Source organism: Streptomyces rishiriensis (assembly GCF_003112535.1).
Lineage (GTDB): Bacteria > Actinomycetota > Actinomycetes > Streptomycetales > Streptomycetaceae > Streptomyces > Streptomyces rishiriensis.
Map to the genome: position 1 here is coordinate 112170 of NZ_BEWA01000010.1, position 99993 is coordinate 212162.

Below are 99993 nucleotides of genomic sequence, written 5' to 3' on the forward strand. Positions count from 1 at the left end.
ACATTCAGGTAGTGCGCGTGACGCAGCAGCTCCAGGGTCTCGCCGACGGTCGCCCACAGGTAGCCGTCGGGTACGTCCTCGGGGAAGTCGTCGGCGGCCTCGACGACGAGGTAGCGGTTCTGCGCATGGTGGAAGCGGCCGCCCTCCTCGGAGTGCACGGCGTCGAACCGGACGCGGTCGGACGGCGCCCGCAGCACCTCGTCGAGGAACGGGGGGCGGCCCGGCGGGTCCGAGGGGTAGTTGCGCGGGGCGCACTGCACGGTCGGTCCGAACTCCACCGTGTCGAAGGTGCCGGCCTCGGTGCGCGCGCGCAGCAGCAGCCGCAGGACGCCGTCGGTCCGCCGCGTCAGCAGGGCGATCACGCCACGGCTCGCCGGGGCCAGCAGCGGCTGGGACCAGCGGGGCACCTCACGGTCGGCGGCCTCCACGTCGACGCCGATGACGCAGAAGTACCGGCCCTCCTCGTGTGCGATCCGGTCCGTGGTGCGGTGCCAGCCGGCCACCTGGTTCAGCGGGATGCGGCGGCGCACCAGCGAGCGCCGCGACTTGAGCGCGGTGAACCGGCTCAGCAGCGCGGTGGCGTCCCCGGGGGCGGCCGCCGAGCGGGCCAGCGCCCCCGCGAAGGAGTCCTCCGCCACCGTGGCGTCGTCCGCCGCGGGCGAGGGCAGCGCGGCCAGGACGCACCGGGCGTCCATGTTGACCAGGTTGTCGAGGCGCAGCAGCTCGCCCAGCTGCCGCACGGTCAGCCAGCAGAAGCCGTCGCGGAGGGGCACGTCCTCGGTGGTCTCGACGATGACGTTGCGGTTGCGCTTGCCCAGGAACCACGAACCCTGCTCCGACTGCAGGGAGTCGGCCAGCGGGCGGCCCCGCCGCGGGTCGGTGAAGTACTCCAGATAGGGCACCGCGCTGCCCCGGTGCACCCGGGTGTAGTTGCTGTGGGTCGCCTGGACGGTCGGCGACAGTTGCAGGGAGTTGACGTTCCCGGGCTCCATCTTCGCCTGCATCAGACAGTGCGGCACCCCGTCGAACGTGCGGACCAGGATGCCCAGGATGCCGATCTCCGGCTGCACGATGACGGGCTGCGCCCAGCTCCGCTCACCGCCGCCGTCCCGAACGGTCGCGCGGAGCCCCTCGATCGAGTAGAAACGCCCGGTGCGGTGGACCAGGTTCCCGGTGTCCGGGTCGCTGTGCCAGCCCGCCAGGCTGTGCAGCGGCACCTCCTTGACCCGGTAGTCGGTGGCCCCGGCGCGGGCGGCGAACCAGCTGTGGAACTGCTCCAGCGACGTCACGACATTGTCGTAGGGCACGGCTGTCCTTCCTGGGCCAGTGCCCTCAGCGCGGGCACGACCTCGTGGGGTGTGGGCATCGCGTTCATCTCGGTGCGGATCGCGGCGAGGGCCTTGGGGAAGCGGTCGTCGCCCAGCAGCTCCCCGAGCGCGGCCCGCACCCGAGCGGGCCCGCTGTCGGCGTCGAGGACGACACCGGCTCCGGCGCGCCGCACCCGGTGCGCGATCTCCGCGTAGGGCGGGGACTGCGGCAGGATCAACTGGGGCACCCCGGCGGCGACGGCGGTCATGGCCGTGCCCGCGCCGCCGTGATGGATCACCGCGTCGCAGGTCGGCAGCAGCAGATGGAAGGGGACCGCCTCGGCGACCCGGACCCGGACCCCGGGCGCCGACGCGGCGACCGCCTCGCCCTGGCCGGCGCCCGCGGCGATCACCAGCTCGACACCGAGGCCGGCCACCGACTCGGCGAACTCGGCGGTCACCCGGGCCGCGGTCGTGGCGTCGTACCGGTCGAGCGCGATGCCGCTGGTCACGCACACCCGGGGGCGTCGGCGCGGCTCGGCGAGCCAGGCGGGCGCGGCGGCCGCCCCGTTGAAGGGCAGGTACCGCATGGAGGTGCGCCGCACCGCGAACGACTCCGGGATCCGCAGGCTCGGCGGGCTGGTGTCGAGCAGATGGTCCGAGCAGGCGCGGGGCTCGGCCCCGTACCGCTCGAACAACTCGGCGTACCCCGGCAGCCAGTCGCCGCGCCGCCCCGCGCGCTCGGTGCGCAGGAGCGAGCCCACCTCCCAGCTCTGGGCGAGCAGGGGCACGCCGACCGCGGCGGCGGCGACCGGGCCCGCGAAGCACAGCGTGTCGCAGACCACCAGGTCGGGCCGCCACCAGCGGGCGAAGGACACCAGGTCGTCGGTCATCGTCGCGGCGGCGGCCACCTGCTTGCCCGCCGTGTAGTCGAGCACGGTGGTCTGCCACTCGTCGAGCAGCTCGGGCCGCGCGGTCCAGCCGTCCGGCCAGGGGCGCTCACTGCCCCAGGACCTCATGTTGGCGACCGGGCCCTTGCGCCGCGGCGGGGCGTCGGGCCCGATCGGGACGACGGACATCCCCGCGCCCAGGACGGTGCTCCGGCAGGACGGCGGCACGGCGAACCGCACCTCGTCGCCCGCCGCCTTGAGGGCCCAGGCGAGCGGGACCATCGGAAAGAAGTGGCCGGGAGCGGCCCAGGTGGCGAACAGCACGCGCATGATCTCTCCCCCTCGGCCGGTCAGCAGAGCCAGGGCGCGGTGGCGAGGATCTCGACCACGGCACCGCTGACGGACAGTCCGGACGCCAGGCCGATCATGAGCATCAGGTCGCCGGGCACCAGTTCGCCCGCGCCCAGCAGATGGTCCAGAGCGGCCAGGTGGTCGGAGGCGGCGAGATGGCCGACGCCTTTGGCGTACTCCCAGCAGGACTTCTCCATCGGCAGCCCGAGCGGCATCATCAGCCGCTGCTCGGTGAAGTCCCGGGACGCGCTCATGTACGACACCCGGGCGATGTCCTGGAGCTTGACCCCGGCCTCCTCGGTCAGCCGGTCGGTGAGGGCGTGCAGCCCGTCGAGGCTGAACCGGTTGAACTCCTCGTAGGTCCGCGACCGGAAGAAGTCCGCGGAGCGGGCGCCCAGGTCCAGGGGCGCCCGGGTGGTGGCGGGCGGCGGGAAGATCGGCTCGGCGCCCCGGTGCAGGGACTCCAGCTCCTGGACGAGGTGGGTGCCCACCGACCGCAGCCGGGCGAAGCCGCCGGCCTTGGACAGGATCGCCGAGGCGCCGGCGTCGCCGATGAGCTGGAACGGCGCGGACCGCCAGCGGTCGAGCAGGGGCGACTCCATGTTGTCGCCGATGGTGACGAGCGCGGTGTCCCGCCGCTCGTCCGCCCGCAGATAGCAGACGGCCAGCTCGAGCGCGTCGAACATGCCGTTGCAGCCCTGGCGCACCTCGAAGGCCGGGACGCTGTGCCCGACCGCCTCGCCGACCGTCCGCAGCTGCACGTAGTTCTGCGCGCACCAGGCGTCCGGCCCCTCGTGGAAGCAGGAGACGTGGAACACCGCGTCCACGTCGGCGCGGGTCCGGGTGGCGCGCGCGAAGGCCTGTTCGGCGGCGAGCACCGCCATGTCCGGGCCGGCGAGACCGGGCGAGACCGCGACTCCGGTCAGCCCCGTCTCCTCGTACGCGGCCGCGTCGTAACGGCCGTCCGCCACCGCCCGGGCGGAGCTGACGGTCTCCGGCACGTAGGTGCCCACGGAGTCGATGTAGATGTCCTGTACTTTCAACGCCCTCTCCCGGTGAGTCGAGTCCAACGGTCCCGGGGTCCCCGGGGCACGGCGCTCAGCGGCCGCCGTCCACATGCAGTACCTGGCCGCTGATGTTGGTGTTCGCGGCCGAGGCCAGGAAGACGGCCGCGTGCGCGACGGCGGCCGGCTCGGACAGCCGCGCGGTGGGGGTGCGCCCGCGCTCCTCCTCGCGCAGCGCGGCCGGCAGCGCCTCCCGTACTCCTTCGGTGAGCGTGAGCCCCGGCGCCACGGCATTGACGAGGACACCGTCCGCGCCGGCCTCCCAGGCGAGGTTGCGGGCCAGCCCGTGCAGGGCCGCCTTCGCGGCGCCGTAGACCTCCTGGCCGCCCCGGCCGTGCGTGGCGATGTGCGAGGAGACCAGCACGATGCGGCCCCAGCCCCGCGCCCGCATGCCGCCGAGGACGGCCTGAGCGGTACGGACCGTGCCCGCGAGGTTGTCCGTCAGCGTGGCCCCCCACTCCTGGGCGGGCACCTCCTCGAACCGGACCCCGGGCGCGCGGCGCGGACCACGCTGATAGGCGTTGGCCACCAGGACGTCCACGCCGCCCCAGCGCCGGGTCACCTCGTCGACCGCCTGCCCGGGCGAGCCGGGCTCGTCCAGCGCGTAGCGGACGGCCAAGGCCCTTTCGTCCCCGCCCAGTTCGGCGACCAGACGGTCGGCGACGTCCTTGGCGCTGCGGTAGGTCAGCGCCACCCGGCAGCCCTCGGCGGCGAAGGCGCGCGCCACGGCCAGGCCGATGCCCCGGGTGGCCCCGGTGACCAGGACGACCCGGCCGGAGAGACCAAGTTCCACGATGCTCCTCCAGACGGTGGGGTCGAGCGGCGCTCGGCCGCCGCTCGACCGCCGATCCTGCGCACCCGGCTTCGAGAGCCGGTCCAGCCGGATTCGATTCGACGACGCCTTGAGAGCGGTGGCTGAGGATGCGGACCGACCGGCGCCGGGAGTGTTGCCAAGGGGAGGCCACCATGGAGAGGCAGAAACCGTTCGCGTCCAGCGTGCCGCGCACGGAGTGGGGCGATCAGCCCCGGGACGAGCTGGTGCACGCGCGCGTCGCGGCACACGCCCGACGCACGCCCGACGCGCCCGCCCTGCGCTGGAACGGTGTGGACACCTCCTACGGCGGACTGGTCGAGGGAGCCCGGCGCGGCGCGGCCGTCCTGGCCGGTCTCGGCGTGGGCCGCGGGGACGTCGTCGTCGTCCGGGCGGACTGCGTACCCGACACGGTGCGGCTGCTGCTGGGCGTCATGCAGTGCGGCGCCGCGTACACGATCGTTCCGCCGGACTGGCCGCGCGGCCGCTACGAGCGCATCGCGGGCCTCGACGGGGTCCGCCTCTGCGTGAGCGCCGCTGCCGAGGACCCGGTGCCGGGGGTCCGCACGATCGACCTCGCCTCGGTCGTGGCGGGACCGGTGAGCGGTGCCGCGAGCGGGGCCGAGGGCGCGGCCGCGTCCGCGGCCGCCGGAGCGACGGGGGCCGCCTCCGGCGGCGACGACGCGCTGTGCGTCTTCTTCACCTCGGGGAGTTCCGGTGCGCCCAAGGGCGTGACCGCCTCGCACCGCGGACTGCTCCGGCTGGCGGAGGACGAGTCCTGTGTGGTGCCGGGCCGTATGACGACGTACCAGATGGCCTCACCCGCGTGGGACGCCCTCGCCTGGGAACTGTGGGTGCCGCTGGTGCGCGGAGGCACCTGTGTGCTGTCCGGCGGCGAGCGCCCCACCGGGGCCCGGGTGCGGGCGGCGATCGCCCAGGGCGTCGACGCGATCTTCCTCAACACCGTCCTGTTCAACGCGCTCGTCGACGACGACATCGACTGCCTGAGCGGCCTCGACCTGCTCCTCACCGGCGGTGAGCGGCACTCGGTCCGCCATCTGGCGGCCTGCCGCCGCCGCCATCGCGGAGTCCGGCTGCTGCATGCGTACGGACCCTCCGAGAACACCACCTTCACCACGACGCACCCGCTCGACGCGGTGGACGCCGACGCGGAGGTCCCCATCGGCAGGCCGGTGCGCGGGACCGACCTCTGGCTGCTGGACGAGGACCGAAAGCCCGTGCCGGACGGAGCCGTCGGGGAGATCGTGATCGGTGGCGAGGGACTGGCCATCGGCTACCTCGGCGACCCGGGGGAGACCGAACGGCGCTTTCCCGTCCTCGACCTGGACGGCGCGCCGCGTCGCGTGTACGTCACCGGTGACCTGGGACGGTGGGACGAGGACGGCCGGCTGGTCTTCGCCGGACGCCGCGACCGGCAGATCAAGCTCCGGGGAGTACGGATCGAGCCCGCGGAGATCGAGACGGTCATCGAAGGGGTGCCCGGAGTCAGGCGTGCGGCGGTCGTGGCGCTGACGGACGCGTCGGGCCGTACGACAGGGCTCGCGGCGGTGGCGAGCAGCGAGGGCGGACCGCTGCCGGCGCGGGAACTGGTCACCGGGGCCGTGACGCGGGAACTGCCCGCGGCGTGTGTGCCGGAACGGATCGCGATCGTGGAACGGCTCCCGAAGCTGTCCAACGGCAAGGTCGACCACGGGGCCCTGAGCGCCCTGGTCCCAACCCGCGCGCGGGCCGCCGCCGGACGGCCGGCGCAACCGTCCGGCGAGGAGGGCGAGAGCCCGGAGCCGGCAGGCGGGCCGGACGGCGGCCCGGACGGCGAGCTGGGCCCGGCCCTTGCCGTGGCGGGGGAACTGCTCGGCTACGAAGTCGGGCCGCACGACGACCTGTTCGACCACGGCGCGACCTCGATGACCGCGATCCGCCTGGCGACCAGGCTCGGGCGGCTTCTCGGCCACCCCGTCTCGGAGCTGGACATCCTGCAGACGCGGACCGTGAGCGCGCTGCTCGAACGCCTAGGCGAGCGGGAGCCGCACGCACACGGGCCGGCTCCCGCGCAGCGCGAGCGGGCCGCCCGGGCGGCGCAGCCGGGCACAGGCCCCGACGGTGGCGCGCTCTTCTCGCTGGAGAAGTTCTGGCGGATGGCGGAGTACGAGCCCGATCTCCACGAGAGCATCATGCCGACGCTGTTCGTGCTCCGCGGCGCACTGGACACGGCGGCGCTGCGAGCCGCGGTCGACGCCGTCGTCACCCGGCACGACGTCCTGCGCGCCCGGTTCCGCGCGGGCGCCGGCGGTCTGGAGGCCGAGATCCTGGCGCCGGCCGAGGCCACCGGCGTCCTCCAGGTGGACCGCGGCGCCCCGGCGCCGCGCGCGGTCGCCGAGCGGCGGGCGCGCGACTGGCTCACCGCGCCCTTCCCGCTGCGCGGCGCCGGCCCCCTGCGGGCCCGGCTGCTCAGGGCCGCGGAGGGGGAGTGGCTGCTGGCCGTGGTCGGGCACCACATCGCCTTCGACGCCTGGTCGACCCAGCTGTTCTGGCGGGAGCTGTTCGACGCCTACCGGGCGATCGGCGCCGGGCGCCCGGCCTTCGAGGGACCCGCCGCGTCCTTCTTCACCACCTACCGCACGCAGTTGAACGACCAGGCACAGCGGCGCCCGGCCGCGCTCGCCAGCTGGCGGTCGCGGGCCGAAGGGGTGGACTGGATCAGGTTCCCCGACGCATCCGACGTGCCCCGCTACGGACCGGCGGCCGAGGTGGACCTCAAACTCACCAAGGAGCTGATGGCCGACGCCGGGCGGGCCGCGGCGGCCGTGGACGGCACCGCGAGCGCCGTGTTCCTGGCCGCCTTCGCCCGGGTGCTCGGCGCGCACACGGGCGCCGCCGACCTGGCGGTCTGCACCCCGGTCTCCGGCCGCTTCGCACCCGACTCCGCCCAGTCCATCGGCTGTTACGCCAGCATGCTCGCGCTGCGCCTGGCCGCGGCCGCCGAACCCCGGGAACTGGTGCGGCAGGCCGCCGGGCAGCTGCGCGAGGCGATGAGCGCGCCGCTGCTCTCGATCGACCTCCAGTTGCCCGAGGTGCCCGCGGGATTCCCCCGCCACCCCCTGCTCCAGGCGTACTTCGTCCTGGAGGAGGTGCCGCCGTCCAGGGTGGACATCACGGCGGACCTGTACGGCGAGCAGATCCGGGTCGCTCCCGTGACCTGGGTGCCCGAGCTGCACCTGGAGCTGCGCCCGCACCCGGACCTCGGCGGGCTGCTGCGGTACCGCACGGACGTGGTGCCGCGGGCCGACGCGGAGTCGCTCGCCGCCGAACTGGTGACCCAGGTGGCCGAGCTGTCCGCCGTCCTGGGCTGAACCCCCGCACGACGACGGCCCGCACCACGACGGCCCGCACCACGACGGCCCCCGCACCGGACGCCTTCACGGAGTCCGGTGCGGGGGCCGCCGACGGTCGGTCCGTCGACCGTCAGTCCAACGAGTGCAGCACCGCGACGAAGGTGCGCGCCTGCATGTTCAGGTAGTAACTGTGTTCCAGCAGACGGCTGATCTGGCGGGCGGTCAGCCAGACGAAGTCGTCCGGCACGTCGGCGAGTCCCTCGCCCACGTCGATGATCCGGTAGCGGACCTCCGCGTGGTGGAAACGGGCCCCCTCCTCCGACTGCAGGGCGTCGTACAGGACCGCCTCCCGCGGAGCGGACAGGACATGGTCGAGGAAACGCGGGCGGCGCTCCGGCGGCAGGTCACGGTAGTTGTCCGGGGTGCACTGGACGGTCGGCCCGAACTCCGCGACGTCCAGCGAGCCGGCCTCGACCCGGGCGTGCAGCAGCACATGCCGCACCCCGTCGAACCGCCGGGTCAGCAGCGCCGCGTGGCCGCCGGGGACCGGCGCGAGCAGCGGCTGCGACCAGTGCAGGATCTCCCGGCTGTCGGCGTGCACCTCGGCGGCGATCACCTTGAAGTACCTGCCGTCCGGCCGGGAGATCTCGTCGTCGAGCCGCAGCCAGGGCGCCGCCTCGCTCAGCGGCAGGCGGTGCTGGGCCACCTCGTGGCGGGCCTTGACCTCGGACAGCATGCCGATCACCTCGGGCAGCGTGTGCCGGGCCCGCCCGCCGTCGTCCGGCGCACCGCCCGGCAGACACGCCAGAACCGAACAGGCCTCCATGCTCAGCACGTTGTCCCGGCGCATCAGCGCGCGCAGCTGGCCGAGGGTCAGCCAGCAGAAATCCTCGTGCTCGGGGACGGGCCCCCCGGTCTCCAGGACCATGTGCCGGTTGCGCTTGCGCAGGAACCAGGTGCCGCGCTCGGACTGCAGGGTGTCGACGAGTATCCGGCGCGGCCCGCTCCGTACGAAATAGTCGATGTACGGGATGGCGCGGCCCTTGTGCACCCCGCTGTAGTTGCTGCGGGTGGCCTGCACGGTCGGGGACAGCCGCACCGCGCCCGTGTTGCCCGGCTCCATCTTGGCCTGCATCAGAAAGTGCAGCACGCCGTCGAACTCACGGACCAGGATGCCGAGGACGCCGATCTCGCGCTGCACCAGAATGGGCTGTTCCCAGCAGCCGATCTCCTCGCCGCCCTCCACCCGCAGCCCCTCGACGGAGAAGAACCGGCCGCTGTCGTGCACCAGCGAACCCGTACGCGGATCGAACCCCCAGCCCGTCAGCCGGGCGAACGGGATACGGGTCACCTGGAAGCCGCTGCGCCGGCGACGGGCGGCGAACCAGGCGTCGAAACGGGCGTTCGGCATCACCGGGCTGTCCACCGCCCGCGCGGAGACAGCGATCCGGTGCGCAGGACCGACGGGGGACGGGGCGGAGCCGGACGCCGTGATATCGGACTCCGCGGAAGACTTGAGCATCCAGCTGACCTTCTCCTCGGGGCGATGTCCGGCCCGAAGCTAACGAGCGGTCGCCGAGGGCGATTCGAGTACGGTCGGAGGCGTCCGGGCAGCCTGCGGCGCATCCGGTAGTGTCACCACCCGGGTCAGTGCGGGAGGACGACGGGCATGGAAGCGACGGGCATCCGCGTGGCGGTCCTCGGCCCGCTGGTGGTCCGTGACCTGCAGGGCGATCCGGTGGCGCTGCCCGGCGCCCGGCTGAGCTCGCTGGTGATCCGGCTGGCCCTCGCCGGGGGCCGCCCGGTCGCCACGGAACGCCTCATCGAGGACCTGTGGGGCTCCGCGCCGCCCGCCAATCCGCTCAACGCGGTCCAGGCCCTGGTGTCGCGGCTGCGCCGGCTGGCGCCCCACCTGCCCGTCAGCTCGTCACTGGCCGGATACGCCCTGGACGTCGCGCCGGAGGCCGTCGACCTGTGGCGGTTCGAGAAGCTGACGGCGCGCGGTCGCGGGCAGCTGCCCGACCGGCCCGATCTGGCGGCGGCCACCCTCCGCCAGGCGCTGGAGCTGTGGCGGGGCGAGGAGTTCACGGAAGCGGCGGGAGCCCTGTTCACCCAGGCGCCCGCCGTGCACGCCCGGGAGCTGCGCAGGTCCGCCCTGGCCGGCCGGATCGACGCCGATCTCGCCCTCGGCCGGGCCGCCGAGGCGCTGCCCGAGCTGGAGCGCCTCGTCCACGCCGACCCGGCCGACGAATGGTGGGCCGCCCGGCTGATGCTGGCCCTGCGGTCGGTGGGGCGCCAGGCAGATGCGCTGGAGGCGTACGGGCAGACCCGCGGCGCGCTCGCCGAGCTCGGCATCGATCCCTCCCCGGAGCTGGCGGGCGTCCACCTCGCGGTCCTGCGCGGGACGCCGGCGCCCGGTGCCGCCCGGTCCGCCGCGCCCCCGGGCGCGAGCCCGGCTCCGCAGCCCCCACCGCGCACCGGGGTGCCCCCGCGGCTCACCGGGTTCCTCGGCCGGGAGGGCGAACTGGCCCGGCTGGCCGAGCTGTTCACCTCGCAGCGGCTGGTCACCGTGGCGGGGCCCGGCGGCATCGGCAAGACCCGGCTCGCGACCGAGGCGGCCCAGCTGCTGGCGGACCGGTTCGAGGACGGGGTCTGGTGGGTGGACCTGGCCGCGCTCCGCGACCCGGCGCGGGTCGCGGAGGCCGTCCTCGCCACCCTTGAACCGGGCGGCCCCGCGGTGCTCGGCGGCCAGGTCCCGCTCGGCCGCGGGACGCACGAGCGGCTCGCCGACCTGGTCGGCGGCCGCCGCATGCTCGTGGTGTTCGACAACTGCGAGCACCTGGTGGAGGCCGTGGCGCGGCACATCGACGTCCTGCTCGCGAGCTGCCCGCAGGTGCGCGTGCTGGCCACGAGCAGGGAACCGCTCGCCGTGGCGGGCGAGCGGGTGCTGCCGCTGGGGCCGCTCGCGCCGCCGCCGGTGGGCGCCGCGCTGCCCGAGGTGACGGCGAGCCCGGCCGTGCGGCTGCTGGCCGAGCGGACCCGGGAGGTGCGCCCCTCCTTCGTGGTGGACGAGGCGAACGCGGGCGACGTGGCCCGTATCTGCCGTCGGCTCGACGGTCTGCCGCTCGCCCTCGAACTGGCGTCGGCGCGGTTGCGGGCCCTGTCGCCCGCGCAGATCGCCGACCGCCTCGAGGAGCACTTCCGGCTGCTCACCGGCAACCGGCGCGGCGGCCCCGACCGGCACCGCACCCTCGACGCCGTCGTCGGCTGGAGCTGGAACCTGCTCAGCCCCGAGGAACGGGTCCTGGCCAGACGGCTCGCCGTCTTCTCGGGCGGGGCTACGCTCGACGCCGCGGAGCGGGTCTGCGCCTGCGCGACGGCGGCTCTGCCGGCCGACGCGACGGCGACGGGGGGATCGGCGGCCGACGTCTCTGCGGCGGGGGGCCTGTCGGCCGGTGCTTCTGCGGGGAGGCGCCTGCCGGCCGACGCGTCCGCGGTGGCGGGCCTGCCGCCCGCTGCCCCTGCCGCGGAGGGTCTGCCGCCCGAGAACGTGGTCGACCTGGTCACCGCGCTGGTGGACAAGTCGCTGCTTCTCGTCGACGAGAGCGACGGGCGGGTGCGGTACCGCATGCTCGGCACCATTCGTGAGTACCTCGTGGAACAGCTCGGCGCGGCTGAGGGCGAGATGACGCGGCGCGCGCACGCCGCGTACTTCCTGGAGCTGGCCGAGGCCGCCGAGCCGCAGCTGCTCGGCGCCGACCAGGTGACCTGGCTGGCCCGGCTCGCCGCCGAGCAGGACAACGTACAGGCGGCGCTGCAGTGGGCGGTCGAGACGGGGGAGGGGGGCCTCGCCGTACGGCTGGTGGCGGCCCTCGGCTGGTACTGGTTCCTGCGCGGTCAGCAGGTCGAGGCGGCGGACTGGGCGGCCCGCGCCCTGGCCGCGCCGGGTGACGCCCCGCCCGACGCACGCGCCCTGGTGCTCATCATGTCGGCCCTGGTCCCCGCCACCTCCGCGCAGGGGGTGGCCGAGGCGATGACACGGATCAGGCAGTGGATGGACCTGACCGAACGGACCCGCCCCGAGGGCGCCCGCAAGCGGCCCGAACTCGCCGCGTTCCAGGCCATGCTGAGCATGCTGGACCAGGACCTGGCCGGTGCGCTGGCGGCGATGGAGCGGCTGACCCACGAGGCGGATCCGTGGACCCGGGCCTGCGGACATCTCAACTGCGGTCACATCCACGGGGGCGCGGGCGACGTGCCGCGGGCGCGGCAGCACTACCGCTCCGCGCTGCACGAGGCCAGGAGCATCGGCGAGCGGTGGGGGCAGATCCAGGCGCTCAGCGCCCTCGCGGAGATCGCCGCCACCCTCGAAGGCGCAGAGGAAGCCGCGCAGCTGCTGGAGGACGCCCTGCAACTGGCCGTGGAACTCGGTGCGGTGGAGGACCAGATCACCATCCGGGCCAGGCTCGCCGGTGAACGCGCCCGGGCCGGCGACCTGGCCGGCGGCCGGGGCGAGCTGGAGCTCGGGCTGCGTACGGCGCGACGGGCGGGGATCACCCGCTGTCTGCCGCAGGTGTGCTGCGGCCTCGCCGACGTCGCCCGCTGGGAGGGCGACCTGCCCGGCGCCTCGGCGGTCCTCGGCCGGAGCATGGCGTCGTTGAGCGCCGTCTCCCGTCCCGACGTGGGGCAGCTCGCCCTGACGCTCTGCGGGCAGGGCCATGTCGATGTGGCCGGCCGGCGCCTGGCCAGCGCGAGGGAGCGGTACCAGGAGGCGGCGACGTACGCCCTGCTCCTCGGCGACCCGAAGGTGATCGCCGCGGTGGCGCGGCTCGGGGCGGACATCGCTCAGGAACGCGGCGACGCCGAGCGGGCGATGACCCTGCTCGGCGTCGGTGACGCACTGACCGGCGAGGCGGGCCGGACCCATCCGGACGCCCGCCGGGTCCGGACCCGCTGTGAGGCGCTGGCGGGCGGGCCGGCCCTCGACAGCGCCTACCGCGGCGGCGCCGCCGCGGTGGCCACCGGCGACCGCGACGCGCTGACCGCGGTGCTGGCCCCGGCCGGCCGCGACGAGGGACCGCCGCCCGGGCCCTGACACCCCTGCGACGGTCAGGGCCCGGGCACCACCGCCTCGACCAGATGCACCACGCTTGCGGTCGGGGTGATCGAGCAGAACTCCAGCCCCGCGCGCGTGAGCACCGAGCGCAGCTCCCCCTGCGTGCGTTCGCGGCCGCCCTGGCTGACGAGCATCAGCAGGTTCATGACGGTGGCGATCTCGGGGGTGTCGGTGGCGTCGAGCACCTGCTCGATCAGGACGACCCGGGACCCGGGCGGGGCGTTGCGGGCCAGAGTGCGCAGAGCCGCGACGGCGGTGGCGTCGTTCCACATGTGCACGACGCCCTTGAGCAGATACGTGTCGGCCTTGACCGGGACGTCGACATGGCAGTCCCCGGCGACCAGCCGGCAGCGGTCGGCGAGTTCACCGCCCCTGCGCAGGGCCGGGTCGGCGTCGGCGACCACCTGCGGCAGGTCGAACAGCACCCCGTTCAGGGCGGAATGACGGTCCAGCAGCGTCCGCAGCAGCGTGCCGCGCCCCCCGCCGATGTCGGCGACCGTGCCGGCGCCGGACAGGTCGAGCGCCTCCGCCACGGCCGCCGCCGTGGTCTCGCCGGACTTGGCCATGGCCCGGTCGAAGAGCGCGCCCAGCTCCGGTTCGTCCTGGTGGAGATAGGCGAACAGGGGCTTGCCGTACAGGTCCTGGAACACGCTCCGGCCGCTGCGTACCGCCTCGTCGAGACGGGACCAGATCTGCCAGGCGAACGGGGCCCCGGCCAGCAGGGCCATCGCCCTGCGGCCCGCCGGTGCGTCCGTGCGCAGCAGCCGGGACATCTCGGTGTGGGTGTAGCCGCCGTCCTCGGTCTCGCGGAACACCTCGTGACAGGCGAGCGCCCGCAGCAGCTGGCCGAGTGCCTCCTCGTCGGCGCCCACCGCCGTGGCGAGCGCGCCGACGGACAGCGGCTCCTCGCCGAGCGCGTCGGCCAGCCCCAGCCGGGCCGCCGCGGTGACGGCCGCGGTGACGCCGAGGCTGTAGGCGAGGGTGTGCAGGCGCAGCGCGGCGGGGATGGCGGGCGCCGCACCCGGGGCCGGGTCAGCCATGGGATGGTTCCTCCTCGGTGCTCGGCCGGTACGCCCCCAGCGTGTGCCGGGCGTACACGGCGGCGTTGCTGTCGAATTGCAGGGCGGCGTGCGCGGCCGCCGCGTGGACGTCCCGCCAGGCGCGCTCCACGGGGCTGCCCTCGGCCTGGCCGCGGGCCCCGCTCTCCCGCTGCAACCGGTCCACCGCGTCCGTCAGGGACTCGGCGACGACGGCGTAGTCGCGGTGGCTGCGCGGCACCGCGTCGGCCGGGACCTCGGCGTCGGCGTCCGCCGTCGCGGTGATGCGTCCGATCAGCAGCGAGGCCGCCTCGACCGCGGCCGACGAACGAGCCAGCGCCGACTGCACGGAGGCCTTCTCCGCGGACGGCACGGCGCGGCCCATGAGGACCTCGGTCCTCGACGCGATCCACCGGCTCCACTCGTGCAGGGCTCCGTCGGCCGCCCCCAGGGCGGGGGTGATCATGGTGAGTCCGTTGACGAGCCGGAAGGGCACCGCGTGGCAGCGGGCGGGTTCGGCCTCGGGCGCCGTACCGGCCAGCAGCACGGCCTGGGCGAACGTGCGGTGCTCGGGGACGAAGACCTCGCCGAGCACCACGGCCTTGCTGCCCGTGCCGCGCAGCCCGACGGTGAACCAGGTGTCCCGCACCTCGCAGACTCCGCGCGGCACGGCGAAGAACCGCAGCCGGCGCTCCGCCGGTTCGGGCTCCCAGGCCGCGAGCAGCACCCAGTCGGCGAAGTCCACTCCGCTGATGAAGTTCCAGGTGCCGTTCAGCACCCAGCCGCCGGGCGCCCGGGCGGCGGTGCCCGCGGGGACGAACCCGGCGGACACCCGGGCGTCGGGCCCCTCCCGCCAGACCTCCGCCTGGCCGCGGGCGGGCAGATAGGCGGCCAGCCGGGCGTGCGAGGCGTACAGCGAGGCGCACCACCCGGCGGCGGCGCAGCCCGCGGCGACCTCGGTGACGCCCGCGACGAACTCGGTGAAGGTGCCGGCGTCGCCGCCGAACCGCCGGGGCACGAAGTGGCGGGGGAACCCCGCCAGCGTGATCGCCCGGACGGCTTCCGGGCTCAGCACCCGTTCACGGTCGGCGAGCCGGGCGAGCCCGGACACCGTGGACCGGGCCGCGCGGGCGGCGCCGCGCAGTGCTTCGGGCCCCCGGGCGGGCCGCCGCGGGGCGGTCGCCGGGGCGGGGCCGGTGTGCGGCATGAGCGCTGTCCTTTCCGCGTCAGGGCCGGTCGGCGAGGAACAGCCGGTGCATGGCCTTCTCGGCGGAGTGGTCGGTGGGATTGCTGAAACCGGCGTCCGTCAGCATCCGCTTGTAGGTCTCGACCGAGTGGGTCTCCCCGTCGTGCGTCTGCACGAGCATGATCACGGAGAACATGTACGGCAGCGGGTTGGTGTGCGGGGTGTCGTCCTCGTCGGTGGTGTGGCCGACCACCGCGATCCGGCCGCCCGGCTTGACCGCCGTGGCCGCGTGCTTGAGCAGCTCGGTGGCCTCCTCCTGTGAGAAGTGGTGCAGCACGTTGGTGAGCATCACGATGTCGTACGGGCCCCCGAGCGGCGTCTTGAACATGTCGCCGGAGAGGGTTCTGAAGCGGTCCGCGAGACCGAGCCGCTCCGCGTGGCGCCGGGTGATCTCCAGGACGTTCGGCCAGTCGAGGCCCGTGATGGTGGCCCGGGGCTCGCGCTGGGCGAAGGCGAACCCGTATGAGCCGTGGCTGCACGCGATGTCCAGCACGTCCACCGACTCGCGGTCCCTGGCCCAGGGCACCAGCTGGTCGGCCATCAGCTCGGCCGCGCCGTTGTTGAACCAGGAGGTGTTCGTGGCGAACTCCTCCCAGTAGTCGAACTGCGGGGTCAGGGCGTGGGTCTCGGCGACGGTCCCGCCGTGCCGTACCGCGTCGATCAGATGCTTCTGCGCGTCCCACTCCCAGTCGCTCGCACCGAGCCGCACGGCTCCGCCGAAGAATTGCGAACCGCTGCTGACGAGCAGCGAGTGGCCGCCGTCCGGCAGCGCGTAGGTGTCGTCCACGTTGTGCAGCAGGCCGATCGCGGCCAGCGCGTCGAGCAGGATGCGCATGCCGCGGGGGTGGACGTCCTTGTCCGCGGCCAGCTCGGCGGCGGTCCGCGGACCGTCCGCGAGCGGGTCGAACAGGCGCAGCTCGAAGGCGGTGCGCAGCAGCGCGGTCTTCACGTAACCGCGGGCGATGTCGTGCAGCTGCCTGGTGTCGATGCTGGGCGGTGTGGAGTGCGTCATGACTACCTTCCGTCGGCTGAGCGGCGAGCACATGCTTGCGGCGCCGCTTCGAAGCACGTTCGAAGCACGACCGTCACGCTGCTGGCCCAGGCCACTCACGTGACGGGAAGCAGCATGGACAGCGAAGTCGAAGTGGTGATCGCGGGCGGTGGGCTGGTGGGCCTGTCGCTCGCGGTCTTCCTCGCCGACCAGGGAGTGGACACCCTTCTGGTCGAACAGCGCCGGGAGCCGTCGAGGCTGCCGCGCGGCCGCGGACTGAACCTGCGTTCCATGGAGGTGCTGCGCGCCACCGGGGTCGAACAGGCGCTGCGCCGCGCACCGCGGTCGGTGCTGTACGGGTTCCCGGAGATCGCGCGGGCCGAGACCCTCGCCGGGCAGGAGCGCTTCCGGGCCGCCCGGCCGGCGACCGAGGCGTTCACCGCGATCAGCCCGGCCGAACCCCTGATGATCGACCAGAACGAGGTCGAGCCGGTGTTGCGGGCGGACGCCGAACGGCGCGGCGCCGACCTGCGGTTCGCCACCCGCCTCGACTCCTTCGAGCAGGACGGCGCCTCGGTCACCGTCCGGCTGCGCGATCTGACGACGGACGCCCCGTCCACGGTGCGGGCCCGCTATCTGGTCGCCGCGGACGGCCACCGCTCGCCGGTGCGCGGCGCGCTCGCCATCGCGACGAGCGGGGTGGGCAGCATCGCCCACTACGCCAACATCCCCTTCCGGGCCGACCTCTCGGTCCCGCTGCGCGGCCGCCGTCTCGCCCTCTGCTATCTCGACCAGCCCGTCGCGCACACCATGCTGACCCGGCTCGACCACCCGGAGAACTGGGTCCTGATGGTCCCCTACCGGCCCGAACAGGGCGAGCGGGCCGAGGACTTCACGCCCGGCCGCTGTGCGGAGCTGGTGCGGGCGGCGACCGGCGTGCCCGGTCTGGAACCGGACCTGCTGCACGACCGCGACGGGCCGGGCGCCGTGGTGCAGACCTGGGAGCTGGCCTCGTGGACCGCGGACGCCTACCGGCGGGGCCGGGTGCTGCTCGCAGGCGACGCGGCGCATGTGATGGCCCCCGCCGGCGGCCTGGGCGGGAACACCGGCATCCAGGACGCGCACAACCTGGCCTGGAAGCTGGCGGCCGTGCTGCGCGGCACCGCGGGGCCCGCGCTGCTCGACACCTACGAGCAGGAGCGCCGCCCGGTCGCGCTGGCAGCCGGGGAACAGTCGGTGCGCCAGCAGCTGAGCCGGCGCTCAGGAGGACGCTCGCAGGACCCCGCCCCCCATCCCCTCGCCGCCGTCCTGGGACACCGCTACCGCTCGGCCGCCGTGGTGACGGAAGAGGAGGGGGCCGAACTCCCGGCGATGTCCATGGAGTTCGACGGGACTCCGGGCAGCCGGGCCCCGCACCATCCGGTGCTCCTCGCCGGGGAACGGCTCTCCACGCTCGACCTCTACCGGGGCAGGTTCGTGCTGCTGTGCGGGCAGCGGGGCGGCCGGTGGGCCGAAGCGGCGCGCGGGCTCGACGCCGCGCTGGACGTACAGGTGCACCGCATGGGCGCCGCCCTGTGCGACGCGACGGGCGGCTGGGCCGCGGCGCACGGGGTGTCGGACAGCGGCGCCGTGCTGGTGCGGCCGGACGGGTTCGTCTGCTGGCGGGCACCGCACGACACGGACCCACACCCCGGCCGCACCCTCGCCGGCGTGCTCGCCCAGGTGCTCGCCGCGCCCGCCGAGGCCCGGCCGGCGGATCCGGGGGACCGTCTCAGGGCCGTGTCAGCGCCGTGTCAGTGACCGGATCGACCATCCGGACCGCAAGGCCCGAGCGGCACCAGCGGCGAGGACCGAAGACGACGAAGGGAACATCATGACGGAGGCACTGCTCGCCGAGGGGCTGGCCAAGCGCTTCGGCGACGTGACGGCCCTCGCGGGCATCGACCTGCAGGTGCGCGAGGGGCAGGTGCTCGGACTGCTCGGTCCCAACGGCGCCGGGAAGACCACGGCCGTACGCATCCTGGCGACCCTGCTCAAGCCGGACGCGGGACGGGCCCTCATCGGCGGCTTCGACGTGGTCCGCGAAGCCTCCCGGGTGCGCCAGCTCATCGCGCTCACCGGACAGTACGCGGCGGTCGACGAGAACCTCACGGGCGCCGAGAACCTCGTGCTGATCGCCCGGCTGCTGGAGATGAGCCGGCCGGACTCCCGGCGGCGGGCCGCCGAGCTGCTGGAGGCGTTCAGCCTCAGCGACGCCGCCCGGCGCACGGTGCGCACCTACTCCGGCGGCATGCGCCGCCGCCTCGACCTCGCGGCGAGCCTGGTGGGACGGCCGCGGGTGCTCTTCCTGGACGAGCCCACCACCGGACTCGACCCCAAGAGCCGCATCGAACTCTGGCGCGCGGTACGCCAGTTGGCCAAGGAGGGCACCGCGGTCCTCCTCACCACCCAGTACATGGAGGAGGCGGACCGCCTGGCCGACGACCTCATCGTGATCGACAAGGGCCAGGTCGCGGCCCGGGGCACCGCCGGCGCGCTCAAGGCGCGCGTCGGCGACCGCACCCTGGTGATCCGGCCGGACGATCCGGAGGAGCTGGCGGCGATGGTCGGCGCCGTGCGCGCCGTCGTGCCCGAGGCCATGGAGGAGGACGGCGCCGTCGTCGTCCCGTCGGCCGACGGAGCACTGATGTCCACCGTCCTGCGGCGGCTGGAGGAGGCGGGACTGCGGCTGGACGAGGTCGGTCTGCGCAAGCCCAGCCTGGACGAGGCGTTCCTCGCCATCGTCGGCAAGCCCGCGGACTCGGCGGACACCGGCGAGGAGCAGACCGGCGCCCCGGAGGCGGGCGACCCGCAGGCGCAGGACACCGCGCAGGGCACCGGCCCGGCCGCGCACCACGAGGAGAGCGCCGCATGAGCGACACCCTGACCCACCCGTCCGTGATCGGCCCCGCCGGCCCCGCCGGCCCCGTGGCGGTCCGCCGCATGACCCCGGTCCGGATGTACCGGCACACGGCCGCGCTCACCTGGCGCATCCTCACCCAGATCCGCCACAACCCGGAGCCGCTGTTCCTGCTGGGCATCCAGCCCATTCTGTTCCTGCTGCTCTCCACGTACATCTACGGCGGACAGATGGCCGGCTCCTCCCACTCCTACCTCCAGTACGAGGTGCCCGGAGTGCTCGGCTACAACGCGGTGTTCGCGACCATGAGCAGTGCGCCCGCGCTCTTCGGCGACGTGGCGCGCGGCGTCTTCGACCGGTTCCGTTCCATGCCGGTCTCCCGGCTCGCCCCGCTGATCGCCCGCTACTGCGGCGACCTGGTGCTCCAGATGTGGGCCCTCGTCCTGGTGCTGATCGTGGGCTTCTCGCTCGGCTTCCGGATCCACACGCACTGGTGGCACCTGGGCTACGCAGCGCTGCTGCTGGCGGCCTTCTCCTTCGGCATGGCCTGGCTGGCGATGGCCATCGGCCTGTCGGTGAAGTCCGCGGAGACCGTGCAGATGCTCTCCTTCCTCTGCACGATCCCGCTGACCTTCATCAGCGGCGCGTTCGCCCGTACCGACACGATGCCCGGCTGGCTCCAGGCGTTCGTCAAGGTGAACCCGGTCACCTGGCTGGCGGCCGCGGAGCGCGGGCTGCTGCTGGGCGGCCCCGTCGCCCGGCCGGTCACCTACACCCTGCTCTCCTCACTGGTGGTGGCGCTGGTGTTCGCGCCCCTGGCCATCCGTGGCATCGCCCGGCGCCGCTGACCACGATCCCCTTCTCGACGCCGGAGGCGACGATGCGGTTGCTGTTCACCACCTCGAACTGGGCAGGCCATTACTTCTGCATGATCCCGCTCGGCTGGGCCGCGCAGGCGGCCGGACACGAGGTCCGGGTCGTCTGCGCCCCGCAGCAGGCGGAGACGATCGGACGGGCCGGGCTGGTGCCGGTGCCCGTCATGGAGAGCCCCGACATGATGTACATGGCGCGGCTCCATCTGTACGCCAACGTCGTGGAGGGGAAGGTCACCCTCCCCGGGCTGCCGCTCCACCCGGTCACCGCGGAGCGGGTGGGACGGCTGGACGAGTTCGACGTGACGGCGGCCCAGAAGGAGTTCGGTGTCGAGTACGGCGCCGCCGTGGGCGAGAGCCATCGGCGCACGGCGCAGTTCGCCCGCGCCTGGCGCCCCGACCTGGTCTGCCATGACGTGCTGGCCGAGGAGGGCGCCCTGGTCGCCGATGAGCTGGGCGTGCCGAGCGTGTACTGCGCGCCCGGCCTGTTCGGCACCCTCGACGAGGAACTGGGCCTCGACCTCGCCCTGCGCGACCTGGTCAACAACATGTCCAGGCCGGGGGTGCCGTACTGGGACCGGGAGTCCATCACCCGGGTGATCGACCCTTCGCCGGACTCGGCCGTGCCCCCGCTGGGAAAGGCCGCCCGGATGCCCGTGCGGTTCGTGCCGTACAACGGGCCCGGCGCGCTGCCCGGCTGGACGCTCGCACCGCGCCGGCGGCCCCGGGTGTGCGTGGTGTGGGGCCGTTCGGCCAGCGGGCTCTACGGGATGGACGTGCCCGCGCTGCGCGAGGCGGTCACCGCGGCGGCCGGGCTCGGCGCGGACGTCGTCCTCACCGCCGCGGCCGAGCAGGTACGGGCGCTCGGCACGCTCCCCGACGGGGTGCGGGTCCTCGAGAACTTCCCGCTGCACCTGCTGCTGGCCGCCTCGGACGTCGTCGTCCATCACGGCAGCGACAACTGCCTGATGAACGCGGCGGTGGCGGGAGTGCCGCAGCTGGCGCTCGCGCTGGCGAGCGACCAGATCGTGTTCAGCAGGCGGCTCGCGGCGACCGGCGCGGTCGTCCCGCTGGAGGGGCTGACCGCAGGGCCCGCGCAGATCCGCGGCGCCCTCGCCGCCCTCCTCGACGACCCCGCCCTGCGCACGGCCGCGGAGCGACTGCGCGCGGAGACGGCCGCGGCGCCGGCGCCGAGCGAGGTCATGGCAGAGCTGACCGGGGCGGCGCCCCTGGGCCCGTCGGCGGACACGGCGGACGGCTGAGCGGCGGACGGCACGACAGCGGGGCCGGCCTCGCAGGAGGCCGGCCCCGCCGTCGTGTCCGCCCCGGCGGCGCGCCCTCAGCGCCCGGTGTAGACGCGGTCCGCGACCGCACGCTTGGCGGTGCGCAGCCGGCGCACCGTCTGCGGTGGGTAGCCGCCGTCCGCCGGCCGCTCCGGCAGGTCGAAGTCGCCGATCAGCCGCCAGTGTGACCCGCCGTCGGTCAGTGAGCGGTGCTTGGTGCCGTAGTAGTCGGGCCGGATGTCCAGCGCCACACCGGACGCGCCGCCCGCGGCCGCCACCAGATGCGGGTGGAACCGGGTCGTCAGCCACGCCTGCCCCGGCCGCACCGGCAGGCCGTCCGCGAGTACGTCGGCCATCGCGTAGCTGCGGGCCCCGGGCAGCACGCGCCGGGCCGCGTCGAGGACCTCCCGGTCCTGGTCGGGCGCGCACTCCAGCAGACCGACCCGGTCCGCGCCCCACGCGTCCACCACCTTGGCGACGAACGACAGCAGCTCGGCCGGATCACCGGCGGCGAGCAGCGACTGCACGCTCACCATCACATCCGGTACGTCGTCGGCGCCCGCGTACAGCTGGGGCCCGAGCCCGAGGAACACGTCGTCGCAGCTCAGCGACGACGGTCCGGCGGCGAGGAGTTCAGCCGAAGCCGCGTCCCGTACGTCCACGACGGCGAAGGCGTCCGCGAGCGACCTGATCAGCCGGCTCGCCCCCTCGGCCGGCGGCCACAGCCCCTGGCCGGTCATGGCGGCCCGCCCGCCGGACAGCCCGACGGCGGTCGTGATGCCCGCCAGCAGTCCGGCGAACGGCGCCCAGATGGCGTTGATGAACCCGCCGCCGAGCAGATGCACCACTTCGGCCCGGCGCAACAGGGCCACTCCGGGGGCCTGTTCGGGGTAGGGGCCGGGATCGCGCACGGCCGCCGCGACGGCCTCGGCGGTCCGGGCCGGGTCCGGCGACCAGTTGCGTACGCACAGCTGCCACAGCGAGTTGAGGAACCGCACGCGCGGATGCGTACCGCGCATGCGCGCCTCGGCCGCCTCCGGCCCGATGCAGTCCACGACCACATCGGCGTCCGGGGCCACCTCGGCGAGATGGCGCAGCCAGGTCAGAGCGATCAGTTCGTCGCCGTAGTTGGGAATTCCCGCGGGGGAGACCAGGTAGTACAGAGGCCGCACTCGATCAACCATGCGTCCCATCCCGCCACACGCCGTTCGAGACGGGATCGAAGGGCGGCGGACACCCCCGCGCCTCCTTGAACGTGCGTTGAACAGGAGCCCGGATACTCCCCGGGGAATCCACCGCGCGGAGGGAACCGCCCTCCATCCCCACGAGGAGGCCCCATGCGGGTGCTGATCATGGCCACACCGGTGGCCAGCCATTTCATGCCGATGGTCCCCCTGGCGTGGGCCCTGCGTACGGCCGGCCACGAGGTGCTGGTCGCCGGACAGCCCGACATCGTGGCGCCCGCGCTCGCCGCCGGACTGCCGGCCGTCGAGATCGGGGATCTGTACGACGCCGTGGAAGCGCTCACGGCCAGGCTCCCCGCCGGGAAGCGGCCCAACCAGGCGGGCCGGGCGCAGGTGTCGGACCAGACCCCGTTCACCCTCGTCATGCCGTGGCTGATGCACACCCGGTATCTGATGAAGCAGTACCTGGAGTTCGCCGCCGAGTGGCGGCCGGAACTGGTCGTCAGCGACCCCATGGAGTTCAGCGCGCTGCTGGTCGGCGGTGTGCTCGGCGTTCCCGTCGTCCACCACCGCTGGGACATCGAGCCGCTCGCCGACGAGCCGACGGCCATGGCGAGGACTCTCCTGGGCGCACGGTTCGCACGCCTCGGTCTGGCCTGCGAACTCCCCGGCCCCAGCCTCGTCCTGGACTCCTGCCCGCCCTCGGTGCGCGGCACCGGCGCGACGGACGCCGGGCCCCCCACCCGGGCCGTGCGCTACGTCCCGTACAACGGAGCGGGCACGCTGCCCCCGTGGGTCACCGAACCCGCCGGGCCCGGCCGGGTGGTGGTGAGCCTGGGCGGACTGACCGCCTCGCTCAACGGCATCCCGCTGTTCCGCAGCGTGGTCGACGGACTTGAGGCGATCGAGGGCGTCGAGACGATCGTGACCCTCCCGGCGCGCTACCACGCCGAGTTGGGACCGGTGGGCCCCGCCACCCGCGTCGTCGAACCCGTTCCGCTCAACCTCTTCCTCGCGTCCTGTGCCGCCGTCGTCCACCACGGCGGTACGGGCACGGCCCTGACGGCGTGCGCATTCGGCCTGCCCCAGCTGGTGCTGCCGCAGATCGGCAACGAGTCGCTGTGGGCCGCCCGGCTGCGCGACCGCTGTGTGGCACGCGAGCTCACCGATCCCGCGGCCCAGGACGATCCCGGGCAGGTCCGGGACGCGGTGCGCGACCTGCTGGAGAACGGTTCGTACGCGGCGGGCGCCCGCAAGGTCGCCGACGAGATGGCCGCGCTGCCGGCGCCCGCCGGGCTCGTACCCGAACTGGAGGCGCTCGCGGCCGGGTCCGGTGACCGATGAGGCTCCTGGTCACCGCCCTCGCGCCGAGCCATCTGCTCTGCATGGTCCCGACGGCCTGGGCAGCCCGCGCGGCGGGGCACGAGGTCCTGGTCGTGGGACGCGCGGAGGTGGCGCGGGCCGCCCGCCGGGCCGGGCTGCCCGCCGCCGAACTGACACAGGCGCCCGCGGCGGCCGGTACCGGCGCTGACACGGGCCCGGCGGGCGTCCCCGCCGACGGGCCGGACCCGGGGCTGCCCCGGATGGAGCGGGTGCTCACCGAGGCGCAGCGGCAGTCGTTCGCCGGGCGGGTCTGGCCCGCCGGGGGGCACCCGTGGCAGGTGCGCGTCGGCCGGGTCGTCGACGCCTTTCTCGCGGTGGCCCGGCAGTGGCGTCCCGACCTGATCCTGTGCGACCCGATCGAGTTCACGGGACTGGTCGTCGGCGCGGTGACCGGTGTGCCGGTGGTCGTGCAGCGCTGGGGCGGCCCGGACTCCATGAGCGCCGAGGCGATCACCCGCGCCCGCGTGGTGCTCGCCGAGGCGGCGGCCGCCCTCGGCGCCGCCGACGGGATCCCGGCTCCCGTGCTCACCGTGGACCCGTGCCCGCCCAGCCTGCGCCTCGACACCTCGACCGCGGTCGAGTCCGTCCGCTTCGTCCCGTACAACGGCCCTCAGCAGCTGCCGTCCTGGGCGCGCACCAAGCCGCCGTGGCCCCGGGTCTGCGTGACGTTCGGCCTGTTCGGCAGCAAGGCGGCGATGTCGGGAGCGGACTTCATCGAGGGCGGTGATCTGGCGGCCCGCTTCGACGCGGTCGTCGAGGCGCTGCGGCCCCGGGCGGACCTGGACGTGGTGCTGACCGTGCCCGAGGCGGTGCAGCCGCTGCTGCGACCGGCGCCCGACCGGTTCCGGATCGTCGCGCACGCCCCGCTGGACGCGCTGTTGGCCACCTGCGACGCGGTGGTCCACCACGGCGGGACCGGCACCGCGATGACGGCCTGCGCCCGCGGCGTCCCGCAACTGCTGCTCCCGCCGCCGCACCCCGCCCTCGCGGACTGCGCCGCGGGCCTGGTCGGGCGTGGCGTGGGCCGCGCCCTCCAGGGCGCGGCCCAGACCGATCACCTGGCCCTGCGCTCGGCGCTCGACGCCCTCCTCGGCGAGGGCGAAAGCGAGGACGAGGGCGAAGACGCCGACGCAGCCACGAGCGCCGACGCAGCCACGAGCGCCGGCGCGGACACACGCGCCGACGCAGGCACACGCGCCGGTGCAGGCGCGGACCACGCGGTGGCCGGGGCCGGCAGGTCCGGTTGCCGTGGCCACGCGCGGGTCCTCGCCGAGGAGATCGCCGCTCAGCCCTCCCCGGCGGACCTCGTGCCGCTCCTCGCCGACCTGGCGTGAGGCAGCGCCTCGTCACCCACGGCACCGGTCGCCGCCGCGGCCGGTGTCAGGAAGGGGTCGAGCAGTCCCGGAGTCACCTCCCGGGCGATCCGCACCGCCTCGGCGACGTCCAGGTCGGGCAGCGTGTACCGGCGGCGGCCCGCGGCCGTGGTGGCGATGAACGTCACGAGCCCAGCCCGCCGCTGGAAGAACGACCGGCGCAGCCGCAGCCCGACGACGCCCTGGCGCGACAGCGCCCAGCGGCGCCGGACCAGGACGCCCGACCGCCCCACGAGATAAGGGCCGGCCTGAGCGTGGCCGAGCGAGCGATAGGCGTCGAAGGCCACCAGCACGGCGACCGGGAGCACCGCCGCCACCGCGGGCCACGGCCACACCGGCAGCGACGACCAGCGGACCGCCGCCGCGAACAGCGCCGCCACCGCCACGCCCACCGTCACGGCGCGGACGATCCGCCGCCGCAGGGCCTTGCGCGGATGGGGGGTCAGCGCGCACTCGACCGGGCCGGCGTCGCCCAGCGCCTCGCCGGCCAGCCGTCGCACCTCGGCGACGGGCGCGGACGGCACCAGCAGCGTCCCGCCGCCCCGTCCGGGCCGCAGCCCCGTGGTGACGGCGACGCACCGGGCGCCGCCCAGCGCGCGCACCGGGAGGGTCTCGCCGATCTCGACCCCGCGGATCCGCCGCTCCTCCACGGTGACGGTGCGGGTGGTGAGCAGCCCGTGCGCGGTCTGCAGGGCGCCGTCGGGCAGCCGGGACAGCCGGAAGTTGCCGAACATCACGGCGTAGAACAACGTCGACGCCGTGGTGGTGCACACGACGGCCACCAGAACAGCCTCCAGCACACCGGTCCACGGATGCGCGCCGCGCAGCTGGTCGGCCAGGGCGTGCGCGGGCGCCGTGTCCCAGGGCTCCAGGTGCACTTCGTTCAGCAGCACGGCGAGCAGTCCGAGCAGCACGGGACCCCCGACGTTGAGGGGCGCGTACCGCAGCCACGCCGGCTGGAACGCCGCGAGCTCACGGGCCCGGGGCCCGTCCATGTCCGTACGGAACAGCTCGGCCCGCACCCGGTCGGCGTCCGCCGCTCGCAGCGCGTCCAGCTTCAGCCGTCCCTCGGCGCCGCGCTCGTTGCTGCCGGTGCCGATCTCGACACGGGCCAGACCCAGCATCCGGTGCAGCAGATGCGCGGTGACGTCGATGCTGCGCACCCGCTCCCGGGGCACCGCGGTCACCTGACGCTGCACCAGTCCGCGGCGCAGCTGCACCTGCTTCGGGGTGATCCGGTACTGGGTGGTGTACCAGCGCAGCGGACCGAGCAGCACGGCGCCGGCCGAGGCCACCAGCGACCACAGTCCGCCCTCGCCGGTGCTGACGCCGACGACCAGGGTGGCCACCAGCAGGGGCAGGGCCCGGACGAGCTCGTGCAGCGGATGCACGAGGAGCATCCGGGGGTGCAGCCGACGCCACGGGGTCTCTTCGTCTGCGGACGTCGCGGCGGCGCTCACGTGGCATCGTCTTCCGTGTCCTGGGCCAGTCGGGTCAGCTCCGCCACCAGCTCCGAGGCCGTGGTGTGGTCGAGGCCCTGGATGATCAGCGGGCCCGCCGCGGAGGCCGTCGTGACCGTGACGTTGGTGAGGCCGAGGACCTGCTCCAGTGGGCCGCGCGTGGTGTCGACGGTCTGGATGCGCGAGACGGGCGCGATCCGGCGGTCCTCCACCAGCCAGCCGGTCTGGGTGAAGAGGGCGTCCGGGGTCGCTTCCCAGCGGTGCACCCGGTAGCGCCAGGACGGCATGACGCAGGTGTGCGCGACGCCCACGACCGCGGTGACGAGCAGCGCGACCAGGTGCGCGTCGCGCCGTCCGTCGTGTGCGAGGAGCAGCCAGACGCTCTGTGCCACGAGCAGCAGCAGCCAGCCGCCGCCCGCCCGGAGGGTCCAGTAGCGCACGACCCGTCGGTCGAGCCGGTGTGCGGGCGGGCGCAGCTCCGGCGCCCCGGCCTGTACGACGCTCATTTCGCGGCCTCCGCCTTGGCGACGATCTCTTCCAGCGCGGGGACCACCGAGGCGGGCAGCGGCTGCTCCTCGATCTCCTGGCGCAGCGCCCCCGCCGCGTCCCGGTGGGAGGCGTCCTCCAGCAGCGCGGAAAGGTGGTCCCGCACCGAGGGCGCGTCGACCTCGTCCTGCGGCAGATGGCGGCCCGCGCCCACGGCGACCAGCCGTTCCACGTTGAACCGGCCCTCGGGGATCTTGGTGATGCCCAACTGCGGTACGCCATAAGCCGCGGAGGTCATCATCACGCCCGTGCCGCCGGTGTGCACGATGGCCTGGCTGCTCTGGACGAGTGCGCTCAGCGGCAGCCAGTCGACGGCGCGTACGTTGTCCGGCAGCTCGCCCAGGTGGCCGCGGTGCTCGGGGTCCATCGCGCCGACCGTGAGGACCACCTCGACGTCGAGCGAGGCGGCGCTGCGCGCGATCCGCCCGAAGAGCTCGATGATGCCCACTCCCAGTTTCTTCTGCTGCGAGGTGCCCCAGGTGACCACCACCCGGGGGCGGGACGGCGGCTCCAGCAGCCAGGACGGTGCGACGCCGGGGCCGTTGTAGGGGATGTAGCGCATCTGGACGCGGTTGATCTCGTGCTGTCCCGGCCAGCGCAGCCCGGGCGGGCACGGGTCGATCCACGCGTCGGGGTCCAGCAGCGGCTCGACGCCCCAGCGGTCGAACAGGTCCAGATAGCCCTGGCGGTGCTCGGTGCCCACCCAGTCCTTGATGTCCAGCCGCAGCAGCCGGGCGAGGCCGTAGAGGTGGCTGACGGTGGGTAAGCCCAGGACCGCGCCGGCGACCGGTCCCGCGAAGGTCACCGGGTCGTGCACGATGAGGTCGGGCCGCCACTTGCGGCAGTAGTCCACCAGTCCGTCGACCATGTGTTCGCAGACGCTGAACTGCTTCTCGGCGAGCTGGTCGGTGACGCGCATCCAGGCGTTGATCTCCGGCTCGTCCGGGTCGGCCGGCTTGGGGACGAACGTGCCGCGCCGGTACCAGGAATCGGCGTCGATGTCCTCGCCGACCGAGACGCCGGGCAGCCCCGACTCGTTGACGGTGTCCATCAGGGACGGGGTGCTGGCGAACCGGACCTCGTGACCGGCGTTCAGGCAGGCCCAGGCGAGCGGCGCCATGGGATAGAAGTGCGGCCGCGCGGCGTACGCGGTGAACAGGATGCGCATGGCAGGACCTCCAGGGGATGGTCGGTCGGGCGGTGACCGGTCCGCGGGTCGGGCGGACCGGAGGGGTCAGGTGGCGAGCCGCCGAATGTCGTCGATCAGCCGCGCATGTTTCACGATGTCATCCGTACCGTGCCCAGTTCCGTCGGGGGGCACCTTTCCGTCGAGGACCCCGCACGCGAACGCCCTTACCACGCGGGCGAATTGGTCGTCGGCCGGCAGGGTGATGTCCTGCGTGCCGGTGTCCCGCTCGATCCGGATCACCGGCTGGTGGTCCGCGGGCGGGGTGAACGCGCGGTGCACGCCGATGCGTCCCGTGCTGCCCCAGAGTTCGTACGACGACCGGTAGCTGTTCGCCATCCCGAAGGTGACCTGGGCACTCACTCCGGACGCGGTGCGCAGCAGGGCGGCACCGCCCAGGTCCACCCCCCGCTCCGGGGAGTGGCGCAGGACCGCGCCGACCACCTCCAGGCCGTCGCCGAGGAAGAGTTCCGCGGCCCGCACCGGATAGCCCGCGACGTCGAGCAGCGCGCCGCCGCCGAGCAGCGGCTGGTGCCGGATGTCGTCGGCCGGCAGTTCGGGAATCGTGAACGCGCCGAAGAACGCCCGCAGTTCGCCGATCGCTCCGTCCGCGACGAGCTTGCGTACCGCCTCGTGCTGCGCGTGATAGGTGAACATGAAGTTCTCCATGAGCAGCAGTCCGCGCGAGCGCGCCAACTCCACCAGCCGCTGCGTGGTCGCGGCGTCCGTGGTCAGCGGCTTCTCCGCCAGAACGTGCTTGCCGGCCCGCAGGGCCGCTTCGATCCACCGGGCGTGCAGCCCGGCGGGCAGCGGAATGTACACGGCGTCGACATCGTCGCGCGCGAGCAGCGCCCGGTAGCCGTCCACCGGCGCGCCCGCGAAGCGTTCGGCGAACCGTCTCGCCTTGTCCTGGTCGCGGCTGGCCACCGCCACCAGTTCGACGAGGGGCTCGGCGGCGGCGGCCGGCAGGGTGCGCCGCCACGCGATGTCCGCGCAGCCCAATAGGCCGAGCCTCACCCGCCGTTGCTGTCCGTGTCCGTGTCCGTCGTACGTCATCGCCCTCGCCTTCCCGCGCTCCTGCCCGCAGATGCTGCCCGGACGGCTTCGAGCCGTCCTCGAGGAACCGGGGGCAGCGCGCCCCGGTCTTGTCCGATCCTCAAAGGGACGTCCGTAACTTCGCGGCCATGGAGATCAATCCGTTGACAGTGCCCGGGGGATTTCTGCTGCGCCCACGTCCCCTGCACGACTCGCGCGGCAGCTTCTACGAGTCGTTCAAGGAGTCGGAGGTGGCGGCGGTGACCGGCCGTCGCTTCACGCCGAGACAGGTCAACTATTCGGTGTCACGGCGCGGGGCGCTCCGGGGAATCCACAGCGTGCTGCTGCCGCCCGGTCAGGCGAAGATCGTCACCTGCCACCGGGGCGCGGTCCTGGACATCGTCGTGGACATCCGGCTGGGGTCGCCGACCTTCGGGGTCCACCACGTGACCCGGCTGAGCGAGCAGGAGGGCACGTCCGTCTTCGTGCCGGAGGGTCTCGGGCACGGATTCGTGGCGCTGACGGACGATGCCTGCGTGGGCTATCTCTGTTCCACCGCCCACGTGCCGGGCACCCAGCTCGACATCAACCCGCTGGATCCCGAACTCGACCTGCCCTGGGGGACGAAGGGCGCCCCGATCATGTCGGCGAAGGACGCCTGCGCGCCCACGGTGGCGCAGGCGGCGCGGGCCGGGCTGCTGCCCACGTACGAGGAGTGCCTCGCCTGGTACGAACGGATGCGCGAGAAAGGCTGAGACCCCTGTCCGCTCCTGCGGCACTCGGGCCGGGGAACGGACAGGGGTCCGAGAACGTGCGACGCGCACAACGGCGTGCGCGGGCCGGCCGCCGCGCCGCGGCCCGCGTGCCCGCCCGCGTCCGTCGACCGCGGCCCCGCCTGCGTCCGCGGGCTCCGGCCCGCAGAGGCTGCGCGTGCTCCTTTGCGTGCGCCCCGGCGACCCGCCCCGCGCCGGTCGGCGCGGGACCGCGACCGCGACGCCCGCCGCGGCTCGTCCGGCGCGACGCCGGGACCTGCCCGGGTCCGGGCGGGCCCCGGCCCGGGGCGGTTGTGCGGGCGGGAGGCGACGGTACGGCCGGGACGGTTCCCGGCCGTGTCGGTCAGCTGCGGAGGCCGAGGCCGCCGTCCGCCGTGAGGACCTGGCCGCGCAGCCAGGCCGCCTCGTCCGTGCACAGCAGGGCGACCACGTCGGCGACGTCGGACGGCACCGTCAACCGCCCCGCCGGGGTGCGGGCGGCCAGCGCGGCCGCGGCCGGACCGTTCACCGTGCCGGGCCCCTTGTCCAGCTTGGCGGTGGACACCGCGTTGACGGCGATGCCGTGCTCGCTGAGCTCCACGGCCAGATAGCGCACCAGGGACTCCAGCGCCGCCTTGGCGAGGCCGAGGCTCACGTACCCCGGGACCACCTGGTGCGCCCCGGTGCTGGAGACGGCGACGACCCGGCCGCCGGGGCCCATCAGCTCGGGCAGCAGGGCGGCCGCCTCCAGCAGCGGGTCCAGCGCCGTGGCGATGTCACCGTGCAGGGCCCCGCGGTCGGCGGCCGTCGCCGCCATGGGCGTCCAGGTCGCGGCGTTGTGCACCAGCACGTCCAGGCGCCCGAACCGCTCCCGCACGGTCTGCAGCATCCGGGGCACGGCGCCCGGGTCCCGCAGGTCGGCGCGCACCAGGGACGCGCTGCCCTTGAGCCCTTCGAGCGAGCGCAGCGCCCTGCTCGCGTCCTCCTCACCGCTGCCGTAGCCCAGCACCACGTCGCCTCCGCAGGCGCACAGCTTGCGCGCGACCGCGAGGCCCAGCCCCCGGGTCGCGCCGGTCACCAGCGAGACCCGGCCCTCCAGACCCAGCGTGCCGCCGCTGACCGGCGCGTTCACGCCTGGCCCGGTTCGAGGGTGAACAGGACGGGGCCCATCAGCGGCTCCACGTCCGCGAGTTTGGCGAACAGGCCCAGGTGGCCGCGGAACTCGTCGGTCCGGAGCACCGCGAGGTAGGAGGCGCTGTCCGTCCAGTAGCCCACGTTGACGTACACCTCGGGGGTGCGCGCGGAGCGGATCATCTGGGCCCGCTGGAATCCCGGACGCCCGCGCATGAACTCCGCGTGCTCCTTGAACGCCTGCTCGAACTCGGCGGGTTCTGCCCTGACCGTGAACTTCGTGATCGCCACGACCTGCTCGACGGAGTCCGACACTGTGTTGCCTCCCTGACGAGGCGGGACCGAGGTCCGCCGTTCGATGAGTTCCGCGCGCAGTTCTGCGCGCCGGATCTTGCCGCCCGCCGCGCGCGGGATCGCGTCCGTGCGCTCGGCGTGACGTACGCGCTGGTAGTAGGGGAGCCCCGCGTTCACCTGCGCGAGGACCCCGGAGGTGTCGGCGGCCGGATCGGCGAGGACGAGGAAGGCGCCCGCGACCGCCCCGCTGTACGGGTCGGGAAGGTCGACGACCACGCAGTCCCGGACCGCCGGGTGGGCGCGCAGGGCCTTCTCCACCTCCGTCGGCGAGACCAGGTAGTTGTCGCATTTGAAGACGTCCTTGATCCGGTCCACCAGGAAGAGGTAGCCGTCCTCGTCGCGCACCCCGACGTCACCGGTGGCCAGCCAGCCCTCGGCGTCCACCGGCGACGGCCCGCTCAGATAGCCGCGCATCACCTGCGGACCGCGCACCTGCACCTCGCCGCGCGAGCCGGCGGGCAGCACCGCGCCGGTGTCGATGTCGACGACGCGGCACTCGGTGCCCTCCACCGGCGGCCCGACCGAACCGGGCCGTGGCCGGTCGGGGCCGTCGCTGTGCGTCAGCGGCGAGGTCTCCGCCAGCCCGTACCCCTGGAAGACCGGGACGCCGAAGTGGCGGCGGAGCGCCTCGGCGGAGCGCGGCGGCAGCGCGGAACCGCCGGAGGCGATCATCCGCACGGTGTCGAAGCCGAGCTGCGGCAGCCGTTCGTCGGCCGCCAGCCGGGTCAGCCGCATCGGGATGCTGTAGAAGTGCGTCGCCCGGTGCCGGTTCGCCGCTCGTACCGCGTCGACCGAGTCGGGCTCGGCGCAGAGGACCTGCGTCGCGCCGGCGCTCAGCGCCGAGTTCAGGTGCATCAGGTGGTACTTGGGCAGGTGGTTGAGGACCACCGCGTCACTGTCGAGCCGATGGGCCGCCGCGGTCTGTGCCGCGTTGACGAGCAGGTTGCGGTGGGTGAGGACGGCTGCCTTCGGCGCGCCCGTCGTGCCGCTGGTGAAGTGCAGACACGCGATGCCGTCGGGCTGCCCGGCCGCGGCCGGGGTCCCCTCGGGCCACTCCTCGCCGAGCACGAGCACCTCGGCCAGGTCCGGCAACCGGACCCGTACGGACCGCAGTTCCTCCAGGATCTGCGGGGTGACGACGGCCAGCCGGGCCCGGGCGGTGCCCAGCAGATGGCACAACTCGTCCGCCCTGAGCAGGGGGTTGACCGGCACGACGGCATGGCCGCTGCGCACGATGCCGTGGAAGGCCACGGCGAACGCCGGGTCCAGCGGCGATGCCAGCGCCACGCTCCCGCCGTCCGTCCCGATCAGCCCCTGCACGGCGGCGGCGCACCGGGTGGCCGCCGCGTCCAGCTCCCGGAAGCTCGGCGACGCAGCCCCGGGGACGGTCGTACGGATCGCCGTGCGGTCCCCGAACCGGGCGGCCGCCTCGGTCAGCAGCCCGTCCAGGGAGCCGTCCGGCAGGGCGCGTTCAGGCACGGTCGCCACCCTCCACATGAGCCTTGGCGAGGTTCAGGGTGGCCAGGCTGTTGGCGCCCAGCGCGGTGCGCACGGCCTCGCGCGCGTCGGCGATCGTGGCTCCGGCGCCGAGTACGTCCGTCACGGTGCGCGGGTTGACGGCCACCGTGTGCCGGGAGGTGGCGCGCACGCCCCCTTCGGTCGGCAGGAAGCTCCAGGCGCCGGTGTGGCCCGTCAGGACCTGCGGGACGCGGGTCTGCTTGTAGACGATCCGGGGGATCTCCGCGAAGCAGACCCGGGCGGACTCCGTCGTGTGCACCGTGCCGTCGGGGGCCCGGGTGTCCATGGTCATCAACTGCAGCCCGGGGACGGCCTCGGTGAGTTCGAGGCGCGAGACGTGCGGGAGCCGCTCGGGCCACAGGTCGCTGCGCTCGATGAAGGAGTAGACCTCGGCGGCCGGCCCGGCGATGTCCACACTGTCCTCGAAGGTCAGTACGAGATCGGGGGTCTGCCGGTGGTTCTCGGCCGCCGTCTTCAGCGCGGCCAGCTCCGCCCTGCTGTTGCGGTCGACGGCCCGCTCGATCCAGTCCAGGCCCTCGGGATCGTCGTCGACGGCGGCGAAGTCGTGGAGCAGGTCCACGGTGCAGGTGCCGTCGGGCTGCGAGGTGATCCGCCACTCGCCGCCCATGGCGGCCACCGGGGGCTGCGAGACCTCCTGGCGGAACGTGACCGTGCGGGCGGCCCGGTCCAGCCGGCGGTGCGAGGTCCAGGTCCGCACCTCGCCGCCCGCCATCGCCCACAGCCGGATCCGCTCCTCCTCGTCCCCGCCCGACACGCGCTCGGCGTGGACGGTGGGCGCGAACAGCAGCGGCCAGCCGGTGACATCGGCGATCAGGTCGTAGGTGACGTCGGCCGGTGCGGCGACCGGGACCGAGTGTTCCGTGAAGTACGTCTTGGGCTGTGACACCGCGCTCCGCCTTCCGTGTTGGTGGCTGTGCTTGCTCTGCCGGCCCGGCGCTCCCGCGCGGGTCCGCGTGTCCCGGACGGCGGGTCAGTAGGTGCCCAGCCCACCGCAGACGTTGAGGGCCTGTGCGGTGATCGGGGCGGCGGCGTCGGTGGCCAGATAGCCGACCAGCGCGGCGACCTCCTCCGGCGTGCTGTACCGCCCGAGCGGGATCTTCGCCTCGAAGCGGCCGAGCACCTCGGCCTCGGTGACACCCCAGTGGTCGGCGTAACCGGAGCGCACCCGCTGGGCCATCGGCGTCTCGACGTACCCCGGGCAGACCGCGTTGACGGTGATCCCGGTCGGCGCGAGCTCGTTGCCGAGGGCCTTGGTGAAGCCGACGACGCCGTGCTTGGAGGCCGAGTACGGGGCGCCGAGCACCACGCCCTGCTTGCCGCCGGTGGAGGCGATGTTGATGATGCGGCCCCACGACCTGTCCCGCAGCCCGCCGGTGGTGAGCACCTCGCGGGTGACCAGGAAGACGCTGTTGAGGTTGGTGTCGATGACGTCGTACCACGTCTCGTCGGGCAGGTCCGCGGTGACGCCGCCGCCACTGCGCCCGGCGTTGTTGACCAGGATGTCCAGGGCGCCGAAGCGGTCCACGGCCGCGTTCACCAGAGCCGTCACCGCCTCGCGCGAGCGGACGTCGCAGGGGGCGCCGTCCACCTCCAGCCCCTGACCGGAGAGTTCCTTCACGGTGGCGGCCACCGCGTCGGCGTCGCGGGCACAGATGAACACCCGCGCGCCAGAGGCGCCGAGTGCCTTGGCGACGGCGAGCCCGATGCCGCTCGTTGCCCCGGTGACCAGGGCGACACGCTGCTGTTCAGTCGTCATGCCCCGAGCCTGGTAACGCCTCTTCGAGCGACCTTCGACGCGGGATCGAGCCGGACGCCGGTGGCATGCGAACGGCGCCGGAGCCCGGCCGGCCGGTGAACAGGGCCGTGGACGGGCGCTCGAACCGTGCTCCAACGCCGCTCATCAGGATGCGCCCGACGACAGCCCCGCGGCCCCACTGCCGGTGGCGGCCGACCTCCAGGAAGGACCTGCCGTGCCCAGTCCGCTGAGCGCCCCCGCGACGACCGCCCACCCCGCGGGCGCCGCCCTCTACACCGAGGTGCAGCACTTCTACGCCGGCCAGATGCAGCTGCTCGACACCCGGGCCTGCGCCGAGTGGGCGGCCACCTTCACCGAGGACGGCGTGTTCGACGCCAACGGCCTGCCCGCCCCGGCCAAGGGCCGCGCCACCATCGAGGCCGCCGCCCGCGCCGCCCAGGACCGGCTTGCCCAGGAGGGCCTCGTGCACCGGCACTGGCTCGGCATGGTCACCGTCGAGGAGGCGGACGACGGCACGATACGCAGCCGCTCGTACGCCCTGGTCATCCAGGTGCCCCTGGGCGGCACACCGGCCCTGCACCGCAGCACTGTGTGCGAGGACACGCTGGTCCGCGCCGACGACGGCTCCCTGCTGGTCCGCGACCGCCGGGTGACCCGTGACGACCTCGCCTGAACGGTACGCAGCCCACGACGAGCACCGGCGAGGCCGCACTCCACGCGGCGGACTGAAAGGCTGACGAAGAGTGACAGATGCGGCAACACCCACAACCGCGGCCGGGCGGGCCGAACAGCTGGACCGGCTCGTCCGCGACACGCTCGGCGCCGAGTCGTCCGCGCAGTGGCGGACCGGCGCCGCGGACCGTTCCTTCATCGCGCTCGGCGGTGACTCCCTCGGCGCCGTGACCCTGGTGGCCCAGGCCGAGGAACTCCTCGGCGTGAGCATCGACTTCGCCCGGCTGCTCGGCCTCGACCCGCTGGCCGAGGTACTGGACGCCGCCGTGGCGGCGAAGCCCGCCCCGGCCCGCGCCGAACCCCCCCGAGCCGCGCCCGGCCCGGGACTGCGCCCGGTCCTGCCCGGGCAGGAGAGCATGCTGCTCACCCAGCAGTTCGTCGGTGGCTCCGCGCTGCACATGATGGTCACCGCCGAACTCACCGGCCCCCTGGACGACACGGCGCTGACCACGACCCTCGACCGGCTCGTGGCCCGGCACGAGGAACTGCGCACCGTGTACGTCGCCGAGCACGGCCGGCACTGGCGCCGGGTGCTGCCGGCACGGCGCGCGCCGCTGACCCGCATGGCGCTCTCGCTCGCCGAGGGGGACGACGCGGTGGACCTGGTGCACGCCCAGCTCACCTCGGTCAGCGAGGGGTTCCTGGCTCCCCTGGAGCGGCCGCCGGTGGCCTTCGTCCTCACCGAGCTCGGCCCGGACCGGCATCTGCTGACCCTGCTGCACCACGCGGTGGTCGCCGACGGCTGGGGCGTCGGTGTGCTGTGGAGCGAGTTCGCCGAGCACTACCGGGCGCTGCGCGAGGGCGGGGACATCGACGACACGCCCGCCCCGTCGCCCGATGTCATCACCGCCCGGGCCGAGCAGCTGGCCGCGTCGGGACACACCGCCGAGCTCCTCGCCCGCCGTCTCGACCAGCTGGCCGACGCGCCCAAGGTGCTCGAACTGCCCACCGACCTGGTGCGGCCCGCGTCCTTCGACTTCGTCGGCAAACGGCTCTACTTCGGCCTCGGCGACCCGGCCCGGCAGGCCTGCGAGGAGCTGTGCGCACGCACCCGGCTCAGCCGCACGGTCGTGCTCCTGGCCGCCTGGGCGCTGGCCCTGGGCCGCCGCGCCGGCACCAGGGACCTCCTGGTCGGCATCTCGTCCGCCGAGCGCGCCGACGCCGAGATCATGCGGACGCTCGGCCCGTGCAGCGCCCTGCTGCCGGTGCGTTGCCGACTCGCCGACGACGCACCCGTCACCGACTATCTGCGGTCGACCTCGCGGGCCGTGACCGAGGCGCTCGCGGCGGCCGAGGTGCCGTTCGAGGACCTGGTGGCCGGGCTCGGAGGCATGCCCGACGACCGCAGGATCCCCCTGGTCCAGGCGGTGTTCTCGGCCCACGACGACCTCGTGCCGCTGCGGCTGCGCGCGGCCGAGCTGGACGTCGAGATCCACGAGGGGCACTGCTCGGGCACCGCCGCCGACGTGTCGCTGTACGTGCAGCGGTGGGGCGAGCGGCCCCGGGTGTCGCTGGAGTACGCGACCTCGGTGCTCACGCTCGCGGAAGCGACCGAACTCGCCGACTCCTTCCAGAGCGCGCTGGTCGAGCTCGCCGCCCGGGCGGAACTGCCGCTCGCCGGCGTGCGGGCACTCAGCGACCGCCAGCTCGCCCGCCTGGCGGAACTGGGCGCGGGCGCGTCGGCACCCTCGCGGGAGGGGGTCTGGGCGACCTTCGAGCGGGCCGCCGCCGCGCACGCGGAGCTGATCGCCGTCGACGATCCCGCAGCCGGACTCGCCCTGACGTACCAGCAGCTGTACGACGCCGCCGTCGCCCAGTCGGGGCGTCTCGCCGATGCGGGGGTGACCGCCGGGGACCATGTGGTGATCGCCCTGCCCAGGTCGGCGGCCGAGGCGGTCGCCGTGCTCGCCGTACTGCGTCTGGGGGCCGCCTACACCGCCCTCAACACCGCCTATCCGCACGCCACCCTGCGGGACATGCTGGCCACGTGCGCGCCGCGTGCCGTGCTCGGCGACGGCGAGCACGCAGACGTGCTGATGGAGCTGGCCCCGGCCGGCTGCGCGCGCGTCCGCCCGGTGGACCCGGCCGGACCGCACCCGCGGGGGGCGGCGCCGCCCGCGGCCCCCGCCGATCCCGAGCGGGTCGCCTACCTCACGTTCACCTCCGGGTCGACGGGGCGGCCGAAGGCCGTCCGGGTGCCGCAGCGCGGCATCACCCGGCTGACCGGGGACCGGGAGGCGTTGCGCACCGGACCGGGGGAGCGCTTCCTGCGGCTCGCGCCGCTGTCCTTCGACGTCTCCACCGTGGAGCTGTTCGTGCCGCTGGCCACGGGGAGCACCGTCGCGATGTACCCGGAGCGGCCGGTGTCGGCGGGCGAACTCGCGGACTTCCTCACCGAGCGGCGGGTCACCGTTGCACTGCTGACCGCGGGGCTGTTCCGGCTGGTCGTCGAGCACCGCCCGGACGCGTTCGGTACGGCCCGGCAGATCATGGCCGGCGGCGACGTCGTTCCCCCCGAGCCGGTCCGGACGCTGTTGCGCCGTTACCCGGGACTGCGCGTCAGCAACGGCTACGGCCCGACCGAGAACACCACGCTGACGACGGTGCACCACATCGACGACGTGTGCGACGCCACCGCCCCCGTGCCGATCGGCCGCCCGGTCGCGGGCACCGGCGTGCTCGTGCTCGACGACCGGGGCGGGCTCGTACCGCCGGGCACCGCCGGTGAGCTGTGCGTGTCCGGGGACGGCCTCGCCCTGGACTACCTGGGGGACGAGGAGCGTACGCGGGCGGCGTTCGGCCCGGTGCCGGCCGAGGACGGACGGCGGGTCTACCGCACCGGTGACATGGTCCGCTGGGACGGCGCGGGCCGGCTGCGGTTCCTCGGCCGCCGGGACCACCAGGTCAAGATCCGCGGGTACCGCATCGAGCTCGACGAGGTACGGGCCAGGCTCGCCGCGCATCCGGCGGTACGGGACTCGCTCGTGGTCACGGTCGGCGCCGGGGCCGAGACGCGCCGCATGCTGGCCGCCGTCGTCGCCGGGCCGGATCCCGAACTCCTCGACGGGATCCGCCGGTTCATGGCCGAGGCCCTCCCCACGTACGCGCTGCCCGCGCTGTGGGCGGTCGTGGACACCCTGCCGGTGACGCCCAACGGCAAGGTCGACGTCGAGGCCCTGGAGAAACAGGCGGTCGCGTAGCCGGCCCACGGCGGCCGGGCGAGGAGGCCTCCGCGGCCGGCCGCGAGACCCGTGAACCGGTCGCCGGAGGCCCTGACAGCCGGGTGGGGAGTGGCGGTCGGCCACATCCCACCCGGCTCCCGCGTCACGGCAGCCGGGGCACGACCAGGTACTCCTGGGGCCGCTGGTGGGGAGCCAGCTCGGCCTCCCCGAGCCGCCGCAGCTGCGGCACCAGCCGTTTGCGCGCGATGCCGAGCGCCCGCTGCACCACCGGTTCCGTCACCCGGGAACCGGTATCGGGCTCAGGGGCGTCGGGGAAACGGGGGAGGGGGCCGTGGCCGGCCTCCGCCCCCGTGACAGCGCCCGGTTCCTGTCGCACGAAGGCGGCGTCGTACGCCCCCGACGGCGCCCCGGACGCCCGGCTGAGGTGGAGCAGGTACCCCCGGCGGGCGGCGAGCGCGAAGAGATCCTCGGGGTCCACGCCCGCGCCCTCCCGCTCCTGGGCGAGGCGACGCAGCTCGGACGCGGGCGGCGGGGCGTCGCCGGCGAGCGCGGCCGCGACCGCCGCGGCGCCCGCGGTACGGGCGTTGGGGATGCCCAGCAGTCCCAGGGCGCGGGGCCGGCCCCGCAGCAGCAGGTCGAGCTTCTCCGGACTCAGTCCCTCGCCGCCCCAGTCGATCCAGCGGGCGACGTCGAACGGCGGGGCGCCCAGGTGCAGCACGGCGTCGTACCGGAAGGCGTTCATCTCGTTGCGCGCGGCTCCGCGCCGGGGCCGTACGGCGACGGACCCGACCGGGACCGGCGCGCTCGCGGCGCAGGCGCTGAACCAGCGCGGGTCGATGAACATCTGGGGGTCCTCGCGCAGCCGCTGGAGCCAGCTGTGCCGCAGCTCCTCGCCGGGGGCGGTGTCGGCCGCCTGCGCCAGCACCACGGAGGCGTGGAACGCCCCCGCCAGCGCACGGTCCTTGACGTCTCCGAAGACCACCCTGCCCCTGGGCCCGGCGGCCCGCAGGGCCGCGACGGCGGTGCGGCGCAGATACTCCTCGTCGGGGAAGTAGTGCGCGACGGAATTGCACACCACCAGGTCGAATCCGTCTCCGGCGAAGTTCTCGGCCTCGGTGGCCTCGCCCTTGCGGAGCTCGACCTGGCGCAGTCCCGCCCGCTCCACCGCGGTGCGCAGCGCGTCGAGGGTGGGGGCGGAGATGTCGAGCGCGGTGTAGCGCCGGGTCGCGTCGGCCAGCCGGAGCAGGAGCAGCCCGGTTCCGCAGCCGAGCTCGAGCACGGTGCGCGGCCGGCCCTCCCGCAGCAGGGCGACGGTGTGGGCCACCCATTCGCGCATGTCCGACGCGGGCAGCGGCTGCCCGGTGTGGCTGTCTGTCCACCCGCTGATGTCGAAGTCCGTGCCGGACGCCGGGGCCTGGGCCGCGGTACGGTCGGCGACGGCGGTCCACAGCAGGCCCAGTTCCAGGCGGGCCCGGTCGCGGTCGAGGACCGGGACGATCCGGGCGATCGGAGCCGGGCCCGCCCCGTTCGCCGTGACCAAGACCTCGGCCACACCTGGGTGCCGGGCCAGGACGGCCTCGGCTGCCGCTGCGTCGGGCGGCGGGATTCTGGTCATCGTGAACCTCTCGACGAGGGCGGGAACGGCGCAATAACATCCGGTACGGCGTTCGGCCAAACCGGCTGAAGTAAAATCGGAGTGATAATCTCGCTAAGCGTCTTTGAGTTTGGTTATAGCGATCTTCAAGTCTCCTTCGAGGCCGGTCCCGCGACTGTGGCGAGTGAACTGCCGGGAGTGCCTCCCGCGCCGGTAGGGCGAGGATCAATCAGGCGAAACCGGGAATGTGATGCGGCGAAACTCGCACTTCGGACACTTCCGGGGGAAATGGAACGCCGAGTTCCGGTATATGGGCAGCCTTGTCTGTGGATTCTCACTGGGTTACTGTCGAGAAAGACATAGCAATCCCGTTCACGGAATGGGATGCCGGCGAAGACTTCACCACTGGTCAGTGCGGGGGAATTCCTCGCATTCTGCGCGATTCCGGCATGCCTGATTTCGTTGGTTGATCTCCAACGCTCGGGATGCTGCGTGTATTCGCAGATGGGGGAAGTAGTGACCTTGCTGTTGAAGGATTCCGACCCGGACATATTCCAGCCCAGCGCCTTCAGATTCAGAGTGCTCGGACCGCTCGAAGTGCTGCACGGCGACCTCACGTGCACGCCCACGGCGCCGAAGGTCCGCGGTGTGCTCGCCCTGCTCATCCTGCGCGCCAACCACGTCGTGGACACGGCATCGTTCATCGAGGAGCTGTGGGGAGAGCGCCCGCCGCGCAGCGCCGTGACCACGGCGCAGACGTACATCTACCACCTGCGCAAGCTCTTCGCCCGCGAGGCGGGACCCGAGGGTGAAGAACTCTTCGTCACCCGCCCGCCCGGCTATGTGCTCACCGTCGGCGAGAGGCAGGTCGACCTCTACGAGTTCGAGCAGCTGACCAGGCAGGGCCGCATCCTGCTGGCCGACGGCAAGCCCGCCGAGGCGGCCCAGGTGCTCCGCCGGGCACTACAGTTATGGCGCGGCCCGGCGCTGGCCAACGTGTCGGCCGGCCGCCTGCTGGAAGGCAGCGTGGCGCATCTGGAGGAAGAGCGGATCCACGCCACCCAGCTGCGCATCGAGGCCGACCTGCAGCTCGGCCGGCATCGCGCGCTCATCGCCGAACTGCGCTCACTGGTCACCCTCTACCCGCTCAACGAGTGGTTCCACGGCAAGCTGATCCTCGCGCTGAGCCGGTCGGGCCGCCGCGGGGAATCGCTTCAGGCCTACCAGTCGCTGCGCCAGATCCTCGACCGGGAGCTGGGCCTCGCCCCCTCCCCGGAGCTGCAGCGCCTTCAGCGTGAGGCGCTGGCCCTGGGCACCTCCGCCTAGCCGGCCTGCTGCCCGCCGAAGGCCGTCGCCTCCGGTCCAAAACATTTCGGGAACATTCCGGAGACGCTTCGGATTTCCCTCCCAAGGCGCACAGGACGCCCCTTCCGTGCATCCGCATAGTGACCCGTGCTTCCGGAGATCCGCATGGAAGGGGCATCGTGCTGCCCTCTTTCGTCTCCCCTCAACGGCAAGAGAGAGACATGATCAATTCATTCTCGGGAAAGGCTGCGGCGTGAGGATTCTCATCACCGGTGGCGCCGGTTTCATCGGCTCCCACTATGTCCGCACCATGCTCGACGGCGGACTCGAAGAATATGAGGACGCGTCCATTACCGTCGTCGACAAACTCACCTACGCGGGAAATCTGGCGAACCTCCCGGTCGGCCACCCACGGCTGCGTTTCGTTGAGGGCGACATCTGCGACACGGAACTGATCGGCGAACTGGTCAAGGGCCAGGACGCCGTCGTCAACTTCGCCGCGGAATCCCATGTGGACCGTTCCCTGTACGGCGCCGCGGAGTTCATTCGGACCAACGTCGGCGGTACGCAGTGCCTGCTCGACGCCTGTCTGCACGCGGAGGTCCCGCGATTCGTCCAGGTGTCGACGGACGAGGTGTACGGCTCGATCGAGGACGGCGTGTGGACCGAGGAGTGGCCGCTACGGCCCAACTCCCCCTACGCGGCGGCCAAGGCCGGCGGCGACCTGATCGCCCTCGCCTACGCCGCCACCCACGGCCTGGACGTGCGGGTCACCCGGTGCTGCAACAACTACGGTCCCTTCCAGCACATCGAGAAGCTCATCCCGCTGTTCGTCACCCGGCTGCTGGCGGAACAGACCGTCCCGCTCTACGGCGACGGCCGCAACGTCCGTGAGTGGGTGCACGTCGACGACCACTGCCGGGGCGTGCACGCCGTCCTCACCGGGGGACGGGCGGGCGAGGTCTACAACATCGGCGGCGGAACGGGCCTCACCAACCGGGAGATGACCGAGCGGCTGCTGGCGCTCTGCGGCGCCGACTGGAGCAGGGTGCGGGAGGTGGCCGACCGTAAGGGTCACGACCTGCGCTACGCCCTCGACGACGGGAAGATCCGCCGCGAACTCGGCTACCGGCCCCGCGTTCCCTTCGAGGAGGGGCTGGCCGACACCGTGCTCTGGTACCGCACGCACCCCGACTGGTGGAAGCGGCTGAACAGCGTCACAGGTGCTGTGGTCAGTCGCTGAGCTGCACTGCTTCGCCGACCATGTCTGAACCACGATCGTCCCCCGTGACTTCGTGTCCCTGCTTCGTGATCAGTTGACCCGAGTGTAGACCGAAAGCACTTTGCGGCGCAGGAGGTTAATCGCCCTTTGCCGCGCCTGCGCAGGCCGCACCCGGTGGGGCGGCGAAGACGGCGCCCGCCGTGGCGGCGAAGTCGGCGCCCGCCTCCCTTGAACCGGGCTTGAACGGTGCGGGGCACTGTGGTCAGGCCGGCGCCGCCGGGACCGGAGAGGGAGGGACGGAGAGCGATGGGCCAGGACGGACCACTGCGGCTGTACTGCTTTCACCACGCGGCCGCGGGCAAGCTGGCCTTCGGCCCCTGGCCGCAACTGCTGGGAGCCTCCGTCGAGGTCGTCCCGGTCCTGCTGCCCGGCCGTGACGCCCGCTTCAACGAGGCGCGCATCACCGACGTGGCCGGACTGCACCGCGAACTGCGCACCGCCGTCGACCACCCGCCCGCCCGCCCCTACGCGCTGTACGGGCACAGCCTGGGCGGGCTGGTGGCCCACCACCTCGCGGCGCGGTGGCGGCAGTTCGCCGCCACCGCACCCGAACTCCTCGTCATCGGCGCCTCGCAACCCCCGGACACCGACGTGCCGGTCATCGACGCCGAGAGCCCGACCGAAGAGGCGATGCTGGAACTGATCCGCCACTCCAGCGCGCGCACGCTGTCCGAGGCGACGCTCCGCCGCTACGTGCTCCCGGTGCTTCGCGACGACCTGATGCTCGCCCGTGCGCTGCGGGCGGCGGCCGAGCGGCCCGCCGATGTGCCGCTGCTGGCCGTCAACGGCGACCGGGACACCCTGGCCGACGCCAGGGCGATGGCCGGGTGGTCCCGATGGACCACCGGCCCCTTCACCACGCGCACCATCACGGGCGACCACTACTTCGTACGGGAACGGGCGTTGACCACGCTCCTCTCGGACGTGCTGAGGTCGCTCGCCACCGGCCTGGACACGGCGTCCGCCGGGGTCTGAACGCAGGAGGATCGGTTTGGAGACCGCATCATGAACAGACGGGTCGTCATCACCGGCATAGGCGTGGTCGCTCCCGGCGGCACAGGCGTCAAGGAGTTCTGGTCGCTGCTCACCTCGGGACGCACCGCCACGCGGACCATCTCGCTGTTCGACGCCTCCTCGTACCGCTCCCGGATCGCCGCCGAGTGCGACTTCGATCCCGCACTGCACGGAATCGCCCCCGAACAGGCCGAACGGCTCGACCGGGCCGTCCAGTTCGCCCTCGTGAGCGCCGACGAAGCGGTCCGTGACAGCGGTCTCGACGGGGAGTACGACCCCACGCGCACCGGAGTGACCCTGGGCAGCGCGGTCGGCTGCACCACGGGCCTCGACCGCGAGTACGCGCGGGTCAGCGAGTCCGGCCGACGCTGGGAGGTCGACCACACCCGGGCCGTCCCCTGGCTCTACGACTACTTCGTCCCCAGCTCCATGGCCGCCGAAGTGGCCTGGCGGACCGGCGCACTGGGCCCCGTCGCCATGGTCTCCACCGGCTGCACCTCGGGTCTCGACGCGGTCGGCCACGCGGTCGAGCTGATCCGTGAGGGATCGGCCGACGTGATGATCGCGGGCGCCACCGAGGCCCCGATCTCCCCGATCACCGTGGCCTGCTTCGACGCCATCCGCGCCACCTCGCCGCGCAACGACGACCCCGGGACCGCCTCACGGCCCTTCGACCGCACCCGCAACGGATTCGTCCTGGGCGAGGGCTCGGCCGTCTTCGTCCTGGAGGAGCTGGACCACGCCCGGCGCCGGGGCGCCCACGCGTACGCCGAGATCTCCGGGTTCGCCACCCGCTGCAACGCCTTCCACATGACCGGACTGCGCCCGGACGGCAAGGAGATGGCCGAGGCCATCCGGCAGGCCCTGGGCGAGGCCCGCACCGACCCGACCGCGGTGGACTACGTCAACGCGCACGGCTCGGGAACCCAGCAGAACGACCGGCACGAGACAGCGGCCTTCAAACGCAGCCTCGGCAGCCACGCCTACGACGTCCCGATCAGCTCCATCAAGTCCATGATCGGCCACTCGCTGGGCGCGATCGGCTCGCTGGAGATCGCGGCCGGCGCCCTCGCCATCGAGCACGACATCGTCCCGCCGACCGCCAACCTCCACGAGCCCGACCCCGAGTGCGACCTCGACTACACGCCGCTCGTCGCACGCCGACGGCAGGTGGACACCGTACTGACCGTCGGCAGCGGATTCGGCGGCTTCCAGAGCGCGATGGTGCTCACCGCACCCGGAAAGGACATGGCATGAGCACCGCCCCGGCTCCCGCCCGCACGACCACCGCGGTGGTCACCGGGATCGGCGTCGCCGCCCCCAACGGCCTGGGCGTCAGGGCCTGGTGGGACGCGGTGCTGAGCGGTGAGAGCGGCATCCGCCCGGTCGGCCGCTTCGACGCGAGCGGCTACCCGGCCCGGCTGGCCGGGGAGGTGCCCGGCTTCGACGACGCCGCACACATCCCCGGCCGGCTGCTGCCGCAGACCGACCGGATGACCCGGCTCGCGCTGTTCGCCGCGGCCGAGGCGCTCCAGGACGCCGGAGTGGACCCCGCCGACCTGCCCGAGTACGGCGCGGGCGTGGTCACCGCCGGCTCGGCGGGCGGCTTCGAGTTCGGACAGAGGGAACTCCAGGCCCTGTGGAGCCAGGGCAGCGAATACGTCAGCGTCTACCAGTCCTTCGCCTGGTTCTACGCGGTCAACACGGGCCAGATCTCCATCCGCCACCGCCTCCGCGGCCCCGGCGGCGTCCTGGTCACCGACCAGGCCGGCGGGCTCGACGCGGTCGCCCAGGCCCGGCGACAGCTCCGCAAGGGCACACCGCTCATGCTCACCGGGGGAGTCGACTCGGCGATGTGCCCCTGGGGCTGGACCGCCCACCTCGCCGGCGGCGGCCTCAGTCAGGACGAGCGGCCGCACGCCGCCTACCTTCCCTTCTCGGACGACGCGCGCGGCCATGTGGCGGGCGAGGGCGGCGCCCTGCTGGTCCTGGAGGACGCCGAAGCGGCCCGCTTCCGCGGGGCCGTCGGCTACGGCGCCGTCGCGGGGTACGCGGCCACCTTCGACCCGGCGCCCGGCAGCGGCGGCGTCAGTGGCCTCGCCCGGGCCGCCGAGGCCGCCCTGGCCGAGGCCGGCATCGAACCGGAGGCGGTGGACGCCGTGTTCGCCGACGCGGCCGGCGACCCCGCCGCCGACCGGGCGGAGGCGGACGCGATCCGCCGGCTCTTCGGCCCGTACGGAGTGCTCGTCACCGCGCCCAAGACGATGACCGGACGGCTCGCCGCGGGGGGCGCCGCACTCGACCTCGCCGCGGCGCTGCTCGCGCTGCGCGACCAGGTGGTGCCGCCGACCGTGCACACCACCGCCGCCGCGCACCACACCCTCGACCTGGTCACCCAGCCGCTGCGGACCGCGCTGCGCCACGTTCTCGTCCTGGCGCGCGGGCGCGGCGGCTTCAACGCCGCCGTCGTGGTCCGCGCCCTCGACTGACCGCCCGACCCGAGAACCACCGACCGCCCGACCCGAGAACTGGAGACGGCCATGGCCGACCATCACACCACCGACGTCTGCGTCGTCGGCGCCGGACCGGCCGGCCTCGCCCTGTCGCTGCTGCTGCTGCGCTCCGGAGTCCACGTCACCCTCGTCGAACGCGCCACCGGCTTCCGGCGCGAGTTCCGCGGCGAGATCCTGCAACCGGGCGGCATGGCCGTCCTCGACGCGCTCGGGGTCCTGGCGGGCGCCCGGGACCGCGGTTCCCGGGCCCACCGGGGCTTCCGGCTCGTCGACGGCGACAGGACCCTGCTCGACATCGACTACGGGCGACTCGGCGCACCCTACGACCATCTGCTGGCGGTCGGTCAGGAGCACGTACTCGAGGAGCTGCTCACGGCCTGTGAGCAGCTCCCGTCCTTCCGGTACCTGGGCGGCCACCGGGTGTCCGGGCTGCTGCGCGACGAGGACCGGTACACCGGGGTCGTCGCCGACGGCGGCCCGGCCGCCGCCCCGCACACCGTGCGGGCGCGCTTCGTGGTCGGCGCCGACGGCCGCTACTCGCGCACCCGCAGACTGGCAGGGATCGACGCGGGCCGGATGGACGTCTTCGCCCAGGACGTCGTCTGGTTCAAAGTGCACGCCCCCGGCCGGAGCGTCGACCGGGTCCGCGTGCATCGCTCCGCCGGCCGGGCGGTCCTCGTGTACGGGTCCCACCCCGATCGGCTGCAGATCGGCTGGACCGTTCCGCACCGCGGCTGGAACGAGGTGGCGGGGCGCGGACTCGACTTCGTGAAGGGGGAGTTGGCGCGGGCCCTGCCCGAGTTCGCCGACCTGGTGGACGAGCAGCTCACCTCTCTGTCCGAGCTGAAGCTCCTCGACGTCTTCGCGGGCCGGGCCGCCGAGTGGGTGCGCGACGGCCTGGTTCTCATAGGGGACGCCGCCCACACCCACAGCCCGCTCGGCGCCCAGGGCATCAACCTGGCGCTCCAGGACGCCGCCGTACTGCACCCCGTGCTGCTCGACGCGCTCGCCGCCGACGCCACCTCGATGCTCGACCGCTTCACGGAGTTGCGCTCCGGCGACATCGACGCCGTCTTCCGCTTCCAGGTGGCCCAGTCGAAGGCGATGCTCGGCCGCCCGAACCCGGTCGCCGACACCATGCGCCAGGTCCTCGGCGGCCTGGTCACCCGTACCCCGCTGGGCACCGCGCTCACTCGCCGCATCGCTCACGGCCGCACCCCCGTCCAGGTGCGCACCGATCTCTTCACCACCCGCCCCGCACCCAAGGAGAGGGCCTGAGCGCGACGCGAAGTCGCTCCGCCCGGCTGGACGGCCCCTGAGAGGAAGGAACGTCTCTGCTGACGCCGGGGCGCGAAGCCGAAGCGGTCGTGCCGGACGGGCTGATGCACAGGAATCCTCGATGACTTCCCGTCAGTTGCAAGCCGCGCCGTCGGCAGAGCACGGTGCGTCCCCCCGGTTCCGCCGGCGCACAGGCGACACGTCATCCACAGGCGGGACGGCGGATCGGATGGGCGCAGCGATCTACGCCTCGTGCACGCCGAATGCGACCGCCGGCATCACGCCGGAGACCATGAAAGGGCCAAGAAAGCATGACCGTCCACAGCAACCCGCGCGGTCCGCTCGACCCGGATGCGGGGACGACTCGCCCGTCCGGTTCCGAGGGGGCCACGGTGCGGCGACGCACCCCGGCCACCCGGCGTCCCCTGCGCATCATCGACCTGTCCAGCCCCGTCGACGCGGCCGCTTGGGAGCCGGACCCCGTGGTGCACCGCATCCTCACCCCCGCGCAGGGCGCCAAGCACATGGCCGCCGAGATGAAGGAGCACTTCGGCCTCGACTTCGACCCCGCCGCGCTGCCGGGCGGCGAACTCCTCTCCCTGGACACCCTCACCCTCACCAGCCACACCGGTACGCATGTGGACGCCCCCGCCCACTACGGTTCGGCCGCCGTCACCGACTACGGGAAGCCGCGCACCATCGACGAGCTCCCGCTGGACTGGTTCCTGCGGCCCGCGCTCGTCCTCGATCTCCAGGACCAGCCGACGGGAGCCGCGGGCGTGGACGTGCTGCGAGCGGCGATCGCCCGGACCGGCCGCGAGCCCCGCCCCATGGACATCGTGGTGCTGCACACCGGAGCCTGGCGCCACGCCGGCACCCAGCGGTACTTCACCGACTTCACCGGCCTGGACGGGGAGGCCGTGGACCATCTTCTCGACCTCGGCGTCAAGGTCATCGGCACGGACGCCTTCAGCCTCGACGCCCCGTTCGGCGACATGATCCGGCGGTACCAGGAGACCGGCGACGCGGGCGTGCTGTGGCCCGCCCACTTCGCCGGCCGCCGCCGCGAGTACTGCCAGATCGAGCGCCTCCACAACCTCGACGCCCTGCCCGCGCCCTACGGCTTCCACCTTTCCTGCCTTCCGACGAAGATCCGGGGCGCGGGCGCGGGCTGGACCAGGGCGGTGGCGTTGCTCGACGACCTGGAGACCGACGGGTGACGCGCCTGACCGGGCCCACGGCCGGAGGCGACGACGACCTGGCCGGGCCCGGTCGGTCCTTCGGGGGACGCGACCGGGCCCACGGGGTTCCCCGCAGGTCGTAGCCGGCCCCCGGCCGGACCGCCGCGCTCTCAGCCGGGCGCGCCGGTGACCCCGGCAGGGCCGAGTGCCGCCAACGCCCTGGCGAACTCCCTCGCCGAGAACCGGGGCCCGCGGGCCGCCAGATAGCCGTCGGGGCGGATCAGCAGCCAGCCGTCGTCCGCGAGCCGCAGGCCGTCGCGGAGCACCCGCCCGGGGTCGGCCAGCAGCCCGGCGGCAGGGCCGCCGTCGCGCACCGTGCGAACCGACAGCCAGTCGGGGCGGCTGCCCACCAGCTCCTCCGCGCTCGAGCCCGCGCCCGAGACCAGCAGCGTCCAGCGGGGGTCACGCAGTTCCGCCAGGAAGGCCGACCACGCCGGTGCGCCGGCGCCCTCTCCGTTCACGCGCGTCACGCGCTGCCCCGGCCGCGGCACGGCGTCGCCCTCGCTGCCCACGGTCAGCGGCGAGTCGGGATACGACAACTCCAAAGCCGACATCGCCGACATGATCTTCCGCTCGATCTTCCCCTTCAACGGCGGCACGTTGCGCACCACGCCCATCACCACGGGCAGCAGCACATCCTGCAACCGGCTCTTCAACGCCACCAGCGAGGTGGCCCGCGCGGTCGACCCGAGCAGTGCCTCACCCACCGGCACGCGCTCCGCGGAGTACGAGTCGAGCAGCGTCGCCCCCGCCTCGCCCCGGGCCACCATCGCCAGCTTCCAGGCGAGATTGAACGCGTCCTGCACACCGGTGTTCATGCCCTGGCCGGACGCCGGGCTGTGCACATGCGCGGCGTCCCCCGCGACCAGCACCCGCCCCTCGCGCATCGTGGGCACCATGCGCTGCTGGATGGTGAAGACGGAGACCCAGTCCGGTGTGCGGACGGTCACCGGTGTACCGAGTCCCGCCGACAGCTTCGCCGCGAACCGCTGGGCCACCTCGGCGGGGTCGCCCGCGTAGTCGGCGTCGGCGGTGTCGAGGAGCCGCCACCGCCCGGACTCGGGGAACGGGACGAGCATCACCGTCCCGCCGTCGACGCTGATCCAGTGGATGCTGTCCTGACGGGCGACCGTCTCGACCTCGGCGTCGGCGATCAGCCAGGTCTCGCTGGACGCCCCGATCAACGGGATGCCCAGCTGTTTGCGGACCACGCTGTGCCCGCCGTCGCAGCCCACCAGCCAGCGGACGTCCACCGCCTCCTCGCTTTCCTCCCCCTCTTCCGCGTCCGCACGATGACTCAGCACCGCCCGCACGCCGTCGGCGCGTTCCTCGAACCGGGCGAGCCGTACGCCGTACTCGACCTTCACCCCCTGCTCGGCCAGAGCCTCACGCAGCACCGCCTCCGTGGCCGCCTGAGGGATCATCAGGGTGAAGGGGTACCGGGTGGGCAGCCTGCTGTAGTCGGCGCCCATCCGCACCAGCTGTCTGCCGCCGCGGTGCATCGTGAACGCCTGGAGCCGCCGCCCCCGGGCCAGCATCCCCTCCACGACGCCCATCTGGTCGTAGATCTCCAGGGTGCGGGCATGGGTGGCGATGGCCCGGCTGGTCGGGGCGGGCCGCTCGGCGGCGTCCACGATCCGCACCGGCACGCCCCGCCGGGCCAGTTCATGAGCGGTGACGAGCCCCACCGGGCCCGCGCCGACGACCAGTACGTGATCCGTCTGACTGTCCTTCATGGGGCCCCATGGTCAGGGCTTCGCCTCGCGGGCCGTTCGTGCGGGCTTCGCGTCACCCGCCCGACCGGCCGGCTCACCTCAGTGGACGTCAGATCCCCCCTGACGGGTCCTGGCGTTCCGGTGGCCAGCAGGCGGCATTCAGCTGGAGTACACCCTGTTTCAAGATCGTGCCACCAGACTTGCGCCTCGTGCCTACCTCACACTCGCGTGCCGGCGTCGCCTCTGCATGCGCCGCGGCTTTGACGCTTTCAGGACTGCTCGTGACAGGGACGGTTGCCGCTCAGCCTGCGGCCGCCACGGACCAGGCCGGCTACCAGAACGTGCGGATCAACGAGGTCACCTCGTCGAACAGCGACACGGTGGAGCTGTACAACACCGGCTCGATCGCAGTGAGCATCAGTGGCTGGAAGATGTCCGACGACAGCTTCTCGCCGCAGACGTTCAGCCCGTCCTCCAGCACGATCCCGGCAGGCGGCTACGTCACCTTCAATTCGCCCAAGGGGCTCGGTGACGCGGACAAGCTCGTGATCTACACGGCCGGCGGCACGGTGGTCGACCGCGTCGAGTGGGCCGCCGACGGGGCGAAGCCGGCGATGGCGCGCTGCGGCGGCGACGGCACCGGCGGGTGGACGACCGCGACCACGGCGCCCACCTTCGGCGCCTCGAACGCCGCGGGCTGCCCGTCGTCGACACCGGCGGCGAGCCGGGTGCGGATCAACGAGGTCACCTCGAACAGCGCGGACACCGTGGAGCTGTACAACGGGGGAGCGAGCGCGGTCAGCATCGGGTCGTGGAAGTACGTCGACAACGACACCACCCACTCCCCGGTCTCCCTCTCGTCCTCCTCGCCGAGCGCGACCAGCATCCCGGCGGGAGGCTACGTCACGTTCAACTCCACCCTCGGTCTGGGCGACAACGACTCGGTCTACCTCCTCGACAGCCTCGGCAACACCGTCGACTCGGTGACCTGGGCGACCGATGGCGCCAAGCCGTCGGACGAGCGCTGCGCCAACGGCGCCGGCTGGTTCCGGACCTCTGCGACCGCGACGCTCGGCAGCGCGAACTCCTGCTCGGGCAGTGGCGGCGGTGGCGGCGGTCAGCTGCTGGGTGGCGGCGGCTCGCTCACCAGCGGCTGCACCCCCGAAGCACCCTCCGGTACGGGTTCCACCCCGGCGGGCGCCCTGGCGTGGCCGGGCGGGGTGGACGTCACGATCGCCGACAACGTCTGCGCGTTCACCACGTCCACCGGCCCTGAAGGACGGGACCTCAGCGGCCTCGCGTTCGACCCGGCGAACCCGTCGGCGCTATGGGCCGCCAAGAACAAGAACTGGCTGTACAAGCTGGTCAAGAGCAACGGCAAGTGGATCCCGGACGCGTCATGGAGCGCTGCCGGCAAGCAGATCCGTTTCGCCGGCGGCACCGGCCAGCCGGACTCCGAGGGCCTGACGGTCGGCGCCAACGGCCACATCTACGTGACCTCCGAGCGTGACAACACCGACAACACGGTCCCCAAGGACACGATCATGGAGTTCGACCCGGCCGCGACCGGATCGACGCTGACGCCGATCCACCAGTGGGACATGACCTCGCAGTTCCCGCAGCTCGACACCGGCAGCAAGGACGACGCCAACCTGGGCTTCGAGGGCGTCGGCTATGTGCCGGACAGCTGGCTGACCGCGAACGGCTGGGTCGACCCGCTCACCGGCGCCGCCTACGATCCCGCGAACTACCCGCTGCACGGCTCGGGTTTGTTCTTCGCCGGCCTGGAGTGGGACGGCTCGCTGCATGTCTACGGCCTGAACTCCGACGGCACCTTCGTCACGTTCGGCACGATCGCGACCGGCAAGGGCTCCGTGATGGATGTGACGTTCGACGCCGGAACCCAGCGCATCATCGCGACCTGCGACAACACCTGCGGCGAGACGCACACCTTCGTGAAGGTCGGCGCCGGTGGCGTGATGGTTCCGGACGTGACCTACACGAACCCGGCCGTCATGCCGACGGACAACCTGGAGGGCTTCGCGATCGCGCCGACGTCGACCTGCGTCAACGGCTTCCGCGAGGCGGTCTGGAGCGACGACGGCATCTACGGCTTCGGCTCCGGAAGCTCCTCCCACGGACACGCCGTCTACAGCGGCACCTTCCCCTGCTGATCCTGTCGACCACAGGAGACGGCGCACGCACGGGGCCACCTTCAAGGTGAGATGCCCCAGCAGAACGCCGTGATGAAGCTCCCGGCAGACGGGGTGAGGATCAGACCACCCGCTGACTGCCGGGAGCTTCGTCATGCCTGTCCGGACGACTTCAGGAGGACGGCAGGAAGCGAGCGATCTCCGCCGCCACGGCTTCGGGGACAACCGACGGTGCGAAGTGCATCTGGCCGGGAAACGTCGTGTAGGTGACGTCGGGCAGTACGGTCGCGAGCCGGTCGAGAGTTGCGGGCATCGGCTGCCAGGTGTCGGCGCCCCGCATCAGCAGCGTCGGGACGGTGACCATGGACCAGCGCTCCACGTCCACCGAGTCGGCGGCCATCGATTCGAGGTCACGGCACCAGCCGGGCGCTTCGTCGGGTTCGTTGTCGGGTTCGCTGGCGGTGGACTCGCCCGCATCCATGAGGTCCAGCAGCGCGGCCGGGACGCGGGCCACCTTCTCCGCCAGGAGCCGATCGGCTCGCCGCCGGTCACCGTTTGCGGTCAGTTCCTCGAACTCGCCCAACACGGGCGCCAGTTCTTCGCCGGCGGCGTACAGCGGCGGTTCCCACAGCACCAGCGAGCGAACCGGCAGTCCGGCTGCTGCTGCGTGCAGAGCGACGGTGGCGCCGTAGGACATGCCGACCAGGTGCACAGGGCGGCCGATCGTGGCGATCAGAGCCTTGAGGTCCTCCACCTCGTCGGCAAAGCGCTTCGGTGGTCGGCCGGGCCCGCTCGGGGCGTACCCGCGGCGGGCGGGCGTCCAGAGCTCGAAGCGGCCCGGCGAGGTGTTCGGCCACCGGCTGCCAGGAGTGCAGTCCACCGCCGGAGCCATGGACCATCACGACCGCCGGCCCCGAGCCGAGCTGCCGACAGCTGATCACGGTGCCGTCGAAGGACGCAAAGGATGCGATGACCCCGATGGACTCTGACAACTCGATCTCGCTCGACATGCCAGGACCGTTGCACGGTCCATCCGGGCCGGTCCACCGAATTTCCGCACCTGAAGCAGACGTCCTCAGTTCAACTCCGTGGGAAGACTCCGACCCGACGATTCTCCGTCCGGCGCGCCGGACCGGTTGCGGCACGATCTGACGCCTGCGGCTTCGTTTCGAGGAACGTCGAAATGCGTGCGGCCCGCTGCGCGATCGGGGGATAACTGTCACTGCTCCCAACGGGGGGAGTCACACCCAGCACCGCTGAGGGAGCCAAGTGAGCCGAGCATGTTCCTCGCACCTCGACCGGGCCCACGGCCCGATCCGATCACTACGGTGTGCGGGCCGCCACCGGCAGCCGTTCGGTGTCGCGTGAACCGGCGCCGTCCCGCTCGCCGCAGGTGGCTGCGGTCGCCACCGCAGCCAAAACGGAAGAACGCGCCGTCACCCACGGTGTTCCGCGAGGCGCGAACGCCGCAGAACAGCGGCTTTCAGGATGGCCGGCCTGCCTACGCATCACCGATCGAGGAGGACGAGTGGAGAACGTCCCGGAGTTCGTCCTGTACGAGGGGCGTGACCTGGCGCGCATGCACGAGGCCGTGGCCGCCCAGTTCGCCCCGCACCGGCTGAGACTGCTCGGGCAGGAGGCCGGGCCGGCCTCCTTCCGGGTGAGCAACTCGCAAGGTGACATGGCCCTTTACCGCTTGCGCCATGGGGCCGACGTGGAGATACGCCCCGTAGCTCTGCAGGGCCTGTATCTGATCCACATCCCCCTGGCCGGCCGCAGCAGTCTGGTCGTCGACGGAGAGCCAGTGGCCACCGCACAGGACGTCGTCAGCCCGGGACAGCGGATGGAGATCCGCCGGTCCCACGACAGCGACATGATGATCCTGCGCATCCCGCGGCCGGTCCTCGACCGGGCGATCGAGTTGCGGGGCATCCCCGTCGTCCCGGGCGTCCCGGTCCGGTTCACGCCCGCCATCGACATCCGAAGCCCCGGCTCACGGGCCTGGCTGCGCACGTTGCACGCCTATGCCGAGGCGTTGAAGAGTGGGCTTCTCGCCTGCTCGCCGCTCGGGACGCGCCACTTCGAACAGCTGCTGGCGCACGGACTGCTGGACAGCCAGCCCAGCAGCCTCAGTGAATCCCTGCGGCGTTCCGCCCGGCACGCCGCACTGCCGGGCGCACTGCGCCGGGCGATGACGTACTGCGATGAGCATGCCGGCGAACCGCTGTCCATTGCCGACATGGCGCTCGCCTCGGGGCTGAGCGTCCCGGCACTGAGGGCCGCCTTCCGTGCCCACCTCGGCACCACCCCGCTGATGTACCTGCGCAGGGTCAGGCTCGACAGCGCCCACCAGGACCTGCTCGCGATCGCCGAGGGCCGGCACGACGGCACGGTCACCGACGTGGCACTGCGCTGGGGGTTCGTCCATCTCGGACGCTTCGCTGCGCTCTACAAGGCCACCTACGGCACTGTGCCGTCCAGAACGGCCGGTCTTCGCGGCTATCCGGAAACCGCTCGTATCCGGTCCGCCTGTGGATAGTTCGTCAACTGCCGCGCACTTAGCGTTTCTTGCACAGAAACGGGTCCATCCGGACCCGTCCGGCCGGGGATTCCGGCCCGGACCACAGATACGGGAGGAGAGACGATGAGCACTCTTACCGCTGTTGCCGACAAGCTGCTGAGCCACATCGTTCCGAGTCGGGCGGCGCATGCCACGTCGTCCGGCGCCAACGGCTGCTGGATCGAGCAGAGGGTCTGCAACCCTCACTGCCCCTTCTGGTACTGGAAGGAAGACCTCCACTGGAGGTGCAGCGACGGCAGCACCTTCGTGTCGCAGACGGGCTGCACGGACTCGGACGACTGCTGAGCCGTCCCCGCCCGTCGGCACAGTGACATGACATGAACGAAGCGTCGCGCCCCGGTGATAGCGGGGCGCGACGCCTCTCATCCAGAGGTGAACCCTCCATGGCCCATGTTCTCATTTCCTGCCGTGCCTTCATCACCCTCGTGTTCGTGCTCTCCGTGGCGGGCAAGGTCAAAGGCCGGCAGGCATTTCGCGGATTCACCGATTCGGTAGGGGCGTTGGCCCCGCGCCTTCCCGCCGGGCCTGCCGCGGTGTCGGTGATCACTACCGAGGCGCTGATCGTCGTCCTGCTCGCGCTGCCGATGACGCTTCTTGCCGGATTCGTCCTTGCCACCGGACTGCTGAGTGCCTTCTCCTTGGCGATCGGTGCGAGTGTGCGGCGCGGCGATCAGGTCGCATGCCGCTGCTTCGGCGCGGCCTCCACCGCTCCCGTGGGCCCCGCGCATCTGATCAGGAACGCGTTCCTGCTGGCCGGTTCGCTGGCAGGCCTGCTCTGCGCGCTGACGGCGGGCGGGGGCGCCGTCGGGACCGCGGGCGTGGCCACCTCGTTCGTGTTCGGCGCCGCGGCCGCCGGCGTGACGCTGCTCACCGACGACATCTCCCGGCTGTTTCGGCCGCTCCGGCAAGAAGGGTAAGAACCATGTCCTACGTCATCGCACTGACCGCTTTGTTCGGGGCACTGTGCGTGCTGAACATCATGCTCACCGTGGGGGTCCTGCGGCGGCTGCGCGAGATCGAGGAGCGGACCGCCTACAGCGGACTGGATCTGACCCCGGGCCCCCTCGACGTGATGCTGGCGGTGGGCGAGCAGGTGGGCGCGTTCACCACCGTCACCACCGAGGGCGAGCTTCTCTCCGACGCCTTCCTGTCGGACGGCCCCACGGTGGTCGGCATCTTCGCGCACGGCTGCGGCAAGTGCGACGAGCGGCTGCCGGAGTTCGTCTCGTTCGTCCGGGCGCACGGAATCTCCCGCGAGCGGGCGCTGGCCCTGATGGTGGGGACGCCCGAGCAGGTCGAGGCGAAGCGGGCGCTCGCCGAACCCGTGTCCACCGTGGTGATCGAGGAACTGGACGGCCCGGTGTCCCTGGCCCTGGCCGCACGGGTGTACCCGGCGCTCGCGGTGATCGGCCCGGACAAGGTGGTCCGGGCGACGGGTTCACTGATCAGGCACGTGTCGTCCTTGGTGGACGCGTGACGACGACGCAGGGCATCCTCAAGGCGCTGAGGCTGACCTGGCGTGCCTCGCGCGGGGGAACCTGCGTGCTGGCGCTGCTCACCTTCGTCAGCGCCGTGACCCCCGTGGCTGCCGCCTGGCTGACCAAGTCGCTGCTGGATCTCCTCGCCCACGGAGGCGGCGCGCAACGCGGCCAGGTCGTTCTGCTGGCAGCGGGCCTTGCCGCCGCGGGACTGTTCACCGGCTGCCTGCCCCAGCTGCTCATGTACGCCAACAAGGAGTTCGAGCGTGCCGTGGGCCTGCTGGCGCAGCAACAGCTGTACGAGGCGACCGGCCGGCTCGTGGGGCTGGCCCGGTTCGAGGACCCGGCGTTCGTGGACCGCCTCCGGCTCGCGCAGCAGCACGGCGGCGCCACTCCCGGCGTCCTGGTGGCCACGATCCTGTCCGTGGTGCGCGCGGTGGCCATGGCCGGCGGATTTCTGGGCTCGCTGCTGCTGCTCGCCTGGTGGCTGCCGGCGGTCGTCGTCGTGTCCGTCGTGCCGGTGCTGGCATCGGAGATGTGGCTCGCCAAGCGCCGGGTGAACGCCTACTGGCAGATCGGCCCGACGGAACGACGGGAGATCTTCTACCGGGAGCTGCTGACGAACCTTCAGGCCGTCAAGGAGATACGGCTGTTCGATATCGGCGGACAGCTCTGTGCGCGGATGACACGGGAGAAGGTCAAGGCCAACTCCGTCCGGGCCCGGCTAGACCGGCAGGAGCTGGGGGCTCAGACACTGGCAGGTCTCGTCACCGCGAGCAGCGCGGGCGCGGCTGTCATCTGGGCGGTGCTCGCGGCGCTGAGCGGGCGTATCTCCCTGGGCGACGTATCGCTGATGATGGCGTCCGTGGCCGGAGTCCAGTCCGCGGGCTCCGGGCTCATGCGGGACATCGCCAAGTCCCATCAGCAACTGCTCATGTTCCGGCACTACTTGTCCATCGTCGACGGTGCACCGGATCTTCCGGTGCCGCAGAAGCCGTCGCCGGTTCCCGCGCTGTCCTCGGGCATCGAGTTCCGGGATGTGTGGTTCCGCTACTCACCCGAACATCCGTGGGCGCTGCGGGGCGTCAGTTTCCGGCTCGGCCACGGGCGTTGCCTCGCACTGGTCGGACGCAACGGCGCGGGCAAGAGCACGATCGTGAAGCTGCTCTGCCGCATGTACGACCCCGAGCGGGGCGCGATCCTGTGGGACGGCGTGGACCTGCGGGAACTGGACCCGCCGGAGCTTCGGCGCCGGATCGGCGCGGTGTTCCAGGACTACATGACGTACGACCTGAGCGCCTACGAGAACATCGCGCTGGGCGATCTGCCGAACGCGTCGCCCGAGCGGGTGACGGAGGCGGCGCAGCGGTCGGGCGCGGACACCTTCGTCCGGGAACTGCCGCGCGGGTACGACACCTTGCTGTCCCGGATCTTCTTCCAGGGCGACGAGGAGGACGGAGACGGCGACCGGGGTGTGACGCTGTCGGGCGGCCAGTGGCAGCGGCTGGCCATCGCGCGGGCCTATCTGCGCGGGCGCCAGGACCTGCTGATTCTGGACGAACCCAGCTCCGGCCTGGACGCCGAGACGGAGGCCAGGATCCATCGCCAGTTGCGTGAGTACCGCGGAAGCCGCACGAGCGTACTGATATCGCACCGGCTGGGATCGGTACGGGAGGCGGACGAGCTGCTGGTCGTCGACGACGGTGAGGTGGCCGAGCAGGGGACGCACGACGAGCTGATCGCGCACGGAGGGCTGTACGCGGGGATGTTCGCGGCGCAGGCCGAGGGCTACCAGTCCAGGACCGCTGAGCCGGTGGCGAACGTTCCGGGACAGCCCGTGGAGGCGAGACAGTGACCTGGCTCATCGCTGCGGCGGCGATGACCGCAGGGCTCCTGGCCTCCGCTCGGGCGGCGCTGACGTGGGTCCGCCGGACCGTCGTTCTGGTGCTGGTGCACGGCCGGAGCATGAGTCCGGCGTATCTGCCGGGTGACTGGGTGGTGGGCCGGCGCGTGGCGGCGGCGCGACTGCGCCGCGGCGACGTGGTGATCGTGGACATGCCGCCGACCGGTCAGGCACCCGAGGGCCACACCCTGCTGGGCCGGCTGACGATCAAGCGGATCGCGGCCCTGCCGGGCGATGCCCTGCCCGCAGGCGTGCCGGGCGGGGCACCGGGCGCACCGGTGCCTGCCGGTCACGTGGTCGTCCTGGGTGACAACCGGTCCCTGAGCACGGACTCCCGGCATCACGGCCCGGTGCCGTCGTCATGGGTCGTCGGCAGGGCGGTGCGCAAGGCGCACCTGCCCGGGATGAGGACGGTCCCCTCGCGGGACGCGCCTCTCAAGCACCGTTCCGGTGTCGGAAACGAGCCTGCCGCGCCGTCTGACTGAACGCCGGGGTGGCCAGTCCGCCCAGACTCATGTCGCGCCGGGTGTCACCAAGGCAGGCCTGTTGTCGCTGCGCGTCGGATCCTGGCTGTGCCAGGGGCGCGGTTCCGGCACGCCGGTGCCCGCCGGTCACCTCGTACCGCACGATGTGTCGGGAGCTGACGGCAGACCGGACGCTGTCCCCGAAATCCAGCACGGTGCCCCGGCGTTCACCGCCCCGTCGGTCACCGGGCAGTGGCGGCGCGGACCAGCCCCGCGACCGCCGTTGAGCGGCTGTGTGGGGGCCATGCGATGACCGTGGTGACGTGCGGGGCGTCGGGAACCGGTACGGCGGTGAGGTCCTCGCGCAGGCCGGTGCGGCCCGACTCCGGCACGACCGCGCAGGCGCGGCCGAGGGCGATCAGCTGGGTGAGTTGCGTGTGGTCGCGCACCTGCGGTCCGGGGCCGTCCGGGAAGGTGCCGTCAGGGCGAGGCCAGCGGGGGAGGGGCAGGTCGGGAAGGTCGGTGACCTCGGCGAGCCGCACGTGGGGGCGGACGCTGAGGGGGTGGCCCACCGGGAGGACCGCGACCTGGCCCTCGGAGTGCAGGTCCTCGGTGTCGAAGCCCGCCGTGTCGTCGAACGGCCGATGTAGCAGGGCTACGTCGGCCCGGCCGTCGTGCAGCAACCGCGCCTGCTCGCCCGGGCCGCACAGCACGACGTCCACGGCCACGGCGCCGGGCTCGGCCGCGTAGGCGTCGAGGAGTTTCGCCAGCAGTTCGTCGGAGGCGCCCGCCTTCGCGGCCAGGACCACGGCGGGCCGGCCGGTCGCCGCGAGGGCGGCCCGGCGCGTGCGCCGTTCGGCGGCCTCGACGGCGTCCAGCGCCGCCCGCGCCTCCCGCAGCAGCACCGCCCCTGCCCCGGTCAGGGCGACACCCCGGCTGCCGCGCTCCAGCAGGAGGGTGCCCAGGCGCCGTTCGAGCCCGCCGATCGCCCGCGACAGCGGGGGTTGGGCGATCCCGAGTCGCCGCGCGGCCCGGCCGAAGTGCAGCTCTTCGGCGACCGCGACGAAGTACCGCAGCTCACGTGTCTCCACCCCGCCAGCCTAACCGGGACGGCCAGGAGCGATACCCGGGCGGTATCGCCCGCCACCCAGTCGGTCTTGGACGCCCTGCCCGACGGGGGAGAAGTATCGAGGTCATGAGTGAGACGAACACTGTGAACCACCACAAGGTCGCGCTGGTGACCGGGGCCAACAAGGGCATCGGGTACGAGATCGCCGCCGGGCTCGGCGCCCTCGGCTGGTCCGTCGGCATCGGCGCGCGGAACGAGGAGCGGCGCGAGGCCGCCGTGGACAAGCTGCGCGCGGCCGGAGCCGACGCGTTCGGCGTGCCGCTGGATGTGACCGACGACGCCGGCGTGACAGCGGCGGCTCGGCTGATGGAGGAGCGGGTGGGGCGGCTCGACGCGCTCGTCAACAACGCGGGGATCACCGGCGGCGGACCGCAGGAGCCCACCACGGTCGACGTGAACCGGGTACGGGCGGCCGTGGAGACCAACGTGATCGGCGTCATCCGCGTCACCAACGCCCTGCTCCCCCTGCTGCGCCGCTCGCCGTCGCCGCGGATCGTGAACGTCTCCAGCAGCGTCGGCTCCCTCACACGCCAGACCACGCCCGGCGCCGAGACGGGCCCCATCGCCATCGCCTACGCTCCGTCGAAGACGTTCCTCAACGCCGTCACCGTGCAGTACGCCAAGGAACTGGCCGGCACCCACATCCTGATCAACGCCGTCTGCCCCGGCTTCACGGCGACCGACCTCAACGACTTCCGGGGAGTGCGCACCCCCCAGCAGGGCGCCGCCGCCGCGATCCGGCTGGCCACCGTACCGGACGACGGGCCGACCGGCCGCTTCTTCGACGACGAGGGAGAGGTGCCCTGGTGACGCGCTTCCGGCAGCCCGGACAGCACACCTAGACGGTGAGGGGAATGACACCCAAAGGCTGTGTGGTGGGTTGTTCAGAGCCGCCCGCAGGTTCGATGGTGATGCCCACAGCTACGGAGCCGACAGGCGACCCCTTCAGGACGCGGAAGTCGCTGCGCGAGGCGTTGGGCACGAGGCCCGCCGGCCTCAGGTTTCCCGATCTGGCCGCGTACCAGAGTTCGTACACGCGGTCGCCGGTCAGAGCGGGAAGCCGACGGGCGGCGAAGACTGCGCGCGCCTGGGAACGGGAGACGAGGACGGCAGCGGTGGTTCCGTCGGTGAGTTCACCGGTGTGGACCGTGGCGTCGGGTGCGGTGAGGACGCCTGCGATGGCTGAGCTTTCCGTGTCGGCCCGCTGCTCGGCGCGGGCGGCCCGGGCCCGGGCGTCGTCGGATTCGTGGTGTTGCCACGCGGCGACGCCGCCGAATGCGACGGCCGCCGCGACGCTCGCGGCGAGCGCCGGCCGCACGGTGCGCCGGCCACGCGCCCGCGGACGCTGCGGGGTCCCGTTCTGGCGGGTGCCGGCGACCGCGAGGAGAGTGCGAGCACGTGCCTGCGACGTCACCGCCACTGTCTGCGTCGAGCCGCCCCACCGTGCCGCGGTCTCGAGCAGAGCGCCGGCTTCTCGTCGGCACTGCTCGCAACCTGCGAGATGGTTCTCGAACGCGGCTTCGTCAGCCGGTGGCAAGGCGTGCAACACGTATGCGCCGACGGCCAGATGCGGATCCTCCTTGCTGGTTGTCATGCCTGGCCCTCCAGACACGCGTGAAGCTCCCGCAACCCTGCACGCATGCGGGACTTGACCGTTCCTTCCGGTACCGACAGCGCAGCGGCGACCTCGATGTAGGTCAGCCCCTGGTAGAAGGCGAGCATGAGCGGCACCCGCCGGTGCCGCTCCAGCTTGGCCAGACAGCGGCGCAGGCGCCGTTGCTCGTCGTGGTCCTGCACCTTTTCAGCGACTTCGTCGAAGGCCCGTTCCGGCGCCAGGATGCCCGTACGCTGTTCGCGTTCCGCGCTGGCCCGCGCGGTCCTGACACGGTCCACCGCCCGCCGGTGGGCGAGGGTGAGAATCCACGCTTTCGCTGTGCCTCGCTCGGGGTCGTAACGGCCCGCGGTGCGCCATACCTCGATCATGACGTCCTGGGTCACCTCCTCCGCCTGGGCCGCATCGCGCAGGATGCGGTGCACCAGTCCCATCACTGCGCCGGAGAGCGCGTCGTAGATTCCGGTGAAGGCATCCTGGTCGCCGCCTGCCACACGGGCCAGGAGTTCCTCGACTCGGACGTTCGACTCGGAGCTGTGCAGCACAGCTCTGCTCCCCTCGTGCCAGGCCCGGCGGCGGCCGCACGGGCGGTCGTAAGGATGTGATCGCCCAAGAGCCGCTCATCCGACCCCTATGACGTCGGTGGCGGATCGCAACTCGAGCAGCACGTGCACGGTCTTGCCGCCGATCGCGGGGACCGACCGGATGTCGCCGCCCAGCTCACGGATGATGCCCATGCCGAAGCCGCCACGCTCGCCGCCGAGACCGCGGCACATGTCCGGCAACTCCTCACTGCGGTCAGCGACCGCTATGTCGAGCCGGCCGTCGCGAACCGTAAGCGTCAGCGTGCAGGATTCCGAGGTGTGACGAACCGCGTTGGTCACCAGTTCGGACACGATGAGCACCGCGTCGCTCATGCGGTCGACCGGAGCGGTCGCCTGGAGCCAGCGCTCACTGATGCGTCGGGCGGCGGACGGGGCGCGCCGGGTGTGGGGAAGCGTGACGGCGTGCTGCGCTGCCGTGGTCGGTGACGTAGTCATGGACATGAGCGCTCCTTCGAACGACCCGGCCCGTGGGGATCCTGCACCGGAGATTCGTAGCCGCGAGGCTCGTGGATGTCGCAGGGCTGCGTGCAGAAAGCCCACACTTCCCACCCGGGCGGGTGAGCGGAGTGGCCGGAGGATTAATTTCCTCCGACGTCATCCGCTGGGACGCCCGCTCCGAATCCCTGACGTCAGACACCGTGAGACGGGACAGCACGACTCGTCGAACGAAGAGCCGACCTTTTGAAGGAGAGGTGTCCGATGACCGCATCCCTGCGATTGCGCCGCCTGGCGGTCGGAGCCGCCGCCACGGGCCTGCTGGCCGGAGGAGCCGCATTCGGCCTGACGGGCACGGCTGCCGCGGCCCCCGCTCCGACCCCCGCTGCGACCGTCTCGAGCGGTGATCACCACAGCAAGTGCCACTGGGAGAAGGGGCACTGGGAGAAGGTGTGGGTCAAGGGTCACTGGGAGAAGAAGCCGGTCCAGGACAAGACCTGGAAGCACGGCCACTGGGAGTACCACCACTCCTACAAGTGGGTCTACGTGCCGGCCCACTGGGAGCGCCACTGGGTCAAGGCCCACTGGGAGTGTGGCCACGACCACTGAGCAGCGGTACGCGCAGGTGAGGACCGGAGTCGCCGAGCGAGCCGGTCCTCACTCATGTCGAGCCGGCTGTGCGACCGCGACCCCGGCGTCACCGGTAAGAGCCCGCCGGAGGTCCGCCGTCATACCCGCCCGGCCAGTGAGGCGAACGGGATGGACCCGGCAGTCCGACCTCGTCGGACCGGGCGTCCGGCGATGCCGGCGCCCGGGTCGTCGGCCAGGACCACACGGCCGTGATCCGCTTGCCCACCGGCTGCCGGTGCATGTCCATGCTCCGGCACCGACAACCGGGCCGCCGTCATCGGCAAGGCCCGAATCGACATGCACCGCAAGTTCACCGACATGGCGAGGACGACGGGCCTGTACCCGCTCGCCGTGCTCTCCGACCGCGTCGTCCACCCCTCGCCGGGCGAGAGCCCCCACGACGTCCTCCCGTCCTCCCGTACTCCCGTACGCCGCCAGCGGCAAGCCGCGGCCCGGCGGGTTCCGCCTCGGGCCCACGCCCGGCCCGGCACTGACCTGCGGAGCTCACGATCGTCGGTGATCGTGGGCGGGGCGATCGCCTCTCTCAGGCTGTGCCTGAGTCTGCAGGGGGGGCGCGGAGAGGGTACGCAGGTCATCGAAGGCCCGCAGGAGGTGCGCGTCCAAGGTCTGTGAGGGGTCGTCGATCCAGGCTTGGGCCGCGTGATGAAAGGCGGCCCAGCCGGTCTGAGCGGCCAGGCCGGCCAGCCGGTCCGCGACACCGCGCCGCTGCAGCGCTTCCGCTACGGCTTCGGTGAGCGACGCGGCCTTGGCCAGGTCGCGTTCGCGAAGTGCCGGCGTCACCGCGATGACCGCCAGTCGTGGTTCGGTGAACGGCCGGTTTTCCTCAAGGATCCGTCCGGCTTTCCGGAAGGCGCAGAGCAGCGTCTCGAGCGGTTGCAGACCGTCGGGCGCTTCGGCCACCGCCTCCATCAGCGCGGCGCGCAGATCGGCTTCGCCGTCGAAGAGCACCTCACGCTTGTCCGGGAAGTGCCGGAAGAAGGTGCGCTCGTTGACGCCGGCCCGGGCGGCGATCTCCGCCGTGGTGGTCTGGTCGAACCCGCGTTCCTGGTACAGCTCCAGGGCCGCCTGTTGAAGGCGGCGACGCGCTTCTGCTCCGCTTCGTGGCACCTCCCGAGGATACCCATACGCCAGTGACTGGCGCTACTTGACGCCAGTCACTGACGCTACCTAGGCTCGGCGACCGGCGCGCGTAGTGCCAGTCACTGGCGTTAAGTAGGAGGGTGCTTCATGCATGTCTTTGTTACCGGCGGTTCCGGCCAGACCGGCCCCGCAGTCGTCGCCGAGCTCGTTGCGGGCGGCCACAGCGTCACCGGACTGGCGCGCTCGGATGCCGCCGCCGCCCGGCTGGAGTCACTGGGCGCCACACCACACCGCGGCTCCCTGGACGACCTCGACACTCTGCACAGCGGCGCCGAAGCCGCCGACGGTGTCCTGCACATGGCCTACGGTGGCGACTTCTCCGACCTCGACGACATGATGAGGCGCGACCGGAGGGCCATCGAGGCGCTCGGCCGGCCGTTGGAACACTCGGGCAAACCGCTCGTCGTCACCTCCGGCACCCTCGTCCTGCCCGCCGGTCGGGAAGCCACCGAGCAGGACGAGCCCGACACGGCCGGGATCGCCGCCTTCCGCATCGCGGGTGAGCGAGCTTGTCTGGGCTTCGCCGCCGGGGACGTGCGCGCAAGCGTGGTCCGCCTCGCTCCTACCGTCCACGGCCCCGAAGACCACGGTTTCATCCCCATGCTCATCGCCACCGCCCGAAAGACCGGCGTGTCGGCCTACACCGGCGACGGCGCCAACCGATGGCCTGCGGTGCACCGGCTGGACGCGGCGGTCCTGTTCCGCCTGGCACTGGAGCAGGCACCGGCAGGCAGCGTGCTGCACGGAGTAGCCGAAAGCGGCGTCACCCTGAAGAGCATCGCGGAGACCATCGCCCGGGGCCTCGATCTGCCCGCGGTCTCACTCAGCCCCGACGAGGCTGCCACGCACTTCGGCAGCCCGTTCATGGCCACCGCCTACGGCCACGACGGGCCTGCCTCCAGTTCGTACACCCAGGAGCTGCTCGGCTGGTCACCCACCCGGCCAACGCTGCTCGAAGACCTGGAACACGGCGACTACCTGTCCATGCCAGCCTTCTGACCCCCTCATGAGCGGCGCGTAAGGCGCGCTTGACGAGCCGGCGTGGCCCAGGAGCTGAACGAGCCGACTGCCTCAGCTCGCCCGAGGCCGCCAGCGCTCACCGAACTTCCTCACCGAGTCCCAGCCGTTCTGTCCCGGGAGGATGAACCAGCGCGGGGGCGACCGGTTTTGGCCCGCATCGACTGCGGGCCGCGACCGTGATGTCGTACGTTTTCCCGATCGGCCACCGAGCGTGGTGGCGTGTGCACGCCCTGGTTCGGCGCGGGGCCGGGCGGGGGCGCGAGACGGGGGCGACATGACGGACTCTGGGGTGGCGGCCGGTTGGGACACGGCCGGCGAGTCACGGGTGACGTTGGAGCGGCTGCTGTCCGTCGTGGGGGTGGGCGCCGTGGAGTTGCACTCGGCGCCCCAGGGACTGGGGATCACGGTCACCGGCGTGAACGTGCTTGACCTCCGGGAGCCCGTGGTCGGACCGCGGGAACTGCTGCTCGCCGTGGGCGTCGATCCGCGCTCGGCCCTGGCGGTCGACGTCGTGCGCCGGGCGGGCGAGTCCGGTGCGGCGGGCGTGGTGTTCGGCCCGGGCCGGCCCGAACCCACCGCGGGAGCCCTTCAGACGGCCGCCGAGGAGGGCGGTACGGCGCTGCTGTTCCGTACCGCCTGGTGCACCTGGGCCCATCTGGTGGGCGTGCTGCGGGCGGGGCTGGCCTCGGCGGGCGTCCCGCCGGTGGCCGGGCTCGGCGGGCCGCGCCTGGGGGACCTCAACTCGCTGGCCGATGCGGTGGCGGCCCTGGTGGGCGGCGCGGTGACCATCGAGGACACCGAGTCCCGGGTGCTGGCCTACTCCTCCACCGAGGAGAACGTGGACGAGCAGCGCCGACTGACCATCCTCGGCCGCCGTGTCCCGCCGTGGCGGGTGGCCGCTATGCGCGAGGCGGGGTTCTTCCAGGCGCTGTGGGCGGGGGACGACGTACTGCACCGGCCGGCACACGGGCAGAACCCGGAACGCCTGGTGGGCGCCGTGCGGGCGGGCGGGGAGGCGCTCGGATCGATCTGGGTGGCCGCCGTGGCCGGTCGGCCGCTGGCGCCCAACGCCTCCGAGGCCCTGCGCGCGGCGGCCCGGGCCGCCGCCGCCCACCTGCTGCACCATCGCACCCACAGTTCGGACGACCGTCTCGTCGAGGACGCGGCCCGTGCGCTGCTGGAAGACCGCGGATCCGTCGAGGTGCTCGCGGAACGGGCCTCGCTGCCGCCGCGGGAGCCGTGTGCCGTCCTTGCCGTCGGCACCGGGACCGCGGATCACGGGGACGGCGATCCGTCGGGACTGCACGGGCTGCTGACCCTGCACTGCGCCGCGTACGGCCACCGCGCGGTGGTCGTCCCGGCGGGCGGCAGGATCCTGGTGCTGTTGAGTGCCCTGGACCGTGATCTCGGCCGGGCCGAGAGCCAGGTGACCCGGCTGGGGGAAACACTGGCGCACCAGCTGTCGGCCACTCTCGGCGGGCCGCTGAAGGTCGGGCTCGGCGAGGTGGCCCCCGGGCTGGCGAGGGCGCCCGGGTCGCGCCGGGAGGCCGAGCTCGCCCTCAGGGCGCTCACCGCGGGCGCGGGGTCGCGAACGGTCGCCAGGAGCGGGGACGTCGCGGACACGGTCGGCATCCTGCACGTCGTCGACGCCCTGCGTGGGGTGGATCTGCCGCCGCAGACCTCGGTGGCCCGTCTGCGGGCGTTCGACGCCGAGCACAGCGGCAGTTGCCTGGTGGAGACCCTGCGCGCCTATCTCGACCACTTCGGCGACGTGTCCGCCGCCTCCCGCGCGCTCGGCGTGCACTCCAACAGCCTGCGCTACCGGCTGCGGCGCATCGCCCAGGTGTCCGGACTGGACCTGGCGGACCCCGACGCGCGTCTGCTGGCCCAGTTGCAGTTACGCCTGAGCGACGAGGACGACGACCAGCGCGACTGACCGGCCCCCGGCCGCTCGTCGGCCCCCACCATCACAAGGCCGCTTCTTCGTCGGAGCGCACAACGGGCCTACCTGGCGGGGCGGTTGTTTGCTCCTGACCGTCGTGGGGCGGGCCCGCGGCTCTCACGACTCGACGAAGACGCCCTCCCGGTGCGGACAGCAGGCTGGTGGTCCAGCCCGGGAAGGTCCCGGGTGCTGCGCAGACCACCCCGGAAGGCTCACCATGACCGGACTGACCCCCGCCGCCGAGCGGCGCGAGCGGATCCTGCGGGAAGCGGTACGGCAGGGACTGCTGGACCCCGAGCGAGACCTGCTGGCCGCCTTCGTCGACCTGGACGGCGTCGCCGCGACAGTCGAGTCCCTGCACCGCGCGTTCGCCTCGGCTCCCTCCTCTCCGCCCGTGCTGCACGCGTTCGCCGCCAAGGCGAACAGCCTGGTGCCGGTGCTGGCGGAGCTGCGAGACCTCGGCATGGGCTGCGAGGTCGCCACCGCGGGTGAGCTGGCCCGCGCCCTGGCCGCCGGCTTCGCACCGGAGCGGATCGTCTTCGACTCGCCGGCCAAGACGGAGGCCGAACTCCGGCGCGCCCTGGACCTGGGTGTGACGGTCAACGCGGACAACTACCAGGAGCTCGCCAGGATCGACCGGGCACTCGGCGGCCGCGTCCCGGCGTCCCGGATCGGTCTGCGCGTCAACTCCCAGCTCGGCGGCGGCACCATCGCCGCGATGAGCACGGCCACCAGCACCTCCAAGTTCGGCGTTCCGCTGGCGGACCCGGGCAGTCGGCGGGAGTTGCTGCGCGCCTACCGCGACCGCCCGTGGCTGACCTGGGTGCACACGCACACCGGTTCGCAGGGCTGTCCGCTCGACCTCATGGCGCGCGGGGTCGCGCAGGCCGTGGAGTTCGCCGAGGAGGTCAACGCGTCCCTGGGGCGGCGCCAGGTGGTCGGCGTCGACATCGGCGGCGGGCTGCCCGTCAACTTCGCCGACGACGAGACCACGCCGACCTTCGCCACGTACGTGGAACAACTGCGCGCCCATGCGCCCGCGTTGTTCGCCGAACTCTCCGGATTCTCCGGCGGGTACGAGATCGTCACCGAGTTCGGGCGTTCCGTCCTGGCCAAGAACGGGTTCACCGCCGCGTACGTCGAGTACACCAAGAACGTGGGCGGCCGGTCGATCGCGGTCACCCACGCGGGTGTCCAGGTGGCCACCCGGACCGTGTTCCATCCCGACGCCTGGCCCCTGCGGATCGAGGCGTACGACGGCGGCGGCACGGTCAAGCGGGGCGGCCCGGTCCGTCAGGACATCGCGGGCCCCGCCTGCTTCGCCGGTGACCTGCTGGCGCGCGACCGGGCGTTGCCGCTGCTGGAGCCCGGGGACATCGTCGCCGTCCCGGACACGGGCGCCTACTACTTCTCGACGCCGTTCCACTACAACAGCCTGCCCGAACCGGCCGTGCACGGGGTCCGCACGAGCGGTGACGGCGGTGTCGCCTTCGAGCTGCTGCGTCCCGCGCAGGATCCCTGGGACGTGCCCGTGCACGAGCCCGTTCTCACGGTCAGGTAAGGAGTATCGAGGTGGCACAGGCCAACCGTCGGCGGTCCGGCCGGGACGGACCGCTCCTCACTCAGCGCGCCGCCGTCGTCTTCCTGCTGGCAGCCCTGGTCGGCATCGGTGCCACTGCTCTGTCGGTGCTGGCCGGCAACACGTGGCCCGTCGCGGTGAGCGTCGGCGGTGGGGTCGTGGCACCGGCCGTGCTGTTCTTCCACCAGATCATCGACTAGAAGGTCCACGAAGATCTTGGGTGTTGGCCCGGCCGCGTCAGCGGCAGGGCCGGACTCATCTGGCCCTGCTTGCAAGGGCAGGTGACATCAGCCACGGAGACCTGGTCCGCAACAACCCCGACCAGACCATGACCGTCGACGCCTGCAACCTGCAGCTCCTCTACCAGGGCAGGACCCCGCCGCCCCCGGGGGACACCACCTCCTACGCGCTGCTGCCCTACCGTCCGGGCCTGCTCACCCTGCAGCGCTGACCCACCCCATCAACGGTGACCCCGACGCGGTGCGGTCCGCCGACGCGTAGACGAGCCGTCTACTACGCGGGCGACTCCACCCGCTGACCGAAACGCACCACCCTGAGAAGCCCCAGCCGCGCGCCGGCTGGGGTTTCTGCTGCGACCACGCGAGGGCACCCCAGGGTGGTTGGGGTTTCTCGATGACCACGTAGACGCACTTCAAGGCAGCGGTCTCGTTCTCGAGCGCGGCCTCTTCGGTCGGCGGGGTGAAGACGGGCCGGAGGGCGCGAGCGATCTCGTCCGCGCGCCACAGGTGGGTGAACTTCCGTACGGCGAGGGTGGACGGGACTCGGATGCGGGCGGCACGGGTGTCGCTGTCCATGCAGGCGCGGATCTCGTCTTCGTCCAGCTGAAGCCGCGCGAGCTGCCTGGTGCCGTGCTTGCCGTCCAGCTCAAGGACCGGCGGCGGGGGCATCTGGTCGATCAGGTCGAAGGACGAGAGCCGAGGCTGGGATCCCGGCCTCCTCCTTGACCTCGCGCAGGGCCGCGGTCAGGAGAGTGTCGTCGTCAGCTTCAACGTGCCCGCCGGTGGCGAGCAGCAGTCCTCCGCTCGCCTTGTGGCGGACGTGCAGGACCCGCCGGTGTCGGTCGATCACCACGGCGCTGCACGTGACGTGGGCAGGAAGGGTGGTGCGGCTGGCCGGCTCGGCGTCGGCGTCCAGGCCTGCCAGAGCGTCTCGTTCGCCGGGGTGCCGGTCCAGGCACGGCACCCGGGCAGGGGGCGGGAGCGGATCCAGGGCAGGTGGAGGGTCTCGGCCGCCCCGGGGCGTGCGTGCCCACCGTGCTCTTGGTGTCACCGCGCCCGCCTCCGCGGCGAGATCGATCCCGAACTCCACCTCGAACTCCGTGGAGCCCGCCGCGCTCAGTAGGCCGGTGAGGATCTGGGCGGCCAGGTCACCGGTTCGATGATCTCGCCCAGCTTTCGGGCAGGTCATGGACGTTCCGCGCAGCATCGGGGCGGCCGCCCGGCGGTCAGTCGCTCCGGCCCGGCCCCGAGGACGTGCGGCCGATGAGTCGGCCGCCCACGTCGCGACGGGTCGCAAGGTTTCCGCAAGGTCCGTGGCGCAGTGTTCGACCGGCAACGCGATACGCCGCCGGGCGCGACCCAGATGACGTCGAGCTTCGTTCGGCGAGGTCTCGCCCCCGGCGGCGCGTCGACTCCCCACCGTACATGTCACCCGAAAAGGAACCCTGTGAAGAAGCCCCGTATGGGTCGCGTCATCGCGGCCTCGGCCGTGCTGATCAGCAGTGGCGCCGTTGTCTTCGTGCCCGCCTCGGCGGCCTCGGCCACCGAGGACGACTGCGACGGCATCGCCGTCATCGGCCGCTTCCGGGCCGTCGAGTCCGGAGCCTCGTTCGACTTCCACGGCCGCCGCGTCGAGTTGCAGAACGAGTCGGCGCTCGACCGCTACAGCCGCGCGGAGATCAAGTCCGGTCGCCAGGCCGGCGACCGGCTGTGGGTCGACCGCAGCTTCCACTCCTTCCCCGACTTCAAGGGCATCGTCAGCGATCAGCGGGCGAAGAGCGATGGCTGGAAGATGTGCGGCCCCTACACCGGCAGCCGTACGCAGTCCGTCTTCAACTCCGACTTCGCCGCGCGCGCCTGTGCGGAGATCGACGGCGTCACCAAGTGCGGCAAGTGGTACGTGGACTGAGGTGTCCCGGCGGCGGGGCGCCGAAAAGGGTGTCCCGCCCTGTGACCATCTCCTGCCGGGCCGCCGCCCGTCCGACGTCGACGGGCGGCGGCCGACGCGCGTCGCGTCGGCCCTCTCACGGCGTCGGGAACAACGCCTTCCCACGGGATGCGGCGAAGGCCGGGGGCACGTAGGACGACACGGATCACGCGGACGCTCGCCGGGGCCGGCCGCGCGCCCGGCGGCCGACGCTCGGACGCCGGCTCGTGAAGCGGTGTCAGCAGCCGGGAGGTTGCGGTCCGCCTGCCGGTCGGCCGGGATCGAGCCGGTAGGGCTCGAACGCCTCGTCGGCCGCCGGTGCATAGGGGCGTTTGGACATCCGGGTGACCAGTTGCCACATGCGCCGCTCGTCCTCCAGGTGTTTCGGGAGGGCGAGGCCGAGTCCCTCGGCGAGAGGCTTGCGTCCCAGGTTGACCAGAGCGCGCACGGCTGCGGCCCACTCGTCGGTGGCGGCCACCGCCGCGTGGTACCAGACCGGCGTGAGGGCGAGCAGACAGGCGCCGGAGAGGACGAGCACCGGACGGTCGGCCTGGGCGCTGCTCAGCGACGCGTACGCGGCGAGCGCCACCGCCGCGTGTCCATAGAGGAGGGCCACGAAGAAGTCGACGTTCGTACGGGCCGCCACCACCTGCTTGCCGGCCGGTTCCGGCGCGACGCTCGTCAGCTCGTTCCACAGCACCTGGGTGTCGAGCCGGTACCGGTCGTATCCGTACTCCTCGAACCTGCGGATGGCGTTCCCGAGCCGGGTCGGTGTGATCTGCTGGTCGCTCACCGGGTAGCGGCCGAGCCTCTCTCTGAGAAGGGCCCGCCTGATGGGCGAGGCGAGCGAGGGGTCGGCGAGGCGGTCGGTCGTCCTCTGCCGCCGGGCGCGCTGCCTACGGCAACCTCGTTCGTAGGCGGCCGTCGGCCACAGCGCGTACCCCTCCAGGAAGCGGTAGAGGGGAGTCTGCAGAGCGTTCAGAACCAGCCCGAGCAGGACGGCCGTCACCAGCAGCAGAAGCGCGGTGTGGCCGCCGGAGGCCGGCCACAGGCGCACGAGGACCGCCGGCCGGTGCAGGCTCGGGGCGACGGCGAACGCGAACACGGCGAGGTTCAGCGCGGTGGGCAGGATCCACCCCACGAGCACCGCCCATCCGCCTGTGAGCACGCCTTTGGCGATGTCCCCCACGCGCTACCGCTCCGGAGTCTGTCGTGGCCAGTCGTCGTCCGGATCGTGTTCCGGCCCGGGCGGGGTGTGGCCCGAGGGGGCGTGGACTCCGTCCGACGGCCGTTCGAGGAGAATCGTCCCGTGGTCGTCGTGGTCGTCGTGGTCGTCGTGGTCGTCGTGGTCGGCCTCGACCAAGTCCGTGACGCGCGGCTCGTCCGTGTCCTGCGCCGCCTCCTCCGGGAAGGGCTCCGGCGGCCTGGGGTATCCGGGCAGTGTGACCCAACCCCGAAGCGTGCGGCCCTGCTTGGTGACGTAGTCCCTGGGACCGAAGGCCGCGGGGTCGAGGCCGCGAGAGCGGTCCTGGACCACCAACGAGCCGTAGAGGTCGTCCGGGACCACCAGCATCAGCCGGGCGCGGATCGCCCGGGCGAACACCCCGGTCACGGCGGCGGCCTCCACCAGCTCGGCAAGGTTCTCGACGACCCCGCCCGTCCACTGCGAACCCTCGACCGCCACGAGTCCCCGGCTGATCCCGACCCGCAGTCTCATGCGGTGACTGGCGTTGTGCGTCTCCAGGTGCGTCCGAAGATCGATGTCGAGGCTCGAGACGAACGGCTGCAACAGCCGGCCCGGGGAGACCGAGCCGGGGATCAGGATCAGCAGGCCGTCCCCGCGGTCCTGTCGCGGGCATCGGTCCGGGTCGAGCCCGGCGTGCGTGAGCGCGGACCCGGCCATGCTGTGCATGGCTTCACGCAGTCGTGAGCGGACGGCGTCGGGCCGCGAACCGAAGTCCTCGATGTCGAGCAGCACGATCCAGTGGGGGAGCGCCTCCCTCGTCATGTGCCTCCTCGTCGGCCGGGACCGGCCGGGCCGACCGCACCCGCGGAACCCGTGTGACCTTACGGGACCTGCGAGACCTGCGAGACCTGCGAGAGGATGTGTAGGACCCGCGAGACCTGTACGGCCGGCCGAGCGGCGACGCCGCGCCGGCTCTCACCACCGTAGCGATCCCCACCCGTCCGCCGTGGGGGAACGATCCCACTGGACAGGCGCGGTGTGCGAAGTGCACGGTCCGGACCGGGTGCAACCCACGCCGGGCTGGTGACAGACGAAGGATGTCCGCGCTCCGACGCCCTGCCGTCGTGGTAGGGGAAGGCCGGGCGACTCGCAGCCGCGCCTCGGTGCGCCCTGGCCGGAGCCGCCGAAGCGGAGGACGACGGAGACATGGCCGAGCACGACCACGAACAGGACGGCGTCGCCGAACCGGCGCGGCCGCCGCTCACTGCAGCGCACGCCCGGGAGGTGACGGCCGGGCTGCGCGAGGCGATGGACGACGTCCGGCGCTCCGCGACGGTGCTCGTCGCCCGGGTCCGCGACGCGCACGCCGCTTGCGTCCGGACACCCCTTGGACAAGTCGTCTTCCCTGTTGAAGCGGATCCAGTGGGTGCCGATGCAGAGGTCTCCTGCGCGGGCTGCTTGCCGACCGCCTGACGGTCGTGCGCGTGCTGCCTGCGCAGACGCCGCCCGGGAGGTGGCCGGTCAGCTAGCTAGCGCTAGCGCAAGCGCACCCGGCGGCCGCCTTGGCCTCGGCCGGGGTCCGGGAGGGGCTGAGGGCCTGCTCCTTGGGAGTGCAGCAGGCGATGGTGCCGCAGCAGGCGTCCGGGGCGATGCCGGTCTTCTCCAGGGTGTCGGCGTCGGCCTTGACCACGTAGACCTCCCACGGCTCCTTGCCCGGGCCGGTCACCCACACCTTGTCCTGCAGGGCGTAGCAGCAGGCGGTGTCGTTCTCCTCGAACGTGGCCAGGCCCGCTTCCTTGAGCTGGGTCGTGGCAGCGGTGACCTCCTCGGCGCTGGCGACCTCGACACCGAGGTGGTCCAGGCGGGTCTCCTCTCCGGCCTCGCCCTCGATGAGCACAAGCTTCAACGGGGGCTCGGTGACGGCGAAGTTGGCGTAGCCCTCGCGCCGCTTGGCGGGCTCGGTGCCGAACAGCTTGGAGTAGAAGGCGACCGAGCCTTCCAGGTCGGCGACGCGCAGGGCGAGCTGGACTCGGGACATGGCGGTCTCCCATCACAGGCGTGCTGTATCGACGCTTGTCGATACAGCCGAGCTTGCCACCTGGATAGACAGACGTCAACATAGAGTCATGTCGAAACAAGCTGATCTGCCGCTGCTCGGTCCGGACGTGACATGCTGCGCCCCGATGGTCCGTCAGCCGCTGGGTGAAGTGGACGCCATCGAGCTGTCGCGGATGTTCAAGGCGCTGTCGGACCCCATCCGGCTTCGGCTGCTGTCCCTGATCGCCTCCCACGAGGGCGGGGAGGCGTGCGTGTGCGACCTGATCGGCCCGTTCGACGTCTCCCAGCCGACCATCTCCCACCACCTGAAGGTGCTGCGCGAGGCCGGTCTGGTCGGCTCCGAGCGGCGGGGGACCTGGGTGTACTACTGGGTCCTCCCCGAGGCCCTGGCCAAGCTGTCCGCCCTGTTGCAGACCCCTGCCGTGCCCGCGAAGGCGTCCGCGTGAATGCCCCGGTGCCGCTGACACGGCGGGCGGCGGCCGAAGCCGTCGGGACGGCGGCGCTGGTGGCCGTGGTGGTCGGATCCGGGATTCAGGCGACTGAGCTGACCCGCGATGCCGGCCTGCAGCTGCTGGCCAACTCCCTGGCGACCGTCTTCGGCCTGGGCGTGCTCATCGCCCTGCTCGGCTCCGTGTCCGGGGCGCACTTCAACCCCGTCGTGACGCTCGCCGCCTGGTTCACTGGCCGCCGTACAGCCGACGGTCCCAGCCTGCGGGAGGTGGCCGCGTACGTGCCCGCGCAGATCGCCGGGGCCATCGGCGGCGCGGTCCTCGCCGACGCCATGTTCGCCCGGCCGCTGGTGCAATGGTCGACGCACGACCGGTCCGCCGGACATCTGTGGCTGGGCGAAGTGGTCGCCACCGCGGGACTGGTGTGGCTGATCTTCGGGCTGGCCCGGGCGGGCCGGGCGCACCTTGCGCCGGTGGCGGTCGCCTCCTACATCGGTGCCGCCTACTGGTTCACCTCCTCCACCGGCTTCGCCAACCCGGCGGTGACGATCGGGCGGGCTTTCACCGACACCTTCGCCGGCATCGCTCCCGCGTCCGTGGCCCCGTTCTTCGCCGCCCAGCTGGCCGGTGCCGGCGTGGGCCTGGTGCTGGTCGCCGTCACCTTCGGGCGTCCGGCGCCTGCAACCGGGGACGAGGTCGTCGTCCCGCACCGCGAGCAGCACCTCGCCGCCCCCGCCCGACCTGCTGAAGAAAGCGCCGTTGTCTCATGAGCACTTCTGCCGCCCCGTCCGTGCTGTTCGTCTGCGTGCACAACGCCGGCCGCTCCCAGATGGCCTCCGCCTTCCTCACCCATCTCGCCGGAGACCAGGTCCAGGTCCGCTCGGCCGGCTCCGCCCCCGCCGACGCCGTGAACACCGCCGTGGTGAAGGCCATGAAGGAGGTGGGCATCGACATCTCCGCGCAGATACCGAAGGTCCTCACTGCCGAGGCGGTCCAGGCCTCGGACGTGGTCATCACGATGGGCTGCGGGGACGCCTGCCCGTACTTCCCCGGCAAGCGGTACCTGGACTGGAAGCTGGACGATCCCGCCGGACAGGGAGTCGAGGCCGTCCGGCCGATCCGCGACGAGATCGAGCGGCGCATCCGCGGCCTGCTCGCCGAGCTCGGCATCGAGGTGACGTCGTGAGCACGGCCACCGGCGCCCGCGTCACGGTGATGCGGCCCGAGCACGCCGAGGCCGTCCTGGAGATCTACCAGCTCGGCATCGACCAGCAGAACGCCACTTTCGAGACCACCGTGCCGACCTGGGAAGCCTTCGACGCGGCCAAGCTGCCCGACCACCGCTTCGTCGCGTTGGACGACGACGGCCAGGTCCTGGGCTGGGCAGCGGTGGTGCCGGTGTCCGACCGGTGCGCGTACGCCGGGGTGGTCGAGCACTCCGTCTACGTCCATCCCGAGGCACGCTGCCGCGGTGTCGGACTTGCCCTGCTGACCGCTCTGATCTCCTCCACCGAGGCGGCGGGCATCTGGACGATCCAGTCCGGCGTCTTCCCCGAGAACATGGCCAGCCTCACCTTGCATCAGCGGGCCGGCTTCCGGGTCATCGGGACCCGCGAGCGCATCGGTCAGCACAACGGCCGGTGGCGCGACGTGGTCCTGATCGAACGCCGCAGTCCAGTCATCGACTGAGCTGCCAGGCGCTTTTTCGACCGTGGGCCACGGGGGCGGACGGGCGCCGCCGATCGGTCAGGCTCCGGACGTGTCCATCGCGTCGTCGCCGCTGGCGTCCGAGTCGGAGTCGGTGTTGTAGCCCCAGTGGACTCCGTTGGCGATGTTCTCCTCGTGGTCGGCGCAGAGCAGTTCGAGGGAGGCGAAGGTGCCGCCGGCCTGGGTGACCGCTGTGTCGATCTGCAGGGCGAGCATGTCGGCCTTCTCCAGCGAGTAGTTGGCCATGCCGACGTTGGCTGCCTTGCTCGGCCAGTAGGGGCCGGGGGAGACGCCGGTGCCCTGGTAGAGGGAGATGTAACAGGCGACGCAGGGGCGTTTGGTGCCCACGGTCGTGTCAGGGGTGACGGCACCCCGGGGCAGTGCCTGGGCCAGACGCCGTTCCGCGTGCAGGCCGTCCTGTTCCTTGTCCACCTGCGTGGGCACCTCGACCTTCGCGGACAGGGCCCCGATGATCGCCTGGTAGCCGTCGGACATCTCCTTCTTGCCCGTGAGCCGGCTGCCCGCCTTGTCCCGGTGCCGCTCGCTCCGGCCGTCCAGGGACTCGGAGGAGTTGTCGTCGATCAGCGCGTTGAGGAAGGCGGTACCGGTCTGCGTCTTCTCGGCGAGCGCGCGCAGGGCGTCGTTGGCCGCGTTCTTGTTCGACGAGATGTGCAACTGCGCTGCGTGGATGGTCGCCTGCACCTCTTCGGGAGCCTTGCCGCGGCTGTTCAGGTAGTTGAGGGCGAGGGTCGTGACCCAGCGCGTGCTCTGACGGCTGCGCTCCTCCTCCGCGTACGATCGCGGCTCCTTGAGGTTGGCCGAGTCGCCGTAGATCCGCGCCGCCGCGGTGCCCTTGAGGTTCTCCGCCTTCGACCTCTCGGACGGGTTTTCCGCCCGGATCGGCTTGTGGATGGTCAGACTCTGACTGGCTCCGTGCGCGATCCAGCCGAGGCTTTCCAACTCGCTTTTGAGGGCCTCGGCGACGGTCTTGCCCTTGGACTTCTTGCCGGCCCGCTTCTTGCCGCTGTCCTTCGGCATCCGCTGCACCGCCGCGCCGCTTTCGCCGCGCCCGCCCGCCGGCAGCTGCTGGACCACGCCGGCCCGCTGCACCGGCGCGGGACCCGACAGCGCGCGTACCGCGTTGGCCTCGGCGGCGCGCTCGAAACGGTCGGAGGGGTCGCTGACGCGCAGTCCGCTGCCGTTGTAGGTGCCCGCCACGGGACCGGAGCGTTGCTGGATGACGTGGGTCAACTCGTGGGCCAGCGTGTGCCGGTCCGCCCCGTCCCGGCCGATGACGACATGGCTGCCCGAGGTGTAGGCTCGCGCGCCGACCTCCGCCGCGGAGCGCTGGGCGGCCCCGTCGTCATGGACGCGCACATCGGAGAAGTCCGCCCCCAGTCGTGCCTCCATGTCGGCACGGACCTCGCCGTCCAGCGGCTTCCCCGGGCTGCGCAGGACGTCCGGGACCGTCGAGCGCTGGATGTCGGTGGTCTCCTCGCCGTGGCCGCAGCCAGGACCGTGCGCATGCCGCTGCTGGGCGACGAGTTGCACGGCGGCGGCGTTCCCGGCGCTGCGCTGGATCGACGCGATCGACAGCGGGGCGACTGAGGCCGGCGAGGCCGCGGAGAAGTGCGGCTTCCGGCTCCGCGCAGCGATCGCGGGCCGCGTCGCCGCGTCGTGTTCCGTATGGGCGTCGTGCGCGCGCATGCTTACCTGCTCACTCGTGTTCTTTCCGTAAAGCTCCCATGATCTGCGCGCTCCGACCGGTCGGGGAAGGTCCGCGCGGACAGACTGGCGGGCTACACGCGATGCCCTCGCCGGCGGATCCGACGGCGCGGCGCGGCGCCGTCGTGGAAGCCGTCGCCGCAGCGCAGGGGAGCGGGTGCTCCCCGGCCGGGGCCGAGGGACACTTCGCCGGGCGGTGATGTCGGTAGGGACGCGGCGTGATCGGAGGCGTCCGGCACAGCGGAGGACCTCTCGGCGGCGCCCGCGGAACAGGGCTCACTCGCGCCCCGTGGAGGCCACCCGTTCGGTGGCTCTGGCTGGGCGCAGGTCCGCGAGCCGCGTTTCATGGCGGGCCTGCGCCGGGACGGCTGACGCCGCCGTTGACCCACGTCTCCGGGGTGACGCTACTGGGTGATGCCGCCCATCTGATTCCCCCGTTGGGGGCGGGCGCGAACCTGGCGATGCTGGAAGGCGCCGAGTTCGCGGAGTCCATCGCCACCGGCCCTGAGAATGGGGACGAGACCGTCCGCGTCTTCGCGGAACAGATGTGGGCACGGGCGGCAGGTGGGCGAAGATCACGACGGCCGGTCTGAAACGCCTCGTGAGCCCGGCCCCCGCCGAAACTCTCGCCCTCTTCGACCAAGTCCCGCCATCCTGACTGCCGCGCTTCCTCTCCGGTGGGGAGGTGCTTCTATGCCTTTGGCCAGGGGGAAACAAGGCTGCGTTGAGCCCGGGTGCCGACGGTGTTGCTATCCGAGGCGTGCCACGTCGGGATGATTCCGGCCATCAAGCCGGACGTCTCGGAACTCACCCGGGGCCGCCTGGTCCAGGTTGATCAGAGCTACTTCCGGGCGGAGAACACCTCGGCGGGGAACGCGAGGTATATCGAGGCGCACTCGAAGATCGATGCACCCTCCCCCCGGGAGGATCATGGCGCTACGTTCGCGCTGTCTTGTGAGGCGTCTTCCTTGGAGTGAGGCTTCAGGACGTCGCGCCCACGCGTACGGTCCATCTCGCGCCATTTTGGCCGCAGTCCAGCCAGATTCGTGGTGAGGAAGTACGCGGCGCCGCAGACATCGTCACCGCCGGCCGCGCGGTGATCGCCCGGCACCGGCGGGCCGTCGATGGCGCGGGCCAGACCGTCCGGGACGCCGGGCACGTGATCGCGCTGGAACGGACGGTGCTGGCCGCCTTCACCGACCGGGCTCCGTGCAAGACCAAGGTCCGCCGCCCGCCCTCGGAGGCCGCGCTCGCGGAAGCCGAACGTCTTCGCGGCCGGGCCGCCGCCGGTGATCCGGCCGAACGGGTCGTGATCGACCTGTCCCACTATGCCGCCGTGGCCGACCGGCTGCGGACCGCCCCCAACTCCGAGGAGGAGAAAGCGGATTGAGTACGTCACCGATGCCGGTGAGCGAAGCACGCCGCTTCCAGCAGCTGCGGGGCCACCTGTCCTATCTCAAGCTCAACGATGCCGCCGAGGCCCTGAACTGGGTGCTGGACCAGGCCCGCACCGAGCGGATGTCGCTGACCGCGGCGCTGGAGCGGCTGCTGGAGATCGAGGTCGAGGCCACCGAGGCCCGCCGGCTCGCGGCCCGGGAACGCTTCGCCTGCCTGCCCGAGCCGTGGACCCTGTCCGATTTCGACTTCGCGGCCCAGCCCGGCGTCGACGAGAAACTCATCCGCGACCTGGCCACCCTCCGCTTCCTCGACGACGCCTCCAACGTCCTGTTCGTGGGGCCGCCCGGGGTGGGCAAGACGATGCTGTCCGTCGCCCTGGGACGAGCGGCGGTCGAAGCGGGCAATCGCGTCTACTTCACCACCGCGGCCGACCTGGCCGCCCGCTGCCACAAGGCCGCGCTGGAGGGCCGGTGGAAGACCTGCATGAACTTCTTCGCCGGCCCGAAACTTCTGATCATCGATGAACTGGGCTACCTCCCGCTGCCCGAGGACGGCGCATCCGCACTGTTCCAGGTGATCAACCAGCGGTATCTGAAATCAAGCACCATCCTGACGACCAATGTCGGTATCGCCGACTGGGCTACCGCTTTCGGCGACGCCACGGTCGCCGCCGCGATGCTCGACCGGCTCCTGCACCGGGCCGCAGTCGCCGGCATCGACGGCCCCTCCTACCGGCTCCGCGGCCACCAGAGGCAGGCCGAAACCATCCGAGCCGGGGTGAACGCCCGTGTCTCCTGACCAAACCCCCGACACCACCGAGGCCGAACCCGAGATGGCACGTCGCTGCCCGGTCTGCGAGACCGTCTTCACCGTCACCTACCCCTTCAGCCGACAGGTCTTCTGCTCACCCACCTGCAAGGTGGCCAACCGCAACAGCAAACCGGCCCGCCAGACTTGTCCGGTCTGCGAGAACGAGTTCACCACGACGGTCGCCCGCCGCCGGACCTACTGCTCGGAAGAGTGCCGCAGCGATGGCCGCACCAGCGACGACATCCGGGATCGGCGCGTCTGCCTGGTCTGCAACGGCTCCTTCGAGGCCCTGAAACCACCCGCCAGATCTACTGTTCCCCGGCCTGCCGCAAAGACGCCGAGCGCCGCCGCGACCAGGCAAGAGACGAAGACCGCGCACGTCGTCTCGGTGAGACCACTTCTCTGCCGTCATGGCCCGAGTTGCCTCCGCCCTCCAAACCTCTCAGCCGACCCCTCGCGCGTCAGCAAGTGGCCGCGGAACGTGACCCGCTGGAACCGACCGCGACCCGCAACTGTCCCCACTGCCAGCAGCCGGTCACCATCGTCGCGCTTCTCGCGACCCCCGAAGCCGCCCGCCCTTCCGTCCCTACCACCAGCCCCGACATCGTTCCGCTGCGAAGGACACCGTGACCCTGCCACCCGACCGTCACTGATCACTGGGCTCGCCGGCCTGACGGCCGGCGAGCCCAGTGGCTTTGCCATCGACGAATGAACTCAGCGCCCCGGATCAAGCGGTCGTCTTGGCGGCGATCCTGGTGCGCAGCGTTTCGCGGACGGTGGGCCACTCGTCTGCGAGCAGGCTGTAATACAGCGAGTCGCGGCGGGTGCCGTCCTGGCGCAGCATATGGCTGCGCAGGGTCCCTTCATAGACCAGGCCCAGACGGGCCAGAGCGTGCTGGGAACGGACATTCAGATTGTCAGTGCGTAGAGCGAGCCTGGCGAGGCGCAGGTCATCGAAGGCATGACTGAACAGCAACAGCTTGCTCTCAGCGTTGTATGGGCCTCCCCAACAAGATCGATCGAACCAGGTCGCGCCGACTTCGGCGCGGCTCTCGTCCAGGTCAATGTCATACAGGCTGGTCGAACCGATCACTGTGTCGTCGTCACAACGTTGCACCGCGAAGCACCGCCGAGCCGGGTCCGCGAGCATCTGGCTCAGCATCTCGCGCATCTGCACCACAGACTCAGGACGAGGCCGTGGCATCCACCGCCATACCTCGGGGTCGGATGCAGCAGGGAAGAGATCTTCGGCATGGTCGGTGGATAACGGGACGAGGCGGACCTCACTACCGACGAGAGCGTTGGTGTTCACCGCGACACACTAGAACGAAGAGCCCACGAACTGCTTCCGAAGCAGGGCCACTCACGATCTTCGCTCCCCACTCTCCCCACACACTTCAAGATTCTCCGAAGTGAGGCGAGGAGCAACTCCGTTCGTTTTCAAGAATCGCCATCATGATCACCCACCGCCACGTCCAACGGCTTTGTTAGGAACAGTTATGCGCCCACCCGGCCTGACGCAGGTGGACGCACATGCCTGGATCACGCGCCGAGGTGGGCGCGGACGGCCGTGGCCTTCTCCTCGGTGAACACGCCCGTTGTCGAGGAGCGGGAGGACGGACAGTACGCCGCCGCTGGAGCCCCAGCTGCCCTCGTCGATGACGCGGAAGTTGACCCACCAGGTCGGCGACGGCTTTTCGAGGCCGCAGGCGTCGGCCGGCGCCGCCAGCAGGCGCTCGATGACCTCGGTCCTGACCTCCTGGCGCCAGTCCCCGTCCATCACCGCCACGTCGATCACCATGACGTCGGCCTCCGGGCCGAGGTCCGCGAGCAGCCGCCCGCCGATCGCCATCATGTCCGGCTGGCGCTCGACGAAGTGCACCTGGAAGCCGACCCGCGCGGGCGGAGCGAACTGCCCCACCTCGGGCACGAGGACCGCGTCCGTCAGTGTCTCGGCCAGCTTGCGGCGCCGCTCCAGGCTCAGGCGCCCGGTCGGCGTGTTCACGGTAATGATCGTCATGGCATTCTCCTATGACAGTCGTCATGAACGGCCTTCAGGGTGCACGGGCCTATAACGACTGTCATATCGAGACCGTCGACCGGACTGTGGTAAGGGTCCGTCAGGCCCCTCGTGCATGGCGCTGCGCCGGGCGAATTCGCTGGTAGGTGGAGGGGCCTGTACGGGATGCTCCACGCGTGATCGAGCGAGAAGCCGCCGTTCGGGCTGTCGAAGAGCAACTGGAGCGCGAATATCGGCAGTGGCGGGCTGTGAGCGCGGAGGCGGTGCGGATGGCTGTGGTCCGTGTCAAGGAGCACGAGCTGGTGTGGATCGTCTCCTGGCAGTCCGAGGACTTCGTACGCACTCGGAACTCGAAGTACGCGCTGATTGGCAATGGGCCGTATCTGGTCGACCGCGTCGACGGGGGACTGCACCAGATCGGCGTCGTCTCCGCGGTGACCGGGGAGTGGGAGGCCGACTACCGGGCTCGGATACGTGGGCTGCCGGTGCGTACTGCAGTGGACGATCTACACGATGCGCTCCGCGGAGTCGCCGTTCAGCGCGGACGGATGCATGCTGTGCGGACATTGCGCCAGAGGCTGCCTGTGCTCTCGCCCGCGGAAGCCCTCGAGTACGTGGGCGCGTTGCTGGAGGGTGATGCACCCGCCCACCAGGTGGCCGTCGCCACCAAGGAACTGGTGGAGCCCCTCAACCCGGTGCTTACGGTGAAGACCATTCGGGCGGAGCGGTGATCCGAGCCGGTCAGAGACCCGAAGGGTGACTGAAGATCCACGGCCCCCCCGGGGACGCTGCGGACGCTGGGTGACGATCCGAACCAGTGGGACATTGCCCAACGCGTCGACCAGCAAGACGCCAATGGAATGAAGCTGGTGGAAGCTGCTCCGCAGGTCGCCGGTTGTGCCAGCGCCCAGAGCAGCCGCCACTTCGTGGAGAGGAACGAGGGTCACCCCCTTGCCTCCGGGACTGAGAGGGAGCGAGCCCGTATCCAGGGCGATGTCGAGCGCGGCGGCCTGCTTGGGCCACCGCACCGGCGTGCTGGGGTCGCAGGCGCGCGAGACGCCTCATGAGGTCGATCGCCTCGTCGGACAAGTGGGGGTCGTCGGCGACTGCCTCCGCGGTGAAGTCCGAGGCGATCGACAGCCACTCGTCGTAGCCCGGAGGCTGTAGCTGCTGCCGGGTAGACGCCCCGCTTCTCCGACGTCCCGGCTTCCGGGGCTTGAGACACCCCCCGGAAGCGGCCCCTGGGGCGCCCCGGCGCCGGCCTCTGGGAGGGGAGGGAGGGGAGGCTCGGAAGAGCTCCACTTCGTCCAGCGGCTGCGGCTGCACCAGCTCGCGGCCGGCCAGGAGATCGAGGCTCCACAGCTCGCCGACGTCTTTGTGAGCACAGGGATACGGCTGCGCTTGGCCCGGTATCCGCCCGCAGGATCGTCGAGGAATTCCTCGACGCTGCCTCCTCAGGCCGCACCGAACGACTGGTGGCGCTGCTCACCGACGATGCGACCGCGATCGCCGACTCCAACGGCGCCGGCGCTGCCCAGACGCTGCTGCGATACGACACTCCGCAGCGCATCGCCGCCATCGCACGGGCTGGTTTCACACCCACACCCGTGAAACGGCGACTTGCAGGCGGCACGCCCGCCATCCACTACGAGCTCGTCAACGGCGTCCCCGCCATCATCTTCGTCATCGGCGACCAGGTCATCGGCGCCGTGACGTTCGACCTCACAGGCGGCAGGATCGCAACCGTGCGCGGCATCGCCGCCCCCACCCGCCTCGCCCGCCTGACCGCAGCTTGGCGGCAGCACGGTCCGGACACGCCGCTCGTCACCCAGTGGTGACCCGACACGGGCTCAACCCACCACAGGACCGACAGGGGTTCTCTCCGCGGCGGGCAGCACTCGTGGCCGCAGGCCGACCACCAGGCCGGTGATCACCACGGCGATGCCCAGCCAGACCGACGGCCCCGGCACACCCGTTCCCGAGACGGCGCCGACGACCGCGGCCGCCAGAGGTGCGATGCCGGTGAGCAGCCCGGCCCGTCCGGCCCCGACGGAACGGACCGTCGAGTACCACAGGACGAACGCGACTGCCGTCACCAGCAGCGTCAGAAAGCCGACGGCCGCCCACTGGACCCCGGTCAGCCCCCGCACGGCCGAAGGCCCTTCCCACATCATGCCGAGGACGGCCAGCAGCACTCCGCCCAGCCAGGTCGCGTGCACGGACACGCCCCACGGGGTGTGCCGTCCCAGCACCGGCACCGCCAGCAGCGTGAACGCCGCCTCGCAGCCCAGGGCCAGCGCCGCCCAGGCCACCCCGACCGCGTCGGTCCGGCCCGTCCCCTCCACCAGCACCGCGCCCGCCATCACCACGGGCGCCGCCAGCAGGACCTGCCGGCTGGGCCTGCGCCGCTCCAGCAGTGGGCCGATCACCCCGAGCAGCAGGGGGACGCACGCCACCGCGACGGCGATCACCGCGGGCTCCGCATGTGCGACGCCACGGACCACGGCCACGTTGAACAGCACCAGTCCGGTGACGGCGAGCCCCACCAGCCACAGCCACTCCCGTCCGCGCGGCCACACCAGACGGGTACCGGCGAGCCGGGCCATGACCACGAGGATCGCGGTCGCGGCCACATATCGGACGGCCTGGGTACTGAACAGCGGGGCGCCCACGAGGGTGTGCGAGACGGTGACGCTGCTGCCGACGAGTGTCATCCCGACCATGCCGGGGACGAGCCGGGCGAACGAGGGGGAGGGGGTGTCCATGCCGTCCACCCTGCCCGCACAATGGACGTCATGGGCAGGTCCACAACCCCACCGTCACAGGGGTCCAAAGAGCCGCAGCCGGGCATCGGCTCGGACTTCCTCCAACTGGACATCGGTCAGGCGCCGCCCGGCGGCCGTACCGCCTGGCTCGCCGACAGCCTGCGGTCCGCCATCGCCGACGGCAGGCTGCCCGTCGGCACCCGGCTGCCCGCCAGCCGCGTCCTCGCCGAAGAGCTGCGCGTCACCAGAGGCGTGGTCACCGAGGCCTACCGACGGCTCGCCGAGTCGGGCCAGATCGCCGGCCGCGGCCGGCTCGGCACGGTCGTCGTGGCGGCACCCGCCGAGCCCCGGGGCCGCATCCACACCGCGAACGGTCCCGCACACCCCGGCGATCCCCACAACCTCTCCGGCCCGGCACCGGCCGAGCACACGCACGGCCTTCCCGGCCCCGCACCCGGCGCCCCCACCCGAGCCGCGTCCGAACCCGGTCACCCGCTCTTCGGATCGGCGGTCCGCGAGGGAGTCGTCGACGCCCTGCGCGCCCTCTCGTGCCGCATCGACCTCTCCCCGGGCCTGCCCGACCTCGCCGCCTTCCCCCGCACCGCCTGGCTGCGCGCCGAGCGAGCCGTCCTCGCGGGCGTCACCCCGGCCGACTTCGGTTACGGCGATCCCCGGGGCGCCCCCGCCCTGCGGCGGGCCGTCGTCGGCTGGCTGGCCCGCAACCGCGGCATCCGCGCCGACCCGGACGAGGTCGTGATCGTCGCCGGTGTGGCACAGGCCTTCGCCCTGCTCGGGCAGCTCCTGCGGGCCGACGGCATCCGCCGTGTCGCCGTCGAGGACCCCGGATCCCTGGGCGCCCGCCAGCAGTTGGAGTACAGCGGCCACACCGTCGTCCCCGTCCCTGTGGACGCGGGCGGCCTCGACGTCGGCGCGCTGCGCGCCAGCGGTGCCAAGGCGGTGCTGTCGACCCCGGCCCACCAGTTCCCCACCGGCGTCGTCCTCGACGGGGAACGCCGGCGCGAGCTGCTGAACTGGGCGGCCGAGGGCGGGGTGGTGATCGAGGACGACTACGACGCCGAGCACCGCTACGACCGGCCGCCGGTGCCGGCCCTGCGCTCGCTGATGTCCGACGGCGTCTGCTACGCGGGCAGTGTCTCCAAACTGCTCGCGCCCGCGCTCCGGGTGGGCTGGCTGCTCGTCCCGCCGGACCGGCTGGACGCCGTCGTGACGGCCAAGCGCTACGCCGACCTCGGCAACGGCATCCTCACCCAGCTGGTCCTCGCACGGCTGATGGACTCCGGCGAGTTGGAACGGCATCTGCGCCATGTCCGGCTGCGCCACCGCAGACGCCGGGACGCCATGCTGCGGGCCGTCGAGACACATCTGCCCGGCGCCCGCGTGCACGGGGCCGCCGCGGGCTTGCACCTCATGGTCACCTTCGACGAGACGGGGACCGGCATCCGCGACACCGACCTCGCCGCGGCCGCGCTCGCCCGGGGCGTCAAGGCGCACCCGCTGTCCTGGCACCGGATCTGCCCCGGAGCACCCGGTCTGGTCCTCGGTTACGCGGCGGGCGCCGCCCACGAGATCGACGAGGGCATCGCCCTCATCGGCGAGGTTCTGAACGAGGGACTCGCGGTGCCCGCGTGAAGGGCCGTGTTCAACGGCCGGGCGCCGCGCCGCTGCTCGCGCGGTCGCCGAACAGCGGCTCGGGGACCGGGGCGCCGACCGCTTCCAGAGTCGACCGCCAGCTCGACAGCCGGTGGTCGGCGGAGCTCCAGCCGCTGGGGCCCGCGATGTGCCAGACAGTCAGGTGGCGGGCCCAGCAGATGCTCCGTGGCCTTGCGCGCGCCCTCCCGGGAGTCGCCGGTGACCCGCTCGGTCTCGGCGTCGATGCCGTTCTCCAGCACCACGAGCGGGGTGTCCAGGCGGGTGTCCGGTCGTGGTGCGCACCCCGAGTTCGTTCAGCGAGCACATCGCGACCATGGGGGAGCGGTGGCCCACCGCCCACCGCCCGCCGCGCGTGGGCGGTCTGCACGCGCAGGTCCAGGGTCGGTGCGGTCACGAGGATCCGGCCGCCGGGGAAGCACTCCCTCCACCGGGCACGCGACAAGTGGTCATCGTCTTACCGGGCCCGGTCGCGGACACGATCGTGCCCCGGGCCTCCTGCGGGGGGCGCAGATGACCTTGCAGGGAATCCCACCCACTACGGAACGCCGACTTCTGGTCTATCTGGTGTTCTCGGAGGCTGATGCGCACGTCGCGGGGAGGGGCCCAGTCGTGCACGGCTTAGGGTCCGTATGTGGCACACACCTTCGAAGAACTCGTGGAGAAGCAACGCGGCGCCGACCAGGCGCACGCGACCGCGCAAGCCCTACGCATCAAAGGCGATCCGGCCGCTTACGAGGCCGCATGGCAGGTATGGCGCGACCTCGCCCAAGACGTGCAGGGCGCAGTCGCCGTACACGCGAGAGAGCAGGGTGTGATGCGGGCCGGCGTGGAGCTCGAAGTGAAGAGGGCGGTCCGCCACCCCGAGTAGCGAGCGCGCAGCTGCGCCCTCGATCAGGACAGGGCTGCCGACGCTCCCGGTATTTCGCGGCGCACCGTCGAGCGCTACATCGAGGGCCAGATCCGCCGGCCCCGCGCCGACCTTGTCCAGTGCCTGGAAGGCGCCGTCGCGCCCGCCGGCAGGCCTGCGTCCGCGTATTCGCCCGCCGCCAGGCCGCGACCACTACCGGCCTGGTCGGATGAGGGGCGCTGGCGCCGGGCGCCTCGGTACCGGATCAGGTGAGGCGGTGTCCTCCATCGATGTGCAGGACGGTCCCGGTGATGAATCCGTTGCGCATCACCGACAAAAATGCCTGGGCGATGTCGTCAGGGGTGCCGACGCGGCGTGCCGGGAGTCGTGCGGCCAGCTCGGCGAAGGCTGCTTGTTTGTCCATGCCGAGTTGGTCCCAGATGGGGGTGTCCACCCAGCCGGGGGAGATGACGTTCACTCGCACGGGGGCCAGTTCGATCGCCAGCCCGTACGCCAGTGACGCGAGCGCGCCGTTGGCCGCCGCCATGATGGTGTTCGACCCGTTCGGCCGGTAGGCGTTGATGCCCGAGGTATAGGTGATCGAGCCGGTGACTCGTCCGGTCGCGTGTTTGCCGACCAGCCAGGCACCGAGCAGCTTGGTTTCGACGATGGCCCGTGCGGTCGCGGTGGCTACGTCGGCGGTCCGCCCGTACACACCGGTCGCGTCCGCAGCGGTGACCGCCACGTGCTCCACGCGCTCCACCTGTGCGAACAGTTCGGCCACGTCCTCCTCCCGCCCCATGTCGGCCGTGATCGTGGTGATCTTCCCGTGACCGGGGCGTTCCAGTTCCGCCCGGGCCGTCGCTAGCCGGCCCGCGGATCGGCCGACGATCGTCACATTCATGTTCTCAGCGAGCAGAGTGCGGGCCAGGGCAAAACCCATGCCGGATCCGCCACCGATGATGATCGCGTCAGTCATGATGCGAGGCTGCGCCGCCGGGCCGGTTCCGGGAAGGCCGTGTGAATCCTGGGTGTGCCACGGCCACCCAGGAAGGCATCGGTCGGTGGCAGACTCGAAGCCGTGAACGCCATGGCCGACTTCCTTCGGATCCGGCGCGGGCGGATCGGCCCGGCCGACGTCGGGCTGCCCACCGGCCCGGGCGCCCGGCGCACACCCGGGCTGCGCCGAGAGGAGTTGGCGGCGCTGGCCGGCGTGAGCGTGGACTACTACATCCGGATCGAGCAGGGGCGGGAGAGCGCGCCCAGCGACGCGGTACTGGGCGCGTTGGCCCGAGCCCTGCGGCTCACCGCCGACGAGCACTCCCACTTGCTCGGCCTGGCCGACCAAGTCGCCGGGCGGACGCCTCGCCGCCGTCCAGCCGACCCGCGGCCGGCCAGCCCTGGCCTGCGGCTGCTGCTGGAGTCGGTCCGGCCCAGCCCGGCGTACGTACTGGACGATGTCAACGACGTGCTGGCCTCGAATCCGGAGGGCCTTGCGCTGATGCCGGGACTCGGCGACTGGCCGCCCGCACAGCGCAACACGATTCGGTACACCTTCCTGCATGCGACCGCGCGGACCCTTTTCGCCGACTGGGACCGGGTGGCACGTAACTGTGTCGCGCACCTGCACACCGCCGAACTGACAGCCCCGGAGCGGACTGCCGCGCTGGTTGCCGAACTGGCAGCGGTCAGCGGCGAGTTCGCCGCTCTGTGGCGCCGGCACGAGGTATGGGTCAAGCGCGCCGGTCAGACCGCGTTCCGGCACCCGGTGATCGGCCCGATAACCCTCGCCAACGAGGTGCTCAGCCCCGCTGGCGAGGGCCAGCGCCTGCTGATCTACCAGGCCCCGCCCGGCACGGCCGAGCACGACTCGCTGGTCCTGCTGGCAATGACCGCCGAGGACGTGGGAACCCCGTGAACTCGCAGTCGAGGACGTGATCTGACGAGCAGCAGCCGCTGACACCGCAGCTGCCCGGCCGTGCGGCACCGCGAATACCGAAATGCTCCAAGCCGGACCGCGGAACCGCTCCACCCTGTCCGGGTCGGCGAGCGCGGAAGACGCCGACGGAGACGAGGCCGGCCGTGTCAGGACCTCTTGAGTCAGGTTGCCACCTGGCGGGAGCACGCCGTCACTCGGCCCGCCGGCGGGCCCCGGCCCCGCGGAGGCCGCCGGACGAGCGTGATGAGTCGGGGGGCGCGCCGGCAGCCCGGAAGGCGTCGTCGGCTGGGCTCCTTGGCCGCCGTGCAGGGCCACAACCGGGGGGACCCCAACCGAAGCACGGCTGGGGTCCCTCTGGGCGGTGAGCATCGGTCAGCAGGTGAAGTCGCCCGCGCCGTGAACCGCTCGTCCACGCGCCGGCGGACCACACCGGGGTGCGATCATCCGTGGATGGGCAGGATCAGCGCTGCAGGGTGAGGACACCCGGCCGCCAGGGCAGTTGGTCGTAAGGGCCGCCCGCGGTGGGGGACTTGCCCTGGTAGAGCAACTGCAGGTTGCACGGGTCGATGGTCATGGTCTGGTCGGGGTTGTTGCGGACCAGGTCACCGTGGCTGATGTCGTTGGTCCAGTTGGCGCCGCTGTTGGCCTTGCCCGCGAAGGGGTTGTTCTCGGTGGCGGCCTGCGGGGTCCACGAGCCGTTCAGGCTGGAGGCCGTGAACGAGCGGAAGTAGCGCTGCTCGTTCGCACCCCGAGCCTCGACGATCATGAGGTACTGGTTCTGGCCCTGGACCTTGTAGACCTGGGGCGCCTCGAAGAGGTTCTTCACCGTGTCGCTCATGACGGTCGTGTACGAGGAGCCGAAGTTGCCCGGGAAGTTCCCGATCGGCATGCTCGCCCGGTAGATGTTGCCGTTGTCGCCGGCGAAGAACAGGTACATGTTCTGGCCGTCGGCGATCAGGGTCTGGTCGATCGGGGCGGAGCCGGGGACGCTGCCCGTGAACAGCGGCTGCGGCGCGGACCAGCCGTTGGGGTTCGTCGGGTCGCTCGACGTGCGGTAGATGAAGGGCCACGCACCCCACTGGTACGCAAGCACCCAGATGTTCTTGGGCGCGAAGTAGAACAGCGTGGGCGCCACCGTGGACTGGCTCATGCCGGTCTGGCCGGCCGACGCCATGTCCGACCAGTTCGTGAAGGGCTTGAAAGCCATCGAACCGTACGACGAACCCGACACGTTCGACGCGTAGACCAGGTGCTTGCCCTGATACACCACGTTGGTGAAGTCCTTCAGCGAGACCCACCCGTTCGCCGGCTGCGCCAGCGCGCCCGTCGACGTCCACCGGTAGGTCGAGGGAAGCGAGCACGGGCCGTCTGGCGGAGTTGTCCCGGACAGACCGGTCCACTTCTGGTTGCTGCCGCCGTTGCACGTCCAGATCTCCATCGCCGTGCCGTTGGCGGTGCCGTGGCCCGTGACGTCCAGACACAGCCCGGACTCCACGCCGACGATCGTGCCGTCGGCGTTCACCCGCCACTGCTGGTTGGCCCCGCCGCTGCACGCCCAGATCTGCACCCGGGTACCGGCCGCGGTGGCATGGCCCGGAACGTCCAGGCACTTGTTGCCGTACACGGTCAACTGGTTGCTGTCCGTTGCCGTCCACTGCTGGTTGGCCGCGCCCGAGCAGTCGTAGATCTGCAGGTACGTGCCATCGGTCTGGCTGGAGTTCGGCACGTCGAGACACCGGCCGGAACCGACACCGCGCAGGGCACCGCTCGTGGCCGCCTCGGCCGGGTTGGCGACGAGCGCGGCCGCCAACGCGATCAGTACCGTGACCGCAGCGGCGAGCACCACAGACAGACGTCTGCGGCTGAAACTTGGTCTGCGCATGAGGACCTCGTCATCCTTGAGTACGCGGTTCCGGCCGGCCCCGTCGGAGGCTGTCCGGACTGTCGATGGGGTGAGCTTCACGGCCGTCCGTCAGCGCCGGCCGACCCCTGAGGGCTTCCGGGCGCCGCGAGACCATCGGGACATCCGGTGGCGCCCGGTGCGTCCTGGCTGCGCAACGCACCGGCCTGCGCAGTCCGTCGCCCGTCGTGGTGCCGGCCCGACGTACGGCGGCCCCCCGTGCACACCGCGAGCCATTCGCGCTCTGATCGGGCCTCCGGGCCCGCGCGGGACGGCACGCTCCGGAGCGTGCACGGCATTCTCCGGGCTAGGGGAGCTTGGGCAATCGAACGACTCAACGGCATGCCGTGCTCCGCTTGCAGAGGGCTTCGGGCGTCAGCGCACGAGGCGCCCATTGGTGCGTGACAGCGGGAATCATTGATGAGGTCATGACATATACATCGGCGGCATGCTCCTTCGGGCTTCGGCCGTTGCGGTGGTGCGGGATCCGGAGGTGCTCTGCTGTGCTGATGGGGCGTGGCGACTCTGGCATGTCCGTCATGTCGAACAAGGGTCGGATCGTCGAGCAATCAGGATGATAGGGAACCGGTGGACGGGGTCAATACTTCCCGCATGATTCGCGAACGGTGTCGAAACATTCGTGGGACTTTAAGGGTGATACGCCGCGTACCGAGCCGGTCGAACGCCCACCAGGCGAGAGGTCAACTCGAAGAATCCCGCCCCGATTTCCCGCCCCGAATTTCCCGTCCGGGCGCAGGCCGCCGTCTCACGCGTGTCCAAGTCCTCGATCGACGAGGCTGTCGACTTCCCCCACTCCACCCGCACTTCACGCGCTGCGGCCTCGCCCTGGCCGGCGGCGCCGTGCTGATCTCGACCGAGGGCGTCAACATCGCCACGGTGAAGCTCGCCGCTCTGGCGCTCGCCCTGGCCACGGGAACGGTGGCTGCGATGGCGCGTACCGTCGTCGGCCGGAGCGGACCGCAGCACGGCATCCTCGTGACCTCGGCCGAGGCTCCCCTGCTGTGGAACCACGTGGTCCTCCTGGCCGCGGAGGTCGGCACGCGGCCGCCGCACGAGATCCGCGTGACGGCCGAACCCAACGCATACGTCGTCGAGCACACGAGGCTGCTGGGCCTGGTCCGCGGCAGGCGTTGCGTGTGCGTGGGGGCGCCGCTCCTCACCGCCCTGCCGGTGCAGAGTCCCACCGCTGTCCTGGGGCACGAGCTGGCTCACTTCTCCCACCTGGACACGCGGCTCGCGGTGGTCACCTACGGCGGGCGAGATCTACTGGCCCGGGTCGTCGACGCGGTCCCGCCGGGAGCACCACATCGGCTGGTCCTCCAGGGATACCTCCACCTGTACTCGCTGGTCTCCTCTTCCGGGCTGCAGCGTCAGGAGTTTCTGGCCGACCGCTGCGCGGCGCGGGTCACCGACCCTGGCACCGCGGCCGCCGCCATCGAGAAGGTGCACACGGCCGCGGCCGACTGGCAGCGCTTCGTCGGCGACCACATGAACCCCGCACGCACCGGACGCGCGCCGGCCGGGATCCTGCCGGCCTTCGGACGGTTCCTAGCAGCGGGCGGCTCCGGCCCTGCCGCCTGGCAGCCCGCGCCCCGGCCTGCGACATGGGACACGCACCCGCCGCTGGCCGACAGGATCGAGGCACTCCTGTCCGACGCTCTGCCCGCCGACGCCACCGAAGTGGACTCCGGTGGTCGGCCCATCGACCGCCCGGGCTTCCGGTCTCCGGCAGCAGCGGGGCTATCCGATCCCACTGAGCATTCGTCAGTTCATGCCGACGCACCATGGCCGACTCCTGCCCGGAACGGCAGTAGATCCACCATCCAGGCAAGAGCCATCAGACACTGCCTAGTAGGGCTTGGTCAGGTTCGTAGTGGTGTGGGTATGTCGCGGTGGCAGGTGGGGCAGGCTCCGGCCCAGGTGGCGAGGAGGGTCTGTGGTTCCCGGACGACCTGGTAGAGGCTCAGACCTGCGCCGCTTCTTTTGGGTGGTGTGCCAGCCGTTGCAGCGTGCAGAAGGCGTGGGCGGCGGAGACGAGGGTGACGTGGTGATGCCAGCCGCCCCAGGTGCGGCCTTCGAAGTGGGCAAGTCCCAGGGCCTGTTTCATCTCGCGGTAGTCGTGCTCGATGCGCCAGCGCAGCTTCGCCGGCCGCACCAGCGTGGACAGCGGTATCCCGGAGGGCAGGTTCGACAGCCAGAACTGCACGGGTTCGCTTTCGTCAGCGGGCCATTCGGCCAGCAGCCACCGCTCGGGCAGCTCAGGATCGCCGCCCATCTTGCGGATGCCGCGTCCGGCCGGGCGGATCCGCAGGGCGACGAACCGCGAGTACATGCGCTTGAAGCCACTTTGGCCCTTGCCCGGCCGGGAGCCTTCCCTCCAGGACGCCGGCCGCGCGGCCGTCCGGCCGGCGGCGATGACCAGGTCCTTCATGGTCTGCGCGGGCTCGGGGTACTGCATGGCCGGTGGCCGGCCGGTGCCCACGTAGGCGGGCTGGACGGGCCGGGCGCTGGCCGGATGAGCGGTGTGGCGGGAGGAGATGCCCACCGCATAGGGCAGGTTGCGTTCTTCCAGGCCGTGGCGGAAGGCGGCGGCATCCCCGTAACCGGCGTCCGCGACGACCAGGGGAACATCGATGCCCCACGACCGGGTCTCATCAATCATGTCCAGGGCCAGCTGCCACTTCTCCACATGCCCCACCCGGTCGGGGACGCCGCAGCGGGTGCGGCGGGCGATCTTGTCCGGGTCCGCCTCCGGGGAGGCCGGGTCCCAGGACGCGGGCAGGAACAGCCGCCAGTTCACCGCGGCCGAGGCGTGATCCCGGGCCAGGTGCAGCGACACGCCGACCTGGCATTTGGTGACCTTGCCCGCGGTGCCGGTGTACTGCCGGGACACGCACGCCGAGGCGTCCCCGTCCTTCAGGAAGCCGGTGTCGTCGATGATCAACGCCTCCGCCCCGATCGCGTCCTGCATCCTCCAGGCCAGTCGGGCCCGCACATGCGCCGGATCCCACGGGCTGGAGGTGATGAAGTGCGCCAGTGCCTGCCGGTTGCCGTCCTCACCGAGGCGGGCCGCCATCGGTTCAACCGACTTGCGCCGCCCGTCCAGCAGCAGCCCCCGCACATACGCCTGCCCCCACCGCCGCTGATCCGCACGGAAGAACCCGTCGAACAGTCCACCGCGCTCCCGCCGAGGTGGAGGCTTCCGCGATCCTCGACCGAGCGGATCTCACCGTCGCCGTCTCACCACAGTCGGGTGCCCGGTGCTCCCTTGAACGGCCCACGCACCTCTGCGGTGATCCAGCCGCCGTAGAAGTCCCCCTCCTGCGCCGTCACCTCCTCCCCGTCGACCGTGCAGCGGTCCACGCGGCTCGGGTAGAAGGCGAGGAAGCCGACGAGGGGTGCGTAGCCGGGCTCGGGACGGGGATAGCTCCACGCGGCGCGAGCACGTACGTCATCTCCCCGGACGACGTCCCAGTACCGGGCCGACCCCTTCCATTCGCACCAGGTCCGGCCCGCGACCGCCGGGAACAGAAGCTCCGTACGGACGTCCCGCGGCGGGATATAGAACACGGGGGGATGGCTGGTCTCCAGGACCCGGATGGCCCTGCGGGTCTCGGCCACCACCTGTCCTGCGCACTCCACCCGCACCACACGGTCGTCCTCCCGCATGACGGGCGGCCTCGGGTAGTCCCAGACCGACTCGGGCGTCCGCGGGGCGGAACGCGGCACGGGTGGTTCTTCCAGTCGGTCCAGATACACCTCGTCCTCGTAGCACCAGGCCCATTCCCGGTCACGTGCCAGGGTGCGTGCGACCGGGTGTGCGCTGGAGTCGAAGTGGCCCGTGGCGTGCGCGCCGGGAGAGCTGTCGCTGCAGCCCACGTGGCCGCACGTCAGGCACAGCAGCAGATCAGCCGGTGCGCTTCCGCGCGCCGCGCAGGACGCGCACGTCTCACTCAGCGGGGGCGGGTCCGCCGTCCAGGCGTGGGAGCAAGGTTTACCCGCAGGCCGTCCGCCATCGGGCCGGGGTGCCCATCTCGTCATCGGTGATCACCAGCCTGTGCAATCGATACCACGCTTCTCAGCAGCGTCGCGCCCCTGCCTGCGCCCTGTCGGTCACGCTCTCTCCTCTGTGGTTCTCGTTCTCCACACGGTTCGCCCCGACACCGCACAGCAGATGCAGCCCACCGGACAATTCGTCGCCAGCGGTGACCGTCCGCGCCGGCAGCGTGCGCCACCCGGAAGTGACCATGGTCGACATCGTCCGAGAGGCAACCGACCGCGTCGGCCCGCGCGACCCGGACCTTGCCATCGTGCAGCTGACCGAGCTGACCAGGCCACACTGACAGAGGACGCCTACGACGACGGCTTCCACATGTACGACGACACGCTCCTCGTCGTGGTCACCGGCATGAAGCAGCAGCTCAAGGAGCGCAGCCCGGCCGGGGCGATCTTCCGACGCTTAGGCCGCTCCCACGCCCGGACGCTTCTGGAGACGACCGGCGGCTCCCGCCCGGAAGCCCACCACGCCCGTCGGCAGGCCGCGTACGCAGCCCGTAAACGGGAGGACAAGCAGCAGCCGCGCTGCCGAAGGCGGAAGGCCGAGCGGGAAGCCCGCCGTCCTGTGTGCGCCGGCTGCGCCAGCCGGCGCACCGATGCACGGTGGAAGGCCATCGAGCCTGCCGGATGGGGCGCCCCGCGCGGGACCCACCCACACCTGTGCGGCGACTGCAAGCAGCGTGCCCTTCGCTGCCGAACGCCAGGCCGCACACACCCGGCCCGAGCACCTGGATCACGCCGACTTGGGCGATCTCCTCGGGCCTGGGGCGGCGGTCCGCGCGGGCGAAGCAGCAGGCGCGGGCCTCGCACCCCTGGTCGGCCACGCGCTGGATTACACCGCGCCACTGCTCGAAGCTCCCCTTGTGCGGTCGCGGCCCACCGGTACGGTCGGTGACCGGGAAGAACCGGGCGATGCGCCGGGCGCAGGCTTCTGCCAGCAGTCCGAAGGCCGTGGTGGGTGCCGCTTCCACCTGCCGGGCGAGCAGGGTTCCCGCTGTGTCGCCGATGTGGAGTTTCATGTTGCCGGCACTTTCCAGAAGCAGACGACGGCTTCGTCCAGGTCCTTCGTCTGCATGGCTGCCTTCGCCTGCGAGACCAGCGCGCCGAGTGCCTGGTCGCCGTCCCGGCCGTGCAACTCCTCGCATCTCTCTGCTATTTGGCCGTACATGCGCCTTGCGCGCGAGGGCTCGCCGTTCCCTTCGATCTCCGCGGCCGCCGCGACCAGGTCCTCCAGGCCGTCGTGCCCCCGCTCGTGGCCGAAGGGCAGCCCGCCAGCGAGTTCCGCATGGCGCCCGCGGGCGATCCTGGTGAGTTCGTGGCCGCCGCTGAGCTCTCCCTCAGCGGTCTTCAGCATCCGGGTGTAGGTGCGCAGCGCGGCGGCGTTGTCGCCGGCCTGCTGCTGCCAATGGCCCTTGTCGCAGGGCAGGTTGAGCGCGGCCTCGGTACGGCCCTCCTGCTCGGTCGAGCGGTGCGTCTCCTCGTGACGGCGTACGGTTTCTTCGGCCCGCCCTGCCCGGCCGCGCCAGTGGGCGAGCTGGTGGCGGGCCAGTCCGGTGTCCTGATGCCGGGGTCCCTGGAGCCGTTCGCGGTCGGAGAGGAGCTGTGTGAACAGATACACCGCGCCCTCCGCGTCGCCCGACTACTCAGCCCAGTGGGCGAGTTGATGCCACACTGCCTCGACAGACCGACGGGGGGAACGGGACGGCCGGCCGAGGCCTGCGGCATCGGCGACCACGGCGCCATGCTGGTCCGGCCCGACCACGTGGTCGCCTGGCGCACCACTCGGGCCACCCCGTGCCCCACAGCAGTTTTGGCCGAGGCCACGAGACGGGCCCTGCGGCCCACCCGTGCCGCAGCATGACCGGGCAGCGGCACTGACGAGGCGACGCCCGCACCTTCGCCGGCTTGTGTCCGGCCGATGCAGGTCGGGATGCACGGAGAATCAGTGGAGGACGATCTGCACGGCTCGGTCGACGGCTTCGGATCCGCCGGGTCCCGCCACGGGGGGTGCGGGGCGCGGATCCCGCCAGGGTCCTTCATGAAGGCGCGAGGCTAGTCATTCCTCGTGAAGGTGCCGAGGCCGGTCGTGTCCAGGTTCTCGACCCGGACCTTGTCGGCGTGTCCGCCGGACCCGACGGTAAAGGTCACGCCGGACAGGCCGACGGACATTTCGCCGGTGGTGCTGTAGCTGAAGGTGTCACCCTCGTAGTGGCGCAAGGCAAACCGTTGCTTCTTGGGCCCGAGTTGCATGGTGAGTTGGCCCCGTTATGTTTTCCGCGGTTCCGCAACGGGGCCGCTGGCCTCCGGGCCCGGCATGACTGTTGCCCCCTGTCGAACGGATGACCTGGGGGGTGGTGTCACCGGGCCCGGGAGGTGCCGTCGGAGACGCTGATGAGAGGTCCGGCCACCGCCCGGTCCGGCGCACTGCCGGACAGCTCGCGAGCGGCAGGTCTGCATAACGTGGATGCGCGCGTACGACACCGAAGCCGAGGCCGGCACCGTCAACACCCTGGGAAAGGCGCGATGTTCGACACCGAAGACGTGGGCGTGTTCCTCGGCCTGGACGTCGGCAAGAGCAGCCATCACGGCCACGGGCTGACCCCGGCCGGGAAGAAGGTCTTCGACAAGCAACTGCCGAACAGCGAGCCAAAACTGCGGGCCGTCTTCGACAAGCTGACCGCGAAGTTCGGCACCGTGCTGGTGATCGTGGACCAGCCCGCCTCCATCGGCGCCCTCCCGCTGACCGTCGCCCGTGACGCGGGCTGCCAGGTCGCCTACCTGCCCGGACTCGCCATGCGCCGGATCGCCGACCTCTACCCGGGCGAGGCCAAGACCGACGCCAAGGACGCCGCGGTCATCGCCGACGCCGCCCGCACCATGCCGCACACCCTGCGCTCGCTGGAACTGACCGACGAGATCACCGCCGAGCTGACCGTGCTCGTCGGCTTCGACCAGGACCTCGCCGCCGAGGCCACCCGCACGTCCAACCGGATACGCGGCCTGCTCACCCAGTTCCACCCCAGCCTCGAACGCGTCCTCGGCCCTCGCCTGGACCACCAGGCCGTCACCTGGCTCCTGGAGCGCTACGGCTCCCCGGCCGCCCTGCGCAAGGCCGGCCGTCGCAGACTCGTGGAACTGATCCGGCCCAAGGCGCCGCGCATGGCCCAGCGGCTGATCGACGACGTCTTCGACGCGCTCGACGAACAGACCGTCGTCGTGCCCGGCACCGGCACCCTCGACATCGTCGTGCCCTCCCTGGCCGCCTCGCTCGCCGCCGTCCACACCCAGCGCCGGGCCCTGGAAGCCCAGATCAACGCCCTGCTGGAGGCCCACCCTCTTTCCCCGGTCCTGACGTCGATGCCCGGCGTCGGCGTCAGGACCGCCGCCGTCCTGCTGGTCACCGTCGGCGACGGCACCAGCTTCCCCACCGCCGCCCACCTCGCCTCCTACGCCGGCCTGGCCCCGGCCACGAAGTCGTCCGGAACCTCGATCCACGGCGAACACGCACCCCGAGGCGGAAACCGTCAGCTCAAACGGGCAATGTTCCTCTCCGCCTTCGCCTGCATGAACGCCGACCCCGCCTCCCGCACCTACTACGACAAGCAACGAGCCCGCGGCAAAACCCACACCCAGGCCCTCCTCCGCCTGGCCCGCCAACGCATCAGCGTCCTGTTCGCCATGCTCCGAGACGGCACCTTCTACGAACCCCGCATCCCTGAGGACGTCGAACTCGCCGCATGACCCCCACAAGTCACACCACCCCAAACCGAACCTGGGTGCCTTGACGAAAGACATAGAGGCACCCCCC

89 protein-coding genes and 6 pseudogenes (1 of these 95 cut by a window edge) are annotated in these 99993 nt (G+C 72.2%); 53 read left to right on the plus strand and 42 right to left on the minus strand.

The annotated features are described in order from the left end of the window. The 4 genes in view from Sri02f_RS18110 to Sri02f_RS18125 are tightly spaced (at most 55 nt apart) and all read right to left on the minus strand, a layout consistent with a single transcriptional unit that may run on beyond the window. Positions 1-1307 carry the 5' portion of an NDP-hexose 2,3-dehydratase family protein gene (locus tag Sri02f_RS18110; RefSeq protein WP_109002346.1) on the minus strand. The gene continues 49 nt to the left of window position 1, outside the view, so only the first 1307 of its 1356 coding nucleotides appear in the window; its start codon is at positions 1305-1307; its stop codon lies beyond the left edge, outside the window. Beyond that, entirely contained in the window at positions 1286-2527 is a 1242-nt protein-coding gene (locus Sri02f_RS18115; protein ID WP_109002347.1) for a nucleotide disphospho-sugar-binding domain-containing protein, read from the minus strand. The genes Sri02f_RS18110 and Sri02f_RS18115 overlap by 22 nt, the downstream gene beginning before the upstream one ends. A 20-nt stretch (positions 2528-2547) precedes the next feature. Then, positions 2548-3591, minus strand: a complete 1044-nt coding sequence (locus Sri02f_RS18120; RefSeq protein WP_159106726.1) for a ketoacyl-ACP synthase III family protein — start codon at positions 3589-3591, stop codon at positions 2548-2550. A 55-nt stretch (positions 3592-3646) separates the two neighbouring features. Beyond that, positions 3647-4405 carry an SDR family NAD(P)-dependent oxidoreductase gene (locus Sri02f_RS18125; protein ID WP_109002349.1) on the minus strand — a complete coding sequence of 253 codons (759 nt, stop codon included), beginning with the start codon at positions 4403-4405 and terminating at the stop codon, positions 3647-3649. 173 nt (positions 4406-4578) lie between these two features. Here Sri02f_RS18125 and Sri02f_RS18130 point away from each other — a divergent pair, with 173 nt between their 5' ends. Continuing rightward, the gene (locus Sri02f_RS18130) at positions 4579-7794 is read left to right on the plus strand and encodes an AMP-binding protein (protein ID WP_159106727.1); all 3216 of its coding nucleotides are present in this window, start codon (positions 4579-4581) and stop codon (positions 7792-7794) included. 112 nt (positions 7795-7906) lie between these two features. Here Sri02f_RS18130 and Sri02f_RS18135 read toward each other — a convergent pair whose 3' ends face one another. Then, positions 7907-9298, minus strand: coding sequence for an NDP-hexose 2,3-dehydratase family protein (locus Sri02f_RS18135; RefSeq protein ID WP_109002351.1), 1392 nt, complete (start codon positions 9296-9298; stop codon positions 7907-7909). Positions 9299-9445: 147 nt separating this feature from the next. On the opposite strand from Sri02f_RS18135, the gene Sri02f_RS18140 reads away from it, so the two are divergent. After that, positions 9446-12871, plus strand: a complete 3426-nt coding sequence (locus Sri02f_RS18140) for an AfsR/SARP family transcriptional regulator (protein WP_109002352.1) — start codon at positions 9446-9448, stop codon at positions 12869-12871. 14 nt (positions 12872-12885) lie between these two features. Here the strand turns inward: Sri02f_RS18140 and Sri02f_RS18145 are convergent, their stop codons facing one another. The 3 genes from Sri02f_RS18145 to Sri02f_RS18155 are packed head-to-tail and all read right to left on the minus strand — an operon-like array spanning position 12886 to position 16187. Then, positions 12886-13932, minus strand: a complete 1047-nt coding sequence (locus tag Sri02f_RS18145) for a methyltransferase (RefSeq protein WP_109002353.1) — start codon at positions 13930-13932, stop codon at positions 12886-12888. Then, a complete protein-coding gene (locus tag Sri02f_RS18150; protein WP_109002354.1) occupies positions 13925-15136 on the minus strand; it encodes an acyl-CoA dehydrogenase family protein in 1212 nt (403 codons plus the stop codon). Before Sri02f_RS18150 ends, Sri02f_RS18145 begins: the two co-directional genes overlap by 8 nt. A 19-nt stretch (positions 15137-15155) precedes the next feature. Continuing rightward, the gene (locus Sri02f_RS18155; RefSeq protein ID WP_109002355.1) at positions 15156-16187 is read right to left on the minus strand and encodes a class I SAM-dependent methyltransferase; all 1032 of its coding nucleotides are present in this window, start codon (positions 16185-16187) and stop codon (positions 15156-15158) included. Positions 16188-16301: 114 nt separating this feature from the next. Between Sri02f_RS18155 and Sri02f_RS18160 the strand changes: the two genes are divergently transcribed. The 4 genes from Sri02f_RS18160 to Sri02f_RS18175 all read left to right on the plus strand — a co-directional run bounded on the left by Sri02f_RS18160 (position 16302) and on the right by Sri02f_RS18175 (position 21199). Then, positions 16302-17966, plus strand: coding sequence for an FAD-dependent monooxygenase (locus Sri02f_RS18160; protein ID WP_109002356.1), 1665 nt, complete (start codon positions 16302-16304; stop codon positions 17964-17966). 73 nt (positions 17967-18039) lie between these two features. After that, entirely contained in the window at positions 18040-19080 is a 1041-nt protein-coding gene (locus tag Sri02f_RS18165) for an ATP-binding cassette domain-containing protein (RefSeq protein WP_109002357.1), read from the plus strand. Then, positions 19077-19913, plus strand: coding sequence for an ABC transporter permease (locus Sri02f_RS18170; RefSeq protein ID WP_109002358.1), 837 nt, complete (start codon positions 19077-19079; stop codon positions 19911-19913). The genes Sri02f_RS18165 and Sri02f_RS18170 overlap by 4 nt, the downstream gene beginning before the upstream one ends. 32 nt (positions 19914-19945) lie before the next feature. Further along, on the plus strand, positions 19946-21199 hold the full coding sequence (locus Sri02f_RS18175) for a nucleotide disphospho-sugar-binding domain-containing protein (protein WP_109002359.1): 1254 nt from the start codon (positions 19946-19948) through the stop codon (positions 21197-21199). A 77-nt stretch (positions 21200-21276) separates the two neighbouring features. Here Sri02f_RS18175 and Sri02f_RS18180 read toward each other — a convergent pair whose 3' ends face one another. Beyond that, positions 21277-22404 carry a polysaccharide pyruvyl transferase family protein gene (locus tag Sri02f_RS18180; protein WP_109002360.1) on the minus strand — a complete coding sequence of 376 codons (1128 nt, stop codon included), beginning with the start codon at positions 22402-22404 and terminating at the stop codon, positions 21277-21279. A gap of 153 nt (positions 22405-22557) precedes the next feature. Here Sri02f_RS18180 and Sri02f_RS18185 point away from each other — a divergent pair, with 153 nt between their 5' ends. Together Sri02f_RS18185 and Sri02f_RS18190 are read left to right on the plus strand one after the other, a co-directional pair. Then, positions 22558-23748, plus strand: coding sequence for a nucleotide disphospho-sugar-binding domain-containing protein (locus Sri02f_RS18185; protein WP_109002361.1), 1191 nt, complete (start codon positions 22558-22560; stop codon positions 23746-23748). Beyond that, entirely contained in the window at positions 23745-25121 is a 1377-nt protein-coding gene (locus Sri02f_RS18190) for a nucleotide disphospho-sugar-binding domain-containing protein (RefSeq protein WP_109002362.1), read from the plus strand. The genes Sri02f_RS18185 and Sri02f_RS18190 overlap by 4 nt, the downstream gene beginning before the upstream one ends. Here the strand turns inward: Sri02f_RS18190 and Sri02f_RS18195 are convergent. The 4 genes from Sri02f_RS18195 to Sri02f_RS18210 form a co-directional block, all read right to left on the minus strand. Then, entirely contained in the window at positions 25073-26620 is a 1548-nt protein-coding gene (locus tag Sri02f_RS18195; RefSeq protein WP_109002363.1) for a PH domain-containing protein, read from the minus strand. The genes Sri02f_RS18190 and Sri02f_RS18195 overlap by 49 nt on opposite strands. Next, a complete protein-coding gene (locus tag Sri02f_RS18200; RefSeq protein WP_109002364.1) occupies positions 26617-27126 on the minus strand; it encodes a PH domain-containing protein in 510 nt (169 codons plus the stop codon). Before Sri02f_RS18200 ends, Sri02f_RS18195 begins: the two co-directional genes overlap by 4 nt. Then, positions 27123-28334 (minus strand): nucleotide disphospho-sugar-binding domain-containing protein, encoded by a 1212-nt coding sequence (locus Sri02f_RS18205; protein ID WP_109002365.1) that lies wholly within the window; start codon positions 28332-28334, stop codon positions 27123-27125. Before Sri02f_RS18205 ends, Sri02f_RS18200 begins: the two co-directional genes overlap by 4 nt. A 66-nt stretch (positions 28335-28400) precedes the next feature. Then, a complete protein-coding gene (locus tag Sri02f_RS18210; RefSeq protein ID WP_109002366.1) occupies positions 28401-29408 on the minus strand; it encodes a Gfo/Idh/MocA family protein in 1008 nt (335 codons plus the stop codon). A 128-nt stretch (positions 29409-29536) separates the two neighbouring features. Here Sri02f_RS18210 and Sri02f_RS18215 point away from each other — a divergent pair, with 128 nt between their 5' ends. After that, positions 29537-30142 carry a dTDP-4-dehydrorhamnose 3,5-epimerase family protein gene (locus Sri02f_RS18215; protein WP_109002367.1) on the plus strand — a complete coding sequence of 202 codons (606 nt, stop codon included), beginning with the start codon at positions 29537-29539 and terminating at the stop codon, positions 30140-30142. Between the two features lie 361 nt (positions 30143-30503). Here the strand turns inward: Sri02f_RS18215 and Sri02f_RS18220 are convergent, their stop codons facing one another. From Sri02f_RS18220 to fabG, 4 genes are all read right to left on the minus strand, one after another. Next, positions 30504-31271: an SDR family oxidoreductase gene (locus tag Sri02f_RS18220; protein ID WP_109002368.1), complete on the minus strand. Its 768-nt coding sequence runs from the start codon at positions 31269-31271 to the stop codon at positions 30504-30506. Continuing rightward, positions 31268-33103: an AMP-binding protein gene (locus Sri02f_RS18225; protein WP_245970666.1), complete on the minus strand. Its 1836-nt coding sequence runs from the start codon at positions 33101-33103 to the stop codon at positions 31268-31270. Before Sri02f_RS18225 ends, Sri02f_RS18220 begins: the two co-directional genes overlap by 4 nt. Continuing rightward, the gene (locus Sri02f_RS18230) at positions 33096-34049 is read right to left on the minus strand and encodes an aromatase/cyclase (protein WP_109002370.1); all 954 of its coding nucleotides are present in this window, start codon (positions 34047-34049) and stop codon (positions 33096-33098) included. Before Sri02f_RS18230 ends, Sri02f_RS18225 begins: the two co-directional genes overlap by 8 nt. Positions 34050-34133: 84 nt before the next feature. After that, positions 34134-34919, minus strand: coding sequence for a 3-oxoacyl-ACP reductase FabG (gene fabG, locus Sri02f_RS18235; protein WP_109002371.1), 786 nt, complete (start codon positions 34917-34919; stop codon positions 34134-34136). 214 nt (positions 34920-35133) lie between these two features. Between fabG and Sri02f_RS18240 the strand changes: the two genes are divergently transcribed. Then, a complete protein-coding gene (locus tag Sri02f_RS18240; protein WP_245970667.1) occupies positions 35134-35592 on the plus strand; it encodes a nuclear transport factor 2 family protein in 459 nt (152 codons plus the stop codon). 70 nt (positions 35593-35662) lie between these two features. Next, positions 35663-38851: a non-ribosomal peptide synthetase gene (locus Sri02f_RS18245; protein WP_109002372.1), complete on the plus strand. Its 3189-nt coding sequence runs from the start codon at positions 35663-35665 to the stop codon at positions 38849-38851. 124 nt (positions 38852-38975) lie between these two features. Here Sri02f_RS18245 and Sri02f_RS18250 read toward each other — a convergent pair whose 3' ends face one another. Next, positions 38976-40448 (minus strand): class I SAM-dependent methyltransferase, encoded by a 1473-nt coding sequence (locus Sri02f_RS18250; protein ID WP_159106728.1) that lies wholly within the window; start codon positions 40446-40448, stop codon positions 38976-38978. A 495-nt stretch (positions 40449-40943) separates the two neighbouring features. Between Sri02f_RS18250 and Sri02f_RS18255 the strand changes: the two genes are divergently transcribed. The 8 genes from Sri02f_RS18255 to Sri02f_RS18290 all read left to right on the plus strand — a co-directional run bounded on the left by Sri02f_RS18255 (position 40944) and on the right by Sri02f_RS18290 (position 49039). Next, positions 40944-41753, plus strand: a complete 810-nt coding sequence (locus Sri02f_RS18255; RefSeq protein ID WP_245970668.1) for an AfsR/SARP family transcriptional regulator — start codon at positions 40944-40946, stop codon at positions 41751-41753. A gap of 232 nt (positions 41754-41985) precedes the next feature. After that, entirely contained in the window at positions 41986-42975 is a 990-nt protein-coding gene (gene rfbB / locus Sri02f_RS18260) for a dTDP-glucose 4,6-dehydratase (protein ID WP_109002375.1), read from the plus strand. A 285-nt stretch (positions 42976-43260) separates the two neighbouring features. After that, complete coding sequence (locus tag Sri02f_RS18265; RefSeq protein ID WP_109002376.1) at positions 43261-43989, plus strand: thioesterase II family protein; 729 nt, start codon at positions 43261-43263, stop codon at positions 43987-43989. Between the two features lie 30 nt (positions 43990-44019). Beyond that, positions 44020-45285 (plus strand): beta-ketoacyl-[acyl-carrier-protein] synthase family protein, encoded by a 1266-nt coding sequence (locus Sri02f_RS18270; protein WP_109002377.1) that lies wholly within the window; start codon positions 44020-44022, stop codon positions 45283-45285. Next, positions 45282-46517 carry a beta-ketoacyl synthase N-terminal-like domain-containing protein gene (locus Sri02f_RS18275; RefSeq protein WP_109002378.1) on the plus strand — a complete coding sequence of 412 codons (1236 nt, stop codon included), beginning with the start codon at positions 45282-45284 and terminating at the stop codon, positions 46515-46517. Before Sri02f_RS18270 ends, Sri02f_RS18275 begins: the two co-directional genes overlap by 4 nt. A 51-nt stretch (positions 46518-46568) precedes the next feature. Beyond that, positions 46569-47819: an FAD-dependent monooxygenase gene (locus tag Sri02f_RS18280; protein ID WP_109002379.1), complete on the plus strand. Its 1251-nt coding sequence runs from the start codon at positions 46569-46571 to the stop codon at positions 47817-47819. Positions 47820-47933: 114 nt separating this feature from the next. Then, positions 47934-48134 (plus strand): HNH endonuclease, encoded by a 201-nt coding sequence (locus tag Sri02f_RS43640; RefSeq protein ID WP_109002432.1) that lies wholly within the window; start codon positions 47934-47936, stop codon positions 48132-48134. 110 nt (positions 48135-48244) lie between these two features. After that, positions 48245-49039: a cyclase family protein gene (locus Sri02f_RS18290; RefSeq protein ID WP_109002433.1), complete on the plus strand. Its 795-nt coding sequence runs from the start codon at positions 48245-48247 to the stop codon at positions 49037-49039. A gap of 131 nt (positions 49040-49170) precedes the next feature. Here the strand turns inward: Sri02f_RS18290 and Sri02f_RS18295 are convergent, their stop codons facing one another. After that, the gene (locus Sri02f_RS18295; RefSeq protein ID WP_109002380.1) at positions 49171-50796 is read right to left on the minus strand and encodes an FAD-dependent oxidoreductase; all 1626 of its coding nucleotides are present in this window, start codon (positions 50794-50796) and stop codon (positions 49171-49173) included. 260 nt (positions 50797-51056) lie between these two features. Between Sri02f_RS18295 and Sri02f_RS18300 the strand changes: the two genes are divergently transcribed. Next, positions 51057-52949, plus strand: a complete 1893-nt coding sequence (locus Sri02f_RS18300) for a lamin tail domain-containing protein (protein ID WP_245970669.1) — start codon at positions 51057-51059, stop codon at positions 52947-52949. 151 nt (positions 52950-53100) lie between these two features. Here the strand turns inward: Sri02f_RS18300 and Sri02f_RS18305 are convergent, their stop codons facing one another. Next, the gene (locus tag Sri02f_RS18305) at positions 53101-53808 is read right to left on the minus strand and encodes an alpha/beta fold hydrolase (protein WP_159106729.1); all 708 of its coding nucleotides are present in this window, start codon (positions 53806-53808) and stop codon (positions 53101-53103) included. A 648-nt stretch (positions 53809-54456) separates the two neighbouring features. On the opposite strand from Sri02f_RS18305, the gene Sri02f_RS18310 reads away from it, so the two are divergent. The 6 genes from Sri02f_RS18310 (at position 54457) to Sri02f_RS18335 (ending at position 59375) form a co-directional block, all read left to right on the plus strand. Further along, entirely contained in the window at positions 54457-55467 is a 1011-nt protein-coding gene (locus Sri02f_RS18310; protein ID WP_109002382.1) for an AraC family transcriptional regulator, read from the plus strand. Between the two features lie 105 nt (positions 55468-55572). Beyond that, on the plus strand, positions 55573-55794 hold the full coding sequence (locus tag Sri02f_RS18315; protein ID WP_109002383.1) for a hypothetical protein: 222 nt from the start codon (positions 55573-55575) through the stop codon (positions 55792-55794). Between the two features lie 98 nt (positions 55795-55892). Then, positions 55893-56426, plus strand: a complete 534-nt coding sequence (locus Sri02f_RS18320; protein WP_159106730.1) for a MauE/DoxX family redox-associated membrane protein — start codon at positions 55893-55895, stop codon at positions 56424-56426. Positions 56427-56431: 5 nt separating this feature from the next. Further along, entirely contained in the window at positions 56432-56986 is a 555-nt protein-coding gene (locus Sri02f_RS18325; protein WP_109002385.1) for a TlpA family protein disulfide reductase, read from the plus strand. After that, the gene (locus tag Sri02f_RS18330; protein WP_109002386.1) at positions 56983-58842 is read left to right on the plus strand and encodes an ABC transporter ATP-binding protein; all 1860 of its coding nucleotides are present in this window, start codon (positions 56983-56985) and stop codon (positions 58840-58842) included. The genes Sri02f_RS18325 and Sri02f_RS18330 overlap by 4 nt, the downstream gene beginning before the upstream one ends. Further along, complete coding sequence (locus Sri02f_RS18335; protein ID WP_109002387.1) at positions 58839-59375, plus strand: S26 family signal peptidase; 537 nt, start codon at positions 58839-58841, stop codon at positions 59373-59375. The genes Sri02f_RS18330 and Sri02f_RS18335 overlap by 4 nt, the downstream gene beginning before the upstream one ends. Positions 59376-59596: 221 nt before the next feature. Here Sri02f_RS18335 and Sri02f_RS18340 read toward each other — a convergent pair whose 3' ends face one another. Further along, complete coding sequence (locus tag Sri02f_RS18340) at positions 59597-60445, minus strand: LysR family transcriptional regulator (RefSeq protein ID WP_109002388.1); 849 nt, start codon at positions 60443-60445, stop codon at positions 59597-59599. Positions 60446-60549: 104 nt separating this feature from the next. On the opposite strand from Sri02f_RS18340, the gene Sri02f_RS18345 reads away from it, so the two are divergent. Beyond that, positions 60550-61293 carry an SDR family oxidoreductase gene (locus Sri02f_RS18345; RefSeq protein ID WP_109002389.1) on the plus strand — a complete coding sequence of 248 codons (744 nt, stop codon included), beginning with the start codon at positions 60550-60552 and terminating at the stop codon, positions 61291-61293. A 28-nt stretch (positions 61294-61321) separates the two neighbouring features. Here Sri02f_RS18345 and Sri02f_RS18350 read toward each other — a convergent pair whose 3' ends face one another. The 3 genes from Sri02f_RS18350 to Sri02f_RS18360 all read right to left on the minus strand — a co-directional run bounded on the left by Sri02f_RS18350 (position 61322) and on the right by Sri02f_RS18360 (position 63141). Continuing rightward, a complete protein-coding gene (locus Sri02f_RS18350) occupies positions 61322-62077 on the minus strand; it encodes an anti-sigma factor (protein ID WP_109002390.1) in 756 nt (251 codons plus the stop codon). After that, the gene (gene sigK / locus Sri02f_RS18355) at positions 62074-62640 is read right to left on the minus strand and encodes an ECF RNA polymerase sigma factor SigK (protein ID WP_109002391.1); all 567 of its coding nucleotides are present in this window, start codon (positions 62638-62640) and stop codon (positions 62074-62076) included. Before sigK ends, Sri02f_RS18350 begins: the two co-directional genes overlap by 4 nt. A gap of 75 nt (positions 62641-62715) precedes the next feature. Beyond that, positions 62716-63141: an ATP-binding protein gene (locus tag Sri02f_RS18360; RefSeq protein ID WP_109002392.1), complete on the minus strand. Its 426-nt coding sequence runs from the start codon at positions 63139-63141 to the stop codon at positions 62716-62718. Between the two features lie 258 nt (positions 63142-63399). Here Sri02f_RS18360 and Sri02f_RS18365 point away from each other — a divergent pair, with 258 nt between their 5' ends. Further along, positions 63400-63744, plus strand: coding sequence for a hypothetical protein (locus Sri02f_RS18365; RefSeq protein WP_109002393.1), 345 nt, complete (start codon positions 63400-63402; stop codon positions 63742-63744). A gap of 279 nt (positions 63745-64023) precedes the next feature. Next, positions 64024-64255, plus strand: a pseudogene (locus Sri02f_RS42875) (telomere-associated protein Tap); the annotation flags it as partial. A 14-nt stretch (positions 64256-64269) separates the two neighbouring features. On the opposite strand, the gene Sri02f_RS18375 reads toward Sri02f_RS42875, so the two are convergent. Beyond that, positions 64270-64893, minus strand: a complete 624-nt coding sequence (locus Sri02f_RS18375; protein WP_109002394.1) for a TetR family transcriptional regulator — start codon at positions 64891-64893, stop codon at positions 64270-64272. Between the two features lie 120 nt (positions 64894-65013). Between Sri02f_RS18375 and Sri02f_RS18380 the strand changes: the two genes are divergently transcribed. The 5 genes and pseudogenes from Sri02f_RS18380 to Sri02f_RS18400 form a co-directional block, all read left to right on the plus strand. Continuing rightward, positions 65014-65925, plus strand: a complete 912-nt coding sequence (locus tag Sri02f_RS18380; RefSeq protein WP_109002395.1) for an SDR family oxidoreductase — start codon at positions 65014-65016, stop codon at positions 65923-65925. Positions 65926-66220: 295 nt separating this feature from the next. Beyond that, positions 66221-67882, plus strand: a complete 1662-nt coding sequence (locus Sri02f_RS18385) for a PucR family transcriptional regulator (protein WP_159106732.1) — start codon at positions 66221-66223, stop codon at positions 67880-67882. A 223-nt stretch (positions 67883-68105) separates the two neighbouring features. Then, a complete protein-coding gene (locus tag Sri02f_RS18390) occupies positions 68106-69449 on the plus strand; it encodes a type III PLP-dependent enzyme domain-containing protein (protein ID WP_109002397.1) in 1344 nt (447 codons plus the stop codon). Between the two features lie 11 nt (positions 69450-69460). Next, positions 69461-69667, plus strand: a complete 207-nt coding sequence (locus tag Sri02f_RS18395) for a hypothetical protein (protein WP_109002398.1) — start codon at positions 69461-69463, stop codon at positions 69665-69667. Between the two features lie 83 nt (positions 69668-69750). Continuing rightward, positions 69751-69918: pseudogene (locus Sri02f_RS18400) on the plus strand (non-reducing end alpha-L-arabinofuranosidase family hydrolase); the annotation flags it as partial. On the opposite strand, the gene Sri02f_RS42065 reads toward Sri02f_RS18400, so the two are convergent. Both Sri02f_RS42065 and Sri02f_RS42880 read right to left on the minus strand, forming a co-directional pair. Beyond that, the gene (locus Sri02f_RS42065) at positions 69902-70375 is read right to left on the minus strand and encodes a hypothetical protein (RefSeq protein WP_174855664.1); all 474 of its coding nucleotides are present in this window, start codon (positions 70373-70375) and stop codon (positions 69902-69904) included. The pseudogene Sri02f_RS18400 and the gene Sri02f_RS42065 sit on opposite strands and share 17 nt — an antisense overlap. After that, on the minus strand, positions 70353-70913 hold the full coding sequence (locus Sri02f_RS42880) for an NUDIX domain-containing protein (RefSeq protein ID WP_307721043.1): 561 nt from the start codon (positions 70911-70913) through the stop codon (positions 70353-70355). The genes Sri02f_RS42065 and Sri02f_RS42880 overlap by 23 nt, the downstream gene beginning before the upstream one ends. 255 nt (positions 70914-71168) lie before the next feature. On the opposite strand from Sri02f_RS42880, the gene Sri02f_RS18415 reads away from it, so the two are divergent. After that, positions 71169-71615 (plus strand): hypothetical protein, encoded by a 447-nt coding sequence (locus tag Sri02f_RS18415; protein WP_109002399.1) that lies wholly within the window; start codon positions 71169-71171, stop codon positions 71613-71615. Between the two features lie 256 nt (positions 71616-71871). Here Sri02f_RS18415 and Sri02f_RS18420 read toward each other — a convergent pair whose 3' ends face one another. Together Sri02f_RS18420 and Sri02f_RS18425 are read right to left on the minus strand one after the other, a co-directional pair. Next, positions 71872-72822 carry a hypothetical protein gene (locus tag Sri02f_RS18420; RefSeq protein ID WP_109002400.1) on the minus strand — a complete coding sequence of 317 codons (951 nt, stop codon included), beginning with the start codon at positions 72820-72822 and terminating at the stop codon, positions 71872-71874. 3 nt (positions 72823-72825) lie between these two features. Continuing rightward, positions 72826-73641 carry a nucleotidyl cyclase domain-containing protein gene (locus Sri02f_RS18425; protein WP_109002401.1) on the minus strand — a complete coding sequence of 272 codons (816 nt, stop codon included), beginning with the start codon at positions 73639-73641 and terminating at the stop codon, positions 72826-72828. Positions 73642-74025: 384 nt separating this feature from the next. Between Sri02f_RS18425 and Sri02f_RS41240 the strand changes: the two genes are divergently transcribed. Continuing rightward, positions 74026-74292, plus strand: coding sequence for a hypothetical protein (locus Sri02f_RS41240; protein WP_159106733.1), 267 nt, complete (start codon positions 74026-74028; stop codon positions 74290-74292). A gap of 52 nt (positions 74293-74344) precedes the next feature. On the opposite strand, the gene Sri02f_RS18435 is transcribed toward Sri02f_RS41240, so the two are convergent. After that, positions 74345-74857, minus strand: coding sequence for an ArsI/CadI family heavy metal resistance metalloenzyme (locus Sri02f_RS18435; RefSeq protein ID WP_109002402.1), 513 nt, complete (start codon positions 74855-74857; stop codon positions 74345-74347). An 88-nt stretch (positions 74858-74945) separates the two neighbouring features. Between Sri02f_RS18435 and Sri02f_RS18440 the strand changes: the two genes are divergently transcribed. Genes Sri02f_RS18440 through Sri02f_RS18455 form a run of 4 tightly spaced genes read left to right on the plus strand, consistent with a single transcriptional unit; the run spans position 74946 to position 77015 of the window. After that, entirely contained in the window at positions 74946-75323 is a 378-nt protein-coding gene (locus Sri02f_RS18440; protein ID WP_167467571.1) for an ArsR/SmtB family transcription factor, read from the plus strand. After that, positions 75320-76096 (plus strand): aquaporin, encoded by a 777-nt coding sequence (locus tag Sri02f_RS18445; protein ID WP_174855665.1) that lies wholly within the window; start codon positions 75320-75322, stop codon positions 76094-76096. The genes Sri02f_RS18440 and Sri02f_RS18445 overlap by 4 nt, the downstream gene beginning before the upstream one ends. Continuing rightward, positions 76093-76512 carry an arsenate reductase ArsC gene (locus Sri02f_RS18450; RefSeq protein ID WP_069766920.1) on the plus strand — a complete coding sequence of 140 codons (420 nt, stop codon included), beginning with the start codon at positions 76093-76095 and terminating at the stop codon, positions 76510-76512. The genes Sri02f_RS18445 and Sri02f_RS18450 overlap by 4 nt, the downstream gene beginning before the upstream one ends. Positions 76513-76541: 29 nt before the next feature. After that, positions 76542-77015 carry a GNAT family N-acetyltransferase gene (locus Sri02f_RS18455; protein WP_109002435.1) on the plus strand — a complete coding sequence of 158 codons (474 nt, stop codon included), beginning with the start codon at positions 76542-76544 and terminating at the stop codon, positions 77013-77015. Between the two features lie 57 nt (positions 77016-77072). Here the strand turns inward: Sri02f_RS18455 and Sri02f_RS18460 are convergent, their stop codons facing one another. Beyond that, complete coding sequence (locus Sri02f_RS18460) at positions 77073-78740, minus strand: eCIS core domain-containing protein (RefSeq protein ID WP_109002404.1); 1668 nt, start codon at positions 78738-78740, stop codon at positions 77073-77075. A gap of 401 nt (positions 78741-79141) precedes the next feature. Between Sri02f_RS18460 and Sri02f_RS42885 the strand changes: the two are divergent. After that, positions 79142-79416 (plus strand): annotated as a pseudogene (locus tag Sri02f_RS42885) (FAD-dependent monooxygenase); the annotation flags it as partial. An 85-nt stretch (positions 79417-79501) separates the two neighbouring features. Next, the gene (locus Sri02f_RS44095) at positions 79502-79735 is read left to right on the plus strand and encodes a Tn3 family transposase (RefSeq protein ID WP_359445005.1); all 234 of its coding nucleotides are present in this window, start codon (positions 79502-79504) and stop codon (positions 79733-79735) included. Here Sri02f_RS44095 and Sri02f_RS44100 read toward each other — a convergent pair. After that, positions 79687-79830, minus strand: a pseudogene (locus Sri02f_RS44100) (MFS transporter); the annotation flags it as partial. The gene Sri02f_RS44095 and the pseudogene Sri02f_RS44100 sit on opposite strands and share 49 nt — an antisense overlap. Before the next feature lie 87 nt (positions 79831-79917). Here Sri02f_RS44100 and Sri02f_RS44105 point away from each other — a divergent pair. Together Sri02f_RS44105 and istB are read left to right on the plus strand one after the other, a co-directional pair. Beyond that, positions 79918-80148, plus strand: coding sequence for a hypothetical protein (locus Sri02f_RS44105; protein WP_245970673.1), 231 nt, complete (start codon positions 79918-79920; stop codon positions 80146-80148). Then, positions 80145-80954, plus strand: a complete 810-nt coding sequence (istB, locus tag Sri02f_RS18485; RefSeq protein ID WP_245970674.1) for an IS21-like element helper ATPase IstB — start codon at positions 80145-80147, stop codon at positions 80952-80954. Before Sri02f_RS44105 ends, istB begins: the two co-directional genes overlap by 4 nt. A 739-nt stretch (positions 80955-81693) precedes the next feature. Here the strand turns inward: istB and Sri02f_RS18490 are convergent. Continuing rightward, complete coding sequence (locus Sri02f_RS18490) at positions 81694-82278, minus strand: GNAT family N-acetyltransferase (protein WP_109002407.1); 585 nt, start codon at positions 82276-82278, stop codon at positions 81694-81696. Between the two features lie 147 nt (positions 82279-82425). Then, positions 82426-82986 carry a tautomerase family protein gene (locus Sri02f_RS18495; protein ID WP_245970675.1) on the minus strand — a complete coding sequence of 187 codons (561 nt, stop codon included), beginning with the start codon at positions 82984-82986 and terminating at the stop codon, positions 82426-82428. Between the two features lie 176 nt (positions 82987-83162). Between Sri02f_RS18495 and Sri02f_RS18500 the strand changes: the two genes are divergently transcribed. Both Sri02f_RS18500 and Sri02f_RS18510 read left to right on the plus strand, forming a co-directional pair. Continuing rightward, the gene (locus Sri02f_RS18500; RefSeq protein WP_109002408.1) at positions 83163-83717 is read left to right on the plus strand and encodes a YrhB domain-containing protein; all 555 of its coding nucleotides are present in this window, start codon (positions 83163-83165) and stop codon (positions 83715-83717) included. A gap of 630 nt (positions 83718-84347) precedes the next feature. Next, positions 84348-84824, plus strand: a pseudogene (locus tag Sri02f_RS18510) (sigma-70 family RNA polymerase sigma factor family protein); the annotation flags it as partial. A 12-nt stretch (positions 84825-84836) separates the two neighbouring features. Here the strand turns inward: Sri02f_RS18510 and Sri02f_RS18515 are convergent. Further along, a complete protein-coding gene (locus Sri02f_RS18515) occupies positions 84837-85751 on the minus strand; it encodes a DMT family transporter (RefSeq protein ID WP_109002437.1) in 915 nt (304 codons plus the stop codon). A 21-nt stretch (positions 85752-85772) separates the two neighbouring features. On the opposite strand from Sri02f_RS18515, the gene pdxR reads away from it, so the two are divergent. Next, positions 85773-87401 carry a MocR-like pyridoxine biosynthesis transcription factor PdxR gene (pdxR, locus tag Sri02f_RS18520; RefSeq protein ID WP_109002409.1) on the plus strand — a complete coding sequence of 543 codons (1629 nt, stop codon included), beginning with the start codon at positions 85773-85775 and terminating at the stop codon, positions 87399-87401. A gap of 288 nt (positions 87402-87689) precedes the next feature. Here pdxR and Sri02f_RS42905 read toward each other — a convergent pair. Next, positions 87690-88010: pseudogene (locus Sri02f_RS42905) on the minus strand (DEAD/DEAH box helicase family protein); the annotation flags it as partial. Between the two features lie 43 nt (positions 88011-88053). On the opposite strand from Sri02f_RS42905, the gene Sri02f_RS18530 reads away from it, so the two are divergent. Next, positions 88054-88290, plus strand: a complete 237-nt coding sequence (locus Sri02f_RS18530) for a hypothetical protein (RefSeq protein WP_109002410.1) — start codon at positions 88054-88056, stop codon at positions 88288-88290. A gap of 244 nt (positions 88291-88534) precedes the next feature. Here the strand turns inward: Sri02f_RS18530 and Sri02f_RS18535 are convergent, their stop codons facing one another. Beyond that, on the minus strand, positions 88535-89248 hold the full coding sequence (locus tag Sri02f_RS18535) for an SDR family oxidoreductase (protein ID WP_109002411.1): 714 nt from the start codon (positions 89246-89248) through the stop codon (positions 88535-88537). Between the two features lie 111 nt (positions 89249-89359). Between Sri02f_RS18535 and Sri02f_RS18540 the strand changes: the two genes are divergently transcribed. Then, entirely contained in the window at positions 89360-90187 is an 828-nt protein-coding gene (locus Sri02f_RS18540) for a helix-turn-helix domain-containing protein (protein WP_109002438.1), read from the plus strand. Between the two features lie 481 nt (positions 90188-90668). Here the strand turns inward: Sri02f_RS18540 and Sri02f_RS18545 are convergent, their stop codons facing one another. Then, positions 90669-92090 carry a non-reducing end alpha-L-arabinofuranosidase family hydrolase gene (locus tag Sri02f_RS18545; RefSeq protein WP_109002412.1) on the minus strand — a complete coding sequence of 474 codons (1422 nt, stop codon included), beginning with the start codon at positions 92088-92090 and terminating at the stop codon, positions 90669-90671. Between the two features lie 879 nt (positions 92091-92969). Between Sri02f_RS18545 and Sri02f_RS18550 the strand changes: the two genes are divergently transcribed. Further along, the gene (locus tag Sri02f_RS18550; RefSeq protein ID WP_159106734.1) at positions 92970-94088 is read left to right on the plus strand and encodes a M48 family metallopeptidase; all 1119 of its coding nucleotides are present in this window, start codon (positions 92970-92972) and stop codon (positions 94086-94088) included. A 4-nt stretch (positions 94089-94092) separates the two neighbouring features. Here Sri02f_RS18550 and Sri02f_RS18555 read toward each other — a convergent pair whose 3' ends face one another. Together Sri02f_RS18555 and Sri02f_RS44110 are read right to left on the minus strand one after the other, a co-directional pair. Then, positions 94093-95301, minus strand: a complete 1209-nt coding sequence (locus Sri02f_RS18555) for an IS701 family transposase (RefSeq protein WP_109002414.1) — start codon at positions 95299-95301, stop codon at positions 94093-94095. A gap of 68 nt (positions 95302-95369) precedes the next feature. Beyond that, on the minus strand, positions 95370-96170 hold the full coding sequence (locus Sri02f_RS44110; protein WP_109002415.1) for a DUF427 domain-containing protein: 801 nt from the start codon (positions 96168-96170) through the stop codon (positions 95370-95372). A gap of 2 nt (positions 96171-96172) precedes the next feature. On the opposite strand from Sri02f_RS44110, the gene Sri02f_RS42245 reads away from it, so the two are divergent. Further along, a complete protein-coding gene (locus Sri02f_RS42245; protein ID WP_218029881.1) occupies positions 96173-96472 on the plus strand; it encodes a hypothetical protein in 300 nt (99 codons plus the stop codon). Positions 96473-97200: 728 nt separating this feature from the next. Here Sri02f_RS42245 and Sri02f_RS18565 read toward each other — a convergent pair. Further along, positions 97201-97803, minus strand: a complete 603-nt coding sequence (locus Sri02f_RS18565; RefSeq protein ID WP_109002416.1) for a hypothetical protein — start codon at positions 97801-97803, stop codon at positions 97201-97203. A 45-nt stretch (positions 97804-97848) separates the two neighbouring features. On the opposite strand from Sri02f_RS18565, the gene Sri02f_RS44115 reads away from it, so the two are divergent. Further along, a complete protein-coding gene (locus tag Sri02f_RS44115) occupies positions 97849-98046 on the plus strand; it encodes an aromatic-ring hydroxylase C-terminal domain-containing protein (protein ID WP_359445999.1) in 198 nt (65 codons plus the stop codon). A gap of 191 nt (positions 98047-98237) precedes the next feature. Here Sri02f_RS44115 and Sri02f_RS18575 read toward each other — a convergent pair whose 3' ends face one another. Continuing rightward, positions 98238-98435, minus strand: a complete 198-nt coding sequence (locus Sri02f_RS18575; RefSeq protein WP_507772817.1) for a hypothetical protein — start codon at positions 98433-98435, stop codon at positions 98238-98240. A 273-nt stretch (positions 98436-98708) separates the two neighbouring features. Here Sri02f_RS18575 and Sri02f_RS18580 point away from each other — a divergent pair, with 273 nt between their 5' ends. Beyond that, positions 98709-99926: an IS110 family RNA-guided transposase gene (locus Sri02f_RS18580; RefSeq protein WP_109002418.1), complete on the plus strand. Its 1218-nt coding sequence runs from the start codon at positions 98709-98711 to the stop codon at positions 99924-99926. The last annotated feature ends 67 nt before the right edge of the window (positions 99927-99993 follow it).

What these genes read in the sequence shown, in the direction of transcription:
- Sri02f_RS18115 (WP_109002347.1), bottom strand. Translation starts at nt 2,527, where the DNA reads ATGCGCGTGCTGTTCGCCACCTGGGCCGCTCCCGGCCACTTCTTTCCG.
- Sri02f_RS18130 (WP_159106727.1), top strand. Translation starts at nt 4,579, where the DNA reads ATGGAGAGGCAGAAACCGTTCGCGTCCAGCGTGCCGCGCACGGAGTGG.
- Sri02f_RS18135 (WP_109002351.1), bottom strand. Translation starts at nt 9,298, where the DNA reads ATGCTCAAGTCTTCCGCGGAGTCCGATATCACGGCGTCCGGCTCCGCC.
- Sri02f_RS18140 (WP_109002352.1), top strand. Translation starts at nt 9,446, where the DNA reads ATGGAAGCGACGGGCATCCGCGTGGCGGTCCTCGGCCCGCTGGTGGTC.
- Sri02f_RS18145 (WP_109002353.1), bottom strand. Translation starts at nt 13,932, where the DNA reads ATGGCTGACCCGGCCCCGGGTGCGGCGCCCGCCATCCCCGCCGCGCTG.
- Sri02f_RS18150 (WP_109002354.1), bottom strand. Translation starts at nt 15,136, where the DNA reads ATGCCGCACACCGGCCCCGCCCCGGCGACCGCCCCGCGGCGGCCCGCC.
- Sri02f_RS18155 (WP_109002355.1), bottom strand. Translation starts at nt 16,187, where the DNA reads ATGACGCACTCCACACCGCCCAGCATCGACACCAGGCAGCTGCACGAC.
- Sri02f_RS18160 (WP_109002356.1), top strand. Translation starts at nt 16,302, where the DNA reads ATGGACAGCGAAGTCGAAGTGGTGATCGCGGGCGGTGGGCTGGTGGGC.
- Sri02f_RS18165 (WP_109002357.1), top strand. Translation starts at nt 18,040, where the DNA reads ATGACGGAGGCACTGCTCGCCGAGGGGCTGGCCAAGCGCTTCGGCGAC.
- Sri02f_RS18170 (WP_109002358.1), top strand. Translation starts at nt 19,077, where the DNA reads ATGAGCGACACCCTGACCCACCCGTCCGTGATCGGCCCCGCCGGCCCC.
- Sri02f_RS18175 (WP_109002359.1), top strand. Translation starts at nt 19,946, where the DNA reads ATGCGGTTGCTGTTCACCACCTCGAACTGGGCAGGCCATTACTTCTGC.
- Sri02f_RS18180 (WP_109002360.1), bottom strand. Translation starts at nt 22,404, where the DNA reads ATGGTTGATCGAGTGCGGCCTCTGTACTACCTGGTCTCCCCCGCGGGA.
- Sri02f_RS18185 (WP_109002361.1), top strand. Translation starts at nt 22,558, where the DNA reads ATGCGGGTGCTGATCATGGCCACACCGGTGGCCAGCCATTTCATGCCG.
- Sri02f_RS18190 (WP_109002362.1), top strand. Translation starts at nt 23,745, where the DNA reads ATGAGGCTCCTGGTCACCGCCCTCGCGCCGAGCCATCTGCTCTGCATG.
- Sri02f_RS18200 (WP_109002364.1), bottom strand. Translation starts at nt 27,126, where the DNA reads ATGAGCGTCGTACAGGCCGGGGCGCCGGAGCTGCGCCCGCCCGCACAC.
- Sri02f_RS18205 (WP_109002365.1), bottom strand. Translation starts at nt 28,334, where the DNA reads ATGCGCATCCTGTTCACCGCGTACGCCGCGCGGCCGCACTTCTATCCC.
- Sri02f_RS18210 (WP_109002366.1), bottom strand. Translation starts at nt 29,408, where the DNA reads ATGACGTACGACGGACACGGACACGGACAGCAACGGCGGGTGAGGCTC.
- Sri02f_RS18215 (WP_109002367.1), top strand. Translation starts at nt 29,537, where the DNA reads ATGGAGATCAATCCGTTGACAGTGCCCGGGGGATTTCTGCTGCGCCCA.
- fabG (WP_109002371.1), bottom strand. Translation starts at nt 34,919, where the DNA reads ATGACGACTGAACAGCAGCGTGTCGCCCTGGTCACCGGGGCAACGAGC.
- Sri02f_RS18250 (WP_159106728.1), bottom strand. Translation starts at nt 40,448, where the DNA reads ATGACCAGAATCCCGCCGCCCGACGCAGCGGCAGCCGAGGCCGTCCTG.
- Sri02f_RS18265 (WP_109002376.1), top strand. Translation starts at nt 43,261, where the DNA reads ATGGGCCAGGACGGACCACTGCGGCTGTACTGCTTTCACCACGCGGCC.
- Sri02f_RS18270 (WP_109002377.1), top strand. Translation starts at nt 44,020, where the DNA reads ATGAACAGACGGGTCGTCATCACCGGCATAGGCGTGGTCGCTCCCGGC.
- Sri02f_RS18275 (WP_109002378.1), top strand. Translation starts at nt 45,282, where the DNA reads ATGAGCACCGCCCCGGCTCCCGCCCGCACGACCACCGCGGTGGTCACC.
- Sri02f_RS18280 (WP_109002379.1), top strand. Translation starts at nt 46,569, where the DNA reads ATGGCCGACCATCACACCACCGACGTCTGCGTCGTCGGCGCCGGACCG.
- Sri02f_RS18295 (WP_109002380.1), bottom strand. Translation starts at nt 50,796, where the DNA reads ATGAAGGACAGTCAGACGGATCACGTACTGGTCGTCGGCGCGGGCCCG.
- Sri02f_RS18315 (WP_109002383.1), top strand. Translation starts at nt 55,573, where the DNA reads ATGAGCACTCTTACCGCTGTTGCCGACAAGCTGCTGAGCCACATCGTT.
- Sri02f_RS18320 (WP_159106730.1), top strand. Translation starts at nt 55,893, where the DNA reads ATGGCCCATGTTCTCATTTCCTGCCGTGCCTTCATCACCCTCGTGTTC.
- Sri02f_RS18325 (WP_109002385.1), top strand. Translation starts at nt 56,432, where the DNA reads ATGTCCTACGTCATCGCACTGACCGCTTTGTTCGGGGCACTGTGCGTG.
- Sri02f_RS18345 (WP_109002389.1), top strand. Translation starts at nt 60,550, where the DNA reads ATGAGTGAGACGAACACTGTGAACCACCACAAGGTCGCGCTGGTGACC.
- Sri02f_RS18350 (WP_109002390.1), bottom strand. Translation starts at nt 62,077, where the DNA reads ATGACAACCAGCAAGGAGGATCCGCATCTGGCCGTCGGCGCATACGTG.
- Sri02f_RS18360 (WP_109002392.1), bottom strand. Translation starts at nt 63,141, where the DNA reads ATGTCCATGACTACGTCACCGACCACGGCAGCGCAGCACGCCGTCACG.
- Sri02f_RS18365 (WP_109002393.1), top strand. Translation starts at nt 63,400, where the DNA reads ATGACCGCATCCCTGCGATTGCGCCGCCTGGCGGTCGGAGCCGCCGCC.
- Sri02f_RS18380 (WP_109002395.1), top strand. Translation starts at nt 65,014, where the DNA reads ATGCATGTCTTTGTTACCGGCGGTTCCGGCCAGACCGGCCCCGCAGTC.
- Sri02f_RS18385 (WP_159106732.1), top strand. Translation starts at nt 66,221, where the DNA reads ATGACGGACTCTGGGGTGGCGGCCGGTTGGGACACGGCCGGCGAGTCA.
- Sri02f_RS18390 (WP_109002397.1), top strand. Translation starts at nt 68,106, where the DNA reads ATGACCGGACTGACCCCCGCCGCCGAGCGGCGCGAGCGGATCCTGCGG.
- Sri02f_RS42065 (WP_174855664.1), bottom strand. Translation starts at nt 70,375, where the DNA reads ATGCCCCCGCCGCCGGTCCTTGAGCTGGACGGCAAGCACGGCACCAGG.
- Sri02f_RS42880 (WP_307721043.1), bottom strand. Translation starts at nt 70,913, where the DNA reads ATGCTGCGCGGAACGTCCATGACCTGCCCGAAAGCTGGGCGAGATCAT.
- Sri02f_RS18415 (WP_109002399.1), top strand. Translation starts at nt 71,169, where the DNA reads ATGGGTCGCGTCATCGCGGCCTCGGCCGTGCTGATCAGCAGTGGCGCC.
- Sri02f_RS18425 (WP_109002401.1), bottom strand. Translation starts at nt 73,641, where the DNA reads ATGACGAGGGAGGCGCTCCCCCACTGGATCGTGCTGCTCGACATCGAG.
- Sri02f_RS41240 (WP_159106733.1), top strand. Translation starts at nt 74,026, where the DNA reads ATGGCCGAGCACGACCACGAACAGGACGGCGTCGCCGAACCGGCGCGG.
- Sri02f_RS18435 (WP_109002402.1), bottom strand. Translation starts at nt 74,857, where the DNA reads ATGTCCCGAGTCCAGCTCGCCCTGCGCGTCGCCGACCTGGAAGGCTCG.
- Sri02f_RS18440 (WP_167467571.1), top strand. Translation starts at nt 74,946, where the DNA reads ATGTCGAAACAAGCTGATCTGCCGCTGCTCGGTCCGGACGTGACATGC.
- Sri02f_RS18450 (WP_069766920.1), top strand. Translation starts at nt 76,093, where the DNA reads ATGAGCACTTCTGCCGCCCCGTCCGTGCTGTTCGTCTGCGTGCACAAC.
- Sri02f_RS18455 (WP_109002435.1), top strand. Translation starts at nt 76,542, where the DNA reads ATGCGGCCCGAGCACGCCGAGGCCGTCCTGGAGATCTACCAGCTCGGC.
- Sri02f_RS18460 (WP_109002404.1), bottom strand. Translation starts at nt 78,740, where the DNA reads ATGCGCGCGCACGACGCCCATACGGAACACGACGCGGCGACGCGGCCC.
- Sri02f_RS18495 (WP_245970675.1), bottom strand. Translation starts at nt 82,986, where the DNA reads ATGACGATCATTACCGTGAACACGCCGACCGGGCGCCTGAGCCTGGAG.
- Sri02f_RS18515 (WP_109002437.1), bottom strand. Translation starts at nt 85,751, where the DNA reads ATGGACACCCCCTCCCCCTCGTTCGCCCGGCTCGTCCCCGGCATGGTC.
- pdxR (WP_109002409.1), top strand. Translation starts at nt 85,773, where the DNA reads ATGGACGTCATGGGCAGGTCCACAACCCCACCGTCACAGGGGTCCAAA.
- Sri02f_RS18535 (WP_109002411.1), bottom strand. Translation starts at nt 89,248, where the DNA reads ATGACTGACGCGATCATCATCGGTGGCGGATCCGGCATGGGTTTTGCC.
- Sri02f_RS18540 (WP_109002438.1), top strand. Translation starts at nt 89,360, where the DNA reads ATGGCCGACTTCCTTCGGATCCGGCGCGGGCGGATCGGCCCGGCCGAC.
- Sri02f_RS18545 (WP_109002412.1), bottom strand. Translation starts at nt 92,090, where the DNA reads ATGCGCAGACCAAGTTTCAGCCGCAGACGTCTGTCTGTGGTGCTCGCC.
- Sri02f_RS44110 (WP_109002415.1), bottom strand. Translation starts at nt 96,170, where the DNA reads ATGACGAGATGGGCACCCCGGCCCGATGGCGGACGGCCTGCGGGTAAA.
- Sri02f_RS44115 (WP_359445999.1), top strand. Translation starts at nt 97,849, where the DNA reads ATGCCACACTGCCTCGACAGACCGACGGGGGGAACGGGACGGCCGGCC.
- Sri02f_RS18575 (WP_507772817.1), bottom strand. Translation starts at nt 98,435, where the DNA reads ATGCAACTCGGGCCCAAGAAGCAACGGTTTGCCTTGCGCCACTACGAG.
- Sri02f_RS18580 (WP_109002418.1), top strand. Translation starts at nt 98,709, where the DNA reads ATGTTCGACACCGAAGACGTGGGCGTGTTCCTCGGCCTGGACGTCGGC.